87 protein-coding genes and 1 pseudogene (1 of these 88 only partly in view) are annotated in these 82,800 nt (G+C 70.3%); 64 read left to right on the top strand and 24 right to left on the bottom strand.

Annotated elements, in window-relative coordinates; all coding sequences use genetic code 11:
- Nucleotides 1-127: 127 nt before the first annotated feature.
- Nucleotides 128-859, bottom strand: coding sequence for an enoyl-CoA hydratase/isomerase family protein (locus ACFFC4_RS08880; RefSeq protein ID WP_375499873.1), 732 nt, complete (start codon nt 857-859; stop codon nt 128-130).
- A gap of 66 nt (nt 860-925) precedes the next feature.
- On the opposite strand from ACFFC4_RS08880, the gene ACFFC4_RS08875 reads away from it, so the two are divergent.
- From ACFFC4_RS08875 to ACFFC4_RS08865, 3 genes are read left to right on the top strand one after another with little or no spacing between them, the layout of a single operon-like run.
- Complete coding sequence (locus ACFFC4_RS08875) at nt 926-1,354, top strand: PPOX class F420-dependent oxidoreductase (RefSeq protein ID WP_375499871.1); 429 nt, start codon at nt 926-928, stop codon at nt 1,352-1,354.
- 43 nt (nt 1,355-1,397) lie between these two features.
- A complete protein-coding gene (locus ACFFC4_RS08870) occupies nt 1,398-1,796 on the top strand; it encodes a DivIVA domain-containing protein (protein ID WP_375499869.1) in 399 nt (132 codons plus the stop codon).
- Complete coding sequence (locus tag ACFFC4_RS08865; protein ID WP_375499867.1) at nt 1,783-2,388, top strand: DNA-3-methyladenine glycosylase I; 606 nt, start codon at nt 1,783-1,785, stop codon at nt 2,386-2,388. The genes ACFFC4_RS08870 and ACFFC4_RS08865 overlap by 14 nt, the downstream gene beginning before the upstream one ends.
- Here ACFFC4_RS08865 and dinB read toward each other — a convergent pair.
- On the bottom strand, nt 2,377-3,576 hold the full coding sequence (dinB, locus tag ACFFC4_RS08860; protein ID WP_375499865.1) for a DNA polymerase IV: 1,200 nt from the start codon (nt 3,574-3,576) through the stop codon (nt 2,377-2,379). The two genes, ACFFC4_RS08865 and dinB, sit on opposite strands and share 12 nt — an antisense overlap.
- Before the next feature lie 187 nt (nt 3,577-3,763).
- Here dinB and ACFFC4_RS08855 point away from each other — a divergent pair, with 187 nt between their 5' ends.
- From ACFFC4_RS08855 to ACFFC4_RS08835, 5 genes are all read left to right on the top strand, one after another.
- Nucleotides 3,764-3,931: a DUF3117 domain-containing protein gene (locus tag ACFFC4_RS08855; RefSeq protein WP_375499863.1), complete on the top strand. Its 168-nt coding sequence runs from the start codon at nt 3,764-3,766 to the stop codon at nt 3,929-3,931.
- 113 nt (nt 3,932-4,044) lie between these two features.
- Nucleotides 4,045-5,304 carry a M17 family metallopeptidase gene (locus ACFFC4_RS08850; protein WP_375499861.1) on the top strand — a complete coding sequence of 420 codons (1,260 nt, stop codon included), beginning with the start codon at nt 4,045-4,047 and terminating at the stop codon, nt 5,302-5,304.
- A 118-nt stretch (nt 5,305-5,422) separates the two neighbouring features.
- Nucleotides 5,423-5,941 carry an aminoacyl-tRNA hydrolase gene (locus ACFFC4_RS08845; RefSeq protein WP_375499859.1) on the top strand — a complete coding sequence of 173 codons (519 nt, stop codon included), beginning with the start codon at nt 5,423-5,425 and terminating at the stop codon, nt 5,939-5,941.
- 10 nt (nt 5,942-5,951) lie between these two features.
- On the top strand, nt 5,952-6,467 hold the full coding sequence (locus ACFFC4_RS08840) for a DinB family protein (RefSeq protein ID WP_375499857.1): 516 nt from the start codon (nt 5,952-5,954) through the stop codon (nt 6,465-6,467).
- A 19-nt stretch (nt 6,468-6,486) separates the two neighbouring features.
- Entirely contained in the window at nt 6,487-6,936 is a 450-nt protein-coding gene (locus ACFFC4_RS08835) for a GNAT family N-acetyltransferase (protein WP_375499855.1), read from the top strand.
- Here ACFFC4_RS08835 and glgA read toward each other — a convergent pair.
- Entirely contained in the window at nt 6,918-8,075 is a 1,158-nt protein-coding gene (gene glgA, locus ACFFC4_RS08830) for a glycogen synthase (RefSeq protein WP_375499853.1), read from the bottom strand. The two genes, ACFFC4_RS08835 and glgA, sit on opposite strands and share 19 nt — an antisense overlap.
- Before the next feature lie 76 nt (nt 8,076-8,151).
- Here glgA and glgC point away from each other — a divergent pair, with 76 nt between their 5' ends.
- The 16 genes from glgC (at nt 8,152) to ACFFC4_RS08750 (ending at nt 24,492) form a co-directional block, all read left to right on the top strand.
- Nucleotides 8,152-9,372, top strand: coding sequence for a glucose-1-phosphate adenylyltransferase (gene glgC, locus ACFFC4_RS08825; protein ID WP_375499851.1), 1,221 nt, complete (start codon nt 8,152-8,154; stop codon nt 9,370-9,372).
- 115 nt (nt 9,373-9,487) lie between these two features.
- Nucleotides 9,488-10,393: an ABC transporter substrate-binding protein gene (locus ACFFC4_RS08820; RefSeq protein WP_375499849.1), complete on the top strand. Its 906-nt coding sequence runs from the start codon at nt 9,488-9,490 to the stop codon at nt 10,391-10,393.
- A complete protein-coding gene (locus ACFFC4_RS08815) occupies nt 10,390-11,316 on the top strand; it encodes an amino acid ABC transporter permease (protein ID WP_375499903.1) in 927 nt (308 codons plus the stop codon). The genes ACFFC4_RS08820 and ACFFC4_RS08815 overlap by 4 nt, the downstream gene beginning before the upstream one ends.
- Nucleotides 11,317-11,348: 32 nt before the next feature.
- A complete protein-coding gene (locus tag ACFFC4_RS08810) occupies nt 11,349-12,101 on the top strand; it encodes an amino acid ABC transporter ATP-binding protein (RefSeq protein ID WP_375499901.1) in 753 nt (250 codons plus the stop codon).
- Nucleotides 12,102-12,104: 3 nt separating this feature from the next.
- On the top strand, nt 12,105-13,256 hold the full coding sequence (locus ACFFC4_RS08805; protein ID WP_375499847.1) for an NAD(P)/FAD-dependent oxidoreductase: 1,152 nt from the start codon (nt 12,105-12,107) through the stop codon (nt 13,254-13,256).
- A gap of 69 nt (nt 13,257-13,325) precedes the next feature.
- Complete coding sequence (locus tag ACFFC4_RS08800; RefSeq protein ID WP_375499845.1) at nt 13,326-14,225, top strand: transporter substrate-binding domain-containing protein; 900 nt, start codon at nt 13,326-13,328, stop codon at nt 14,223-14,225.
- The gene (locus ACFFC4_RS08795; protein ID WP_375499843.1) at nt 14,222-15,091 is read left to right on the top strand and encodes an amino acid ABC transporter permease; all 870 of its coding nucleotides are present in this window, start codon (nt 14,222-14,224) and stop codon (nt 15,089-15,091) included. The genes ACFFC4_RS08800 and ACFFC4_RS08795 overlap by 4 nt, the downstream gene beginning before the upstream one ends.
- Nucleotides 15,091-15,861 carry an amino acid ABC transporter ATP-binding protein gene (locus tag ACFFC4_RS08790; RefSeq protein WP_375499841.1) on the top strand — a complete coding sequence of 257 codons (771 nt, stop codon included), beginning with the start codon at nt 15,091-15,093 and terminating at the stop codon, nt 15,859-15,861. Before ACFFC4_RS08795 ends, ACFFC4_RS08790 begins: the two co-directional genes overlap by 1 nt.
- Nucleotides 15,862-15,910: 49 nt before the next feature.
- On the top strand, nt 15,911-16,144 hold the full coding sequence (locus tag ACFFC4_RS08785) for a CopG family transcriptional regulator (protein WP_375499839.1): 234 nt from the start codon (nt 15,911-15,913) through the stop codon (nt 16,142-16,144).
- Nucleotides 16,144-16,575, top strand: coding sequence for a type II toxin-antitoxin system VapC family toxin (locus tag ACFFC4_RS08780; protein ID WP_375499837.1), 432 nt, complete (start codon nt 16,144-16,146; stop codon nt 16,573-16,575). Before ACFFC4_RS08785 ends, ACFFC4_RS08780 begins: the two co-directional genes overlap by 1 nt.
- Nucleotides 16,576-16,597: 22 nt before the next feature.
- Nucleotides 16,598-19,399, top strand: a complete 2,802-nt coding sequence (locus ACFFC4_RS08775) for an FAD-binding and (Fe-S)-binding domain-containing protein (protein WP_375499835.1) — start codon at nt 16,598-16,600, stop codon at nt 19,397-19,399.
- The gene (locus tag ACFFC4_RS08770; protein WP_375499833.1) at nt 19,396-20,496 is read left to right on the top strand and encodes an aminotransferase class I/II-fold pyridoxal phosphate-dependent enzyme; all 1,101 of its coding nucleotides are present in this window, start codon (nt 19,396-19,398) and stop codon (nt 20,494-20,496) included. Before ACFFC4_RS08775 ends, ACFFC4_RS08770 begins: the two co-directional genes overlap by 4 nt.
- Nucleotides 20,497-20,629: 133 nt before the next feature.
- Nucleotides 20,630-22,216 carry a circularly permuted type 2 ATP-grasp protein gene (locus ACFFC4_RS08765; protein ID WP_375499899.1) on the top strand — a complete coding sequence of 529 codons (1,587 nt, stop codon included), beginning with the start codon at nt 20,630-20,632 and terminating at the stop codon, nt 22,214-22,216.
- Nucleotides 22,210-23,133, top strand: coding sequence for an alpha-E domain-containing protein (locus tag ACFFC4_RS08760; protein WP_375499831.1), 924 nt, complete (start codon nt 22,210-22,212; stop codon nt 23,131-23,133). Before ACFFC4_RS08765 ends, ACFFC4_RS08760 begins: the two co-directional genes overlap by 7 nt.
- A gap of 4 nt (nt 23,134-23,137) precedes the next feature.
- Nucleotides 23,138-23,986 carry a transglutaminase domain-containing protein gene (locus ACFFC4_RS08755; RefSeq protein WP_375499829.1) on the top strand — a complete coding sequence of 283 codons (849 nt, stop codon included), beginning with the start codon at nt 23,138-23,140 and terminating at the stop codon, nt 23,984-23,986.
- 38 nt (nt 23,987-24,024) lie between these two features.
- The gene (locus ACFFC4_RS08750) at nt 24,025-24,492 is read left to right on the top strand and encodes a pyridoxamine 5'-phosphate oxidase family protein (RefSeq protein ID WP_375499897.1); all 468 of its coding nucleotides are present in this window, start codon (nt 24,025-24,027) and stop codon (nt 24,490-24,492) included.
- On the opposite strand, the gene ACFFC4_RS08745 is transcribed toward ACFFC4_RS08750, so the two are convergent.
- The 4 genes from ACFFC4_RS08745 to ACFFC4_RS08730 all read right to left on the bottom strand — a co-directional run bounded on the left by ACFFC4_RS08745 (nt 24,489) and on the right by ACFFC4_RS08730 (nt 28,178).
- Nucleotides 24,489-25,400 (bottom strand): DUF4349 domain-containing protein, encoded by a 912-nt coding sequence (locus ACFFC4_RS08745; protein WP_375499827.1) that lies wholly within the window; start codon nt 25,398-25,400, stop codon nt 24,489-24,491. The genes ACFFC4_RS08750 and ACFFC4_RS08745 overlap by 4 nt on opposite strands.
- Before the next feature lie 13 nt (nt 25,401-25,413).
- Nucleotides 25,414-26,043 (bottom strand): hypothetical protein, encoded by a 630-nt coding sequence (locus ACFFC4_RS08740; RefSeq protein ID WP_375499825.1) that lies wholly within the window; start codon nt 26,041-26,043, stop codon nt 25,414-25,416.
- Nucleotides 26,030-26,560 carry an RNA polymerase sigma factor gene (locus tag ACFFC4_RS08735; protein ID WP_375499823.1) on the bottom strand — a complete coding sequence of 177 codons (531 nt, stop codon included), beginning with the start codon at nt 26,558-26,560 and terminating at the stop codon, nt 26,030-26,032. The genes ACFFC4_RS08740 and ACFFC4_RS08735 overlap by 14 nt, the downstream gene beginning before the upstream one ends.
- A gap of 94 nt (nt 26,561-26,654) precedes the next feature.
- The gene (locus ACFFC4_RS08730; RefSeq protein WP_375499821.1) at nt 26,655-28,178 is read right to left on the bottom strand and encodes an aldehyde dehydrogenase family protein; all 1,524 of its coding nucleotides are present in this window, start codon (nt 28,176-28,178) and stop codon (nt 26,655-26,657) included.
- 51 nt (nt 28,179-28,229) lie between these two features.
- Between ACFFC4_RS08730 and ACFFC4_RS08725 the strand changes: the two genes are divergently transcribed.
- Together ACFFC4_RS08725 and ACFFC4_RS08720 are read left to right on the top strand one after the other, a co-directional pair.
- A complete protein-coding gene (locus tag ACFFC4_RS08725; RefSeq protein WP_375499819.1) occupies nt 28,230-29,147 on the top strand; it encodes a LysR family transcriptional regulator in 918 nt (305 codons plus the stop codon).
- 193 nt (nt 29,148-29,340) lie between these two features.
- Nucleotides 29,341-29,589 carry a WhiB family transcriptional regulator gene (locus ACFFC4_RS08720; protein ID WP_375499895.1) on the top strand — a complete coding sequence of 83 codons (249 nt, stop codon included), beginning with the start codon at nt 29,341-29,343 and terminating at the stop codon, nt 29,587-29,589.
- Between the two features lie 19 nt (nt 29,590-29,608).
- Here the strand turns inward: ACFFC4_RS08720 and ACFFC4_RS08715 are convergent, their stop codons facing one another.
- Nucleotides 29,609-30,082 (bottom strand): metallopeptidase family protein, encoded by a 474-nt coding sequence (locus ACFFC4_RS08715; protein ID WP_375499817.1) that lies wholly within the window; start codon nt 30,080-30,082, stop codon nt 29,609-29,611.
- 101 nt (nt 30,083-30,183) lie between these two features.
- Between ACFFC4_RS08715 and ACFFC4_RS08710 the strand changes: the two genes are divergently transcribed.
- From ACFFC4_RS08710 to manA, 6 genes are read left to right on the top strand one after another with little or no spacing between them, the layout of a single operon-like run.
- Nucleotides 30,184-30,534 carry a DUF3499 domain-containing protein gene (locus ACFFC4_RS08710; protein WP_375499893.1) on the top strand — a complete coding sequence of 117 codons (351 nt, stop codon included), beginning with the start codon at nt 30,184-30,186 and terminating at the stop codon, nt 30,532-30,534.
- A 32-nt stretch (nt 30,535-30,566) separates the two neighbouring features.
- A complete protein-coding gene (locus ACFFC4_RS08705) occupies nt 30,567-31,937 on the top strand; it encodes a phosphomannomutase/phosphoglucomutase (RefSeq protein ID WP_375499815.1) in 1,371 nt (456 codons plus the stop codon).
- Nucleotides 31,938-31,950: 13 nt separating this feature from the next.
- The gene (locus ACFFC4_RS08700; protein ID WP_375499813.1) at nt 31,951-32,160 is read left to right on the top strand and encodes a Trm112 family protein; all 210 of its coding nucleotides are present in this window, start codon (nt 31,951-31,953) and stop codon (nt 32,158-32,160) included.
- A gap of 6 nt (nt 32,161-32,166) precedes the next feature.
- Nucleotides 32,167-33,321 carry an SIS domain-containing protein gene (locus tag ACFFC4_RS08695; protein ID WP_375499811.1) on the top strand — a complete coding sequence of 385 codons (1,155 nt, stop codon included), beginning with the start codon at nt 32,167-32,169 and terminating at the stop codon, nt 33,319-33,321.
- The gene (locus tag ACFFC4_RS08690) at nt 33,318-34,247 is read left to right on the top strand and encodes a cation diffusion facilitator family transporter (protein ID WP_375499809.1); all 930 of its coding nucleotides are present in this window, start codon (nt 33,318-33,320) and stop codon (nt 34,245-34,247) included. Before ACFFC4_RS08695 ends, ACFFC4_RS08690 begins: the two co-directional genes overlap by 4 nt.
- A complete protein-coding gene (gene manA / locus ACFFC4_RS08685) occupies nt 34,244-35,401 on the top strand; it encodes a mannose-6-phosphate isomerase, class I (protein WP_375499807.1) in 1,158 nt (385 codons plus the stop codon). Before ACFFC4_RS08690 ends, manA begins: the two co-directional genes overlap by 4 nt.
- 2 nt (nt 35,402-35,403) lie before the next feature.
- Here manA and ACFFC4_RS08680 read toward each other — a convergent pair whose 3' ends face one another.
- On the bottom strand, nt 35,404-36,330 hold the full coding sequence (locus tag ACFFC4_RS08680; RefSeq protein WP_375499805.1) for a LysR family transcriptional regulator: 927 nt from the start codon (nt 36,328-36,330) through the stop codon (nt 35,404-35,406).
- 142 nt (nt 36,331-36,472) lie between these two features.
- Between ACFFC4_RS08680 and ACFFC4_RS08675 the strand changes: the two genes are divergently transcribed.
- The 5 genes and pseudogenes from ACFFC4_RS08675 to ahcY all read left to right on the top strand — a co-directional run bounded on the left by ACFFC4_RS08675 (nt 36,473) and on the right by ahcY (nt 41,916).
- Nucleotides 36,473-37,102 (top strand): succinate dehydrogenase cytochrome b subunit, encoded by a 630-nt coding sequence (locus ACFFC4_RS08675; protein ID WP_375499891.1) that lies wholly within the window; start codon nt 36,473-36,475, stop codon nt 37,100-37,102.
- 43 nt (nt 37,103-37,145) lie between these two features.
- On the top strand, nt 37,146-39,119 hold the full coding sequence (locus ACFFC4_RS08670) for a fumarate reductase/succinate dehydrogenase flavoprotein subunit (RefSeq protein ID WP_375499803.1): 1,974 nt from the start codon (nt 37,146-37,148) through the stop codon (nt 39,117-39,119).
- A 53-nt stretch (nt 39,120-39,172) separates the two neighbouring features.
- Nucleotides 39,173-39,922: a succinate dehydrogenase/fumarate reductase iron-sulfur subunit gene (locus tag ACFFC4_RS08665; protein ID WP_375499889.1), complete on the top strand. Its 750-nt coding sequence runs from the start codon at nt 39,173-39,175 to the stop codon at nt 39,920-39,922.
- 119 nt (nt 39,923-40,041) lie between these two features.
- Nucleotides 40,042-40,227, top strand: a pseudogene (locus ACFFC4_RS08660) (MerR family transcriptional regulator); the annotation flags it as partial.
- Nucleotides 40,228-40,434: 207 nt separating this feature from the next.
- The gene (gene ahcY / locus ACFFC4_RS08655) at nt 40,435-41,916 is read left to right on the top strand and encodes an adenosylhomocysteinase (RefSeq protein ID WP_375499887.1); all 1,482 of its coding nucleotides are present in this window, start codon (nt 40,435-40,437) and stop codon (nt 41,914-41,916) included.
- An 83-nt stretch (nt 41,917-41,999) separates the two neighbouring features.
- On the opposite strand, the gene ACFFC4_RS08650 is transcribed toward ahcY, so the two are convergent.
- From ACFFC4_RS08650 to ACFFC4_RS08640, 3 genes are all read right to left on the bottom strand, one after another.
- Entirely contained in the window at nt 42,000-42,827 is an 828-nt protein-coding gene (locus ACFFC4_RS08650; RefSeq protein WP_375499801.1) for an RDD family protein, read from the bottom strand.
- A gap of 22 nt (nt 42,828-42,849) precedes the next feature.
- A complete protein-coding gene (locus ACFFC4_RS08645; RefSeq protein ID WP_375499799.1) occupies nt 42,850-43,545 on the bottom strand; it encodes an HNH endonuclease in 696 nt (231 codons plus the stop codon).
- A 63-nt stretch (nt 43,546-43,608) separates the two neighbouring features.
- Nucleotides 43,609-44,265: a DUF222 domain-containing protein gene (locus tag ACFFC4_RS08640; protein WP_375499797.1), complete on the bottom strand. Its 657-nt coding sequence runs from the start codon at nt 44,263-44,265 to the stop codon at nt 43,609-43,611.
- Nucleotides 44,266-44,396: 131 nt separating this feature from the next.
- Here ACFFC4_RS08640 and ACFFC4_RS08635 point away from each other — a divergent pair, with 131 nt between their 5' ends.
- Nucleotides 44,397-44,816 carry a DUF2975 domain-containing protein gene (locus ACFFC4_RS08635; protein ID WP_375499795.1) on the top strand — a complete coding sequence of 140 codons (420 nt, stop codon included), beginning with the start codon at nt 44,397-44,399 and terminating at the stop codon, nt 44,814-44,816.
- Nucleotides 44,816-45,085, top strand: a complete 270-nt coding sequence (locus ACFFC4_RS08630) for a helix-turn-helix domain-containing protein (protein WP_375499793.1) — start codon at nt 44,816-44,818, stop codon at nt 45,083-45,085. The genes ACFFC4_RS08635 and ACFFC4_RS08630 overlap by 1 nt, the downstream gene beginning before the upstream one ends.
- 171 nt (nt 45,086-45,256) lie before the next feature.
- Here the strand turns inward: ACFFC4_RS08630 and ACFFC4_RS08625 are convergent, their stop codons facing one another.
- Nucleotides 45,257-46,192 (bottom strand): SDR family NAD(P)-dependent oxidoreductase, encoded by a 936-nt coding sequence (locus ACFFC4_RS08625; RefSeq protein WP_375499791.1) that lies wholly within the window; start codon nt 46,190-46,192, stop codon nt 45,257-45,259.
- A 74-nt stretch (nt 46,193-46,266) separates the two neighbouring features.
- On the opposite strand from ACFFC4_RS08625, the gene ACFFC4_RS08620 reads away from it, so the two are divergent.
- The 3 genes from ACFFC4_RS08620 (at nt 46,267) to ACFFC4_RS08610 (ending at nt 48,435) form a co-directional block, all read left to right on the top strand.
- On the top strand, nt 46,267-46,824 hold the full coding sequence (locus tag ACFFC4_RS08620) for a TetR/AcrR family transcriptional regulator (protein ID WP_375499789.1): 558 nt from the start codon (nt 46,267-46,269) through the stop codon (nt 46,822-46,824).
- A gap of 41 nt (nt 46,825-46,865) precedes the next feature.
- On the top strand, nt 46,866-47,189 hold the full coding sequence (locus ACFFC4_RS08615; RefSeq protein ID WP_375499787.1) for a phosphotransferase: 324 nt from the start codon (nt 46,866-46,868) through the stop codon (nt 47,187-47,189).
- Nucleotides 47,190-47,439: 250 nt separating this feature from the next.
- Nucleotides 47,440-48,435 carry a stage II sporulation protein M gene (locus ACFFC4_RS08610; protein WP_375499785.1) on the top strand — a complete coding sequence of 332 codons (996 nt, stop codon included), beginning with the start codon at nt 47,440-47,442 and terminating at the stop codon, nt 48,433-48,435.
- Between the two features lie 6 nt (nt 48,436-48,441).
- On the opposite strand, the gene ACFFC4_RS08605 is transcribed toward ACFFC4_RS08610, so the two are convergent.
- The 5 genes from ACFFC4_RS08605 to ACFFC4_RS08585 are packed head-to-tail and all read right to left on the bottom strand — an operon-like array spanning nt 48,442 to nt 53,267.
- A complete protein-coding gene (locus ACFFC4_RS08605; protein WP_375499783.1) occupies nt 48,442-49,725 on the bottom strand; it encodes a DUF58 domain-containing protein in 1,284 nt (427 codons plus the stop codon).
- On the bottom strand, nt 49,725-50,693 hold the full coding sequence (locus tag ACFFC4_RS08600; protein WP_375499781.1) for an AAA family ATPase: 969 nt from the start codon (nt 50,691-50,693) through the stop codon (nt 49,725-49,727). The genes ACFFC4_RS08605 and ACFFC4_RS08600 overlap by 1 nt, the downstream gene beginning before the upstream one ends.
- Nucleotides 50,690-51,811: a DUF4350 domain-containing protein gene (locus tag ACFFC4_RS08595; RefSeq protein WP_375499779.1), complete on the bottom strand. Its 1,122-nt coding sequence runs from the start codon at nt 51,809-51,811 to the stop codon at nt 50,690-50,692. The genes ACFFC4_RS08600 and ACFFC4_RS08595 overlap by 4 nt, the downstream gene beginning before the upstream one ends.
- Nucleotides 51,805-52,449: a DUF4129 domain-containing protein gene (locus ACFFC4_RS08590; protein WP_375499777.1), complete on the bottom strand. Its 645-nt coding sequence runs from the start codon at nt 52,447-52,449 to the stop codon at nt 51,805-51,807. Before ACFFC4_RS08590 ends, ACFFC4_RS08595 begins: the two co-directional genes overlap by 7 nt.
- Nucleotides 52,443-53,267 (bottom strand): hypothetical protein, encoded by an 825-nt coding sequence (locus tag ACFFC4_RS08585; RefSeq protein ID WP_375499775.1) that lies wholly within the window; start codon nt 53,265-53,267, stop codon nt 52,443-52,445. The genes ACFFC4_RS08590 and ACFFC4_RS08585 overlap by 7 nt, the downstream gene beginning before the upstream one ends.
- Nucleotides 53,268-53,335: 68 nt before the next feature.
- Here ACFFC4_RS08585 and mtrA point away from each other — a divergent pair, with 68 nt between their 5' ends.
- The 5 genes from mtrA to hpf all read left to right on the top strand — a co-directional run bounded on the left by mtrA (nt 53,336) and on the right by hpf (nt 59,055).
- On the top strand, nt 53,336-54,025 hold the full coding sequence (gene mtrA, locus ACFFC4_RS08580; RefSeq protein ID WP_375499773.1) for an MtrAB system response regulator MtrA: 690 nt from the start codon (nt 53,336-53,338) through the stop codon (nt 54,023-54,025).
- Between the two features lie 158 nt (nt 54,026-54,183).
- Nucleotides 54,184-55,728: an MtrAB system histidine kinase MtrB gene (gene mtrB, locus ACFFC4_RS08575; protein ID WP_375499771.1), complete on the top strand. Its 1,545-nt coding sequence runs from the start codon at nt 54,184-54,186 to the stop codon at nt 55,726-55,728.
- Nucleotides 55,725-57,470, top strand: coding sequence for an LpqB family beta-propeller domain-containing protein (locus tag ACFFC4_RS08570; RefSeq protein ID WP_375499769.1), 1,746 nt, complete (start codon nt 55,725-55,727; stop codon nt 57,468-57,470). Before mtrB ends, ACFFC4_RS08570 begins: the two co-directional genes overlap by 4 nt.
- A 123-nt stretch (nt 57,471-57,593) precedes the next feature.
- Entirely contained in the window at nt 57,594-58,319 is a 726-nt protein-coding gene (locus ACFFC4_RS08565; RefSeq protein WP_375499767.1) for a ComF family protein, read from the top strand.
- Between the two features lie 139 nt (nt 58,320-58,458).
- The gene (hpf, locus tag ACFFC4_RS08560) at nt 58,459-59,055 is read left to right on the top strand and encodes a ribosome hibernation-promoting factor, HPF/YfiA family (protein WP_375499885.1); all 597 of its coding nucleotides are present in this window, start codon (nt 58,459-58,461) and stop codon (nt 59,053-59,055) included.
- Here the strand turns inward: hpf and ACFFC4_RS08555 are convergent.
- Nucleotides 59,052-60,161: a GNAT family N-acetyltransferase gene (locus ACFFC4_RS08555; RefSeq protein ID WP_375499765.1), complete on the bottom strand. Its 1,110-nt coding sequence runs from the start codon at nt 60,159-60,161 to the stop codon at nt 59,052-59,054. The genes hpf and ACFFC4_RS08555 overlap by 4 nt on opposite strands.
- A gap of 81 nt (nt 60,162-60,242) precedes the next feature.
- On the opposite strand from ACFFC4_RS08555, the gene secA reads away from it, so the two are divergent.
- Complete coding sequence (gene secA, locus ACFFC4_RS08550; RefSeq protein ID WP_375499763.1) at nt 60,243-63,227, top strand: preprotein translocase subunit SecA; 2,985 nt, start codon at nt 60,243-60,245, stop codon at nt 63,225-63,227.
- 40 nt (nt 63,228-63,267) lie between these two features.
- Here the strand turns inward: secA and ACFFC4_RS08545 are convergent, their stop codons facing one another.
- A complete protein-coding gene (locus ACFFC4_RS08545) occupies nt 63,268-63,822 on the bottom strand; it encodes an Rv3235 family protein (RefSeq protein ID WP_375499761.1) in 555 nt (184 codons plus the stop codon).
- Nucleotides 63,822-64,697, bottom strand: coding sequence for a LysM peptidoglycan-binding domain-containing protein (locus ACFFC4_RS08540; RefSeq protein ID WP_375499759.1), 876 nt, complete (start codon nt 64,695-64,697; stop codon nt 63,822-63,824). The genes ACFFC4_RS08545 and ACFFC4_RS08540 overlap by 1 nt, the downstream gene beginning before the upstream one ends.
- A gap of 102 nt (nt 64,698-64,799) precedes the next feature.
- Here ACFFC4_RS08540 and ACFFC4_RS08535 point away from each other — a divergent pair, with 102 nt between their 5' ends.
- Nucleotides 64,800-65,357, top strand: coding sequence for a hypothetical protein (locus ACFFC4_RS08535; protein WP_375499757.1), 558 nt, complete (start codon nt 64,800-64,802; stop codon nt 65,355-65,357).
- A gap of 12 nt (nt 65,358-65,369) precedes the next feature.
- Here ACFFC4_RS08535 and ACFFC4_RS08530 read toward each other — a convergent pair whose 3' ends face one another.
- The gene (locus ACFFC4_RS08530; RefSeq protein ID WP_375499755.1) at nt 65,370-65,633 is read right to left on the bottom strand and encodes a helix-turn-helix domain-containing protein; all 264 of its coding nucleotides are present in this window, start codon (nt 65,631-65,633) and stop codon (nt 65,370-65,372) included.
- Nucleotides 65,634-65,788: 155 nt separating this feature from the next.
- Between ACFFC4_RS08530 and ACFFC4_RS08525 the strand changes: the two genes are divergently transcribed.
- From ACFFC4_RS08525 to pruA, 5 genes are all read left to right on the top strand, one after another.
- Entirely contained in the window at nt 65,789-66,496 is a 708-nt protein-coding gene (locus tag ACFFC4_RS08525; RefSeq protein ID WP_375499753.1) for an SAF domain-containing protein, read from the top strand.
- The gene (locus tag ACFFC4_RS08520; protein WP_375499751.1) at nt 66,493-67,818 is read left to right on the top strand and encodes a CpaE family protein; all 1,326 of its coding nucleotides are present in this window, start codon (nt 66,493-66,495) and stop codon (nt 67,816-67,818) included. Before ACFFC4_RS08525 ends, ACFFC4_RS08520 begins: the two co-directional genes overlap by 4 nt.
- 73 nt (nt 67,819-67,891) lie before the next feature.
- A complete protein-coding gene (locus ACFFC4_RS08515) occupies nt 67,892-69,379 on the top strand; it encodes a wax ester/triacylglycerol synthase family O-acyltransferase (RefSeq protein ID WP_375499749.1) in 1,488 nt (495 codons plus the stop codon).
- A complete protein-coding gene (locus ACFFC4_RS08510; protein ID WP_375499747.1) occupies nt 69,376-69,876 on the top strand; it encodes a DUF6912 family protein in 501 nt (166 codons plus the stop codon). The genes ACFFC4_RS08515 and ACFFC4_RS08510 overlap by 4 nt, the downstream gene beginning before the upstream one ends.
- A 31-nt stretch (nt 69,877-69,907) precedes the next feature.
- A complete protein-coding gene (gene pruA / locus ACFFC4_RS08505; protein ID WP_375499745.1) occupies nt 69,908-71,536 on the top strand; it encodes an L-glutamate gamma-semialdehyde dehydrogenase in 1,629 nt (542 codons plus the stop codon).
- Here pruA and ACFFC4_RS08500 read toward each other — a convergent pair.
- Nucleotides 71,484-75,596 (bottom strand): FtsK/SpoIIIE domain-containing protein, encoded by a 4,113-nt coding sequence (locus ACFFC4_RS08500; protein WP_375499743.1) that lies wholly within the window; start codon nt 75,594-75,596, stop codon nt 71,484-71,486. The genes pruA and ACFFC4_RS08500 overlap by 53 nt on opposite strands.
- 167 nt (nt 75,597-75,763) lie before the next feature.
- On the opposite strand from ACFFC4_RS08500, the gene ACFFC4_RS08495 reads away from it, so the two are divergent.
- Genes ACFFC4_RS08495 through ACFFC4_RS08485 form a run of 3 tightly spaced genes read left to right on the top strand, consistent with a single transcriptional unit; the run spans nt 75,764 to nt 77,209 of the window.
- Entirely contained in the window at nt 75,764-76,054 is a 291-nt protein-coding gene (locus ACFFC4_RS08495) for a WXG100 family type VII secretion target (protein WP_375499741.1), read from the top strand.
- A gap of 18 nt (nt 76,055-76,072) precedes the next feature.
- A complete protein-coding gene (locus ACFFC4_RS08490; RefSeq protein ID WP_375499739.1) occupies nt 76,073-76,645 on the top strand; it encodes a suppressor of fused domain protein in 573 nt (190 codons plus the stop codon).
- A gap of 48 nt (nt 76,646-76,693) precedes the next feature.
- Nucleotides 76,694-77,209 (top strand): MaoC family dehydratase, encoded by a 516-nt coding sequence (locus ACFFC4_RS08485; protein ID WP_375499737.1) that lies wholly within the window; start codon nt 76,694-76,696, stop codon nt 77,207-77,209.
- 1 nt (nt 77,210) lies between these two features.
- Here ACFFC4_RS08485 and ACFFC4_RS08480 read toward each other — a convergent pair whose 3' ends face one another.
- Entirely contained in the window at nt 77,211-77,648 is a 438-nt protein-coding gene (locus ACFFC4_RS08480) for an NUDIX hydrolase (protein ID WP_375499735.1), read from the bottom strand.
- 80 nt (nt 77,649-77,728) lie between these two features.
- Between ACFFC4_RS08480 and ACFFC4_RS08475 the strand changes: the two genes are divergently transcribed.
- The 7 genes in view from ACFFC4_RS08475 to ACFFC4_RS08445 are tightly spaced (at most 33 nt apart) and all read left to right on the top strand, a layout consistent with a single transcriptional unit that may run on beyond the window.
- Entirely contained in the window at nt 77,729-77,884 is a 156-nt protein-coding gene (locus ACFFC4_RS08475) for a hypothetical protein (protein ID WP_375499733.1), read from the top strand.
- 6 nt (nt 77,885-77,890) lie between these two features.
- Complete coding sequence (locus tag ACFFC4_RS08470) at nt 77,891-78,457, top strand: hypothetical protein (RefSeq protein WP_375499731.1); 567 nt, start codon at nt 77,891-77,893, stop codon at nt 78,455-78,457.
- A gap of 29 nt (nt 78,458-78,486) precedes the next feature.
- The gene (locus ACFFC4_RS08465) at nt 78,487-79,344 is read left to right on the top strand and encodes a PHP domain-containing protein (protein ID WP_375499729.1); all 858 of its coding nucleotides are present in this window, start codon (nt 78,487-78,489) and stop codon (nt 79,342-79,344) included.
- On the top strand, nt 79,341-80,204 hold the full coding sequence (locus ACFFC4_RS08460) for a RecB family exonuclease (protein WP_375499727.1): 864 nt from the start codon (nt 79,341-79,343) through the stop codon (nt 80,202-80,204). The genes ACFFC4_RS08465 and ACFFC4_RS08460 overlap by 4 nt, the downstream gene beginning before the upstream one ends.
- Complete coding sequence (locus tag ACFFC4_RS08455) at nt 80,201-80,953, top strand: sulfite exporter TauE/SafE family protein (RefSeq protein ID WP_375499725.1); 753 nt, start codon at nt 80,201-80,203, stop codon at nt 80,951-80,953. Before ACFFC4_RS08460 ends, ACFFC4_RS08455 begins: the two co-directional genes overlap by 4 nt.
- A gap of 33 nt (nt 80,954-80,986) precedes the next feature.
- Entirely contained in the window at nt 80,987-82,369 is a 1,383-nt protein-coding gene (locus tag ACFFC4_RS08450) for an NAD-dependent succinate-semialdehyde dehydrogenase (protein WP_375499723.1), read from the top strand.
- 9 nt (nt 82,370-82,378) lie between these two features.
- Nucleotides 82,379-82,800: the 5' portion of a trypsin-like serine peptidase gene (locus ACFFC4_RS08445; protein ID WP_375499721.1), read on the top strand. 382 nt of this gene lie beyond the right edge of the window; only the first 422 of its 804 coding nucleotides appear in the window; its start codon is at nt 82,379-82,381; its stop codon lies beyond the right edge, outside the window.

Below are 82,800 nucleotides of genomic sequence, written 5' to 3'. Positions count from 1 at the left end.
CCCACCAGGCCGACATCCCGTCGATCGCACTTCAGACCCCGTCGCCGATCCCGACGACTGCCCCTTCTGAACCATACTTACGGTTCGTGACGCGCTGCGCCATGCCCACAATCAGCCGTGCCCACAGTCAGGAAAGACCGCGCGGGAGGCCGGCGCCGTGCTCCTGGAAGTAGAGCAACCGTTCGTTCTCGTGCGCGATGCGTGCGGGTGCGCCGTCGAGGTCACGGAACATCTGCTTCAACACGCGGACGCCGCCCGGCGACTGGGCGGCGATGTGCTCGGCCAGTTCGAGAGCTACCGCCTCGGCGTCGGCGGCGGGGGCCACTCGCTGCACGAGGCCGAGGGAGTGCGCTTCATGCGCGCCGATCGAGCGGCCGGTGAAGATCAGATCCTTGGCCCGGGCCAACCCGACCAGCGGGGCGAGGCGGGCCGGGCCTACCGGGACGCCGAGCCGTGCGCCGGCCCAGGCCAGTTTGAGGTTGTCGCCGCCGACCCGCAGATCGGCACCGGCCACTATCTCTGCGCCCGCGCCGACGCAATTGCCCACGCACACCGCGATGACGGGTACCGGCAACGCGTCGATGCCGCTGTACATGCGGGTGAAGGCGGCCATCCGCGCGTAACCCGCGGCGTCGTCGAGCTGCTCGCCGATGTCGGCACCTGCGCACAGCGCTCGCGGATCCGTGGTGGAGAAGACGAGCGCGCGTAATTCCTCGTCGGCGGACAGCTCTTCGAGCGCGGCGGTGACAAGGGCAAGACTCGCGCTGTCGAGGGCGTTGCGCTTCTCCGGGCGGTTCAGCCGCAGGATCTCGATACCGTCGGGCCGGCGCTCGCGCAAGACGGGGGACTTGGTCGTCATGGTCAGCAGTCCATCACGTCTGCAGACCGCCAACTTCGAGGCTCGGCTAACTTCTAGGCTCGGCCCATGGCCAACGAGATGAGCGACGACGACCGGCGGGCTTTCCTGTCGGCCGGCACCCGCACCGGCGTGCTGTCGACGGTTCGCGCGGACGGCACTCCTCATGCGGCCCCGATCTGGTTCGTGCTCGACGGCGATATCGTCGTATTCACGACCGGACGCGACACGGTGAAGGGCCGCAACCTGCGTCGCGCTGGTGTCGCCGCGCTGACCGTCGACGAGTCGACGCCGCCCTTCTCGTTCGTCTCGCTGTTCGGCCGCGTCGAGATCAGTACCGACCTCCAGGAGATGCTGGTCTGGGCCACGAGGTTGGGCGGGCGGTACATGGGTGCCGAGAACGCCGAGGCCTTCGGCCGGCGCAACGCCGTGCCGGACGAGCTGCTCGTCCGGTTGACGCCGCACCGCACGGTGGCGCTGGCCGGCATCGCCGACTGAGCGCCACACGCTGCCCGGGTACGGGCCGTGACAAGATTCCGACGTGTTCCACCTCGTCCTCTACATCCTGCTCGCGATCATCGTCGCGGTGGGGTTGTTCCTCGTGGCCTCACGCTTCCTGCCCGCGGGCGAGCAGATCGCCCCGGCCATCCGGGACGAACCGGTGTGGGAGCTGCCCGCTGAGCGCGACCTGCGCGCCGAGGACGTCGACGGGGTGCGGCTGCCGGTCGCGCTGCGCGGGTACCGCTTCGCCGAGACCGACATCCTGCTGGACCGGCTGGCCGGCGAGCTACGCGCCCGGGACGCCGAGATCGCCCGGTTGCGTGGTGAGCACCAGCCGGAGCTGGAGCCGACGAGTGAACCGGCGGTGCCCGTCGCCGCCGTAGAACCGGAACCGACCAACACGTCCGCGGACGACCAGCCCACCGATGACCACGCCTGAAACAGCCGACCGCTCGCGCTGCGCGTGGGCGACGTCCACGCCGGACTACATCGCCTACCACGACGACGAGTGGGGCACCGAGCTGCATGGCGACGTCGCCCTGTTCGAGCGGCTGACGCTCGAAGGCTTCCAGTCCGGGCTGTCGTGGTTGACGATCCTGCGCAAGCGGCCGGCGTTCCGCGAGGCGTTTCGGGGGTTCGACCTGGCGATCGTCGCGGCGTTCGACAACAGCGACCGCCACCGGTTGATGACCGACTCGCGCATCGTGCGCAACAGGTCGAAGATCGACGCGACGATCGGAAACGCGCGCGCTGTGCTCGACTCCGTACCCGAAGGTCTGGACGCGTTGCTGTGGTCGTTCGCGCCGCACAATCACGTGCGGCCGCAGACGCTGGGCGACGTCGCGTCCACCTCGCCCGAGTCGACGGCGTTGGCGAAGGAACTGAAACGCCGCGGGTTGCGCTTCGTCGGTCCTACCACCGCCTACGCGCTGATGCAGGCCACCGGGATGGTCGACGACCACGTCGCCGACTGCTGGCGCAGCAGCTCAGCGCCTGCCCGTTCGCTCCGCACGCGTCGCTCAGTCGGGTAGCAGCGGCACCTCCGCACCGGGGTCGCGCCCGACGAGCACACCGCGGGTGATGGAGGCCTTGCCGAAGCGGTCGCGAATGTCGTCGACGGCGGCGTCGAGTACACGGGGTTCGCGACCGGCGAACGGCAGCTCGAGCTGCAGCTCGTCGTGCGCGTCGAGGTTGGCGAGTGTGACGCCGAGCAGGGTCAACCCGTGGCGTTCGATCAGTGGCATTGCGGCGACGACGAGCGAACGCAGGGCAGCCAGGAACGCGTCGGTGTCGCACGTCGGGCGGGGGAGAGTGTGCGAGCGGGTGACCCGGGTGAAGTCGCCGAAGCGCAGCCGCAGCACGACGGTGCGGGCCAGCCGCTCGGCACGGCGCAGCCGGCCGGCGGTGCGCTCGACGAGCGTGATGAGGGTGGCGTCGATGTCGGCGGCGGTCATCGTGCGCCGGCCGAGTGCGCGCTGGGCACCGATCGAGCGCCGGCGCCGCCCGACCACCACGGGGCGCGGATCGCGGTTGTGAGCCAGCGCGTGCAGGTGCCGCCCTGAGCCCGCACCGAGCATGGCGACGAGGGCCGCCTCGTCCAGCGCCGCGACCTCGCCGACGGTGGTGATGCCGCGTTCGGCCAGCTTCCTGGCCGTCTTGGCGCCGACGCCCCACAGCTTCTGAACGCCGAGCGGGTGCAGGAAGTGCAACTCGCCCTCGGCCGGTACCAGGCGCAGGCCGTCGGGCTTGGCCACTCCGCTGGCCACCTTGGCCAGGAACTTCGTGCGCGCGATGCCCACTGTGATGGGCAGGCCGACCTCGTCGCGGACGCGGGCCCGCAGGCGCACGGCGATCTCCACGGGAGAGCCCGAGACCTGGCCCAGCCCGCCGACGTCGAGGAACGCCTCGTCGATCGAGATGCCTTCGACCAGCGGCGTGATGTCGTGGAAGATCGCGAAGACGGCCTTGCTGGCCTCGGAGTACGCGGCGAAGCGCGGCGTGACAACGATTGCTTCCGGGCACAGGTCACGTGCTTGCCGGCCGCCCATGGCCGAGCGCACGCCGCGGGCTTTCGCCTCATAACTGGCCGCCAGGACCACCCCGCCGCCGACGAGGACCGGCCGGCCGCGCAACGCAGGATCGTCGCGCTGCTCGACCGAGGCGTAGAACGAGTCGAGATCGGCGTGCAGGATCGGCTCCCGGGGTCGGTCGGCGGACACGAACGCATGTTCGCATCTGGGACCGACGTAAGCGACCGCGAACGGTCGGCAACCCCCGGAGTTGGGGGAAGGTGTCGTCATCAGGGAGAATGGACGACGAAACCGGCACGGGGGGTCCACGACGATCGCCTGCCGGACGGGGTTGTGTCTGGATCGTGAGCCGTGCGGCTCACCGGAGGAGGTTCGCATGGCGGCCATGAAGCCGCGGACGGGCGACGGCCCGCTCGAAGTCACCAAGGAAGGCCGCGGAATCGTCATGCGCGTGCCGCTCGAGGGCGGCGGACGTCTCGTCGTCGAGATGACCCCGGATGAGGCCGACTCGCTGGGCGATGCCCTGAAGGCCGTCGGCAGCTAGTCCCCTGACATATCCGTAACCGGCCCCGGTGTCGTGCGAGAGCACGCACCGGGGCCGCGTGCTGTCCGGCCCCCCGCTCCTCGTCGGTGTTCGGCGTCCGGGAAGATCGGCGCATGCTCGTCGTCCGCGCCGCTCCCGCGTCGACCGCGCCGCCCGGGAGCCCTCCGCTCGAGCTGCCTGCCGAGCCGCAGGCCGTCCGGGTCGCCGGCGGCAAGTGCGCGCGTGACCTGCCCCCTGGCGCCAGCACGCTGAACGTCGCGGGGCTGGCCGGAGATCGCCTGACCGCGTTCGTCGAAGGTCTGTGCCTCGGCGGCTACCGCTACACCCAGGCGCGCTCGCCCAAGCCCACCGCCACCGAGGCCACCCTGGCCGGGGCCGATGACGCCGAAGCCATCGCGCGCGGGTTGCGCATCGCCGCGGCGGTGGCCTGGGCCCGCGACCTGGCCAATACCCCGGCAGCGACGAAGACCCCGGCGTGGCTGGGCGAGCAGGCAACGGCCGAACTCGCTCCGCTCGGCGTCGACGTGCAGGTTCGCGACGTCGACTGGCTGCGGGCGCAGGGCTTCCACGGCGTGCTGGCCGTCGGTGGGGCGTCGTCCGCGCCACCGCGTTTCATCGAGGCGTCCTGGCGCCCTCGCGGCGCGAAAGCGGGCGTGCACCTCGTGCTCGTCGGCAAGGGCATCACCTTCGACACCGGCGGGTTGAATCGCAAGGTCGGCGACGGCATGCGCACCATGCACACCGACATGTCCGGCGGCGCCGCGACGCTGGCCGCACTGCGCATCGTCGCCGGAAATCGCGTCCCGGTGCGGGTCACGGTTCTGGTCCCGGCGGCCGAGAACTCGTTCGGCGCGGCGTCCTACCGACCGAGCGACGTCGTGCGGCACTACGGCGGGCGCACGAGCGAGATCCTCAACACCGATGCCGAGGGCCGCATCGTCCTGGCCGATGCACTTGCCTACGCCGCCGCCACCCTCAAACCGTCGGCGATCGTCGACATCGCCACGTTGACCGGCGCCATGAAGCTGGCGCTCGGCATGCGGATGGCCGGCATGTTCGCGACCACCGACGACCTCGCCGGTCAGCTGCTCGCGGCCGGTGAGCTGAGCGGCGAGCAGCTCTGGCGGATGCCCCTGCACGACGAGTACCTGGCCACGCTGGACTCCGATGTCGCCGACGCGAACAACTCACCGGGCAGTCCCGGCGGCATCACTGCCGCGCTGTTCCTTCGGCCATTCGCCGGCCGGGTGCCCTGGGCGCACCTCGACATTGCCGGTCCGGCGCGAGCGGGCAGCAACGACGGAATGATCTCGCGCGGCGCAACCGGCTTCGGCGCGCGGCTGCTCGCGGATTGGGTGCAAGCCCAGGGATGAGTGAGCTGGCGCTGCCGTTCGTGGTTCGCATCGAGCGGGCCGATCCGCCGACCCGAACCGACGCGCTCGAGGCCGCGGCGCGTGCAGTGCTGCTCATCCTCACCGAGGGTCGCCCGGAGTGGCCGAAGCCCTCGCCGCGTGGGACGGACAGCGGATTCGCAAGGTCGTCCGCCGGGCCCGCGGCGCCGAGTGGCGGCGTGCCCGCACAGTCGACGGGCTGGACGTCGAGCACGGCACCGCGCAGCTGCGCGTCTACCCGCCGGTGCCCGTCTATGACTGGCCGCCGGAGCTGGCCCGTCTGCAGGTCGGCGGGACCAACCTCGAGGACCCCGAGCTGCCCGGCCCGGCGCCCGATGGCGTGCCCCTGGTGCTGCTCTCGCCGCACGCCGAGATGACGGCCGGCAAGGCGATGGCGCAGGCCGCGCACGCGAGTCAGCTGGGCTGGCGGACCGGCTCGCCGGCCGATCATGAGCGCTGGAGAGCAGCCGGCTTTCCGATTGCGGTTCGCGACGCGAGCCCGCAGCAGTGGCGTGCGGCCGTCGAGGCGGGCATGCCGGTCGTGCACGACGGCGGCTTCACCGAGGTCGAGCCCGGCACGGCCACTGCGCTCGCGGTCGTGCCTTGGCTCATGGCGTAGAACTGGCGGCATGGACGCCTGGACCGTGCCCGCGCCGCATCCTCTCGACGGCCCGCTGACCGGTGATGATCGCCCGATGTTGGAGGCCTACCTGGACTGGGAGCGCAACACGCTGCACAAGATCTGCGCCGGGCTGACGGGCGAGCAGCTGGCCCGGCGCCCGATTGCCACGACAACCCTGTCGCTGCAGGGCTTGTTGCGTCACATGGCCAAGGTCGAACGGACCTGGTTCCGCATCCGGGTGCCGGCATCCGATCTGCCGCCGCTGTTCGATCCCGACCGCGGAAACCAGGACTTCGAGGCCATTGACCCCGAACATGCGGCCGAGGATCTCGACCTCTGGTTGACCGAAAGTCGACTCGCCGTCGACGCCGTCCGCGAACTGCCGTTCGACCACATCCTGTCGCATCACGGTGAGCCGATGTCACTGCGCATGGTCCATCTGCACATGATCGGTGAATACGCCCGGCACAACGGGCATGCCGATCTGCTGCGGGAAGCCATCGACGGGGTAACCGCTCGCTGAGCCGAGCACACTGAAGCCCATGCGCACGCACGACGGCTACGAGATCGACGACGACCGGGACCGCCTCGACCTGGACGTCATCTGGAGCTTCCTGTCGACCGAGGCGTATTGGGCCCGCTGGCGCACCCGTCCCGACGTCGCGGGCCAGCTCGCAAGTGCGTGGCGGGTGGTGGGTGCGTACACGTCGACGGGGGAGCAAGTCGGGCTCGCCCGCGCGTGGTCCGACGGCGTGACGAGCGCTTATCTCGGTGACGTGTTCATTGTCCCCGAGCACCGCGGCCGCGGGCTGGGCGTCGCCGTGATCGAGGAGATGATCGACAACGGTCCGGGCGCGCACCTGCGCTGGATGTTGCATACCGCCGACGCGCACGCACTGTACGCGAGGTTCGGATTCGCCCCGCCCGACCACAAGTACCTGGAACGCCAGCGCGACCACGTAAGTGAACTGCGTCAGAGCAGGGATTCGTAGAGCTCAACAGTGCGATGGGCGATGGTGTCCCAGCCGAACTCGCGCACGGCGCGGTCGCGCCCGGCCAGACCCATGGCCGTTGCCCGTACCGGGTCGGTGCAGACGGCGTTCACCGCCGCGGCGAGGCCCGCCTCGAACTCGTCCGACGGAACTGAGTGGTAAGGCACGAGCAGGCCGGTGCGCCCGTCGGCCACCACCTCGGGAATACCGCCGACCGCGCTGGCCACCACTGCTGTCTCGCAGGCCATGGCCTCGAGGTTGACGATGCCGAGCGGTTCGTACACCGAGGGGCAGACGAAGACGGTCGCGTGCGTGAGCAGCTGGGCCAGTTCGGGTCGGGGCAGCATGTCGCGGATCCACACGACACCGGTCCGCGACTCGGCAAGCTTCTCGACGGCCGACCCGATCTCGGCAGCGATCTCGGGGGTGTCCGGCGCGCCGGCGCACAGCACGAGCTGGACGTCCGGGTCGAATTGCTCGGCGGCGCGCAAGAGGTGCGCGAGGCCCTTCTGCCGGGTGATGCGCCCGACGAAGATCGCGAATGGCCGATCGGGGTCGACGCCGTAGCGGGTCAGCGCGTCGTCCGACGTCGCCGGTGCGTACAACTCGGTGTCGATTCCGTTGTGGATGACGTGGACCCTGGCCGGGTCGACGAAGGGGTAGGCGTGCAGGACGTCGGCGCGCATGCCGTAGGACACGGCCACGATCGCGTCGGCGGTCTCGTAGGCCTGCCGCTCGGCCCAGGACGAGATGCGGTAGCCGCCACCCAGCTGCTCGGCCTTCCATGGGCGCTGCGGTTCGAGCGAGTGCGCGCTCAGCACGTGCGGGACGCCGTGCAGCTGCGCGCCCAGGACGCCGGCCAGATTGGCGTACCAGGTGTGCGAGTGCAGCACGTCGGCCCCGGCCACGCCTGCGGCGATCTCGAGGTCGACGCCGACCGTGCGCAGCGCGCTGTTGGCCTCAGCGAGCCCGATGGGGGTCGCGTAGGCGCGCACACCGGGCTCGTCGCGCGGCGCCCCGAAGCAGTGGACGTCGACGTCGATGAGCCGGCGCAGCTCGCGGACCAGGAACTCGACGTGCACGCCCGCCCCGCCGTAGACCTCAGGTGGGTACTCACGTGACAGCACGGCCACTCGCATGGGGATGACGTTAGTGGGAACAGGCGGATGAGGACGAGGATCGCCCGCTGAAGACACAGAGGGCTAGGGTTGCGACATGGCGCGTGAGCCACGAGTACTGGGCATCGTTCTCGCCGGCGGCGAGGGCAAACGCCTCTGGCCGCTCACCGCCGACCGCGCGAAACCGGCCGTCCCGTTCGGCGGCAACTACCGGCTCATCGACTTCGTGCTGTCGAACCTGGTCAACGCCAAGTACCTGCGCATCTGCGTCTTGACCCAGTACAAGTCGCACTCGCTCGACCGGCACATCACCACTACCTGGCGGATGTCGACGGCGCTGGGCGACTACATCACACCGGTGCCGGCTCAACAGCGGCTCGGGCCGCGCTGGTACACCGGCAGTGCCGACGCAATTCTGCAGTCGGCCAACCTGATCTACGACGACAAGCCCGACTACATCATCGTCTTCGGCGCCGACCACGTGTACCGCATGGACCCGCGTCAGATGGTCGAGCAACACATCGCCTCGGGGGCCGGGGCGACGGTGGCCGGCATCCGCGTCCCGCGGGCCGAGGCCAGCGCGTTCGGCGTCATCGACGCCGATCCCGACCGTCGCATCATCGACTTCCTCGAAAAGCCAGCGGAGCCGCCGGCGCTGCCCGACAGCCCGGACGAGAGCTACGCGTCGATGGGCAACTACGTCTTCACCACCGACGTGCTCCTCGAGGCGTTACGGGAGGACGCCGGCGACGAGCAGTCGGTGCACGACATGGGCACGAACATCATGCCGATGATGGTGAAGAAGGGCGACGCGTACGTGTACGACTTCGCCGACAACGACGTCCCAGGCGCCGAGGACCGCGATCACGGGTACTGGCGCGACGTCGGATCGATCGATGCCTACTACGACGCGCACATGGACCTCGTTGCCGTGCACCCGATCTTCAATCTCTACAACCAGCGTTGGCCGATCTACACCCACCACCCCCAGCTGCCGCCGGCCAAGTTCGTCGAGGGCGGCATCGCCCAGGAGTCCATGGTCGGCTCGGGCGCCATCGTCGCCGGGGCCACGGTGCGACACAGCATCCTCGCCTCCAACGTCCGGCTCGCAGCCGGCGCGTACGTCGAGGGCTCGGTGCTCATGGACGGCGTGCAGATCGGCCGCGGGGCCGTGGTGCGCGGCGCGATCCTGGACAAGGACGTCGTCGTGCCTGAAGGTGCGCACATCGGGCTCGAACCCGACCTCGACCGTTCGCGCTATCACGTCTCGGCCGGCGGCATCGTCGTGCTGGGCAAGAATCAGCTCGCACTGCCGTGATCTTTCGTAGCTAGCTGTCAATGCGCTGAACCGCACCCGTCGGAAAGGTTTCCAGCGGCCGTCCGCACGGGGCCACCGGTGAATTAGGGTGTCGAAAACCCTGCCTGGAGGAATTTTGTCTGCTCTGACCCGTCCGGCCCTTGCCGGCCTCACGATTCTTGCCGCCGCGTCTCTGGTGCTCGCCGGATGCGCAAGCAACAGCGACGACAAGGGCGGCGGCGGCCCGACAGGCTCCGTCAGCGCCACGGTCAACAAGCAGCAGACGCTCGCCTCGCTCGTCCCGGCCAAGATCAAGACAGCCGGAACGCTGGTCGTCGGCGTCAACGTGCCCTACTCGCCGAACGAGTACCTGCAAGGCGGCAAGGTCGTGGGTTTCGACGTCGACCTGATGGACGCGACGGCCAAGGTTCTGGGCCTCAAGACGTCCTACCGGCAGGCCGACTTCGACAAGATCGTCCCGGCCGTCGGCGCGGGCACGTACGACATCGGCATGTCCTCGTTCACTGACAACAAGGAGCGGGAGAAGACGGTCGACTTCGTCGACTACTTCAGCGCTGGCATCCTGTGGGCAGCTCCGAACGGCAAGACTGTCGACCCGAACAGCGCGTGCGGTCTGACCGTGGCCGTACAGTCGAACACCACCGAACAGCAGGACCAGCTGCCGGCGTTGAGCAAGGCATGCACGAAGGCCGGCAAGAAAGCGATCAAGGTGCTGTCCTACGACAGCCAGGACAACGCCACCAACGCCGTCATCCTGGGCAAGGCCAACGCGATGTCGGCCGACTCGCCGGTGACCGCATACGCCATCAAGCAGAGCGGCGGCAAGCTGCAGCAGGCGGGCCAGATCACCGACGCGGCGCCGTACGGCTGGCCGATCAAGAAGGGCTCGACTCTGCTGACGGCCATGCAGAAGGCCCTGCAGTCGCTCATCGACAACGGCACGTATTTGCAGATCTGCAACAAGTGGGGCGTGGCGTCGGGCGCGATCAAGACGGCCACGACAAATGGGGCGACCAGCTGAGCACCGCCTCGCAGGACGACGGCCTGATCAAGGCCGTACCGCTGCGGCGACCCGGCCGGTGGGTCGCCGCGGTGGTCATCCTGGTGCTGCTGGCCCTGTTCGTCTACGGCGCGGCCACCAACGCCAACTACCAGTGGGATACCTACCGGCAATACCTGTTCGATCAACGCATCTCGAAGGGCGCCTGGGTCACGATTCAGGTCACGGTGCTCGCGATGATCATTGGCATCGTCCTGGGTGTCGTGCTGGCCATCATGCGAATGACCGCGAACCCGGTGCTCCAGTCCGTCGCCTGGTTGTACCTATGGATCTTCCGTGGCACTCCGGTTTACGTGCAGTTGGTCTTCTGGGGCCTCTTCACCTCGCTCTACCCGCACATGCGCTTCGGCATCCCGTTCGGGCCGACGATCGCGCACATCGACGTCCAGGGCGTCGACGCTGCGTTCTTCTTCGCCACCCTCGGTCTCGGCCTGAACGAGGCGGCCTACATGGCCGAGATCGTGCGTGCCGGGATCTCGTCGGTCGGTGAGGGACAATCCGAGGCGGCTACGGCGCTCGGCATGTCGTGGGGACTCTCGATGCGCCGCGTGGTGCTGCCGCAGGCCATGCGCGTGATCATCCCGCCCACCGGCAACGAGTTGATCAGCATGCTGAAGACAACATCTCTGGTTACCGCGGTACCGCTGTCCACGGACCTCTACAACCAGGCCGAGCAGATCGCCGGACGTACGTTCCGGCCCATCCCGATGCTGCTCGTCGCTGCCACCTGGTACCTCGCCATCACCAGCGTATTGATGGTTGGCCAGTATTTCCTCGAGAAGCGGTTCGCCCGCGGGTCGTCACGCAAGATGAGCACGCGTCAGCTGCAGGCACTGGCGAACGCAATGAGCACGGGCCACGAGCGTGACGGAGGTGCCGCGTGACGAGCTTCAGCAAGAGTGACGGCGCGCGGCCGATGGTTGAAGCGAAAGCGGTGCAGAAGAAGTTCGGCGGCCTGCAGGTCCTGAGGGGAATCGACCTCGCCGTAGGACGCGGCGAGGTGGCCTGCCTGGTAGGGCCGTCCGGATCGGGCAAGACGACCATGCTGCGCTGTATCAACCACCTCGAGCAGATCTCCGGCGGCCGGTTGTACGTCGACGGCGAGCTGATGGGCTATCGCGAGAAGGGCGGCAAGCTGCACGAGCTGCACCCCCGCGAGGCGGCCAAGCAGCGTCGTGACATCGGCATGGTGTTCCAACACTTCAACCTCTTCCCGCACATGACGGCGCTGTCGAACGTGATCGAGGCACCAACCCGCGTCAAGAAGGTGAAGAGCCGCGAAGCCAACGACAACGCCAGGGACCTGCTTGCCCGGGTGGGGTTGTCGGACAAGGCCAAGGCATACCCGGCGCAGCTGTCGGGCGGCCAGCAGCAGCGCGTCGCGATCGCCCGGGCGCTGGCGATGAAGCCCAAACTGATGCTGTTCGACGAGCCGACATCGGCGCTCGACCCAGAGCTCGTCGGTGAGGTGCTCGACGTGATGAAGCAGTTGGCCCGCGACGGCATGACCATGATCGTCGTAACGCACGAAATGGGCTTCGCCCGTGAGGTCGCCGATCAGTTGATCTTCATGGACGGTGGGGTCGTGGTCGAGGCGGGCAACCCGCGTGAACTGCTGGCCAACCCGCAGCACGAGCGTACGAAGGCGTTCCTGTCCAAGGTGCTTTGAGCGATGGCTGTCGGGTGGGACGCCGCGGCCGTCGTCGCTCAGTGGCCGGGGCTGCCGCCGCTGGCCGGCGACACGAGCGCCGATGCGTGCGTTGTCGGCCTCGGCGCGTCCGGTCTGGCAGCGGTCGAGGCGTTATGCGGCCGAGGCTTGTCGGTGGTGGGGGTCGACGCGGGACGCGTCGCGGCGGGCGCCGCGGGACGCAACGGCGGTTTTCTGCTCGGTGGCCCGGAACCTCCGCTGCACGATGCTGTCGCGGCCTGGGGACCGACGGCCGTCGAGCTGTATCGCGAGACGCTCGCCGAGATCGACACGCTGGAGGCAACTCTGCCGCCGGGTGTGTTGCGCCGCACCGGTTCCTTGCGCCTGGCCGGCCTGCCCGGCCCGGCGGTCGATGACGTCGAGGAGGCGGCCCGCGAGCGGGAGGCCGTCGACTGCGCCGCGCACGCCGCCGCCCTGCGCGAGCACGGCATCGCCGTCGAGACCTACGACGGCGACCTCGGTTGCGGGATCTTCCTGCCCGACGACGCTGCTGTGAATCCTGCGGTCCGGGCGCTGAGCATCGCGGCCCGGCTCGAGCACCGCGCAGCGCTGCACGAGCACACCCCGGTGCTGCGTGTCGAGGCCGGCACGGTGACGACCACCCGTGGCGTGGTTCGCGCGCCAGTGATCATCGTCGCTGTGGACGGGCGGCTCGACCAGCTCCTGCCGCAGTTGGCCGGCCGGGTGCGGACCGCGCGGTTGCAGATGCTGGCCACCGCACCGACCGCGCCTCGTCTCGACTGCCCGGTGTACGGCCGGTGGGGTTACGACTACGCCCAGCAGGGCGCGGACGGCCGGCTCTACGTCGGCGGTGGCCGCGACCTGTTCGCCGACGCGGAATGGACGCACGCCACCGACCCGACCCCGCAGGTGCAGGAATGGATCGAGCGGGTCGCCGCGCGCATGGCCGGCGGGCCGGTGGCTGTCCAGGATCGCTGGGCGGCGTCCGTCGGGTTCACCGACGACGCCCGGGCGCTGTGCGTCCGCGTCGACGACGGGGTAGTGGCGATCGGTGGCTACAGCGGCACCGGCAACCTTGTCGGCCCCGTCGCGGCCCGCGCCGCGGTGGCGTACGCCACCGACGGCACCGTGCCGCCGCCGTACTTCGAGTCCTGACGCATGATTTGTCTATCTGACCACTAGACTTCCCCCGCCCACCGTGCTGCCCTGACCCGGATGTGACCCATGCGCGCTCGTCTGTTCCTTGTCCCCGCCGTCGCTGCTGTGCTGGCCACGGCCGGCTGCGCTGCTGAAAGCAGCGGCGGCGGGTCGGGCTCCTCCCCGAGCGCGGGCGCGTCGGCGTCGTCGGGCACCTCGTCGTCGCCCGCCGCCGCTGCCTGCACCCCAGCCACGCTGAAGACGCACACCGCCGGCCGGCTCACGGTGGCCACCGACTCGCCGGCCTACGAGCCGTGGTTCATTGACAACAAGCCGTCCAACGGCAAGGGCTACGAGTCGGCGGTCGCCTTCGCGGTGGCCAAGAAGCTGGGGTACTCCGCCGGTGAGGTGACGTGGGTCAAGGCGCCGTTCAACAGCGTCATCGCGCCCACACCGAAGTCGTTCGACTTCGACGTGAACCAGGTGTCGATCACAGCGCAGCGCGCAAAGGTCGTCGACTTCAGCACCGGGTACTACGACGTCGCGCAGGCCGTCGTCGCGCTCAAGAGCGACAAGTACTCGAAGGTCACCTCGCTCGCCGGGCTCAAGACGGCCCGGCTCGGCGCCCAGAAGGGCACGACCAGCTTCTCCGCGATCGCCGACACGATCAAGCCGGGTCCCACACCGCGCGAGTACCCGACCAACGACCTCGCCGTGCAGGCGCTGAAGAACGGACAGATCGACGGGCTGGTGGTCGACCTGCCGACCGGGCTGTACCTGACCGCGGCCGAGCTGGACGGTGCGACGATCATCGGACAGCTGCCCGTAACCGGCAAGCCCGAGCAGTTCGGCATGGTCCTCGAGCACGACAGCTCGCTGACCTCGTGCGTCAGCCAAGCCGTTGACGCGCTGCGGGCGGACGGGACGCTCGCTGCGCTGCAGAAGCAGTGGCTGACGACCACGGCCGGCGCCCCCGAACTGAAGTGACCCGCGCGAGCATCACAAGAGCGGACTGGCAGCCGTCCGAACGGCAGCAGGAGCGCGAGCGGTACCGGCAAGGCCGCACGCGGCGATCGCTGCTGATTGCCACGCTGAGCTCGGCCGTGGTGCTGGCGGTCGTCGTGCTCGTGGTCGGCTCGAGCACCGGATGGCCACGCACCCGCGACAACTTCTTCGCCTTCCGGGTGGGGTGGCGCGACCTGCCGGGCCTGCTGAGCGCGCTGTGGGTCAACGTCCAGATCATGATCATCGCCGAGGTGTTCATCCTCGTATTCGCGGCGATCATCGCTGTCCTGCGCACCCTGCAGGGACCGGTGTTCTTCCCGCTGCGCTTCCTGGCCGCGGCCTACGTCGACCTGTTCCGCGGGTTGCCATTGCTGATCGTGCTCTATGTCGTCGGCTTCGGCCTGCCCTCGCTACGCCTGCAGGGTGCACCGACCAGCCCGTTCGTGCTGTGCATCATCGCGTTGGTGTTGACCTACACCGCCTACGTCGCCGAGGTGTTCCGGGCCGGCATCCAGTCCGTGCACCCGAGCCAGCGGGCCAGCGCACGCGCCCTCGGTCTGACGTATGCCCAGACCCTGCGCCACGTCGTCTTCCCGCAGGCCGTACGGCGGGTGCTCCCGCCGCTGCTGAACGACTTCGTCAGCTTGCAGAAGGACACCTCGTTGGTGTCCGTCCTGGGGGTTGCCGAGATCGTGCTGACCGCCGAGAACCAGGTGTCGCGCGACTTCAAGTTCGTCCACTACGTCATGGCTGCGCTGGTGTTCGTGGCGTTGACCGTGCCGCTCGCCCGGCTCACCGACTGGATTGCGCGCCGGCAGGGGTGGACCAACTCCGGCGTGATCCTCTGATGCCCGACCTGGCGAAACGCACGGGTCCACCGGTCCTGCGCGTCGACGGGCTGCGCAAGACCTACGGCGACGCCGTCGTCCTCGACGACCTGCACCTGAGCGCGGCCGAGCACTCCTGCACCGCGCTGATCGGGGCGTCCGGGTCCGGCAAGTCGACCCTGCTGCGTTGCATCGACCTGCTCGAGGTCGTCGACGACGGCGTCGTCGAACTCGACGGCGAGGACATCACCGACCCACGGGTGGACGCCAACGCGGTGCGTTCCCGCATCGGGATCGTCTTCCAGTCCTACAACCTGTTCCCGCACCTGCGCGTGCTCGACAACATCACGCTCGCCCTGCGCAAGGTCCACGGCGTCGGGGCCGACGAGGCCGAACAACGTGGGCTCGAGATGCTCGAGCGGGTGGGTCTGCGCGATCGCTACCGGGCCCGGCCCGACGAGCTGTCCGGCGGCCAGCAGCAGCGGGTCGCCATCGCCCGGGCACTCGTCAACCGGCCGCGGCTGATGCTGTTCGACGAGGTGACCAGCGCGCTCGATCCCGAGCTCGTCGGTGAGGTGCTCTCGCTGGTGCGCGAGTTGCGTGAGGACGGCATGACCATGCTGCTGGCCACCCACGAGATGGGCTTCGCCCGGGATGTCGCCGACACCGTCTGCTACCTCGACGGCGGGCGGGTGCTCGAGTCAGGACCGCCTGAGCAGGTGCTCGCCGACCCCGTCGAGGCGCGGACCCGCCAATTCCTGCGGCGCATCATCGATGCCGGCCGGCTCTGATCCGTGTCGCATCTTGATGCACCGATATGATGCAGGGATGCGCACCACGGTGACGATCGACGACGATCTGCTGGCTGAAGCGAAGGCGGCGGCGGCTTGGCAGCGGCGCACGCTCAGCGACGTCGTGCAGGACGCGCTGCGCATGAGCCTGCGTCGTCCGGATGCGACCGCGCCGTCGGTCGTGCTACCGACAAGTGGCCATCCGACCCAAGGGCCGCTCGTCGATCTGCTCGACAAGGAGGCGCTGGCCGAGGTGCTCGGCGACAACGAACCGCCCTTCTGATGCTGCTCTGCGACGTCAACGTCCTGCTGGGCGCCCATCGGGTCGATCACCCGGCGCACGACACGCTGAGTGCGTGGGTCACGGCCCGCCTGTCTGATGCCGAGCCGTTCGGGATCAGCGAGCTCGTGCTGTCGTCCGTGGTCCGCATCGCGACCAACCGGCGTGCCTTTCCTGCGCCGGCTACCCCGGAGGAGGCGCTCGATTTCTGTGCCGCGCTCCTTGCCGGCCGGTCCAGTGTGGTCGTCGCGCCGGGTCGCCGGCACTGGGAGATCTTCGACCGGCTCGTGCGCACCGTGCATGCCACTGCGAACCTGATCCCTGACGCCTACTACGCAGCCCTCGCCATCGAGAACGGCGCCACGTTCGTCACCCTCGACCGCGGCTTTGCGCGCTTTCCGGGTCTGCGCCTGATGGACCCGCTGGCCGCCTGATCGCGTACGGAACAATGGACCCGTGACCGTCACGACGCCCGATCTCGCCGCCGCGCTGCGGCGGGCTGGTGTGGTCGAGGTCGACGACAGCACCCGGCGCCGTGCGGAGTACAGCAGCGACGCCTCCAACTACCGCGTCGTCCCCACCGCCGTCGTCTTCCCCCGCGATACCAACCAAGTCGCCGCCGCACTCGGCGTGGCTCGCGAGCTCGGCGTGCCGCTGACCAGCCGCGGCGCAGGCACATCGATCGCCGGCAACGCGATGAGCACCGGGCTGGTCCTCGACTTCTCGCGGCACTTGAACCGCGTGCTCGAGATCGACCCCGACGCGCGTACCGCGCGGGTCGAGCCGGGCGCGATCCTCGACGCCATCACCCTGGCCGCGTCGGCGCACGGTCTGCGGTACGGGCCCGATCCTTCGACGCACGCGCGGGCCACCATCGGTGGGTCGATCGGCAACAACGCGTGCGGGTCGCGGGCGCTGAAGTACGGGCGGACGGTCGACAACGTGATCGGGCTCGAGCTGCTCACCGCCGGCGGCGCAGCCGTCACCGCAGGGCGCGGGCCGCTGCCGGCCGGGCTAGGTGCGCTTGAGGGCGTGGTCCGCGAGCACCTGGCAACCATCCGCACCGAGTTCGGTCGCTTCCGTCGTCAGGTGTCGGGGTATTCGCTCGAGCACCTGCTGCCCGAGAACGGCGTCGACCTCGCGCGCTTCCTGGTCGGCACCGAGGGCACGCTGGCCGTGCTCACCGAGGCGACGGTGCGCCTCGTCGAATCGCCCAAGGCCGTGGTGCTGTGCATCCTCGGCTACGCCGACATGCCTAGTGCGGCTGACGCGGTCCCCGCGCTGCTGGCCCACGACATGGTGGCCCTTGAGGGAATGGACGCACGCCTGGTCGACGTCGTGCGTTCGCGACGTGGCCCGTCGGCGGTACCCCACCTGCCACGCGGCGAGGGCTGGTTGTTCGTCGAGACCGCGGGTGACACCGAGGCCGAGGCCCGGGCCGCCGCCGAGAAGCTGATCATCGATGCCGGCGCGCTCGATTCGGCCATCGTCACCGGCAAGGACGCCGTCGCGCTCTGGCGCATCCGCGAGGACGGCGCGGGCCTGGGCGGTCGCACGCCGGCGGGCGCGCCCGCGTGGCCGGGGTGGGAGGACGCGGCCGTCCCACCCGAGCGTCTCGGCGCCTACCTGCGCGAGTTCGAGGCGCTGATGCGGGCGCACGGCGTCGACGGCCTGGCCTACGGCCACTTCGGGGACGGCTGCATCCACGTCCGTATCGACTTCCCCTTCACCTCCGGTTCGCAGCGCTTCCGGGAGTTCGTCACGGCCAGCGCGCAGCTCGTCGGTTCGCATGGCGGGTCAATGAGCGGCGAGCACGGCGACGGCCGCGCTCGGGGCGAGCTGCTGCCCTACATGTACTCGCCGGACGCCATCCGCGCGTTCGGACAGGTCAAGGCGGTCTTCGATCCGGCGAACCTGCTGAACCGCGGTGTCATCGTCGACCCCGCGCCGGTCGACGCCGACCTGCGGGTGCCAGCGGCCCACGCCATACGCAAGAACCTCGCGTTCGCCTACACGTTGGACGGTGGCGACCTCTCGACGGCTGTCCACCGCTGCACGGGCGTAGGCAAGTGCCGTTCGGACACCACGTCGACCGGCGGGGTGATGTGTCCGTCCTACCTCGCCACCCGCGACGAGAAGGACAGCACCCGTGGCCGGGCCCGGGTGTTGCAGGAACTGGCCAACGGCTCGCTCGTCGGCGGCTTCGACGCGCCAGAGCTGGCCGAGTCCCTTGACCTGTGCCTGTCCTGCAAAGGTTGTTCGTCGGACTGTCCGACCGGCGTCGACATGGCCACCTACAAGGCCGAGGTGCTTCACCAGAAGTACCGGCGCAAGCTGCGGCCGGCGTCGCACTACTCGCTCGGTTGGCTGCCGCGCTCGGCGCGGTTGGCGGGCCTCGCGCCCCGACTCACCAACGCCGCCCTGGCCAACCCCCGGTTGGCGCGTACCGCCAAACGGATGGGTGGCATCGACCAGCGCCGGCCGTTGCCGTCGTTCGCCCGGCAGACGTTCCGCTCGTGGTTCCGCCGCCGCCCGACGACGACCGCTCGGCCGGTGCTGCTCTGGGTCGACACCTTCACCAATGCATTCAGCCCGGAGGTAGGGCGGGCCGCGGTGCGGGTGCTCGAGGACGCCGGCTACGCCGTCCGGGTCACGGATCGCCAGGTGTGCTGCGGGCTGACGTGGATCTCCACCGGCCAGCTCGACGGCGCGCGGCGCCAGCTGCGACGGACCCTCGATGCGCTCGAGGACGCCGTGCGGGCGGGCGTCCCGATCGTCGGGCTCGAGCCGTCGTGCACCGCGGTACTGCGCCACGACGTCGTTGAACTGCTGCCCGACGACGAGCGGTCGGCGCTGGTCGCTGAGCACACGAAGACGCTGGCCGAGTTACTGGTTGAGACGCCCGGGTGGACGGCCCCGTCGCTCGACGGGGTCGAGGCGCTGACCCAGCCGCACTGCCACCACCACGCGATCATGGGTTGGGACGCCGACAGGGCGTTGCTGGCAGATGCCGGCGCAACGGTCAAGGCGGTCGGCGGGTGCTGCGGGCTGGCCGGCAACTTCGGCGTCGAGGAAGGCCACTACGACGTCTCGGTGCAGGTGGCCGAGACCGCGCTGCTGCCCGCTGTCCGCGCCGCGGGCGACGACACCGTGGTGCTAGCCGACGGCTTCTCCTGCCGCACCCAGCTCGAGCAGCTGTCCGAACGTCGCGGAATCCACCTGGCCCAACTGCTCGACTCGAGAAGGCCCGACCAGTGACCGGCTGGGTGCCGCCGCCGTACCCCTATGACCGGTTGGACGCGGTCGCTGCCCTTGCCGACGAGCTGCCCGGCGGGCGCGTCGACCTGTCCATCGGGACGCCCTGCGACCCGACGCCGCCCGCGGTCCTGGCTGCGCTCGGCGAGGGCGGCGCTGCCGCGCAGGGCTACCCGCCGAGCATCGGCACGCTCGCTTTCCGCCAGGCGGCCGCACACTGGATCGAGCGGCGCCTCGGCGCCACGGTCGATGCGCGCAGCGAGCTCGCGGCGTGCGTCGGTACCAAGGAGTTCGTGGCGAGCGTTCCGCTGTACCTCAAGCTGCGCGACCCGTCCCGCGACACCGTGCTGTACCCGGCCGTCAGCTACCCCACGTACGCCATGGGGGCGACGCTCGCCGGCGTGCGGGCGGTGTCGTACAGCCGGCTGGACGAGATCGCGCCCGCTGACGCCGCCCGGGCGCTGTGTGTCTGGGTGAACTCTCCGGCGAACCCGACCGGGGAGCTCGACGACCTGCGCGCCGCCGCGGCGTGGGGGCGCGAGCACGGTGTTCTCGTGCTCTCCGACGAGTGCTACGCCGAGTTCACCTGGTCATCGCCAGCGCACTCCTCCGGCCCGACGACCATCCTGCGCGAAGGCGTGCAGGGCGTGCTCGCCGTCCACTCGCTGTCCAAGCGGGACAACTTCGCTGGAGCGCGGATCGGTTTCTACGCAGGCGATCCGGAGCTCGTGCACTACCTGCGCGAGGCCCGCAAGCACGCCGGGCTGATGGCTCCCGGGCCAGTGCAGCGCGCGGCAGTCGTGGCACTCGACGACGACGCGCACGTGGAGGTGCAGCGTCGCCGCTACTGGTCGCGACTACAGGTGCTTGCCGACCTTCTCGCCCGCGCCGGCTATCCCGCACCGCTGCCCGACGGCGGGTTCTACCTCTGGGCCCCGGCGCCCGACGGCGACGCCTGGGCGGCCGCACACGACCTCGCCCGCCGGGCCGGCATCGTCGTCTCGCCCGGGGAGTTCTACGGTCCCGAGGGGAAGGCATACTTCAGGGTCGCGGCCGTCCAGCCCGACGATCGGATCGAGCTGGCCGCCTCCCGCGTGTGAGTCCACCGAGCAGGACGTAACGAACGCGATACAGGAGCTGCCTACGATGCCGTCGATGTCCAGTAGCCAGCTGTCGAGCGGCCAGGTCTTCGAACCCTTCAGCGGTTACCGGCAGGGTCCCGCCTGGGACGAGATGATCGACTCCGACGGCTCGGCACGTGGTCCGTACCGCATGCTGCACGAGTCGATCCAGCGCAGCGGAACCGGCGAGCTCCGGGCCGGGGTCGACGCGCTCGCCCGCGCGTATCTCGACCAGGGCGTCACCTTCGACGTCGGTGGTGAGGAACGCCCGTTTCCCCTCGACATCCTGCCCCGCGTCATCGACGACGAGAGCTGGTCGACGATCGAGAAGGGCGTGCGCCAGCGCGTCGCCACTCTGGAGGCCTTCCTGGCCGACGTGTACGGCAACAGCCGGGTCGTGTCCGACGGCGTCGTGCCGCGCAGCGTCATCACCACGTCCAAGCACTTCCACCGCGAGGCGTACGGCATCGAGCCGGCCAACGGCGTGCGTGTCCACGTGTCGGGCATCGACCTCATCCGCGACGAGCAGGGCGAGTTCCGGGTCCTCGAGGACAACGTCCGGGTGCCGTCCGGCGTCAGCTACGTCCTGGCCAACCGGGCTGCGATGCGCCAACAGTGGGCCGATGTCCTGGGCCGGGTGCGGCTGCGTCCCGTCTCGCACTATCCGCAGCGGCTGCTGGCCGCGCTGCGCGCTGCCGCGCCCGCCGGCGTCGCCGACCCGTGCGTCGTGGTGCTGACCCCCGGCGTCTACAACAGCGCCTACTTCGAACACGCCTGGCTGGCTCGGGCGATGGGCGTCGAACTCGTCGAGGGCCGCGATCTCGTCTGCTCCGGTGGTGTCGTGCGTATGCGCGACACGTCCGGCGAGCGCCGGGTGGACGTCATCTACCGCCGCACCGACGACGAGTGGCTCGACCCGGTGCAGTTCCGCGCCGACTCGACGCTCGGCTGCCCGGGTCTGCTCACCGCCGCCCGCGCCGGCAACGTCACTATCGCCAACGCGATCGGCAACGGCGTGGCCGACGACAAGTTGATCTACACGTACCTGCCCGAGCTCGTGCGCTACTACCTGGGCGAGGAGCCGATCCTCAAGAACGTCGACACCTGGCGCTTGGAGGACCCCGGCGCGCTCGAGGAGGTCCTCGATCGGCTCGACGAGCTGGTCGTCAAACCCGTGGACGGGGCCGGCGGCAAGGGGCTTGTCATCGGCCCGCAGGCCACCGCCGACGAACTCGACGCGCTGCGCAAGCGGCTGATCGTCGACCCGCGCGGCTGGATCGCGCAGCCCGTCGTGCAGCTGTCGACCGTTCCCACGCTGATCGGGGACGAGATCGCGCCGCGGCACGTCGACCTGCGCCCGTTCGCCGTGAACGACGGCGACGACGTGTGGGTGCTGCCCGGCGGCCTCACCCGCGTCGCGCTGCCCGAGGGATCGCTGGTCGTGAACTCCAGCCAGGGCGGTGGGTCCAAGGACACCTGGGTGCTGGCAGGCGAACGCACCACCCCCGTCCCACGGACGGTCACGAGGTCAGTGGTGCCGGAACACGGGTCATTGCCAGCCGTCGAGTCGGCCATCGACATAGAGATCCGCCAACAACAACAACAGCAACAACAGATGGGTTTTGAAGGCGACCACCAACGCGATGAGCGCTCGCGCGAAGAGCCCGACGACGCGCCCTCGTCGGATCAAACATGCTGAGCAGAATTGCGGAGTCCCTGTATTGGATCGGGCGGTACGTGGAGCGGGCGGAGGACACGGCGCGGATCGTGGACGTCCACCTCAGCTTGCTGCTGGACGACCCGTGGGCGCCGGAGGACGTGGTGTGCGCGTCGCTGCTGTCCGCCATGGGGCATGAGCCGGCCGAGACGGTCCGGCGCGACGAGGTGCTCGAGGCGTTGGTTTGGGACACCTCGACGCCGGCGTCGGTCATCGGCGCGATCGGCGCGGCGCGGGAGAACGGGCGGCGCTCGCGGGAGGTCGTGTCGGCCGAGCTGTGGGAGAGCATCAACGTCACGTGGCGCGAGGCGTCGCGTCCGGGCCGGCGAGCGTACCCGCACCCGTTTCTCACCTGGGTGCGGGAGCGGACGGCCGCGTTCAACGGCACGGCCGACGGCACGCTGTCGCGCGACGAGGCGTATCACTTCCTGGTGCTGGGGCGCAGCATCGAGCGGGCCGACATGATCGCCCGGCTGGCCGCGGCCCGCGCGCTCGCCGGCACGGCCGGGCCGTCGTGGGCGCTGTTGCTGCAGAGCTGCGGTGCCTACCAGGCCTTCCTGCGCAGCGCGCGCGGGGCAGTCGACGAGCGCCGCGCGGCGGAGTTCCTGCTGCTGGATCCGATCTTCCCGCGCTCGCTGATGAGCGCCCTCGTCGTGGCCGAGAAGAGTCTCGACAAGCTGGCCGCGCGGCACGGCGTCGACGATCATGCTCGTGCCAGCCAGGCGCACCGGGTGCTCGGCATGATCCGGTCCGAACTCGAATTCGCTCCGCCCGCGGAGCTGCTCGAGGACGTTTACCAGGTCATGGAGCGGGTGCAGAGCGCTTGCTCGGTGGCCGGCGACGCGGTGGCCCAGCGCTATTTCCCGCGCAGCGTCGTGACCTCCTGGATGGTGAGCTGATCGCATGACGACCCGCTATCGCATCAAGCACACGTCGCGGTATGAGTACGACCGCAGCGTCAGCGCCTCGTTCAACGAGGCGCGCGTGACACCCATCCAGCTGCCGTGGCAGGCCCGCCTGGAGTCCGATCTGCAGATCGACCCGGCCACCTGGCAGTACCGCTACGTCGACTACTGGGGCGCCGAGGTCCGGGTGTTCGAGGCCAACGGTGCACACCGCTCGCTCGACGTCCGCTCGACCAGCCTGGTCGAGCTGGACGTATCGCGTCGCCCCCAGCCTTCCGAGCTCAGCTGGGACGAGGCGCACGCCGCCGACGTCCGTGACCGGTACAACGAGTTCCTCCAGCAGACCCCGGCCACCGAGCCGCCGACCGAGCTCGCGGATCTCGCCGAATCGATCGCAGCCGACAACCCGCCGAGTGCCACCGCGACCCTGATCAGCAACGCCGTGCACGACGCGATGACCTACGTCGTCGGGGCCACGGAGGTGCAGACCAAGGCGGTCGAGGCATGGGCCGCGCGCAGCGGCGTGTGCCAGGACTACGCGCACCTGGTGGTCGGCGCACTGCGGCACGTCGGCATCCCGACCCGCTACGTCTCGGGCTACCTGCACCCGGCGTCCGAGCCGGTCATCGGCGAGACCACCCAGGGCGAGAGCCACGCGTGGGTCGAGTGGTGGTTGGGGGAGTGGAGCGCCTACGACCCGACCAACGCTGCGCCGGTCGTCGAGCGGCACATCATGATCGGCTCCGGCCGCGACTACACCGACGTCCCGCCCATCAAGGGCATCGTGGCCGGCCCGCACCGCACCACTGGCCTGACCGTCACCGTCGAGCTCACCCGGCTGGCGTAGCGTCCCCGGGCATGTCGACTGACGACGAGCCCCGCCCACTGCGACCTCAACGCCGGGGCCGCAAGATCGCGATGTCCGACGACGAGCGCGATGCGTTCCTCGCCGCGGAACGCACCTGCCGGGTGGCGACCATCGGGCTCGACGGACCGCACGCGACGCCGCTGTGGTTCGGGTGGGACGGCACCGCGCTGTGGCTGTACTCGATCGTCCAGAGCCAGCGGTGGACGGATCTGCAACGCGACCCACGCATCAGCGTGGTCGTCGACGCCGGGGTCGAGTACTTCGAGCTGCGCGGGGTCGAGATCGTCGGCCGCGCCGAACCGGTCGGCGAGCTGCCGCGCACCGGCACGCCCGACGCGGCGCTCACCGAGGTCGAGAAGATCTTCGGCGCCAAGTACCTGGCGGCCAACGACGGCGAGATGTTCCATGACCAGCGGCACGGCTGGCTGCGCATCGTCCCCACCAAGATCACCAGCTGGGACTTCCGCAAGCTCGCGGACCTTTAGACGACGGAATCCGTGCTCGGCGGCGTCGGAACCCGGCGGCGGCGGACGACGAGCCACCCCGCCGCAGCGACGACCACGGCCAGCGCTGCGAAGGGCAGTACCGCGCCTGCTGCGGTGGCGACGGCATGCGCGGCCGAGGTGAATGCGTGCCAGCCGTTGTGCAGGCCGCCGACAAATCCGCTGCGCTGGTGATGCTTCGCCGCCGCCCTGGCGCGCACGTCGATCGACAACGTGATCGTGGCCAGGCTGGTTTGCGCGGTCAGGGTGCGCTGTTGCGCCTCGAGCGCTTCGAGGTTGCTCTGCCGCGCGGCGAGCGACGACTCGACCGTAATGAGGTCGCGGACCGTTTCGGCCCGGGCGTAGAGACGGTTCAAGCCGGCGATCGCCGCGCGCGCGCTCGTCACGCGGGACGTCACGTCGGCTACTTGAGCGGTGACATCCTTGGTCTGCAGCTCCTGCGAGCGGACGGTGCCGAGCGACGCGAGCCTGGTCAGCACCGCGGGGAGGGCGGCGTTCGGGACGCGCAGCACCAGGGTGGCGCTGGCCGGCTCGCCTTGCCGGGTCGGCGCGGTGCGGGAGTCCGCGTCGACCCGTCCGCCGCTGCCGTCGGCGATCCCGGTGGCGCGGGTGGCGGCGGCACCCACGGCGGCGTCGGACCTAACGGACAGCGAGACGGCGCCGGTCAGGATGAGCGATGTCGGGGCGACGGCGCTCGAGGCGACGTCGCCCGTCCGTGCGGGGCCCGCCGACGCGGCCGCCGCCGGTGCCGCCGTCGCCGCCCCTCCACCTGCGTTGTCGCCGCCGAACGAGCTCGCGGACGAGCCGCCGGATGATCCTGACGTGCAACCGGCGACGAGTGCGAGGCTGCCGGCGGCCAGTGCTGCGAGGGCGACGGTGCGGTGATTCATGAGGTTCCCCGATTCAGCGAGCAACGATGGTGAGGCGGGCTTTGTGGCCGCGTCCGTCGGTGAGCACGGCCGGGCCGACGGCTGCGTCGACCGGCACGCGTACGCGGACGGTGAACGACGCCTTGCTGCTGCTCGGACGGGCGCGCGCGACCAGGACTGTGCGGAGGTCGGCGGTGCTCAGCCGGACGTCCACCGCTCGGAGCGGAGGTGACGTCGGCAGGGCACCGGTCGTAACGGTGTCGATGCAGTCGCCGACGTAGCCGGTGCCCTGGACGACCAGCACCTGACCCCGAGCAACCTTCGGGACCGCTGCCCGCGGGTCGACGATGCGTAGCGACGGTCCGGCACACGACGGTGCAGCAGCGACCGTCGACGCCGCGGCCGATCCGGCGCCCCCGGCGTCGGCGCGGGAGGCAGAACTGCTGCCTCCCTCGCTGGTCCCACCGTGCGCAATCAGCGCACCGAGCAGGGTCACCGTAGCCGCCGCACCGGCCAGCGACGCCGACCAACCCAGCACGCGTCGGCGCGTCAATCGCGGGTCAGCAGCACGGGACGACGCCCGTGCGTCCCTCTCGCCGCGGGCGTCGACCTCGGCGCGCCAGCGCTCGCCCTCGCCGCGCAGCAGCTCGTCAATCGGTGGCATAGGACTCTCCCAACGCGTGCGCGAGGGCGGCGCGGGCATCGTGCAGCGTCGACTTCACGGTGCCGGCCGAACAACCCATGACCGCGGCGGCGTCGACCACCGACAGGTCCACGAAGTGGTGCAGCACGATCGCGGCGCGCTGGCGCGGCGGCAGCCGGCGGATCGCGGCGTGCAGGTCTGCCGAGTGCGGCGTCGAGGTGTCGGCGCCGGGCACGGTCAACGCGCCTGGGTCGAGCAGCTCCTCAACGGGACGTCGCCGTCGCCATCGGCTGCGGGCCTGGTCGGCGACGATGGCCAGCAGCCAGGAGCGCAGCGAGCCGCGGTCCGGATCGAACTGCGCGCGCTTCGTCCAGGCCCGGGCCAGCGCGTCCTGCACCAGGTCGTCAGCATCGTCGAGCGAGCTCAACGTGACCGCAAACCGGAACATCGTGCTGCGGTGCGCCGCGAAGTCGAGCGGGACGTCGACGACGCCTGGGCGCGCGTCAGCCGACTCCCGGCTCCGTGCGCTCGACGTCATCCGCTGCCCCTCTGCTGCCCGACGTCACGTATACGGCAGCAGCGGCGCGGCAGGTTGGGTGTCGTCCCTAATTGTCCGGCGCGATGCGACGCGATCAGCCGAACTCGACGCCTTGCGCCAACGGCAGCTCGGTGGAGTAGTTAACGGTGTTCGTGGCCCGCCGCATGTACGCACGCCAGGCGTCGGAGCCGGACTCCCGGCCACCGCCCGTCTCCTTCTCGCCGCCGAACGCACCGCCGATCTCGGCCCCGGACGGGCCGATATTGACGTTCGCGATCCCGCAGTCCGACCCGTCGGCGCTGACGAACCGCTCGGCCTCCCGGACGTTCAGGGTGAAGATCGACGACGAGAGGCCCTGCGGCACCTGGTTGTGCATGGCAAGCGCGTCCTCGAAGTCCGAGTACGTCATGACGTAGAGGATCGGCGCGAACGTCTCGGCCCGCACGATCTCGCTCTGGGTAGGCATCCGCACGATCGTCGGGCGCACGTAATAGGCATCGGGTGCGTCGTCGGCGAGCACTCGCTCGTTGCCCACCAACACCTCGCCGCCGTTGGCGATGGCCTTCTCGATGGCCTCGGTGTAGCCGCGGTAGGACGCCTCATCGATCAGCGGCCCGACGAGGGTGCCGTCGGCCAGCGGTGAACCGATCAGCAGCGTCTCGTACGCCGCGGTCAGCCGGTGGCAGAGCTCGTCGGCGATGGACTCGTGCACGATGACGCGGCGCAGGCTGGTGCAACGCTGGCCGGCCGTACCGGCGGCGGAGAACACCAGGCCGCGGACAGTGAGGTCGAGGTCGGCCGACGGCGCGACCACGGCTGCGTTGTTGCCGCCCAGTTCGAGCAACAGCTTGCCGAAGCGGCCCGCGACGCGCGGTGCCACGGCACGCCCCATGCGCGTCGAACCGGTGGCACTGACCAGGGCGACCCTCGGGTCGTCGACCAGCGCCTCGCCGACGTCGGCGCGGCCGAGGACAACCGACGAGATGGCTGCCGGCGCGCCGACCCGGCGGGCGGCCTCGGCGAGAAGGGCCTGGCAGGCCAGCGCGGTCAGGATCGTCTTCTCCGACGGCTTCCACACCACCGCGTCGCCACACACCAGGGCGAGGGCAGCGTTCCACGACCAGACCGCCACCGGGAAGTTGAAGGCGCTGATGATCCCGACGACCCCGAGCGGGTGCCACTGCTCCATCATCCGGTGGCCGGGCCGCTCGGAGGCGATCGTCAACCCGGTGAGCTGACGCGACAGCCCGACGGCAAGGTCGCAGATGTCGATCATCTCCTGCACCTCGCCCAGGCCCTCGGAGCGGATCTTGCCGGCCTCGATGGACACCAGCGCGCCGAGGTCTGCCTTGTGCTCGCGCAGCAGCAGGCCGAGCTCGCGTACGAGCTGGCCGCGCGCCGGCGCGGGCACGGCGCGCCAGGTGTAGAAGGCACTGGAGGCAGCTTCGATGAGGGCGGCCACCTCGCTCGCGGAATGCGCCGTCAACCGGCCGAGCTCGCCGCCGGTGATCGGGCTGCGCGCAGCGAGGTTGCCTTCTGCGCCCAGCGCGGGCACGCCGAGCCGCTCGAGAACCGTCGCCGTCTCGGCGGTCAATGCGTCGTGGGTGGGCAGGCTCATCACACTCTCCTTGGACTTATGTCTGTTCAGATTATGTCGTAAGTTGAGCTTATGACCAGCAGGGCGTCCGACATCCCGCTCGACGTCGGCCGGCTGCGCCTCCTGCGCGAGGTGGGGTTGCGCGGGTCGATCGCCGCCGCGGCCCGCGCGGTGGACTTGACGGCGCCCGCCGTTTCCCAGCAGCTGGCCCTGCTCGAGCGTGAGACGGGTGCGGCACTGGTCGACCGGTCGCCCCGTGGGGTAGTCCTCACGGGCGCCGGCCACGCGCTGGCCGTGCGGGCCGGTGAGGTGCTCGACCTCCTGGGCACCGCTCGCGCCGACCTCGAGCGACTGGCCGGTTCGGTCAGCGGGCCGGTGTCCGTCGCGTCGGTGGCCAGTGGAGCGGCGACGGTTGTGTCGAGCGCGGTCGGCGAGCTGCGGGAGCGGCATCCGCGGGTGGTGGTCACGGTGCTCTCGGCCGAACCCGAGCGCGGCCTGGGGCTGCTGCTGGCCGGGGACGTCGACCTCGCCGTCGTGGACGAGTACGACTATGTGCCGCTGGCGCTGCCCGAGCACGCCGTGGTGCGCGAGCTGTGCACCGAGCCGCTCGTCGTCGTACGTCCGGCCGCTCCCCGCAGCCGTCGCGCGGCGGCGATCGCCGACCTCGCCGACGCCTCGTGGGTCATGCCGCCCGAGGATGCCGCGTGCGGGCGTGCGGTGCGGGCGGCCTGCCGCACCGCCGGCTTCGAGCCGCAGGTGCGGTGGGAGACCGACGACATGTTGCTGCTCGTCCGAGCCGTTGCCGACGGGCACGGGGTGGCCGTGCTCCCGCGCCGCTCGGTAGCCGTCGGTGCGGCGGACGTACACGTTCAGCGACTGCGCGAACCGGCCCTGACCCGGCGATTGCTGGCCGTGGCCCGAGCCAGTGTCGCCGACCGCCCGGTCGTCGCCGAGGTGCTGGATGCCTTGGCGCGCGCGGCCGCGGAGTGAACTGCCGTCCTTGGTCGACGCGCTTTCCGGTCCAAACCGGACACGTTATCGGATTGCCCGGCGTGTCGCGCTTGAAATTGCCCGGCACCGGGTTGACGAACGTGAACAACACGCGTGTAATTTGGGTGTTGTCATTATTTGCAAACCCTCGGAGGCCGTCGTGACGGAACTGACTGGAACCGTTGACGGCGAGCTGCTCGCCGAAATCTTTGGCCTGCCCGAGGAGGCCAGCTGGCAGGAACGCTCGCTGTGCGCCCAGACCGATCCCGAGGCGTTCTTCCCTGAGAAGGGCGGCTCCACGCGCGAGGCGAAGAAGATCTGCACCGGGTGCGAGGTACGCAGTGAATGCCTCGAGTACGCCCTCGAGAACGACGAGCGCTTCGGCATCTGGGGCGGGCTTTCCGAACGCGAGCGCCGGCGCCTCAAGCGCCGCGCCGTCTGAACCGCGCCGTCTGAAACTCTCAGTCGAACTCGTCGAGATCGCCGAGGTCCCGGCCCAGGAATTCAGCGGCAAGGTCAACGACGACCATGAAGACCAGGTCGGCGCGGTCGTCCTCGTCGATCGCGCGTGCCTCGATCGGGCGCCGGTAGACGACGATCACCGGCTGCGCAATCTCGGGCAGGCCGTCGCGGAACAGGCGGCCCAGCGGCACCCCGCGGTCGAGCACCACGTCGGGTGCAAACTCCAGGTCTGCCTCGGCCGACGGAACGTCCTCGACGGCGAACTCCAGCTCGGAGAGCTGCTCGGCGCTCGCGCCCCAGTGTTCCTCGATCTCGTCGACGGCATCCATCACCAGATCGTCGAACACCTCACCGGGCGTGCGGTGCAACGGGACGCCCACCGGCGCCAGCTGCCCGCGCACGCCGCGCCCGCGGCGATCGCGGCGGCGAGGCGGACGGGCCGAGCGCCGCGGGGACCGGCTCTCGGAACGCATGCACCCACTCTATCGACGACACGGTCGGATGATCCGTACGGATGAGCCGGGTCCGTGCCGGGCGCGGGGATACAGTGCGATCTCGTGAAGGGGGCCGCGTGATGCATGTCCGGCGGTGCACGAGAACCGCGTGCGCTCGTCCTGCGGTCGCGACCCTCACCTATGCCCACGCCGATCTGACCGCCGTGGTCGGGCCGCTGGCCTCCTACGCCGAGCCGCACTCCTACGACCTGTGCGAGGAACATGCGGTGCGCCTGACCGTCCCGCGGGGGTGGGAGGTCATGCGCCATGTGGGGGATTTCCCGTCCCCGATCCCGCACGCCGACGACCTCGAGGCGCTGGCCGACGCCGTGCGCGAGGCCGGCCGAGCCGAGACCGTCACCCGCACTGCAGACGGCGACGCCCTCACCGGCCGGCGCGGCCACCTGCGCGTGGTGCCGCCGTCCCACTGACCGCGCCCGACGCGGGTCGGTAGGCTCCGTATGTGGACCTCTCGGCACTGGTGAAGGCCTATGACGTCCGCGGCGTCGTGCCTGATCAGTTCGACGAGAACATCGCCCGCGCGCTCGGGGCCGCGTTCGTCGATGTCGTCGAAGCCGAGCGCATCGTGACCGCGCACGACATGCGGGAGTCCGGTCCGGGACTTGCGCGGGCGTTCGCGCAGGGAGCGATGCAGCGCGGGGCGTCCGTCGTCGAGGCGGGGCTCGGCTCCACGGACATGCTGTATTTCGCGTCGGGCCATCTGGCGTTGCCCGGCGCGATGTTCACCGCGAGCCATAATCCGGCGCAGTACAACGGCATCAAGATGTGCCGAGCCGGCGCGGTGGCCATTGGTCAGGACACCGGCCTGGCCGAGGTCCGCGAACGCGCGGGGGCCTACCTCGACGGCGAGATCCCGCAGAGCGTCGGCGCCGTCGCTGATGTCGAGCGGGTCGACCTGTTGAGCGCCTACGCCGAGTACCTGCGCGGCCTCGTCGACCTGTCCGGGATCCGCGCGTTGACCGTCGTCGTCGATGCCGGCAACGGCATGGGCGGTTACACGGTGCCCGCTGTGCTCGGCGACGCGGCGCTGACAGCACTGCCCCTGCAGATCGTGCCGCTCTACTTCGAGTTGGACGGCACGTTCCCGAATCACGAGGCCAATCCGCTCGAGCCCGCCAATCTGGTCGACCTGCAGCGCAAGGTCGTCGAGGTCGGTGCCGACATCGGGCTGGCCTTCGACGGCGACGCCGACCGGTGCTTCGTCGTCGACGCCGACGGCGCGGCCGTGTCGCCCAGTGCGATCACCGCGCTGGTCGCGACCCGAGAACTCGCCAAGTCACCGGGGTCGGCGATCATCCACAACCTGATCACCTCGCACGCGGTACCCGAGATCGTCGCCGAGCACGGCGGCCGGCCGGTGCGTACCCGGGTCGGCCACTCGTTCATCAAGGCCGAGATGGCCCGCGAGAATGCAGTCTTCGGCGGTGAGCACTCCGCGCACTACTACTTCCGCGACTTCTGGTTCGCCGACACCGGCATGCTCGCCGCTATGCACGTGCTCGCGGCGTTGGGCGAGCAGCCGCGTAGCCTGGCCGAGATCACTGCCGAGTACTCCCGCTATGTCGCCTCAGGCGAGATCAACTCCACCGTCGACGACCAAGCCGGTCGGGTCGAGGCGATCCGGACGGTGTTCGCTGACCGGGCGGTTGAGGTCGACGAGCTCGACGGGCTGACCGTCGAGCTGTCGGACGGGTCGTGGTTCAACCTGCGCGCGTCCAACACCGAACCGCTGCTGCGGCTGAACGTCGAAGGTTCCACCGACCAGGTGATGGCCGCGACGCGCGACGAGGCGCTCGCGGTCATCCGCGGCTGACAGGACGGTTGCCATGGCCCTCGACTCGACGCTGCTTGCCATCCTCGCCTGCCCGAGCGACGACCACGCTCCGCTGCGCGAGGAGACGCACGACGGCGCGGAGACGCTGGTCTGCACCTTCTGCGCGACGCGTTACCCGGTCGATGACGGCATCCCGGTGCTGTTGCTCGACGACGCCACCCCCGGCCCGAACGGCGCGGGCGTCGCCGCAGGGGACGAATGACGGCATATGAGCTTTGACGAGCTGCTGCTCGACGAGCCGGCACGCCTCGAGCAGCGTGACCAGAGCCGTCTGCTGTGGTCTTTGGCCACGGCCGGCGCGCAGGTGCGCCGGGCCGTCGAGACAGCAGTCGACTTCGGGGTCGAGTCGCTGCGCGGCACGGATCTCCCCCGCGCCCTGCTGGTGGCCACCGACTGCATGCCGTCAGCCGGAGCGCGACTCATCACCCGCCTCAGTTGCGCCCGCACCCCCGCGCTGGTCTGGGACGGCGTCGAGCTGCCGCGCTGGGCCGGCCCGGCCGATGCGCTGCTGGTCGGCTCGGTCGACGGCCGGCACCCGCGCCTCGCCCAGCTGGTCGCCCAGGGTGTTCAACGCGGCCTGGTGATGGCCGTCGTGGCGCCGGCCGGCAGCCAGGTCGCCGTGGCCGCCGCTGGTCGAATCCCGCTGCACGAGCTCCCGCGCGAGCTGAACCCGCGCGCCGCTCGCTGGTCCATCCTGACGCCGCTGCTGCAGGCTCTCGACGCGCTGGGCCTGCACCAGGTGCCGCAGAGCCTGCTCGTCGAGATCGCCGAAGCCCTCGACCAGCAGGCCGAGCTCAACCGCCCGCACGGCGAGGCCTTCACCAGCCCGGCCAAGGCGCTGGCCGTCGAATTCGCCGATGCGACGCCGCTGATCGCCGGCGCCGGCGTGCTCGCCGGCGTCGCGGCGCGCGCGATCTCCGACGCGGTGCAGCAGTTCGCCGGCGTCGCGTCGGTGTCGGTGACGTTGCCCGGCGGCGTTGCCCGCGCCGGCGCGCTGCTGCGCGGAGTCGAGCCGGCGCCGGATGAGGACACCTTTTTCCGCGACCGCGTGGACGACTTCGGCCCGCCCCGTCCCAGGCTGGTGGTGGTCGGTGACGACGGCGCCGCCGACGACCCGTTGCTCGGCGAGCGCACCGATGCGCAGCTCCAGCTCGACGAGGTCGCTGCTCGGCGCGCGGCCTCCGCGCTGCGCTCGCTCGCGTCCGCCCTTGGAATCACCGCGTCCGGCGTGGACGTGCCGAGCGGCGAACCGCTGGCCCGTTTCGCTGCGGCCACTGCCTTCGGGGACTTCACCGCGTCTTACCTCGCGCTCGGCATGGGCCTGGACCCGGGTGCCCGCGGGCCGGCCGAGCGGGAGTCATGAGTTCCGGCGGCGGCTCCAAGGCGATCATCGCGGCGCTCGGCGCCAACCTGGGTATCGCGGTGATCAAATTCAGCGCGTTCGCGATCACCGGGTCGTCGTCAATGCTCGCCGAGGGCGTGCACTCGGTCGTCGACTCGGGCAACCAGGGGCTGCTGCTGCTGGGCGGAAAGAAGGCCAAACGCGCCGCGGACAAGGACCATCCCTTTGGGTATGGTCGCGAGCGCTTCGTCTATGCCTTCCTCGTCGCGCTGATGCTGTTCTCGCTCGGCGGCCTGTTCGCGCTCTACGAGGGCGTGGAGAAGATCCGCGAGCCGCACCACCTCGACAGCCCGGTCGTGGCCTACGTCGTGCTGCTCGTGGCCATCGGCCTGGAGAGCTTCTCGCTGCGCACCGCCGTTGTGGAGTCCCGGCACCACAAGGGTGACGACACCTGGTTCGGCTTCATCCGGCACGCAAAGGTGCCGGAATTGCCGGCCGTCTTGCTGGAGGACATCGCCGCACTGACCGGCCTCGTGCTTGCCCTGCTCGGCGTCGGGCTGTCGCAGCTCACCGACGAGCCGGTCTGGGACGGCATCGGCACCTGCGCGATCGGCGTGCTGCTTCTCGTCGTCGCCGTGGTCCTCATGGTCGAGACCAAGAGCCTGCTGCTCGGCGAGTCCGCCGCGCCGGTAGAGGTGACGGCCATCGAGCAGGCGCTCGTCGGCGATGGCTCGACCAGCGGTGTCGAGCGCGTCATCCACCTGCGCACCCTGCACCTCGGCCCGGAAGAGCTGCTTGTCGGCGCGAAGCTCGCCATGCCCGTCGGCGCAGACCTTGCCGACGTCGCCAACGCCATCGACGCGGCCGAGTCCCGCGTTCGGGACGCCGTCCCGACGGCACGCGTCATCTATCTGGAACCCGACCTCGACCGCAGCGCTCGCCTATGAGCGTCGTTCGGCTCGAGGGGGCACTGCGCCGCTACGACTGGGGTTCGCCCACCGCCATCCCGGAGCTGCTCGGCGTCGAACCCGACGGCCGCCCCCTTGCCGAGCTCTGGTTCGGCGCCCACCCCGACGACCCGTCCACCGCGCCCGATCACGGTGCCACCCTCGACGAGATCATCGCCGCCGACCCGTTGCAGGCCCTCGGCTCGTCGGTCGTCGAGCGCTTCGGCGAGCGCTTGCCCTTCCTGCTCAAAGTGCTCGCCGCCGACAAGGCGCTGTCCATCCAGGTGCACCCCACCCGCGAGCAGGCGCATGCCGGGTTCGCCGCCGAGGACGCTGCCGGCGTGCCGCGCGACGACCCGAACCGCAACTACCGCGACCCGAACCACAAGCCCGAGCTGATCTGCGCGCTGACACCGTTCGAGGCGCTGTGCGGGTTCCGTCCGGTCGTCGAGACACGTGCGCTGCTGACCGAGCTCGCCGTGCCCGAGCTCGAGTTCCTGTCCGCAGCCCTGGCCGGTCCCGACCCGCTGCGTACCGCCTTCACGGCCGTGCTCGAACACGACGACGCCGGGTCTCTGGTGGCTGCGTTGACGGCGGCCGCCGAGGGGTTGGGCCGGCACAGCGACCTCGCCCGCGTCGTCGAGCTCACCTCGACGGACTTTCCTGGCGACGTCGGCGTCGTGCTCGCTGTGCTGCTCAACTACGTGCGCCTGGACCCCGGCGAGGCGATCTACCTGGGCGCCGGCAACGTGCACGCCTACTTGCGTGGCACCGGTATCGAGATCATGGCCAACAGCGACAACGTGTTGCGCTGCGGCCTGACCGGCAAGCACGTGGACGTCGCCGAGCTCCTGAAGGTCACCGATTTCAGCGAGCTACCGGACCCCCGCTGGCGCGCGACGAACGGTGTCTTCGCCGTTCCGGTGCCGGACTTCCGATTGGTGCCCTTTGCGGTCGACGGGCTGGTGACGCTGGGCGACGACGAGCCCTGGGTCGTGCTGTGCACGGCCGGGACGGTCGCCGTCGGCGGGTCGGTGCTGACCCCGGGCTACGCCGCGTTCGTGCCCGCGGCAGACGAATCGGTGCCGGTCGAGGGCAAGGGCACGGTGTTCGCCGCGGCCGCCGGCGTGACCGTGCCGATGGCACCCGACTGAGGTCAGGTCAGCGCCTGCACGCCTGACGGTAGGCTGTCGGTCTCGACCGCGCGCTGCAGGAACTCGATGATGCTGTCGTGCAGGGCACGCGCCGCACGTGGCGGCTCGATGTCGGCGCGTTCGGCCAGCAGGACCGTGCGCCGTATGCCGGGTGGGGTGAACGGTGTCGTCCAGTACCGGGCCGAGGCCACCGTGCTGGGCACGACGGCCAGCCCGAGCCCGGCGTGCACGAACTCCAGCACCGCGTCCATCTCGCCGCCCTCGACGGAGAACGTGGGGGTGAACCCGGCCGCGACGCAGGCCGCCACGGTGGTCTCGCGCAGGTCGTAGCCGCTGCGAAACATGACCAGCGGCCGCCCCTCGAGGTCGGCGACGGACAGGTGTTTGCTGCGTACCGGGCGGGGCCTCGAGCGCGTGGAGATTACGACGAGCTGCTCGTCCAGCAACGCGACCGTGCGCAGAGCCGGATCGTCCTGCACCCGCGGGTCGATGATCAACGCGAGATCCAGGGCGCCCTCGGCCAGTTCGTTCTGCAGGTCGCGCGAGCCGCTCTCGTGGATGACGATCTCGACGTTCGGTGCCCGGTCGCGAAAGCGCGCCAGCATCATGGGCAGCAGGCCGGTGCACAGGCTCGGCGTCGCCCCGAGGCGGACCCGGCCGCGGCCGAGATCGGCTACGTCGCGAATCTCACGCCGGGCCGCGTCGACGTCGGCCAGGATCCGTCGGGCCACGGGCAGCAGTGCTTCCCCGGCGTCGGTGAGGGTCACGTTGCCGCGGATGCGGTGCAGCAGCGCGGCGCCCAGGTCGGCCTCGAGGGCCCGGATCTGCTGGGACAGCGAGGGTTGGGTCACGCCCATGCGGTGCGCGGCGCGAGTGAAGTGTCTGGTCTCGGCAACAGCCACGAAGTAGGCCAACTGGTGCAGCTGCATAGCTACAGCCTATCGAGAGTGCGTACTAGATCTCTTTGACCAATGGTCACCACAGGAATATCTTTTGTTCGTGGCCATCGACTTTCAGTCGCGCGGAACCGTGCGAACTCTGTGGGACTCCTCTATCGGCAAGAAGACGGTCATGGCGGTCACCGGACTGCTCATGATCGCGTTCCTGCTGCTGCACATGCTGGGCAACCTGAAGATCTTCTTCGGCCCCAAGGAGTTCGATCACTACGCGGGCTGGCTCCGCACCATCGGCGAGCCGGTCCTGCACGGCGCCTGGTACCTCTGGATCCAGCGGGCGGTACTCGTCGTGGCGCTGATCCTGCACATCACAGCGGCTGCGCAACTGTCCAAGCGCGACGCCAAGTCGCGGCCGGTCAGCTACTCGCACGGCCTGCGGCCCCGCGCCACGTTCCCCACCCGGACGATGCGCACCGGCGGGATCATCCTGCTGCTGTTCATCATCTGGCACATCCTCGACCTCTCGGCCGGTGTCCTGAACCCGGACTTCGAGGAGGGCAAGCCGTACCACAACATCACCAAGGACTTCCAGGTCTGGTGGATCAACATCATCTACATCGTGGCCATGGTGATGCTCGGGCTGCACATCAACCACGGATTCCGTAGTGCCGCGCAGACGCTCGGCTACACGCAGAACGTGGCGCGCCGGCGCATCGTCGAGACCTCGGGCGCAGCCCTGGCTTTCATCATCAGTGTCGGTTTCATCGCAGTGCCGGTCGGCGTCATGATCGGGCTCGTGTCATGAATGGGATCCGCATGATCGGCGCACCTGGAACGAAGGAGACGCCATGCACAATCCGCTGAGCAATCTCGGTAGCGCGCACACCGACCTGTACGACGTCGGTGACGCGATCGCTGACGCCAAGGCACCCGACGTCGACATCGAGAAGCGTTGGACCCAGCGCAAGTTCGACGCCAAGCTGGTGAATCCGGCCAACCGTCGTAAGCACAAGATCATTATTGTGGGCACCGGTCTGGCCGGCGGCTCGGCCGGCGCGACGCTCGCCGAGCAGGGCTACCACGTCATCCAGTTCTGCTTCCAGGACTCCCCGCGTCGGGCGCACTCCGTCGCCGCGCAGGGCGGTATCAACGCGGCCAAGAACTACCGCAACGACGGTGACTCCACCTACCGGCTGTTCTACGACACCGTGAAGGGCGGCGACTTCCGCTCTCGTGAGTCGAACGTCTACCGCCTCGCCGAAGTATCGGCCAACATCATCGATCAGTGCGTGGCCCAGGGCGTGCCCTTCGCCCGCGAGTACGGCGGCCTGCTCGACACCCGCTCGTTCGGCGGCGTGCAGGTGCAGCGCACCTTCTACGCGCGCGGCCAGACCGGCCAGCAGCTGCTGATCGGCGCCTACCAGGCACTCGAGCGGCAGATCTCGCTCGGCAACATCGACATGCACACCCGCACCGAGATGCTCGACCTCGTCATCGTCGACGGTCGGGCACGCGGCATCGTGGCCCGCGACCTCGTCACCGGAAAGATCACGACCTACCTGGCCGATGCGGTCGTGCTGGCCACTGGCGGCTACGGCAACGTCTTCTACCTCTCGACGAACGCCAAGGGCTCGAACGCCACCGCCATCTGGCGTGCGCACAAGCGTGGTGCCTACCTGGCAAACCCCTGCTACACCCAGATTCACCCCACGTGCATCCCGCGCTCGGGCGAGCACCAGAGCAAGTTGACGCTCATGAGTGAGTCGCTGCGCAACGACGGCCGTATTTGGGTGCCGAAGAAGGGCGACGACACCCGTCCGCCCAACGAGATCCCCGAGGACGAGCGCGACTACTACCTCGAGCGCATCTACCCGGCGTTCGGCAACCTGGTCCCACGCGACATCGCCTCGCGTGCGGCCAAGAACCAGTGCGACGCGGGCAACGGCGTCGGGCCGGGCGGGCAGGGCGTGTACCTCGACTTCGCCGACGCGATCGAGCGGATGGGCCGCAAGACCGTTGCCGCCAAGTACGGCAACCTCTTCGACATGTACCAGCGCATCACGGCCGAGAACCCGTACGAGGTGCCGATGCGCATCTACCCGGCCGTCCATTACACGATGGGCGGGCTGTGGGTCGACTACGACCTGCAGAGCACCATTCCCGGGCTGTTCGTGATCGGCGAGGCCAACTTCTCCGACCACGGTGCCAACCGGCTCGGTGCGTCCGCGCTGATGCAGGGCCTGTCCGACGGCTACTTCGTCCTGCCGCCGGTGCTGAACAACTACATCGCCCAGGGCGGGATCAAGGACGTCGATCCCACCGCCCCGGCAGTCGCCGAGGTCGAGGCCGAGACGCGGCGCCGCATCGAGACGCTGCTGTCCATCGACGGCACCCGCACCGTCGACTCCTTCCACAAGGAGCTCGGTCTGCTGATGTGGGACTACTGCGGCATGGCCCGCAACGAGGGTGGCTTGCGCAAGGCCATCGACCGGGTCCGCGAGCTGCGCACCGAGTTCTGGAAGTCGGTCAAGGTCACGGGCACCGGCGAGGAACTCAACCAGCAGCTCGAGAAGGCCAACCGGGTCGCCGATTTCCTCGAGTTCGGCGAGCTGATGTGCCTCGACGCCCTGCACCGCGAGGAGTCCTGCGGCGGGCACTTCCGCGAGGAGCACCAGACCGCGGACGGCGAGGCCGAGCGCGACGACGACCACTTCAGCTACGCCGCTGCGTGGGAGTGGGTCGGCGAGAACAGCAAGCCGGTCCTGCACAAGGAAGACCTCGTCTTCGATCACGTCCATCTCGCACAACGGAGTTATGCATGAGCAGCGCGCTTGACACGAAGGACCCCGACGCCGCCAGCGACGGCGAGCGCGGGATGTCGTTGACCGTTCGGGTCTGGCGTCAGCACGACCCCGACGCCGACGGCAAGATGGTCGACTACCAGATCGACGGCATCACCCCGGAGATGTCCTTCCTCGAGATGCTCGATCAGCTCAACGAGCAGCTGATCCTGTCCGGGGGCGAGCCGGTGGCCTTCGACCACGACTGTCGCGAGGGCATCTGCGGCTCCTGTGGCGTTGTCATCAACGGCCGCGCGCACGGGCCGGAGCAGACCACCACCTGCCAGCTGCACATGCGCGCGTTCGCCGACGGCGACGTCATCGACGTCGAACCGTGGCGGGCCAAGGCGTTCCCGGTCATCAAGGACCTCGTCGTCGACCGCACCGCCTTCGACCGGATCATCCAGGCCGGCGGCTACATCACCTCGCCGACCGGCTCGGCGCCCGAGGCGCACTCCACCCCGGTGCCGAAGGCCGATGCCGATCGCTCCTTCGAGAACGCCACCTGCATCAGCTGTGGCGCCTGCGTCGCGGCCTGTCCGAACGGTGCGGCCATGCTGTTCACGTCGGCCAAGATCACCGCACTGAACCTGTTGCCGCAGGGTCAGCCGGAGCGCACGTCCCGCACGCTCGGCATGGTGGGCCAGATGGACGCCGAGGACTTCGGCGGCTGCACCAACGTCGGCGAGTGCGTCGCCTCGTGCCCGAAGGGCATCCCGTTCTCGAGCATCATCAACATGAACCGGGAATTCCTGAAGGCGGCCCGTAAGGGTTCCGGCAACTGATCCTGTCCGTCCCGAACGCCCTCTCCTGCTTGCCGGAGGGGGCGTTCGTCGTCGGTAGCGGGCCTTGTTGCGCGCGTCGGGACGGCAAACCTGACACGATCGTGGTAAGTTTGTACGTGATGCAGTCGTTGACCATTCAGCAGGCGTCCGCAGCGACCGGTTGGTCGCAGCGGATGCTGCGCTATCTCGAGCAGGCCGGCCTCGTCGCCGCCCTGCGCAGTCCGGGTGGTCACCGGCAGTACGGCCCGCGTCAGATCGATCGCCTGCAGAAGCTGCGGGAACTGATCGACTCTCACGGGCTCGGCATCGGAGATATCGTCTTCGAGCTGCGGATGCGTACCGATCCGCAGGTCGCCCGGGCCGTCGACGACTGGTTCGGACCGCTTCATCGTTCCTCCGCACCACCGGGCGCCGGGATCTACCGCCGCCTCGCAATCCCGGACACGTTCTCGGCCCCGCCAGGAACCGGCGTTCAGACCGCAGCTCGCCCAGACTTCTCAGAAGGAGTGCATGTGACTACCACCCTCACGGCCGACTCAGCCGGCAGCGTGACCGACTTCAAGGTCGCCGACCTCAGCCTCGCCGCGTTCGGTCGCAAGGAGATCGACCTCGCCGAGCACGAGATGCCGGGCCTGATGGCGCTGCGCAAGGAGTTCGGCCCCTCGCAGCCGCTCAAGGGCAAGAAGGTCGCCGGCTCGCTGCACATGACGGTGCAGACCGCCGTGCTGATCGAGACTCTGACCGCCCTCGGCGCCGACGTGCGCTGGGTCAGCTGCAACATCTTCTCCACCCAGGACCACGCCGCAGCCGCGATCGTCGTCGGCAAGGACGGCACCCCGGAGGACCCGCAGGGCGTCCCGGTCTTCGCCTGGAAGGGCGAGACGCTGGAGGAGTACTGGTGGTGCACCGAGCAGATGCTGACCTGGCCTGACGGCACCGGCCCGGACTCCATCGTCGACGACGGTGGCGACGCGACGATGCTGATCCACATGGGCACCGAGTACGAGGCCGGCGGCGTCGTGCCGCAGCCCGAGGACACCGACTCCGAGGAGTACGTGGTCATCCTCGACACGCTGCGACGCTCGATCGTCGACCACCCGGGTCGCTACACCCGTATGGGCGCCAACATCATCGGCGTCACCGAGGAGACCACCACCGGCGTCCACCGCCTGTACGAGTTCGAGCAGGCCGGTTCGCTGCTGTTCCCGGCGATCAACGTCAACGACTCGGTCACCAAGAGCAAGTTCGACAACAAGTACGGGTGCCGCCACTCGCTGATCGACGGCATCAACCGCGGCACCGACGTCATGATCGGCGGCAAGATGGCCGTCGTTCTCGGCTACGGCGACGTCGGCAAGGGCTGCGTCGACGCACTGCGTGGCCAGGGTGCGCGCGTGGTCATCACCGAGGTCGACCCGATCTGCGCGCTGCAGGCGGCCATGGACGGCATCGAGGTCGTCACGCTCGAGGACGTCGTCGGCAAGGCCGACATCTTCGTCACGACCACCGGCAACAAGGACATCATCATGGCCGACGACATGGCCAAGATGAAGCACCAGGCGATCGTCGGCAACATCGGTCACTTCGACAACGAGATCGACATGGCCGGGCTCGCCAAGACCCCAGGTGTGCACAAGGTCGAGGTCAAGCCGCAGGTTCACGAGTGGACGTTCGCCGACGGTCACTCGATCATCGTGCTGTCCGAGGGCCGTCTGCTGAACCTGGGCAACGCCACCGGTCACCCGAGCTTCGTGATGAGCGCGTCGTTCGCCAACCAGACGATCGCCCAGATCGAGATCCACAAGAACCCCGACAACTACATCGTCGACGGCAAGCCCACCGTCACCACGCTGCCCAAGCACCTCGACGAGAAGGTTGCGCGGCTGCACCTCGACGCGGTCGGCGCCAAGCTGACCACGCTGTCCAAGCAGCAGGCCGAGTACATCGGTGTCGACGTTGCCGGCCCCTACAAGCCGGAGCACTACCGGTACTGAGTTGCTGCCGCAACGGCCGCTAATAAGTTCTTGCACCCCCCGATGACGGGCCGGACCGCACTGCGGTCCGGCCCGTTCGTCTGTCAATGGGGCGCTGCGAACGACGACGCCGCCGAGGGCGCCGGGCGTTGGTAGGCCGGCGGCGGCACCAGTTGTTCGGCCCGGCGCCGTCGTTCGACGAGCACCGCGCTCAACACGAATGGGGTTGGCGCATCGGGCGGGGGCGGCGGAGCAACCACCGCCTGCACCCGGCGCCGCAAGTCCTCGCCGAGGGCGAACTGCGCCGCCGAGGTGAACCCGTTCGCGCGGCTGACGAATTGGCGCAGCCGGAGCGCAAGCGCGTCGTCGAGGCGGTGCAGGTCCAGCGTCATTGCCCACGGCTGCAACGGCGGCGGTACCCACAATGGCGCGATGCCCAGGTTCTGCCGGCCGGCGCGCTCGTTCAACACGACGGTGCCCGCCATCATGTCGCCGATGCGCTTCTCCGACGTGCTCAGCGCGGTCGTGAAGACACCGGCGATCGTGCTCAGCGGGAACAGCAAACCCGGTTTCTCCAGCACCAGGCCGGCGAGGCCCCGGACCAAGGCGTGCCGGAAGCCGATCGGGCCCCCGTCGTCGCGCACCACCCGCAGTCCCATGCAGGCCTTGCCGACGGTGCGCCCTCGCGTCGTCCACTCGGCAACGATCGGGTAGCCGGCAAGGACGAGCACCGTCTCGACGAGCAGCACCGCGGCGACGGCGGCGTCATCGGACGACCCGATCACCGCAACGTCCAGCAGCAGTACCACTGTCAGGACTAGGAACTGCAGCACGGCGTCTATCGCGGCCGCAATCGTGCGCGACCCGATCCCGGCGCGAGTGAGATCGAGCCGCACACCCTCGCCGGAGATGAGAGCGCTGTCGGGTTGCACGCGATCAGCTTAAAGCCGCAGCTCAGGCGGCAAGGCGTCCGCGTTGCTGCAATGCGGTCAGTCGTTGATCCAGGTCAGGTGCTCGTGGTGCTGTGCCGGGTGGATCGGGTAGTTGACTGCGGTATTGGTGTCCGGTGGGGGTGGTGGTGATGATGCTGCCGTCGGGTGCGGGCTGGGTGGTCCAGCCGGGGGCTTGTTTGGCGTGATTACACGCTTGGCAGGCGCCGGCTCCATTGTCGGTGTGGGTCTGGCCGCCTTGGCTGTGGGGTTTGACGTGGTCGGTGTGGCGGATGGGTGCGTCGCACCAGGGGGTGCGGCAGTGGCCCTGGTCGCGGAAGCGGATGAAGCGGCGCTGGTTGGTCGTGAACAGCCGGCTGGTGGATTCCATAGCGGCGAGTTGCCCGGTGGCGGGGTGTAGGAACAGGCGGCGGATCTGGCGGCGTGCGGTGTCGTCTGCGCTTTTGTCTAGGGTGCCGAGAGCGATCTCGCGGGCCAGGCCGGCTGGGATGGGTCCGAACCCGACCAGCAGGGCCGGTTCGTCGGCCTCGGCGGCCCCTGCGGCCTCGGTCGTTTCGTCGTCGGATATGTCGGTGTGGGTGTCGTCGCCGTGAGTGCTGGGGCCGAACAGGGAGGTGTCGGTCATGATGAGTTCGATCTCGACGGGTACGGCGTCGGCGGTGGCTTGTCCGGTGATGCGCTCGACGAGGGTGTCGGCCATGATCTGTCCGCGGCCGCGTTCGTCACCGCCGGCGGTGGTGGTGTCGGCGGCCTGGCACAGCGCCTAGTAGGTGGCGACGCCTTGGGCGACGGGTAGCAGCGCAGTCAACCGGGCCATGGCATCGGGTGCGGGCCGCATGGTGACCCGCCGGTCTTTGTCGGCACCGCGGACGCGGGCGAGGAATCCTTGTGGGTCCAGGCGGTAGCCGGCTTTGCGGGTTTCGGCTTCGACCCGCCGGTCGCTCCATGCTTCGAGCTGCGGGGCGAGTTCGGCGTCCACCGTCTCGCGGTCCTGGCGGGAGAGCCAGATCGTTTCGCGTGCGATGAGGGTGGCGCGCCATTCGGTGATCCGCCCGGCTTGCAGCGCGGCGAAGGTGTGCGGTAGTTCGGTGGGCAGGATCGTGGCCCAGCCCAGGTAGCGCTGCGCCGCCCAGGGCGAGATCCGCCGAGCCAACCCGATCTGGGCGGCGATGCCGCGGCCTTGCTGCTTGACGGGCACCCCGTCGATGGCCTGCTGAGCACGCTGGGAGACCTCGAAGTCCCGCGACTCGACCGCCTGTGCCGCGGCAGCGACCGCCTTGAGTTCCTCGAACAGTCGGACCCGATCGATACGGTCGCCATCATCGACCGCCGGGCTCAGCGAGTTCAGGGCAGCGACCAGCGCACGCACCGTGTCGGTGTCTGCTGATGAGCCCGCCGCCATCTGTCCATTATCGAACATGCAAGCTAATAAGTCAACGGATTGGTACTGATTGCGACCTGGGTAGACCGTCCCGCTCAGCGTCGATTACCGAGACGGATCGCCGGGCGGGTTCAACGACAGGTCGACGTAGGCCCCGGCAGGCCGCGACCTTGCTGTGGTTCATCCGTGAACACCTTGATGCGGATTTCGGCTCCCGCCGCTCGCAGTGGGGGCTGGGGTTGTTTCTCGGAGCGGGTGCTGTCCAAGCCATCTGCATTGTCCTGTGGCGAGTGATTGCCCTGTCACGGCAGAGGCGCAGTGCGGCGCCGGCTGCTCAACGTTGGATGCGAGTCATCGCGACGGCGACGGCGGCGGCTGCGGCGTGCGCCGTCGCGGTGTGGCTTGTCATCGTTATCGCAACCTGGCCGGGGCGCGTCGCATCGACATTCGTGATCATGTTCTTGGGTGGAGCTGTGATCGCCGCCGGGGTCGGCTTACTGGCCATTGTTGCCGGCCAGGCCCTCGTTCAGGCGGCGGACAACGAGGCCAGCACCGCGCGTTTGCAGGCCGAGCTCGACGCGGTGATCTAATGCCGATCGTTGTCGACATCGACGCCATGATGGCTCGCCGGAAGATGACGGCCGGTGTCCTCGCCGACCGGGTCGGCAGCACGGCGGCGAACCTGGCTGTGTTGAAGAACGGCCGAGCCAAGGCCGTACGGTTCACGACATTGGAAGCACTGTGTTCAGTGCTCGATTGTCAACCCGGGGACTTGCTGAGCTGGCAGCCCGCACGGCCGGATAGTGACGGCGCGTCGGGCGCCGACACGCTGTGTGTCGACACAGTCGCCGCAGGCTAACCGAACGTGTGTCACAGGCCGTCGCCCCCGCAGTGGCGTCGCAACCTTGCATTCTTCACCTCGTCGCCGTGTCGCTGAACGATCCTCTGCGGGCACCGACGCGGTGGTGGTCGGCTAGTGGGACAAACTAGTGGGACTAACAGGCGCCTTACTCGGGGGACTTGGACGCTGTCATTCGGCTAATAGCTGCTCGCTGACGGTCCAGAGCCGGGCCGCGTTGTTCGGGTCGAGCGCGTAAGCGGCGACGCCGTGTCGCCCGTCGCTGTTGGCGCGCGAGGCGACGATGTGTGCCTCCCGGCAGTCCTCGAAGTAGCGGCCGCCGACGCCGGCCAGCAGCGTAGATGTCGCGACGAATACCGAGGTGGCGGCACCCTGCTGCGGCGATTTGAGCGCCTCGCCGGCGCCGGCCGCCCGCCGCGCCGCGGCGAGCACGCCGGGATCGACGTGCCGTTGCAGGTTGGTGGCGATGCCGCCCGGCATGACGGCGTTGACAGTGATGCCGTCGTCGGCCCAGCGACGCGATGCCTCGACCGCGAACAGCGCATTGGCAGTCTTGGATTGGCCATAGGCCACGAACGGGTCGTAGGGCACGAAGTCGAAGCCGAGGTCGTCGAACAACACCGGGGAGTGCAGGTGCGCGGTAGAGGACAACGACACGACCCGTGCTCCGCTGGCCGCCCGCAACGCCGGCAGCAGTCCGGTCGTCAGGGCGAAGTGGCCGAGGTGATTGGTGGCGAAGTGCGCCTCGACACCGTCCGCGGTGAGCGTGCGCTCCTGCAGGGCCATCACGCCGGCGTTGTTGATGAGCAGATGCAGCGGCCCGGCCCAAGCGGCGACGAACTCGGCAATTGACGCGCGGTCGGCGAGGTCGAGCCGGCGCACGTCGACAGCCCCGTCGATGCTGGCTGCGGCCTGCTCGCCTGCTGCCGTGTCGCGGACGGCCAGCGTCACCGCGGCGCCGTGGCGGGCCAGGGTGCGGGCGGTCTCGATGCCGATGCCGGATGACGCGCCAGTGACGACCGCGGTGCGACCGCTGAGGTCGATACCGTCGGCGACCTCGTCGGCTGTGGATGCGGCGCTGAACGGCGAGGTGAGCAAGGTGGTCATGACGCCTCCATGAAACGTAGGGTTCCTACGTTTGGAAACTAACATAGAAACGAAGGTCCACTACGCTTAGCGCTGTGACTGCTGGCCCGCCCGCCCGCCGCGCGGATGCCCAACGCAATCGGGACGCGTTGGTACAGGCAGCCGCGACGCTGTTCGTCAGCCACGGCATCAACCTGCCGCTCGAAGCGATAGCGAAAGAGGCCGGCGTCAGCATCGCCACGCTGTACCGAAACTTCGCAACCCGCGAAGAACTTGTGTCGGCCACCTACCAAGACGAGATCGCGGTACTGGCCGACGTCGACTACATCCTCGACGGGCGCAGCGGGGCCGATGCCCTGGCAGCCTGGGTCGCCCGTTTCGTCGACTACGCCCGGACCAAGCGCGCGCTCGCCGACGTGCTGCACGCGCTGCCCGCCGAAGCGAGGCCACCCGCGCGCGGGGTCGTCATCTCAGCGCTCGATCGGCTGCTCTCTGCCGGTGCCGCCGACGGGTCGCTGGGCACTGACATGGATGCCGAGGATGTCTTGGCGAGCCTCGCTGGACTGTGGTCGCTTCCCGACACCCCTGATCGGTACGAACGATCCGAGCGCCTAGGCAGGTTCGTTGTCGAAGGCCTGCGCCGCGACCACTGACAGGGTTCAAGCACCGCCTGCGAGGTGCTTCACCACTTCCAATGCGTGATGTCGGCACAGGACAGGTCTCGACGGCGGGACGCATGCTCGCGAGGCTGCACGAAACATTGGCGGCGTACCCACTCACGTTTGGCGACGGTCATGTGGAGCCGAACCAGCAGCTCGTTCATAGCGACTTCCGGTCGGCCAATATCCTCCACGACAGCGCAGGCATCGCCGCGATCATCGACTTCGAGGACGCGGCCTATACCGGAGCAGGACTGCAGATCTCGCGAAGGCTGCGGTTCTTCTCGGCATCACTACCACGACTGGCAACCCACGAGTGCAGCGCGACGAACTGCATCGCGGTGTCACCGCGGTGCTGACGCACTTCGGGTGGACCTAGAACTAGCCCCCGATGCGGGACGCACTGACCGATCGCCCAGTGCGACTTGCGCCCCGGTCGTGGGTCCGCTTCCGGACAGCGCGGCAGCAGCGCCAGCTCTCGACGGACGAAGTCACAGTGCGCGGAGGCGGATCCGCGTTTCGACACGGCAGTGCTCAGTAACCGCGGGGGTTGGAGAGGTCCACGACGCAATCCTGCGCGCGCACGGAACGCCTAGACTTCGCCCCACCGTGGACCTCGACACCTTCATCGCCCAGCACGCGGGTGAGTGGCAACGTCTGGACGAGCTGGCGTGCCGTCGTCGTTTGGACGGCGCCGAGGCCGACGAGCTGGTCGCGCTGTACCGCCGGGTGGCCACCCACCTCTCACTGGTGCAGTCGCGCATGCCCGACGTTGCGCTGACCACACGGCTGTCGGGACTGCTCGCCCGCGCGCGATCAGCAGAGGTCGGCACGGCACCGGTCCGGGGCTGGTCGGCCCTTGCGCGAGGCCTCACCGTCGACTTCCCGGTAATCGTCTACCGGACGTGGAGGTGGTCGGCGTCGGTGGCGTTCGCGAGCATCGGAGCGTCCGTCGCCATGTGGCTGTGGTTGCGCGAACATCCCGAGCGGGTACGACGGGTGTTACCCAGTAGCGAGGTCCGCCAGCTCGTCGACAAGGACTTCGCCGATTACTACTCGGCGCACCCGGCACAGTCGTTCGCAGCGCAGGTCTGGGTCAACAACGCGGTGGTCACCGCGCTCGCGCTGTTCCTCGGGGTCACCGTCGTCGGCACGCTCTACGTGCTCCTGCAGAACACGATCAACATCGGGCTGGTGGGCGGCGTCATGATCGGCGCGCACCGCTCGGAGGTGTTCTTCGGGCTGATCCTGCCGCACGGCATGTTGGAACTCACCGCAGTCTTCGTCGGCTGCGCGATCGGATTGCGAACCGGCTGGGCCTGGATCGCGCCCGGCGCGTTGCCCCGCTCGCAGGCGCTCGCCGTAGCCGGGCGGCAGGCCGGCGTCGTCGCGCTCGGGCTGGCCGGCGTGCTGCTCATCTCGGGCGTCATCGAAGCGTTCGTGACGCCCTCCGGGCTGCCGACCTGGGCCCGCATCGGCATCGGCGTGATGGCCGAGCTCGCCTTCCTGACCTACGTCGTGGTGTTCGGCCGTCGCGGGGTGCGCGCCGGCGCAACGGGTGACCTGACGGGCGACGAGCGGGGCAACGAAGTCCCCGTCGCCTGACGCGGCTCACAACCGTCCGGCGGCCTTGAGGTCCAGGTACGCGTCGGCGACCCGCGATGCGAACAACTCGGCGTCGCCGTGCACGACATGCACGCCCGTCGCGTCGAGCTGGTCGATCACGGCTGCGCGTGCCAGGACGGCCTGCTCCGCGGCCGCGGCGGTGTAGACGTCGAGCGGGTCCTCGCGGGTGGTGGCCAGCCGGCCCAGCGCTGGGTCGGACGGCGAGGCAACGAGCACCTCGTGCCGGCCAGTCAGCCGGCGCACGGCAGGCAGCAGTCCGGTGTCGGCGGCGATGTCGAGGGAGGAGAACACCACCACCAGCGAGCGCTTCGACGTCAGCCGCAGCACCTGCGCCGCCAGCAGGTGCGGGTCGGTCTCGACGAGTGCAGGCTCGAGCGGGGCAACGGCGCCTACGAGCCGGGGCAGGACGTCGCGGCCGCCCGTCAGACCCAGCCGGGCGCGCACCTCGACGTCGGCGGCCACCAGCGCCACCCGGTCGCCGGCGCGGGCGCACAGCGCACCGAGCAGCAGGCAGGCGTCCAGCGCGGCGTCGAGGCGGGGCTCGTCACCGATGCGGGCGGCCGAGCTGCGCCCGGTGTCGAGCACCATGACGACGTGCCGGTCGCGCTCCGGTCGCCAGGTGCGCACCACGACGTCGCGGGAGCGCGCGGTGGCCCGCCAGTCGATGGCCCGGACGTCGTCGCCCAGGACGTAGGTCCGCAGGCTGTCGAACTCGCTGCCCTGCCCACGCTGGCGTACGAGCACGGCGCCGTCGAGCTGGCGCAGCCGCGAGAGCTTCTCGGGCAGAAAACGGCGCGACGCGAAGGCGGGCAGCACCTGCAGCGTGCCGGGAACGGCCAGCTGGCGCTGCCGCGCGCCGAGCCCGAGCGGCCCGAAGGAACGCACGGTCACCCGCGCCGTGGTGCGCTCACCGCGCCGGGTCGGCGTCAGGGTGGTGACGACCCGACGCTGTTCGTCGCGCGGCACGACGACCTCATGCGAGCGAGGCGTCGCTCCTGCGGACGGCACCCAGGCGTCGCGAACGACGGCACGCAGCGTCCGTCGACCGGCGTTGCCGAGCACGAGCACCGTCGCCGCCCGCTCCCGCAGCCGCACCGGCGCCACCGGATCCCGGGCCAGGCGCAGGTCGACGATGCGTGCCGCGAGGCCAACGTCGACCACCAGCGCCACCACGAGAGCAAGCGCGTACAGACCGAGCGCGGCCGCGGACCAGGCGGTCAACAGCACCCCGACCGCGGCGAGTGCGACGAACCGACCGGACAGCACCATCAGCGCGGGACGGGCACCGAGGCCAGCACGTTCTCGAGGATGCCGTCGGTGGTGACGCCCTCGATCTCGGCCTCCGGGCGCAGCTGGATGCGGTGTCGCAGGGTGGGTCGGGCCAGCGCCTGGACGTCGTCGGGCGTGACGAAGTCGCGGCCGGACAGCCACGCCCAGGCCCGCGACGTGGCCAGCAGCGCGGTGGCCCCCCGGGGCGAGGCGCCCAGCGCGGCCGACGGCGCGGCGCGGGTCGCCCGGGCCAGCTCGACGATGTAGGCCAGGATCGCCGGGTCGATGTGGGTTGCCCGCACGGCCTGCGTCGCGGCGGCAAGGTCAGCGGCGCCGGCCACCGCGCGCAAGCCGGCCCCGGCCAGGTCGCGCGGGTCGAAGCCCGCGGCGTGCGCCGCGAGCACCCGCGTCTCGGTCTCCCGGTCGGGCAGCGGCATCGTGACCTTGAGCAGGAAACGGTCGAGCTGCGCCTCGGGCAGCGGGTAGGTGCCCTCGTACTCGACCGGGTTCTGGGTGGCGATGACGCAGAACGGGTCGGGAAGCGGCCGCGGGCGGCCGTCGACGCTGACCTGGCGCTCCTCCATTGCCTCCAACAGCGCCGACTGTGTCTTGGGCGGCGTCCGGTTGATCTCGTCGGCGAGCAGCAGGTTGGTGAACACCGGGCCCTCGCGGAAAACAAAGTTGCTCGTGCCCGCGTCGTAGATCAGCGAGCCGGTGATGTCGCCGGGCATGAGGTCGGCCGTGAACTGGATGCGGGTGGTGGCCAGATCCAGGGCCGCGGCCAGCGCGCGGACGAGCAGCGTCTTGGCCGTCCCCGGAACGCCTTCGATGAGGACGTGCCCGCGGCACAGCAGGCCGACGAGCAGTCCGGTGACGGCGGCGTCCTGGCCGACCACGGCCTTGCCCACCTCGGCCCGCAGGCCGATCAGCTTCGCGCGCGGGTCGGTGCTGTCAGATGGCTCGGTCATTCCTGACCTCTCGTGTCGTCGACGGCTGTTTCCAGCGCGTCGAGATCATTGGCCAGCCGGACGAGCCCGGCATCGTCGGCAGGTGGCGGCCCGGCCAGCACGGTGTGGATCTCGCCCGGGCTGCGCCGGATACGAGGCGAAAGGGCCGCCGTCACCTGCTGCGGGCTCGAGCCGCGGGGCAGGGTCAGCCGTCCTGTCAACCGGACGAGCGTGGCCGCGCGCAGCGCACCGGCCGCCCGGTCGCGGGCTCCGGCTCGCTCGTAGAGCCGGCCGTGGCCCTCGACGAGTTCTGCGGCCCGGACGACCACCGGCAGCGGCTCGCGCACCACGCCGCCCAGCCTGCGAGCCCGCCAGAGGACCACGAGCAGCCCGACGATGATCAACCAGACGAAGGCGCGGTACACCCCGCCCGGGAACAGGTCCCAGATGCTGGCCGGACCACTGCCGGCGGCGTCGGCGCCGGGCAGCAGCCACACGAGCGTCGGCAGCGTGCGGTCGGCGCTGAGCAGGTTGACGTCCAGCGCGGCCGCGCCACGGTCGGCCAGCCGGTCGTTGCGCAACAGGTCCGCCGCAGCCACGAGCACGACCGACCCGCGTTGCACCACCGCGCCGCCGTAGCAGGAGGTTCCCCCGCGCCCGTCGAGGTCATAGCCGGTCGCGTCCGACAGGTCCACGGCGCCGGCTGCAACGGCGGCCGCGAGGTCGCAGCCCGGGGTGTCGCTCGAGTCGGCCTCTGGGTCGGGCGAGACGCCGGGCAGCAAAGCCGTGGTGGCCCGCGTGCCGGGTTCGAGCGCGACGAGCCGGGTGGCGCGCGCGAGCCCACGAAGTTGGCTGTCGGAGTACTCGTCGGGTGACGTCACGAGTACTGCGCCGGTCGAGGCACGGGCGATGTCGATGTCCGTGGTGCGGACGACGCGGGTGCCATAGCTCTCGACCACGTGGGCCAGGGCACGGCTGCCGCCGGCCGCGGGCGAGCGTGGGTCGAGGTTGCGCCCGGGAGTACCGCTCAGGGCGGCGGTCACGGCGCCTGCGACGACCACGGCCGCCGCGACGACCACCCACAACCGGGCCCGGCGCCACCACGGGGCCACGAGTGGTGCCGCCTCGACGGCTACCATGGCGCGACCATACCTTCGGGTACGGAGGACGTCGGACGGACGATCCGTGACGACGTGACACCGTCCGCCGCCGACCGGCCGAGCGCGACGTCGGCCACCGTGGCAGGGCGGCCGCCGAACCACACCTCGTCGAAGGCGCGCATCGCGGTGGCCAGGTCGGCGGCGGCGGTGGGCAGCAGGGGCCCAGCCTCGCGTGCGGTCGCCGCGCCGGTGCGTCCCGGGCGACGGGGTAGCACGCCGCGCTCCTCGATCGTCTGCACGGCGGCGCGCAGCCACTCACGCAACGCCTCGGCGTGCCGCCCCTGACCGGCCAGGTCTGCAGCGATCCGGCGGTGATCGGCAGCCGCGCGCGCGGCGAGCGGATCGGCGTCCGATCGGTCTGCGCCGTGTCGACTGCGGGTGGGGACGCCGGCCCGCACCGCGAACACCACCCCGACGACGAGAGCCAGGACGAGTAACAGCAGCAGCGCGTGGCTGCCGCCGCTCGAGCCGAGCAGGGAGTCGAGCCGCCGTCCGATCCAATCGGTCACCCGGGACGTCCAGCTTCGTCCGTCGTGGTCGTAACCCGCGCGACGCAGCTCGGCCTGGGCCGCTTGCCGCGCCTGGGCACCGCTGACAGGGTCCGGCGCGATCACCACGCGGTCACCGTGCTCGGTGTCCCCGCCCGGGGCTGCGGCTCCAGCGCCAGCACGATGTCCATCCCCTCGCGCCGCATGCGCAGGTCCAGGTAGAGCAACACCTCGACCGCCGACGTGACCGGTGCAACCAGCGCTACGGAAAGCAGCGTGCCGATGGCGCTGACGGCCACGTACAGACCCGACGCAGTCCCCGAACGGCTCGTGTCGAAGGGGTTGGCGTCGGCAAGCACGCCGGCCGCCACCAGGAACGGCAACTCGACGAACAGACCGAGCACCCAGGTCAGCACCCAACCCAGGGCGCGCAACCCCCACGTCCGCCAGAACATCGAGCGGACCAGCTCGATCGAGCGCCCGAACGACCGGCGGATGCCGAGACCCTCGACGATCATGGCCGGCGCGGCCACGGCCCACACCCCCCACAACCAGACGCCGACGACGAGGGTGGCCAGGCCGGCGTTCTCGGCCAGTGCCGCAGCGATCGCCAGCACCGCCAGCGGCCACCACCGTCGCCCGACCCGGCGCAGCGCGTCACGGCCGGGGACCTGCTCGCCGAGCAGGTCCCCGGCAAAGACCGGTGTCAGCAGACCGGTGAGGATCGTGCCGAAACCACCGGCGATGACCAGGCCGCCCAGCACGCCGATCTGGGTCAGCGTCGACCCGGTGGCCAGATTCAGCGCCGCGTCCAGGACTGCTCGGACGATCGCGAACGGCACGGACAGTGCAAACGCAGCCCGGGCGTGGCGGCGGACGAGCCGCACCGCACCGTCGAGGATGTCGGCGCCGCCCAACGGGCGCAGGGGGACGACCGGCGGGCGCACGCGATCATCTTGCCGGGTCGGGCCTGCGAATCCGCACCCGCACAGCGTCGGGATGACACCATGGGGCAGTGAAACCTCGCGTCCTGGTGGTCGACGACGACTCCGCGCTGGCCGAGATGCTCGGCATCGTGCTGCGCACCGACGGCTTCGACCCCTCGTTCGTCGCCGACGGCTCGCGCGCGTTGAAAGCCTTTCGCGACACCAAGCCCGACATCGTCCTGCTCGACCTGATGCTGCCCGGGTCCTCGGGCATCGACGTCTGCCGCGCCATCCGCGCCGAGAGCGGCACCCCGATCATCATGCTGACCGCCAAGACCGACACCGTCGACGTCGTCCTGGGCCTGGAGTCCGGCGCGGACGACTACGTGATGAAGCCGTTCAAACCCAAGGAGCTCGTTGCCCGCATGCGGGCTCGGTTGCGCCACCACGAGGACATCTCCACCGAGGCGCTCAGCATCGGCCCCGCCGACTCGCCCGTCGCGATCGACGTGCAGGCCCACCAGGTACGTCGCGACGGGCGGGCGATTGCCCTGACCCCGCTGGAGTTCGATCTGCTGGTGGCGTTGGCTCGCAAGCCGCGTCAGGTGTTCACCCGTGAGGTGCTGCTGGAGCAGGTATGGGGGTACCGGCACGCCGCCGACACCCGGCTCGTCAACGTGCACGTGCAGCGGCTGCGGGCCAAGGTCGAGCGCGACCCAGAGCGTCCCGAGGTCGTGCTCACCGTCCGCGGTGTGGGTTACAAGGCAGGCCCGCCCTGACCGACGTCGACCGCACCCCCGCGCCGCCGGCGGACGCCCGCCAGCCGATCGTGCGCCCGGCGGCCGTCCCGCAGCGCGCAGCGGCCACCGGCCAGCGACGCAGCGTGGGTGCCCGAACCGGCAGCGTGGCCTCCAGAGCCCGCAGTGGGATAGGCGGCGTGGGCCGCGCGATCGCACGGACCTGGCTGCGCTCGCTGCAATTGCGGGTCGGCGCCACGACAGTCGTTGTCACCGGCGTCGTCGTCCTGATCATCGGCTTGTTCCTCGTCGACAAGGTGGCCGGCGGCGTCCTCAAGGCAAAGCGCGACGCGGCGGTCAACCAGGCCAAGATCGGACTACCGCAGGCGCAGCAGGTGCTGGCCGACATCGACGCCGGGTCCTTCGCCGACGTCACCCAGGCGCAGTCCGATCTGACCTCTGACCTCACCGCGAACGGCAACAACGCCGGCCTGTTCTCGATCAAGATCGTCCCCTCGGACAACGTGGGGGAGCAGGCGAAGACGCCGGTGATCCCCGGCGCGCTGCGCGAAACGGTGCAGGCCGGCAATCTGGCTGTGCAGTACGCCGCGGTGCCGCAGGAGGAGTCGACGTCGTCGCGCATCGTCCCGGGCCTCATCGTCGGCGAGCCGGTGAAGGCCCGCACCGGCCTGTTCGAGCTGTACTACCTGTTCCCGCTGACCGCCGAGGCGCAGACCATCTCGCTGATCCAACGCACCGTGCTGGTGGCCGCGCTCGCGCTCGTCATCCTGGTGTTGGCCATCGCGCTGCTGGTCACCCGGCAGGTGGTGCGTCCCGTCCGGGTGGCGGCCGAGACCGCCGGGCGGCTGGCCGCGGGCGATCTGTCCAAACGCATCGCCGTTTCCGGTTCCGACGACCTCGCGCGTCTCGGCGAGGCGTTCAACGACATGGCGGCCAGCCTGCAACGGCAGATCCGTCGCCTGGAAGATCTGTCGCGCTTGCAACGCCGCTTCACCAGCGACGTCTCGCACGAGCTGCGCACGCCGCTGACCACCGTCCGCATGGCGTCGGAGTTCCTCTACGCGGAGCGCGAGAACTTCTCGCCGGAGCAGGCGCGCTCGGTCGAACTCATGCACGACGAGCTCGACCGGTTCGAGTCACTGCTCGGCGACCTGCTGGAGATCTCCCGTTACGACGCGGGAGTCGCCAACCTGGAGTCCGAACCGGCCGACATCCGCGGGGTGGTGGCCAGCACAGTCGAGGCGAACGTGGTCCTGGCCGGACGGCACGGCAGCGAGGTGATCGTGCAGCAGCCCGACGTGCCGGTCACCGTCGACATGGACTCGCGGCGTGTCGAACGCATCTTGCGCAACCTGCTCGGCAACGCCCTGGACCACGGAGAGGGCAAGCCGATCGTCATCACCGTCGGCTGCGACTCCAGCGCCGTGGCCGTGACGGTGCGCGACCACGGCGTGGGCCTGCGCCCGGGGGAGTCCAGCCTGGTGTTCAACCGCTTCTGGCGCGGCGACACGTCGCGCAGTCGGCTCACCGGTGGCACCGGTTTGGGGCTCGCCATCTCCCTCGAGGACGCTCGCCTGCACGACGGCTGGCTGCAGGCCTGGGGTGAGCGGGGGCGCGGTGCCCAGTTCCGGTTGACCCTGCCCCGGCACGCCGGCCACACCTTGATGTCCTCGCCGCTGCCGCTGAATCCCGACGAGGTCGACGAGGACGAGGACGAGCTGTGAAGCGTCTTCTCGTGATTCTTGTCGGCCTGACGATGTTGGTGACCGGGTGCACCGGGGTGCCGCAGTCGTCCGCGCCCGCGGTCGTGCGCTCCTTGGCGCTCGGCGGCGAGGAGGAGCCCGAGCCGACGGTCACCCCGTTGCCGGGGGTCCTGCCGCAGAATCTGGTTCAGACCTTTTTGGCCGAGAACTCGGCCGACGCAGGCAAGCACGCGTCGGCGCGCTCGTTCCTCACCCCTGCGGCGCGCAGCCGCTGGACGGATACCTCGGCGACCATTGTGTCTTCGATATCGGTCGGGGCGTACACGCCGGGCAAGCCCATCATCGTCAACGCCATCGAACTCGGGACGGTCTCCACCGACGGCGTGTACACGCCGGGCCTGCAGACCGGCAAGGCGGCTGCGCAACAGTTCTCGTTCGGTATCACCAAGGTGGGCGGCCAATACCGCATCAGCAGCCTGCGCAGCGGGCTGATACTCACCGAGGAGCAGTTCGAGAACTCGTTCGTTGCGCGGAGCATCTACTTCTTCGACCTCGCGCACCGCTACCTGGTGCCCGATGCACGCTGGACGCCGGACACCGACCCGATCGACACATCAGAGGCGCTGATAAATCAGCTGGCGGCCGGGCCCAGCCCTGGGCTGGCGAACGCCGTCAGCACCGACACGTTGCCGGCCCAGGCAGCGACGCCGCGGCACATCGACGTCACGAGCGGCAACCCGGTGAAGATCGAGATTGCGGGTGCGTCGCAGTTGGACGTGACGTCCAAGAACTTTCTTGCAGCTCAGATCGCGGCCACGCTCAGCGACATCGACCGGGGGCGCGCGCTCGAGATCACCGACGGCGGCACGCCGGTCAGGATTCCGCGCGCCGGCGGCACGAATTTTGCGGCGGCCGACTTCGTCAGCGACCAGATCGTGCAGCCGTCCCAGCAGGTCTACTACCTCAGAGCCGGGCAGCTCGTCTACGGCCGAACCCGTCGACTCGTTGGCGGCCGGTTGGCCGACAGCCGCTATCCGTTGGTGGCGGTGGCCGTATCGCGTTCGGGCCCGGGCGGCGGCCTGTCGATTGCCGGGGTGACCTCCGTCGACGGTCTGTTACGGCTGGTAATGGGCTCGCAGAGCGTCGGGTTGCGCCGCACCACCGTCAGCGGCGTCACGTCCCGACCGGCCTTCGCGCCAGGACGGGCTGATGAGGCTTGGGTCGGCGCTGGGACGCGCATCTACCGCACCGTGCTGTCCGGCACGAAGATCACCTCGTTCCCGGTGCAGCTGCCGTCGACGGTGGCCGGCCAGCAGGTGATGGCGCTGCGGCTCAGCCCCGAGGGCTCGCGCATCGCACTCGTGCTGCGCGACAGTGCTGGGCATCAGGCGCTCTGGATCGGAGCGGTCGTGCGCACCAGCGCGTCTCAGGTCAGCATCGGGATGCCGGCGCAGATCAGTCCCATCGGCGTGAAGGTCACGGATCTGGCCTGGATCGAGGGCGAGCGGCTGAATGCGATCGGCTATGACGCCAAGTCCCAGGACGCTCATGTGTACCGAACCGGCGCCGACGGCTCGGCCTGGACCGAGTACGGCATAGGGGAGCTGCCCAGCCCACCTACGACGTTGGCCGGTGCGCCAGGGGCGCCGGCGTGGGCGTCGGCCAGTTCGAACGTCTATCTGCAAGCCAGCGGGACGGTGTGGTCGAACCCGCCCGGGGGTTCCGGCACGGCTACGGGCACAGCTCCGACGTACGTTGAGTAGCGGCCTGTAGCACGTGCGCTGCAGGATTTGACGTTGTCCACAACGCATATTTCGGTTTGCCTGGCTGTCCACAACGGGCCGATCGGGGCCCGCTGCGACGAGGCCAACAGGCACCGTGGGTCGGTGTTCAACTCTCTGATCGCAGCCGTCATCGACCTGGTCCTGCCCCGGCGCTGCGTCGGCTGCGCCGCGCCGGGCTGGGCGCTGTGCCGACGGTGCCGACCGGGGGCGCCGTCGATCGTCGCCGACGATCCGGTGCCCGCCGTGCCGGTGCTGGCCGGCGCGGTGTACGCCGGCGCGATGCGCCGAGCCGTGCTGGCGTTCAAGGAGCGCGGCCGGCGCGACCTCGTCGCCGTGCTGGGCCTGGTTCTGGGACGAGCAGTCGCAGCGTTGGTCTCGGGCGCCGGACGGGACCTCGGGGGCGTGGTCCTGGTGCCGGTGCCGTCGAGCCCAGGGGCGGCCGCTGCGCGGGGCGGCGATCACGTAGTGCGCCTGGCCCGGCGGGCTGCCGCCGTCAGCGGCGTGCGGGTGGCCCCGGGCGTGCTGCGGCTCGAGCGGACCGTCCAGGACTCGGCAGGACTGAGCCGTGCCGAGCGGGAACGCAACCTGCATGGGGCGTTGCGTGCCCGCGCGCCCGCTGCCGGTGTGTGCCGGGCGATCGTGGTCGACGACATCGTCACCACCGGTGCGACGTTGCGCGAGGCAACCCGGGCGCTGCAGCGGGCCGGGTGGGAGGTCGTAGGTGCCGCGGTGGTCGCAAGCACGCCGCGCCAGCCCGCGCCGGCCGGCGGCACAACGCCTGCCAGCGGCATGACGTCTTCATTGGCAGGTCCTAGCCAACCGGTCTAGCGTGAGCACGACCTGATCCAAAGGCGTCACTCGGCCCCGCGCGGCCCCCGAGTACCCGACCGTGCGGCAGTCGATGCGTCATGAGCACGGTGGAGGTCGAATGGTCAACGTCGCAGTCCAGGGAACCGTCGCGGGACAGATGGAGATCGTGGTCCGCGGACGTAACGTCGTCGTCCCGGAGCACTTCCGAGAACACGTCCTGGAGAAGCTGGCCAAGTACGAACGCTACGACAGCAAGATCCATCACATCGACGTCGAGCTCCAGCACGAGAAGAACCCTCGGCAGCACGGCAGTTGCCAGCACATCGAGATCACCTGCCGCACCCGCGGACCGGTGGTGCGCAGCGAGGCCTGCGCCGAAGATTTCTACAAGGCCCTCGACCTCGCGGGCGACCGGCTCGAGCGACGGTTGCGCCAGGCAGCGGACCGGCGGCGGATCCACCACGGACGTCGGGCGCCGCAGTCACTCGCCGAGATGACGGCGCAGTTGCCGACCGACCTGCCGACCGACGGCGGGTCCGACGGTGCGGGTGACCCCGAGGGCGACGACGGCCCCGGCCGCATCGTGCGCCGCAAGGAGCACACCGACGAGCCGATGTCCGTCGACCAGGCGTTGGAGCAGATGGAGCTCGTAGGACACGACTTCTTCCTGTTCAACGACGTCGAGACCCAGCGGCCGTCGGTGGTCTACCGCCGGCATGCCTACGACTACGGATTGATCAAGCTGGGCGGCTAGCGGTAGCGCGGATTGATCAGCACGAAGCACACCTCGTCGGCGAAGGTCCCGTCGGCGTCGCGCAGCCGTCGCTCGCGCACGCCGTCGGGGCCGAAGCCGGCCGAGATGGCTGCCCGTTGCGAGGCCACGTTGTCGCGTTTTGCGCCCAGCTCGATGCGGGCGAACCCGGCGACGTCGAACACCCAGGGCACGACCAGCTTGAGCGCGCGCGTGGTGTAGCCGCGGCCGCGGAACGTCGGGTGCACCGTGTAACCCACGCCGACCACGCCGGGCGGGCCCCCGAAGCGGACCTGCAGCTCGCCGACGTAGTGCCCGGTGGCGACGTCGACTATCGTGCACTGCGCCGAGCGCCCTACCAGCCAGTCCAGGGCCGCCTGGTTCATCCGGCGCTCGCACTCGGCGAGCGTTCGGCGCTCGCCGGCGAAGCTCCACCGCACCGACACCTCGTCGTCGCTCTCATGGAACCCCGTTGCGTCGTCCAGGACGGCCGGGCGCAGGGCCAGCACCCCGTCGCTCAACTCGCCGCCTGGCAGCGGCGGGAACGCGGGGGCAATCGGTTCGCCTGGATCGTCGGCGAGGCGGCCGAAGCGGGCGAGGTCTCCCACCTCGTAGGCACTGGCGCCGCGCGCGACGCCTTCGAAGAGGAAACCGGCCGCCATCGCGGTCCGCAGCGACCCGGTGTTGCCGACGTGGCAGGCGAGCCCGATCCGGTGCAGGCCGATGGTAGAGAACGCCCAGTCGGCCAGCAGGCCAGTGGCCTCGGCCGCGTACCCGTGCCCGCGGGCGTCCGGGGCGATCCAGTAGGCGATGTCGGCCGGGCCGTCGAGCAGCAGTGCTGCGGAACCCACCACCCGCCCGGTTGCTCGCTCGACGACCGCCGAACCGAGCCCGGCGCCCTCATCGCGACCCTTGTGACCCAGGTCGGCGACGAACAGCCGGGCGCGCTCGTGCGGGTACGGGTCGGGCAGCGGCAGGTGCTCCCGCATCGTCGGGTCCTGCATGATCTCGTGCACCCGGTCGGCGTCGTCGGGCCGCCACCGACGCAGGTCGAGGCGCTCGCCCGACAGCGTCAGCTCGGCCAGCTCGACCCCGCGGAAACGACCCATCCGGCCACCTTGCCAGAACGGAAATTCCGGTTCGCGCTGTGAAGCGACCGCGCTCGGCAAGCGGCCCCGTACGATAGCCGCGTGGTTCTAGCAAAGATTCTGCGCGCCGGTGAGGGAAAACAGGTCCGGCGTCTGTCCGCGATCGCCGATCACATCGAGACGCTCGAGGAAGACTATGTCGACCTCACCGATGCCGAGCTGCGCGAGCTGACCGACACGTTCAAGGAGCGGCTCGCCGACGACGAGTCGCTCGACGACCTGTTGCCCGAGGCGTTCGCCGTCGTGCGCGAGGCGGCGCGGCGCACGCTGGGCCAGTTCCACTACAAGGTGCAGCTCATGGGTGGCGCCGCCCTGCATCTCGGCAACATCGCCGAGATGAAGACCGGTGAGGGCAAGACGCTCGTCTCCACGTTGCCCGTCTACCTCAACGCGCTCGCCGGCGACGGCGTGCACCTGGTGACCACCAACGACTACCTGGCCAGCCGTGACGCCGACTGGATGGGCCGGGTGCACCGCTTCCTGGGGTTGAGCGTCGGCAAGATCCTCAACGACATGCCGCCCGAGAAGCGCCGCGAGGCCTACCTGGCCGACATCACCTATGGCACCAACAACGAGTTCGGCTTCGACTACCTGCGCGACAACATGGCGTGGTCGCTCGACGACCTCGTGCAGCGCGGGCACCACTTCGCTGTCGTCGACGAGGTCGACTCGATCCTCATCGACGAGGCCCGTACGCCGCTGATCATCAGTGGGCCGGCCGAGGAGAATCAGCGTTGGTACCTCGAGTTCGCGCGCATCGCCCCGCGGATGAAACGCGACCAGCACTACGAGGTCGAAGAGGGCAAACGCACCGTAGCCGTCACCGAGGAGGGTGTCGCATTCGTCGAGGACCAGCTCGGCATCGAGAACCTTTACGAGGCCGCCAACACCCCGCTCGTCGGCTACCTCAACAACTCCTTGAAGGCCAAGGAGATCTTCAAGCGCGACCGTGACTACATCGTCAACGGCGGCGACGTGATGATCGTCGACGAATTCACCGGTCGCGTGTTGCAGGGCCGGCGCTACAACGAAGGCATGCACCAGGCGATCGAGGCCAAGGAGGGCGTGCAGATCCAGCAGGAGAACCAGACGCTCGCCACGATCACCCTGCAGAACTACTTCCGCCTCTACACCAAGCTCGCCGGCATGACGGGCACGGCGCAGACCGAGGCCAACGAGCTGCACCAGACCTACAAGCTCGGCGTCGTCCCGATCCCGACGAACAAGCCGATGGTCCGCGCCGACGAGACCGACTTGATCTACAAGAGCGAGGACGCCAAGTTCTCGGCCGTCATCGACGACATCGAAGAGCGGCACGAGGCCGGGCAGCCGGTGCTGGTCGGCACGGCCAGCGTCGCCAAGTCCGAGCGGCTGGCGTCGCTACTGCTGCGTAAGGGCATCCCGCACGAGGTCCTGAACGCCAAGCAGCACGAGCGGGAGGCCGCGGTCATCGCCTCGGCCGGGCGCAAGGGCGCGGTCACGATCGCCACCAACATGGCCGGTCGAGGAACCGACATCATGCTGGGCGGCAACCCCGAGTTCACCGCCGACCTCGCGCTGCGCGACAAGGGCATCACGCCTGACGAGACGCCCGAGGAGTACGAGGCCGCGTGGGACGACGCGCTCGATGCTGCTCGGGCCGAGATCGAGAAGGAGCACGAAGAGGTCGTCGAGCTCGGCGGCCTCTATGTGCTCGGCACCGAGCGCCACGAGTCGCGGCGTATCGACAACCAGCTGCGCGGCCGCGCCGGCCGGCAGGGTGACCCGGGCGAGTCCCGCTTCTACCTCTCGCTGGGCGATGACCTGATGGTCCGCTTCAACGGCGAGCGCGTCGCGCAGATGATGAACATGCTGCGCCTGCCCGAGGACGTCCCGATCGAGGCCAAGATGGTCTCCAAGGCCATCCAGTCCGCGCAGACGCAGATGGAGCAACAGAACTTCGAGATCCGCAAGAACGTCCTCAAGTACGACGAGGTCATGAACAAGCAGCGCACGGTGGTCTACGCCGAGCGCAAGCGCGTGCTCGAGGGCGAGGACCTGTCCGACCAGATCCGGCCGATGATCGACGAGGTCATCACCAGCTACATCGAGGGTGCGACGTCGTCCGGTTACCCGGAGGAATGGGACCTCGACCAGCTCTGGACGGCGCTGAAGACGCTGTACCCGATCTCGCTGACGGTGGACGAGGCTGTTGAGCAGGCCGGTGGCGAGAAGGCTGACCTCACCCGCGAGTTCCTCGTCGAGGAGATCGTGGCCGACGCGCAGGCCGCCTATGACCAGCGCGAGGAGGAGCTCGGCGCCGAGGTCGCCCGCGAGCTCGAGCGGCGCGTGCTGATGTCGGTGCTCGACCGCAAGTGGCGCGAGCACCTCTACGAGATGGACTACCTGCAGGAGGGCATCGGCCTGCGCGCGATGGCGCAGCGCGACCCGCTCGTCGAGTACCAGCGTGAGGGCTTCGACATGTTCGCCGCCATGATGGACGGCGTCAAAGAGGAGTCCGTCGGCTTCCTGTTCAACCTGCAGGTCGAGGTTGACGCGGACGGCGACCTCACCGCCGGCCCGGCCCAGGAGCCCACGGCCACGCCGCTGATCGAGACCGGCCCGGGCGATCCCGACAACGTCGAGGAGTTCGGCGCCGAACCGCAGCTGGACGTCTCGCTGCTCAAGGCGGCGCAGGAGCAGCACGAGTTGTCGAACGGCAAGGCCGCCAATGCCGTCAACGGCAATGCCGTCAACGGCAATGCCGTCAACGGCAATGCCGTCAACGGCAATGGCAACGGCGCCAAGCCCGCGGTCAAGGCCAAAGGCCTCGACCGCAAGGAGCAGAGTGCGTTGACGTACAGCTCTCCTGAGCTCGGCTCCGATGCACCGGCAGTCACGACGCAGGACGACGGCAAGCCGAGAGCAACAGCCAACTCGGCCACGGCCAAGCGCCAGCAGTCCCGCAGCAACCCCAACCGCGGTGGTGGCCGGGGCAACAAGCCGTCGGGCAGCGGCAACAGCGGGAATCGCAAGCGCAAGCGCTGACGGCGCGCCGGCGCCACCCGCGGGCGCCGCACAGCGTTCGTCAGCCCAGCTGGAGGCGGGTGCAGACCCAGCGGCCGTGGTGTTCCTCCAGCCGCAACGCGATGGCGCGCACGCGAGGCCCGACCCGCAGCGTGGCGCACAGTTCCGCCACGCCGCTGGCCGGCTCGCAGCCCCGCACTGTCCCGACGCCGGCGCTGCGCAACCAGTGCGTGGTGCGCGCTGCCCCGACCCGTTCGAAGTCAGCAACCAGGCCACGGTGCACCGAGAAGCTCAGCAGCGCGGCGAGCTGGTGCAGCGGCCGTCGGCCGTCGGCGCTCTCGATGAGCCCTACGAGCAGCCGTCGGGCCCATTTCTCCGGATCGGGCAGACCGTGGGGGCGCAGCGGGGGCGCCGGCCGCGGCACCGGCGCCGATGCCAGCTCGAAAGGCAACCAGCGGTCGTAACGTGTGGCGGTCGGCTCCTCGAGCTCGTCGTCGAAGGGCGGCTCGCGGTGTGGCGCCGGGCGGACGACCACCCGCAACGACGGTCGCTTCGTGCGGGCCGTGGGGCGGTGAGCGGCAGCGCGCTGGGCTTCCGTGCGCAGGGCGGCAGTCATCAGGACGACTCCTGGGTCGGTGTGGGCAGGTGGAGGACCTGGCCCGGGTGGATGACGGACGGGTCGTCGCCGATGACGCTCCGGTTTGCGGCGTAGATCTGCGGCCAGTAGTGCGCGATGTCGCCGGCGTCGGCACTCGCCCCGAGCCGGTGGGCGGCCAGCAGCCACAGCGACTCGCCCCGGTGCACCCGCGCCTCGGTCCGCGACGTCGCCGGGGTGGCGGGGTTGCTGCGCGGCTGCGTGCGCGGCCCGGACGGCGGGGCGGGCGACGGAATGCGCGTAGGCGTGGTGGACGGCGTGGGTGTGGTGGAGAGGTTGGACGTGGGTGTGTTGGACGTCGGCCACGTCGGCGGAGCGACCGGTGCCGACGTCGGCGGAGCGACGGATGATGAGGCCGGCGGGGTGACCGGCCAGGTGGGAGAGGGCACCGCGCTGCCTGCCCACGGCGAAAACGCTGCGTGGTGCGTCGAAGCGCCGGTCATCGACGTCTGCACTCCTGCCGCGGGAGCGGCGTGCGGCGATGGCATGGCTTGCGCGGCCGGGGCGGCGAGCAAGCCGAGGCCGGTGGATCCGAGGACGACTCGCACCAACACCCTCGGCACCACCACCCGCGCCAGGCGACGGCACACCAGGCCCGTTGCGCCGGGCAGTCGAGCGCCGAGGCCGGCGATGAGCCCGACGGCGATCCAAACCGCCGCCAACCACAGCAGCAGAACGCACACCGCGGCCAGCGCGACGTCCACGCCGGCGGTGCTCAGCCAGGTGGCCGGGCGCGACAGTCCCGTAGCGACGAAGTCCCAGCGCGGGCGCAGCGCGAACAGGGCGACCGCGTCACTGCCGGCCAGCACGAGCGATCGCGCGGAATAGCGGTTCATGCCGTTACCCTCCGTTTGCTTACGTTTGCGTTTATATGCGATCGCTTGATGTCGGTCAAGCCAGCTGGATGCCGGAAACATCTGGCCGGGAAGGATGGGCGTATGCGATGGGACGAGCTGTTCGCCGACCTTGAGGCGCAGGCGAGCGCGCTCGCGCGGGCGGAGCGGGGCGGCGAGGTCGACGAGCGCACCCGCGGTGAGGTCGGGACCTTGGCACTGCTCGACCGGCTGCGGGCGGCGCTCGGCGCCCCGGTGCGCCTGCACGTCCTGGGCGGCCTCACGCTGGCGGGGGCGGTCAGCAGGGTCGGGCCGGACTGGTTGCTCGTTGACGAGCAGGACGGACGCGAAGCGGTCGTGGTTCTCGCACGTGTGCTGCGGGTGCGTGGGCTCGCGCGTTACTCCGCGGTGCCCGATTCGATGAGTGTCGTCGAGTCCCGGCTGGGGCTTCGGCACGTGTTGCGCGGCATTGCCCGCGATCGATCAGCGACCCGCGTGCATCTGGTCGACGGCACGGTGCTGGATGCCACCCTGGACCGGATCGGGGCCGACTTCGTCGAGGTGGCCATGCACGCGCCGGGCGAGGCGCGCCGTCGCCACGAGGTGCGCGAGGTCGAGGCCGTACCGCTCAGCGCCGTCGCGGTGGTGCGCCGCGGGGTCTGACGTCGGTGCTGCTCAGCTCTCGTCCGCGTTCGGACCGCCGCTCGCGTCCACGCCGGTCGCCTCCACGAAGGGGTGCTCAGCGATGAAGTCACTCGTCTGCTGGTACATCCGGTTGATGTAGTCCTCGAGCCGGTCACGTTCGACCCGCCACTGTCCCCGGCCACCGATCTTGATCGCGGCCAGTTCGTTGTTGCGCACGAGCGCGTACACCTGCGATTGGGAGATGTTCAGGACCTCGGCGACGTCGGTGAGGGTCAGGAATCGCGGTTCAGCCATGACGGCGCTTCGTCCTCCGGTCGACGCGACACTGCTGTGCCAGCCTTGACTGCTGTGCGCGATCAGTGTTGCAGGTGGTGCGCAGCCCGAGACGCTGTCCACAGGACGGGTCCGCGCGATTGGCCGCCGCCTGACATGTCCGGCAAGATCGCGGGGTGGCCGCACCGTCTCCCGAGCCGCGTCGCATCGCGACGCCGCGCTGGCTGGACCTCCGGCTCGTGCTCGGGGTGGTGCTTGTCATCGCGGCCGTGCTCATCGGGGCCACCGTCGTCTCGCGCGCGAGCAATACGCACGCGATGGTCGCCGCCCGGCACGATCTCGCGGCCGGCACCGTGCTGCGTTCCGCCGATCTCACCACCGTCGACGTCCAGCTGCCCGACGACGGCAAGGGCGTCTACCTGGCAAAGGTCGGCGACGCGGTGGGCCGCAAGCTCGACCGTGCGGTGAGCTCGGGTGAGCTCGTCCCGTCGGCAGCGGTCGCCTCCGTTCGCGGGGGCACGACGGTCACCGTGCCGTTCGCCGCCGGCGCCGCGCCCGACCTGCGTACCGGGCAGCGCATCAAGGTGTGGGTGTCCTCCGCCACCTGCGCCAGCGTCGTGCTGCTCCCCGATGTCACCGTGCAGAGCGCGCGCAAGGGCAACGGCTCACTGAGCAGCACCTCCGACGGGCAGGACGTCGTCATCGCCGTCGAGCCCGACCAGGCCGACCGGGTGATCGCCGCGCTGGCCATCGACGGCGCGCAGATCCGGGCCGGTGTGCTCGTCGGTGCAGTGCCGGCCGACGACTCCGCGAGCGCGGCGCCGGCACCGGCGGCAGGTCAGCTGCCGAGCGACCTGGCCGCCTGCGCGAGCCCCGCACGATGAAGCTGCCCGTCCTCTCGGTCGCGGACGGCGCCGCGTGGGAGGAACGCCTCGTCAGCGCACTCGAACGCAGCGCCTCCGTCGAGATCGTCCGCCGCTGTGTCGATGTCGTCGACCTGCTCGCCGTCGCCGCATCCGGGCAGGGCCGCGCTGCGCTCGTCGCGGCATCGCTACGCCGCCTCGACGCCGACGTCGTCGATCGCCTGCACGCAGCGGCCGTCGTACCTATCGGCGTTGTGCCGCGCGGCGACGACGCCGCCGAGCAGCGGCTGCGTGCCATGGGCATCGAGCACGTGCTGCCAGACGATGCGGACGCCCAGGTGGTGGCGTCCGTCCTCGGTGAGGCCGTCCGGGCTGTGTCCGCCCCGGCCGACCCGCAGGGCGGCTCGCGTCCGCTGCGCACCTACGCCGACCCGTCGACGTCGATGGCCATCCCGCCCGGCGAGGGCGCTCCGGTGGCTCCGGACGAACTGGCCCGGCGTGGTTCGGTTGTGGCCGTGTGGGGTCCCACCGGCGCGCCGGGCCGCACCACGGTCGCCGTCAACCTCGCCGACGAGATCGCGCGACTCGGGCCGGCGAGCCTGCTGGTGGATGCCGATGTCTACGGGGGCACGGTCGCGGCCGTGCTGGGCCTGCTCGACGAGTCGCCCGGGATTGCTGCCGCGTCGCGGCTCGCGTCCGCGCAGCGCATCGACGCCGCGTCGCTGGCCGCGTTGTGTTGGCAGCTGGGTCCGCAGCTGCGCGTGCTCACCGGCATCCCGCTGGCGTCGCGGTGGACCGAACTGCGCCCGGCGGCGGTGACGTCCGCGCTCGCCGCGGCCCGGGCGCTCGCCGACTTCACCGTGGTCGACTGCGGCTTCTGCCTGGAGACGGACGAGGAGCTGTCGTTCGACACGCTGGCGCCGCGGCGCAACGGCGCGACGCTGGCCGTCCTCGACGACGCCGACCTGATCGTGGTCGTCGGATCGGCCGACCCGATCGGCATGCAGCGACTGGTGCGCGGGCTCGGCGAGCTGCGGGACGCGGAGGTCGCCGCGCCGGTGTGGGTCGTGCTCAACCGGGTGCGTCCAGGTGTCGTGCCCGGTGACGCGGCCGGCGAGCTGCGGGGTGCGCTCGAGCGCTTCGCGGGCCGCACACCGGCCGCGCTGCTGCCGGCTGATCATCGGGCGGTCGATGCGGCGGTGGCGGCCGGGCGGTTGCTCAGCGAATCGACCCCGTCCAGTTCGTTGCGGCTGGCGCTGCGCGAGCTCGCCGGCGCGGTCAGCGGTGCCACCGTGCCCGCGTCCGGGCGGCGATCGCGTCGGGCCCGTCGAGCGCATCTGTGAGAATGGCCGCCGAACCGTCAACCGACACGGTCGACGCAGGCCAGCAGTCCGACAGGTCAGACCAGGGAGCGCGATGACCGAGCGTATGGCCCCGGCCGACGTCGCGTGCCTGCATCGCGAGACCCGCACCGCCCCGCAGCACGTCGGTGAGCTGGCGGTGTTCGCCGAACCACCCGCCGGCTTCGACTACGACCGGCTGGTGCGATTGCTCGAGGAACGCATCTCGCTGGCGCCGCGGTACCGGCAGAAGGTCGTCGAGGTGCCCGCGCATCTCGCCAACCCGTTGTGGGTCGACGATCCGAACTTCGACATCACGTATCACGTCCGGCGCTCGGCGTTGCCCCGGCCGGGCACCGACGCGCAGCTGCTGGAGTTCTGTGCCCGCATCCAGTCGCGGCGTCTCGACCGATCGCGGCCGCTCTGGGAGATGTACCTCGTCGAGGGCCTGGCCGGCGGCCGGGTGGCCATCGTGACGAAGACGCACGAGGCGATGATTGGCGAGCCCGACGGCATCGACATCGCCCAGGTCATCCTCGACGCCGCGCCGGCGCCCCGCCGCACGGTAGAGGCCCTCTGGATGCCAGGTCCGCAGCCGGGCGCGGCGGAGCTCGTCCGCGAAGCCGCGGTCGAACTCGCGCGCCGGCCCATCGCGCTGGCCGACACGGCCCGCGCGGCGGCTCGTGACCTCGGGTCGACGGTGTCGCGGGTGACGTCGATGGCCGGCGGGTTCCTCTCGCTGGGGTCGGCGCTGCTGCGCTCACCCACCCCGTCGCCGTTGAGTGCGGAGCTGAGTGAGCAACGCCGGCTGGCGGTCGCCCGAACGATGCTGCCGGACTACCGGCTGGTACGCGACAGCTTCGGCGGCACGCTGAACGACGCGATGCTGACGGTCGTGGCCGGCGCGCTGCGCGGGTGGCTGCTCTCGCGAGAGGCGCCGTTGCGAGCCGCCACGTCGGTGCGCGTGCTCGTGCCGATGGGCGTCACCGACGGGCGCGCCGTGGAAGACGGGGCCGTGCCGCACACCTCGACCCGCCCAGGCGGCGTGCGGCCGCTGCTCGTCGACCTGCCGGTGGGCGAGCCCGATCCGGTGCTGCGACTGGCCCAGGTGCGTTACGCGATGGCCACGCACCGCAACTCCGGGCGGGCCGTCGGCGCCGATACGCTCGCCTCCCTGAGCGGGTTCGCGCCGCCGACGCTGCACGCGCTCGGCGCCCGCGCAGCGGTCGGGCTCACCCGGCGCATGTTCAGCCTGGTGATCACGAACGTCCCGGGACCGCAGTGGCCGCTGTACGCCGCCGGCGCCCGAATGACCGAGATGTTCCCGATCGTGCCGCTGAACCCCGGGCAGGTGTTCTCCATCGCACTGAGCTCCTACGACGGTGGGGTCTACTACGGCATCAACGCCGACCGCGACGCCGTGCCCGACGCCGGTTTGCTCGCCGAGCTGATCGAGGAGTCGCTGGCCGAGCTGGTCGGCGTTGCCGGCGGTCAGGCGCAACGCAGCCCGCTGGATCCCACCGGCCGTGAACGCGGCGTCCCACCACCGGAGCGAACGTCATGAGGGTCTACCTGCCGGCCACCACCGGCGTACTCGCCCGGCTGCTCGAACACGGGGCTGTCGGACCAGTGCCGCTGACCGGTTTCGCGGTCACGCCCGGGCTGCGCGAGTGGTATCTCGACGACGATGCCGAGGCGCTCGAGTACGCCGCGCTGACCGAGGCCGCTCGCGCGTCGCTGCGCCTGATCGACGCCGATCCCACAACGCCTCGCCGGCGCGTGGTGCTGGCCGTCGACGTCGCGGACCGGGCCGTCACGATTCGTGACGACCGCGATCGCGGAGTGGTCGAGCTCGCCGATGAGGTGCCGATGTCGTCGGTCGCCTCCGCCCATGTCGACGACGCCGCCGCCGAGCGCACCGTGGCCGAAGCGGCGGCCGCGGTCATCGCCGCAGACCTCGGTGACGGCGGAGCACAGGAGCTCGTCGACGACGCGGAGGGCCACGAGCTGTCGTGGTACGCCAACCAGGAGATCGCGGACCTGCTGGTCGCACTCCGGTAGGGCTCGCTCTGACCTCTGGCACCATCGGGTCATGGACGCGATCACCGCACCGCCGCCCCCGCACAACGAGGCGCAGCGCGCCTACGCCCCCGGCAGCGCCGAGCGCGCGAGCCTGCAGGCGGCGCTCGCCGAGCTGTCCGGTGAGCGGGCCGAGCTGACCATGACTGTCGGCGGCGTCGAGCGGATGGCCGGTGGCGAACGGATCCCGGTGGTGGCCCCGCATCGCCATGAGCTGGTGCTCGGCGACACTGCCGACGCCACCCCGGCCGACGTCGAGGCAGCGATCGGTGCCGCCCTGCAGGCGGCTGCCGCCTGGCGGGCCATGCCCTTCGACGAGCGGGCCGCGGTCTTTCTGCGCGCCGCCGACCTGCTCTCGACCACCTGGAGAGACCGGCTGAACGCGGCCACGATGCTGGGCCAGTCCAAGAGCGCCCGGCAGGCCGAGATCGACGCAGCGTGCGAGCTCGCGGACTTCCTGCGCTACAACGTGCATTTCGCCCGGCAGCTCCTGGAGCAGCAGCCGGTGAGCTCGCCGCTGACGTGGAACCGGCTCGACTACCGGCCGCTCGAGGGCTTCGTGCTGGCCATCACCCCCTTCAACTTCACCGCGATCGCCGGCAACCTGCCCTCGGCGCCGGCGCTCATGGGCAACGTGGTCGTCTGGAAGCCCTCGCCGACACAACAGCTGGCGGCGCACCACACCATGCGGCTCTTCGAGGCTGCGGGCCTGCCGGCCGGAGTGCTCAACATGGTCACCGGCAACGGCGCGGCGGTCAGCGCGGCCGCCTTGCCGCACCCCGCGCTGGCCGGCGTGCACTTCACCGGGTCGACCGCAACCTTCCAGCACCTGTGGCGCGAGGTCGGCACCCGCATCGGCTCGTACGCCACCTACCCGCGCCTGGTCGGGGAGACCGGCGGCAAGGACTTCGTGGTGGCGCACCCCAGCGCCGACCCGACCGCCCTGGTCACCGGCCTGGTGCGCGGCGCGTTCGAATACCAGGGCCAGAAGTGCTCGGCCGCCTCCCGTGCGTACGTACCGCGTTCGCTGTGGCAGGCGGGCGTGCGCGACGAACTGGTGGCCGTCACCGAGTCGCTGACCTACGGCGACGTCGCCGACCTCTCGAACTTCGGCGGGGCGGTCATCGACCGACGCGCGTTCGACCGGCTCAGCGGTGCGCTCGACCGGCTGCGCGCCGAGCCGTCGGCGACCGTCCTGGCCGGCGGCAAGGCCGACGACTCGGTCGGTTACTTCATCCGGCCCACCGTCGTCGAGAGCAGCGACCCGAGCACGGACATGTTCCGCGACGAGTACTTCGGCCCCATCCTGGCGGTACATGTCTACGACGACGCGCAGTGGACGCAGACGCTGACGCAGCTGGAGTCGGCGTCGCCGTACGCGCTCACCGGCGCCGTGTTCGGCCGTGACCGCGCGGCTGTGCTCGAGGCGCAGCAGACGTTGCGTTTCGCGGCCGGCAACTTCTACGTCAATGACAAGCCGACGGGCGCGGTCGTGGGCCAGCAGCCCTTCGGCGGTGGCCGCGCGTCGGGCACGAACGACAAGGCGGGCTCGATCTGGAACCTGACGCGCTGGGTGTCGCCGCGCGCGATCAAGGAGACGTTCGTGTCGGATACGGATCACCGCTACCCCCATATGGACTGAGACCTGCTGCCACCTGGATCCGGATCGGGTCTCCGACCGGGGCACCTCCGACGGCCCACGCCGGGTCGCCGATCAACCTGCCGCTCCCGGGCGGGTCGCTGCCGCGGGCGCGGGGCAGGCGCACGCCGAACAGCTCGCCGTCGATCGGGCCCGGGCGCAACGCGATGCCGCTGCGGCTGCGCCGCACCTCGGCCGCGAGCCCGCGGTAGGCCAGCGCCAGGTCGTCAGGGCGACCGGTGGCGAGCACAGCGAGTCGTGCCCGGGTGTCGCGGACCCACGCGAGCAACGCGTCCCCGACCTCGGTGTCGAGGAAGGCGTCGGTGTCGTCGACCAGCAGCAGGGTGGAGCAGTCAGCCGACGGGATGTTCCAGGCACGATCAGCTGGATCGAGCAGGCCGACGCCCAGCCGCTTCGCCAGCTCCGCGACGGGGGAGCGGGGCGGCGCGGCCACGAGCACCGGGCAGGCCGTCCGCACCGCCTCGGTCAGCGCGACGGACAGCACGCCGGAGCGTCCGGACCGCGGCGGTCCGCACACCAGCCACCGTCGCGACCCGGCGTAGGGATCGAGCGTGACGGGCGAGGCGTCGTCACCGCCCAGCCCGATCCGCAGCCGCTCGGCGGGCGGGCCTAGCTCGTCGATGGTGACGGAGGCCGGTAACGCGCGCACCCGCAGCCGGTCGACCAGCGGCCGAACTGCTGCGCGGGCGGACAGCTCGTCGACCGCGGCGCGAAGGGCCGCCGGGACACCCACGTGCCCGTCCGCCGGACAGGGAACCGCGACCTGGAACTCCACCCCGTCGTCAGCGCGTACTCCGCGGCCGGGTGGGAACGCGACGGGGAGGTCACGCGCGGAGATCCCCAGCGCGCCGTAGTCGGTGCGATCGCCCAGCCGCAGCGCGAGGCGGCGGTCGAACGCGCCGCTGAATCTCGGGGCGAGCAGCGAGCGGTCACCAGTGACCACGATGCTCACCGGACCCGACGTGCGGAGCAGGGCCGCAAGCCGCTGCTCGGTGCCGACCGCGGCGTCGTCATCGAGCACCGAGGTCACGACGTCCCATCCGTCGACGAGCAGCAGCCGCCTGCGCGTCGACGCGACCCCGGCAAGCCGTTCGAGCAAAGTGTCCACGAGCTCGAGTTCGTCCGGGCCCAGCGCAGTCGAGAGGTGCGGCAGACCGTGGAGCAGGGCGAGCAGGTCGCCGCGAGCGTCGACAACGTGCAGCTCGACCTCGGCGACGTCGTGCGTGCGCGCGGCAGCGAGGGCGATTGCAGCCAGCGCGGTGCTGCGTCCCGATCGCGTGGTGCCGAGCAGCAACATCGACGTGACCGGGTCGAGGACTACCTCCATGCTCGGTTGACGTTGCTGGTCCGGCACGTCGGCGAGAGCGAACGCGGCGGCAGGCAGCGTCCGCGCCGACACCAGGCCGGGCAGCGGTGCCAGCCACGGGCTCGACGCGGCCGCGCGTCCGGTGTCACGCGCTGCGGTCGCGACGGCGGACACGATCGTGTCGAGACCGCCCAGCGCGCGGTCGAGCTCGACGTTCCTGGGTTCGCCGGCGGTAAGCCGGGTGACGCGCGGACGGGACGTCGCGGGCGCGGTAATGGCCGGCCGGGCGGTTTGGAACACCCGCAGACCCGACCCGTCGCGCATCACCGCGCGTCCCGGTGTGGACGGGGCTATCGCGGCCGCGTCATCGGTGCCGACGACATCGACGGACTCGCCGGCTCCGGTGACCCGCAACGCGATGCGCAGGCTGGTGTTGGCGCGGATCTCGGGCGACACCACCGAGCCTGGACGCTGTGTGGCCAGCACCAGGTGCACGCCGAGCGAACGCCCGCGCTGCGCGACGCCGATCAGGCCTGGCACGAAGTCGGGTAGCTCGTCGGCAAGGGTGGCGAATTCGTCGACCACGATGACGAGGCGGGCGAGCGGGGGCACGGAACCCGCGGCCCGATAGGCCGGCAGGTCGACCACGCCGGCGTCACGCAGCAACACCTCACGCCGACGGATCTCCGCGTCGAGCGAGCGCAGTGCCCGGGCCGTCAGGTGCGGGTCGAGGTCCGTGACGAGCCCTGCGCAGTGCGGCAGCTCGGCGCACTCGGCGAAGGCCGCGCCGCCCTTGTAGTCGATCAGCAGCACGCTCACCTCGTCGGGAGGGTGGCGCAGGCACAGACCGGCCACGAACGTGCGCAGCAGCTCCGACTTGCCCGATCCGGTCGTGCCCGCGACGAGGGCGTGCGGCCCGTCGGCCTCGAGGTCGACGTCGAGCGCGCCGTCGGGGGTGCGGCCGAGAACGGTGTCGGCGCGACCGTTGCTTGCTGCCCAGGTCTGCGCGATCTCGGCTGCGTCTGCGGCGGCGAACCCGAGCAGGCCGGTCAGCGTGCAGTGTTGCGGCAGCCGGCCGGCGCGTCGAGCCTGGACGTCGACGAGCGGGGCCAGAGCACGCGCCGCCCGCTCGGCCCACTCGACGGTCACGGTGTCGGCGACCAGGTCATGCTCCTGAAGAGCGCCGTCGACGAGCCGGGCGCGTCCGTCGGCGTCGGCCACCACCGTCGTGCACCCGTCCGGCAGAAGCCCGGGTTCGGTGCGCAGCCACACCGCCGTGACACCGACGGCCGCGCCGCGAACGACAAGCTCGCTGAGCGCCGGCTCCGCCACGCCGTCGACGACGAGCACGACCGTCGAGCCGGACGGTGCGTCACCTGCGTGCGCACGTCGTTCGCGGTGGGCGACGTCGGCGCCCAGCTGCTCGATCACCTGCGCCCGCTCGCCGGCGGTGTCGACGATGCGGGCGTGCGGCAGCCAGCGAGCCCAGGCCCAGGAGTCGTCGCGGGCGAGCACGACGAGTGCGAGGTCGTCGGGCGCGTGGTGCACCGCGAGCTGGGCGACCCACCACCGGGCCATCGCCGCGCGCACCTCGGCAGGGCCGGCGAGCCCCATCGGTCGGGTACGTAGGTCGGCCACCACCGGTACGGCGTGCACCGTGCCACCCGGTCGATCGCGGCCGTCGTCGCGAACCAGCGTGCGGGCCGCAGTGCTGCCGCAGCCCACCCGCACGGCGAGCCAGTCAGGATCGGCAGGGCGGCGGGCCCAGATGTCGACGCCAGGGGTGTCGGCCATGAGCGCGAGCACCGCCGGGTCGGGAAACTCGACACGGCGCTGCTCGGTCTCGGCTGCCAGCGCGTCGCGCAACGCCTGCGCGGCCACGTGCGAGGCAGCTCGGTGCTCCGCGCCGGTCCGGCGGCGCAGGCGCCGACCGTGCCAGCGATCGCCGAGCGCGGTGCTCAGCAGCAACGCCGGTGACAGCAGACCGAAGAGCAGGAACAGCGTCGAGCCGGTGAACCACGCGAGACCGGCCGCGGCCAGTGCTGGCACCATGGCCGCGATCCACTGCACCGGGTGCGGACGATCCCGCGCGGGCTCCGCCGGCCACGCGATCACTTCGACGACCCCGGGCCGCAGCAACCGCGGCGCTCGATTGACCATCAGTACACCGTCGCCCGCCGAGACATCGGCCGCACGGACCGACGGCGCTGCCACCGACAGCAGCGAGTCGCCGAGCTGCAGCACGGCGCCCGGATCCAGCGCGGTCCCGGTGGGCGGTATCGGCCGGCCGTCGACGGTGCTGCCGTTCGTCGAGTCGTGATCGAGCACAGTGACGCGGCCAGCGGTGACCTCGAGCGTCGCATGCCGGCGGGAGATCCGCTCGTCGTCCAGGGTGATGTCGCAGCCCGCGTCACGACCGATCACCATCGCGCCGCGGTGCAGCGGGTGCACCCGGCCGGCCGCCGGGCCGGCAGTGACCCGCAGCGAGTACGGGTGGGTCGCGCGGAACGCCGTCGTGGGAGAGACGCCCACGATCGACCCGGTGCGCAGGCCCGTTTCGCTGACGGGTGTGTCGTCGGCGAGGGCTATGTCGTCGAGATAGAACGTGGTGTCCTCAGGCACGCCGGCGGCGCGGGCGAGCTCGGCGCGGGCGGCGCCGAACGGCGCGTCGACGGGTGCGTCGAGGCGGACGTCGCAGTCGCCGTGCGAGGTCCGCACGGTGAGGTCGATGAGCACCGGGCGAGTGTGGAACCGACCCCCGACAGCAGCCGCCCATCGCAGGCGTGGTTGTGGACAACATCGTCGTTCCGGCAACTTGTCCACAGTGCGGGCCGCAACGGCCCGAGGCTGTCGCCGGCCGGGCCTAACGTCGCCGCTCGTCAGCCCGTCCACGAAGGAGAGCCATGTCCAGTCTGAAGGTCACCCCCGCCCAGCTCGAGTCTCTTGGCCACAACACCCAGCGCGCGTCGGCCGAGGTGCGCGGCGAGCATCAGCAGTTGCGCACGCAGCTGTCGCCGCTGTTCGGCGCGGACTGGTCGGGCGCCGCCGCCGGCCAATTCACCGCCCTGTACGCCGACTTCGACCGACACGCTCGCGGGCTGTCGGACGCGCTCGACGGCATCGGCACGCTGCTGCTGCACGCGGGTGCGTCCTACGCCCAGGTCGAGACGGCCATCGCCGCGTCCTTCCGGTAGCCGACTACCGTCGCCGGGGTGGACGAGGTACTGCCGGTGGTCGAGGCCGCCGTCGTCGAGCACTTCGGGCATCAGCCGACTCGGGCGTCGGTGTCCTTCGTCGGTGTCGACCCGATCGAGGTGCTGCGCTTCGAACCGATCCCCGGCGAGCGGGCGTTCGTCACGCTCGGGATGTCGCGCCACCCGATGACCGGCGCCTCGGCGTCGATCTTGGACACCAGCGGCCCACGCGCCGAGCTGATGCTGCACATCCACGACCCGGTGGACGAGCACGTCGACGTCTGGCGGCGCCTGGCCCTGCTGGCCGCTGCACCGGCCGTCGAAGGAGTCGTCTACGTCGAGGGGATGAGCGTCGACCTCGGCGAGCCGCTCGTGCCGGGCTCGGCGTGCGTGGGCGCGGTGATCACGGCATCCGTGCTCCCCGACATCGACACCGCGCTCGGCACGATCCCGGTGCTGCAGGCCGTGCCCGCCACCGGCAACGAACTGGGTTGGTGCCGGGTGCGCGGTGGCGCAGCGCTGCTCGAACGGTGGCGCGACATCGGCACCGACCTGCTCGACCTCGGTCGGCGCTCCGTCGCGTTGGACTGAAAGACTGCGGTGCCCATCGGAGACGTTCGCAGGCAGAGGGAGCGCATCGTGCAGTTCGGTCGGTACTACGAGGAGTTCGAGGTCGGGGCGCTCTACAAGCACTGGCCAGGGAAGACGGTCACCGAGTACGACGACCACCTGTTCTGCCTGCTCACCATGAACCACCACCCGCTGCACCTGGACATCAACTACGCCGAGAACACCACCGACTTCGGCAAGAACGTCGTGGTCGGCAACTACATCTACTCGCTGCTGCTCGGCATGTCCGTCGCCGACGTCAGCGGCAAGGCGATCGCCAACCTCGAGGTCGAGTCGCTGCGGCACGTCGCCCCGACCTTCCACGGCGACACCATCTACGGCGAGACGACAGTGCTCGACAAGACGCCGTCGAAGTCCAAGACCGACCGGGGCGTCGTGTACGTCGAGACGATCGGCTACAACCAGGACGGCACCATCGTCTGCATCTTCCGGCGCAAGGTGATGGTGCCGACCCGCGAGTACATCGACGCCCGGGGCGGCGAGCAGCCCGGCCGCCCCGAACCCATCCCGCGCGACACGAAGTAGGTCAGCAGCGCGGTAGCAGGTCCCACTCCTGCAGGCAGTCGAGCAGGCCCTGCGACAGCGGCAACCGCATCAGCTCGGCGCGATCGAACCAGCGGGCGTCGGCGGCGTCGTCGCCGGCCCGCAGCGTGCCGCCGATGAGTTCGCAGACGAAGTCGTCGATGACGTAGATGCCGCCGTCGGGCGCGTCGCGTTCGACCCGCCCGGCCGGCCGGCCGACGGTGACGATCAGACCGGTCTCCTCCGCGACCTCACGCGCACACGCCTGCTCGGGGGTCTCGTCGGGCTCGCAGCGGCCACCCGGCACCGACCATGAGCCCAGGGATGGCGGCCGGCCCCGCTCGATCAGCAGCAGCCGCCCGGCGGCGTCGTGCACGATGCCACCGGCGCAGGGTTGGCGGGCACCCGTCACAGTCGCCGCAACGAGGTCACGGCGCGGCATCCCGGTGTGCAAGCGAAGGTGCGGTACGAACGGTCGAGGTACGCCGACGGTGCGCGCCGGAGCGAGGGGAGGCGAGTGCCGTGCAGAAGGTAATCATCGCGGTCGTCGTCATCCTGATCGTCGCCTACGTCGTGGCCTATCCCGGCCAGTCGGCCGACATGGTGCACTCCGGGTGGGGTCACACCAAGGGCATCGCGCACGGGCTCGGGGACTTCGTGAACAAGCTTCGCAGCTGACCTGCGATGCCTGCGTTCCTGCCGTCCGAACTGCCGATCCGGGCGACGACGCGGCAGCACTGGATCGTGCTGTTCCGCCGGGTGCACCGCTGGACGTTCGCCGCCTTCGTCGTCCTGCTGTTGCTTTCGCTCGTGTGGCCCTACCCATGGCTCATCCTGCTGATCCTTGCGGTGGGCACGGTGGCCCTGTGGCGCTACCTGCTGTGGCGCAACGAGCGCATCTACCTGACCGGCAAACGCATCGTGCGGATGGACGGCATCCCCGCAATCAGTAGGCACGAGGCGTGGTTGCGCGTCGACCGCATCTCCGGGGCTCAGTTCGAGGAGAAGTGGCTGGGCGGCCAGTTGAACTACGCCACCATCAAGCTCGAGGCACCCGGTGATCATCCGGGGGTCCGGCACCTGTACAAGGTCGGGCGGGCCAGCCCGTTCTACCTCGCCATGCGCGACACGGTCTTCGGCGAGACGTGGGCGCCGGACCCCGACGAGGATTCGTACGTGCCGTCCCACTACATCACCGAACCGCTGCCCGCCCTCGACGCCGACGCCGGTCGTCACCGCCGCGATCGCTGAGCGCGCCCGCCCGTAAAGTCGCTCGCAGCATGCGTATCGACCTGCACACCCATAGCACCGCCTCGGACGGGACGGACTCCCCGGCCGAGCTGATTCGTGCCGCGGCCGCCGCCGGGCTCGACGTCGTGGCGATCACCGACCACGACACCACCGGTGGCTGGGACGAGGCACTCGCGGCACGTCCGGACGGGTTGACGGTCGTGCCCGGCGTCGAGTTCTCGTGCGTGCACCACGACGCCGACGGGCGGCGGGTCAGCCTGCACCTGCTGGCCTACCTGGCCGATCCCGACAACGAGGCACTGCAGGCCGAGTGGACGCGGCTGCGCGCCGGGCGAGTCACCCGCGGCAAGCTCATGGTCGAAAACCTGGTCGCCGACGGGTACCCGATCAGCTGGGAGCAGGTCAGCGCACTCGCTGCCGACGGCTCGGTCGGCCGCCCGCACATCGGTCGCGCACTCGTCGACAGCGGCGTCGTGCCCGACGTGTCCGCCGCCTTCGGCGACCTGCTGTCCTCGCGTCGGCCCTACTACGTCCGCAAGCCCGACACCGATGTCTTCGAGGCCATCGCCCTGGTGCGCGGGGCGGGTGGGCTGCCCGTCTTCGCCCACCCGCTCGCCCGCCGCCGCGGCCCCGTCGTCAGCGACGAGACGATCGCAGCCATGGCCGCTGCCGGCCTGGTCGGGCTCGAGGTGCAGCACCCCGACCACGACGACGCCGACCGCGCTCACGCGGCCGAACTGACGCGCGATCTTGGGCTGCTGGGAACAGGTTCGTCGGACTACCACGGCACCAACAAGCCCACCCCGATCGGTGTCTGCCTCACCGATCCGGACGTCTACGAGCAGCTCGTCGCCCTGCCCACCGCTCGTACACCCGTCGGCCCGTGAGCGGCGCCGCCGAGCAGCTGACGTTCGACGACATGCCGGCGCGGCTGTTCTCGTGCACGCCGTCGCGGCTGGCCACCTTCAGCTGCCCACGCCGGTATCGGTTCACCTACCTCGACCGCCCGACGCCGCCCCGCGGCGCGCCCTGGGCGCGCACTACCGTTGGTGCCGTCGCCCACCTCGCGCTGGCGCAGTGGTGGTCGCTGCCGCGGGCCCACCGCACGCCCGACGAGGGCGCCTCGCTGGTCGAGCGCAACTGGCAGCCGTACGGCTTCCGCGACGACCTGCAGGCCAATCAGGCCTGCGTGGCCACCGCCGAGCACGTTCGCGACTACCTCACCGACCGAGTCACGAGCCGGGTCGACCCCGCCGTCGACCCCATCGGCGTGGAGCGGATGGTCGCCGTACGCACCGAGCAGCTGGCCGTCTCGGGGCGCGTCGACCGGATCGACGAGCGCGGCGACGAGCTGGTCATCGTCGACTACAAGACCGGGCGCAACCCGCTCGACACCGACGATGCGCGCGACTCGCAAGCGCTTGCGCTCTACGTCCTCGGGGCCCGTCGCACGCTGCGCCGGGCCTGCCGCCGCGTCGAGCTGCACCACCTGCCCACTGGCACGGTTGCCGCCTTCGAGCACACCGACGAGTCGCTACGCGCCCACCTCGACGGGGCAGAGCACACTGCCCAGCAGATCGTCGCAGCCACGGATCAGCTGACGGCCGGCGCGGACGCAGACGCCGTGTTCCCGGCCGCCGCGTCCGCGTCCTGCTCGTGGTGCGACTTCCGCGGTGTGTGCCCCGAGGGCCGCGCCGCCTCGGAGCCCTTCGAACCGTGGGCGGGGCTCGCCACCACGACCAGATGAGCTTCTGGTCCGTCTTGCTGCTGCTGGTCGCCGGCACCGCGGCTGGGCTGTCGGGCAGCATCGCCGGCCTCGCGTCGCTGTTCAGCTATCCGGCGCTGCTCGCGGTCGGTCTCGCACCGGTGACGGCGAACGTCACGAACACCGTTGCGCTGGTGTTCAACAGCGTCGGGTCGGTGTCCGGCTCGCGCCCTGAACTTGCCAGCCAATGGGGACGGGTGCGCCGCCTTGCCCCGGCCGGGGTCGCCGGCGGCATCGTCGGCGGCGCGCTGCTGCTGGTCGGGCCGGCCGGGGCCTTCGAGCGCATCGTGCCCTGGCTCATCGCCGTCGGGTCACTGACGATCCTGATCAACCCGCGGCCGCCGGTTGACCCCGACGCCCCGCCCCGGCGGGAGTCCCGGGCCGTCATCGCGGGCACCTTCGTCATCGGTATCTACGGCGGCTACTTCGGTGCCGCGGCCGGGGTGCTCCTGCTCGCGCTGCTGCTGGTCGCCACGTCGGAATCGCTTGCGCACAGCAACGCGGTCAAGAACGTGGTGCTCGGCGGGGCCAACGCGGTCGCCGCGGCGATCTTCGCCGTCTACGGTTCGGTCGACTGGCTGGCTGCGATCCCGCTGGCGGTGGGCTTGTTCATCGGCGGCCACACCGGGCCGATCGTCGTGCGGCGCACCCCGGCGCGATTGTTGCGGCGCGTCATCGCGGTCGCGGGGCTCGGGCTGGCCGGGTACCTGGGTTTCACGGCGTACACCTAGCAGCCGTTTGGGTTGTAGTGCTTGAGTGAAGCCATGACCGAGACAACGTACAAAGTGATCAACCCGGCCACCAACGAGACCGAGGCCGAGTACCCCACCACCACCGACGCCGAGATCCAGGACGTCCTGGCCCGTGCCGACGCGGGGTTCCACGCATGGCGCCGCACCAGCATCGAGGAGCGGGCCGGCATTCTGGCCCGGGTCGGCGAGCTGTTCACCGAGCGCCGCGACGACCTGGCGGCGATCATCACCCGCGAGATGGGCAAGCGCACGGTCGAGGCCAAGGGCGAGCTGTCGATCGTGATCGACATCTTCGGTTACTACGCCAAGGAGGGTCCGGCCATGCTCACCGAGACCCCCTTGAGCCCGCGGGCGGGCGGTCGGGCCCTGGTGCGCAAGGAGCCGATCGGCGCCCTGCTCGGCATCATGCCGTGGAACTTCCCCTACTACCAGGTGGCGAGACTGGCCGCGCCCAACCTGCTGGCCGGCAACACCATCGTGCTCAAACACGCCCCGCAGTGCCCCGAGTCGGCGCTCGCCATCGAACAACTGCTGCACGACGCAGGCGTGCCCGCCGACGCCTATATCAACGTGTTCGCCAGCAACGAGCAGATCGCCGACATGATCGCCGACCCGCGCATCGCCGGCGTTTCGGTCACCGGCAGCGAGCGGGCGGGCACCGCCGTGGCCGAGGTCGCCGGGCGCAACCTGAAGAAGGTCATCCTCGAGCTAGGCGGCTCCGACCCGTTCATCGTTCTTGACGGCGAGAACCTCGACAAGACGGTGAAGGCCGCCGTCATGGGCCGCATGCAGAACACCGGCCAGGCCTGCAATGCGGCCAAGCGGCTCATCGTCGTCGACTCGGTGTACGACGAGTTCGTCGAGAAGTTCAGCGCGGCGTTGGGCGGCATGACGGCTGGCGACCCGAGTGAGCCGGACACCCAGTTCGGACCGCTGTCCTCCGAGCAGGCCGCGGCCAACCTCATGGAGCAGATCGACGACGCGGTCGCCAAGGGCGCCACCGTGAAGGCGGGCGGCACCCGGGTCGACCGGCCGGGTGCGTACGTCCAGCCGACGGTCCTCACCGACGTCACCCCCGAGATGCGGGCGTACAGCGAGGAGCTGTTCGGTCCGGCCGCGGTCGTCTACCGCGTGGCCGACGCCGACGAGGCCGTCAAGCTCGCCAACGACTCGTCCTTCGGGCTCGGCGGCGTCGTGTTCGGAGCCGACGACGACCAGACCGCGGAGGTCGCCGACCGCCTGGACACCGGCATGGTGTGGATCAACAGCATGCAGGGCAGCATGGCCGATCTCCCGTTCGGCGGCACCAAGCGTTCGGGCGTGGGCCGGGAACTCGGCACGCTCGGCATCGACGAGTTCGTCAACAAGAAGTTGATCTACGCCCCGCGGGGATAGCGTGCAGGGGTGCTGCGCAGACTCCTCGTCCTGACCGTCGCCCTGCTCGCTGCCGTCGGCATCGCCGGGGTCGCTGCGGCCCCTGCGTTCGCCGACGACCCCGGAGCCCCGCCCGGCACGCCGACCGCCACGAACTTCGGCGGCGTGCCGAGCGTCGGCGCGGTGTTCGACGACGGGCTGGCGAATCCGCACAGTTGCTCGGCCAGCGTGGTGCTCACCCCGCGCGGCGGGCTGGTGCTGACCGCGGCGCACTGCATCGCGGGCAGTGGGGCCGGCCTGCTCTTCGCTCCCGGGTACGTCAACGGCCGAACGCCGTACGGCGTGTGGACGGTGCAGAAGGCCTGGGTGTCACCGCGGTGGGTGGCGACGCAGGACCCCAAGACCGATTACGCGTTCCTGCAGGTAGCGCCGCAGACGGTTGGCGGTCGGAC

This window comes from uncultured Jatrophihabitans sp., assembly GCF_964244045.1.
Lineage (GTDB): Bacteria > Actinomycetota > Actinomycetes > Mycobacteriales > Jatrophihabitantaceae > Jatrophihabitans.
This window is presented reverse-complemented; position numbering and strand designations above follow the sequence as displayed.

Excerpts from the sequence above, each read along its gene's own strand:
- ACFFC4_RS08880 (WP_375499873.1), bottom strand. The coding sequence starts at position 859 with ATGACGACCAAGTCCCCCGTCTTGCGCGAGCGCCGGCCCGACGGTATC.
- ACFFC4_RS08875 (WP_375499871.1), top strand. The coding sequence starts at position 926 with ATGGCCAACGAGATGAGCGACGACGACCGGCGGGCTTTCCTGTCGGCC.
- ACFFC4_RS08865 (WP_375499867.1), top strand. The coding sequence starts at position 1,783 with ATGACCACGCCTGAAACAGCCGACCGCTCGCGCTGCGCGTGGGCGACG.
- ACFFC4_RS08855 (WP_375499863.1), top strand. The coding sequence starts at position 3,764 with ATGGCGGCCATGAAGCCGCGGACGGGCGACGGCCCGCTCGAAGTCACC.
- ACFFC4_RS08850 (WP_375499861.1), top strand. The coding sequence starts at position 4,045 with ATGCTCGTCGTCCGCGCCGCTCCCGCGTCGACCGCGCCGCCCGGGAGC.
- ACFFC4_RS08840 (WP_375499857.1), top strand. The coding sequence starts at position 5,952 with ATGGACGCCTGGACCGTGCCCGCGCCGCATCCTCTCGACGGCCCGCTG.
- ACFFC4_RS08835 (WP_375499855.1), top strand. The coding sequence starts at position 6,487 with ATGCGCACGCACGACGGCTACGAGATCGACGACGACCGGGACCGCCTC.
- glgA (WP_375499853.1), bottom strand. The coding sequence starts at position 8,075 with ATGCGAGTGGCCGTGCTGTCACGTGAGTACCCACCTGAGGTCTACGGC.
- glgC (WP_375499851.1), top strand. The coding sequence starts at position 8,152 with ATGGCGCGTGAGCCACGAGTACTGGGCATCGTTCTCGCCGGCGGCGAG.
- ACFFC4_RS08810 (WP_375499901.1), top strand. The coding sequence starts at position 11,349 with ATGGTTGAAGCGAAAGCGGTGCAGAAGAAGTTCGGCGGCCTGCAGGTC.
- ACFFC4_RS08805 (WP_375499847.1), top strand. The coding sequence starts at position 12,105 with ATGGCTGTCGGGTGGGACGCCGCGGCCGTCGTCGCTCAGTGGCCGGGG.
- ACFFC4_RS08800 (WP_375499845.1), top strand. The coding sequence starts at position 13,326 with ATGCGCGCTCGTCTGTTCCTTGTCCCCGCCGTCGCTGCTGTGCTGGCC.
- ACFFC4_RS08790 (WP_375499841.1), top strand. The coding sequence starts at position 15,091 with ATGCCCGACCTGGCGAAACGCACGGGTCCACCGGTCCTGCGCGTCGAC.
- ACFFC4_RS08780 (WP_375499837.1), top strand. The coding sequence starts at position 16,144 with ATGCTGCTCTGCGACGTCAACGTCCTGCTGGGCGCCCATCGGGTCGAT.
- ACFFC4_RS08765 (WP_375499899.1), top strand. The coding sequence starts at position 20,630 with ATGATCGACTCCGACGGCTCGGCACGTGGTCCGTACCGCATGCTGCAC.
- ACFFC4_RS08760 (WP_375499831.1), top strand. The coding sequence starts at position 22,210 with ATGCTGAGCAGAATTGCGGAGTCCCTGTATTGGATCGGGCGGTACGTG.
- ACFFC4_RS08755 (WP_375499829.1), top strand. The coding sequence starts at position 23,138 with ATGACGACCCGCTATCGCATCAAGCACACGTCGCGGTATGAGTACGAC.
- ACFFC4_RS08745 (WP_375499827.1), bottom strand. The coding sequence starts at position 25,400 with ATGAATCACCGCACCGTCGCCCTCGCAGCACTGGCCGCCGGCAGCCTC.
- ACFFC4_RS08740 (WP_375499825.1), bottom strand. The coding sequence starts at position 26,043 with ATGCCACCGATTGACGAGCTGCTGCGCGGCGAGGGCGAGCGCTGGCGC.
- ACFFC4_RS08735 (WP_375499823.1), bottom strand. The coding sequence starts at position 26,560 with ATGACGTCGAGCGCACGGAGCCGGGAGTCGGCTGACGCGCGCCCAGGC.
- ACFFC4_RS08730 (WP_375499821.1), bottom strand. The coding sequence starts at position 28,178 with ATGAGCCTGCCCACCCACGACGCATTGACCGCCGAGACGGCGACGGTT.
- ACFFC4_RS08725 (WP_375499819.1), top strand. The coding sequence starts at position 28,230 with ATGACCAGCAGGGCGTCCGACATCCCGCTCGACGTCGGCCGGCTGCGC.
- ACFFC4_RS08715 (WP_375499817.1), bottom strand. The coding sequence starts at position 30,082 with ATGCGTTCCGAGAGCCGGTCCCCGCGGCGCTCGGCCCGTCCGCCTCGC.
- ACFFC4_RS08710 (WP_375499893.1), top strand. The coding sequence starts at position 30,184 with ATGCATGTCCGGCGGTGCACGAGAACCGCGTGCGCTCGTCCTGCGGTC.
- ACFFC4_RS08700 (WP_375499813.1), top strand. The coding sequence starts at position 31,951 with ATGGCCCTCGACTCGACGCTGCTTGCCATCCTCGCCTGCCCGAGCGAC.
- ACFFC4_RS08695 (WP_375499811.1), top strand. The coding sequence starts at position 32,167 with ATGAGCTTTGACGAGCTGCTGCTCGACGAGCCGGCACGCCTCGAGCAG.
- ACFFC4_RS08690 (WP_375499809.1), top strand. The coding sequence starts at position 33,318 with ATGAGTTCCGGCGGCGGCTCCAAGGCGATCATCGCGGCGCTCGGCGCC.
- manA (WP_375499807.1), top strand. The coding sequence starts at position 34,244 with ATGAGCGTCGTTCGGCTCGAGGGGGCACTGCGCCGCTACGACTGGGGT.
- ACFFC4_RS08680 (WP_375499805.1), bottom strand. The coding sequence starts at position 36,330 with ATGCAGCTGCACCAGTTGGCCTACTTCGTGGCTGTTGCCGAGACCAGA.
- ACFFC4_RS08675 (WP_375499891.1), top strand. The coding sequence starts at position 36,473 with ATGGCGGTCACCGGACTGCTCATGATCGCGTTCCTGCTGCTGCACATG.
- ACFFC4_RS08670 (WP_375499803.1), top strand. The coding sequence starts at position 37,146 with ATGCACAATCCGCTGAGCAATCTCGGTAGCGCGCACACCGACCTGTAC.
- ACFFC4_RS08665 (WP_375499889.1), top strand. The coding sequence starts at position 39,173 with ATGTCGTTGACCGTTCGGGTCTGGCGTCAGCACGACCCCGACGCCGAC.
- ACFFC4_RS08645 (WP_375499799.1), bottom strand. The coding sequence starts at position 43,545 with ATGGCCGACACCCTCGTCGAGCGCATCACCGGACAAGCCACCGCCGAC.
- ACFFC4_RS08640 (WP_375499797.1), bottom strand. The coding sequence starts at position 44,265 with ATGTTCGATAATGGACAGATGGCGGCGGGCTCATCAGCAGACACCGAC.
- ACFFC4_RS08630 (WP_375499793.1), top strand. The coding sequence starts at position 44,816 with ATGCCGATCGTTGTCGACATCGACGCCATGATGGCTCGCCGGAAGATG.
- ACFFC4_RS08625 (WP_375499791.1), bottom strand. The coding sequence starts at position 46,192 with ATGACCACCTTGCTCACCTCGCCGTTCAGCGCCGCATCCACAGCCGAC.
- ACFFC4_RS08615 (WP_375499787.1), top strand. The coding sequence starts at position 46,866 with ATGCGTGATGTCGGCACAGGACAGGTCTCGACGGCGGGACGCATGCTC.
- ACFFC4_RS08605 (WP_375499783.1), bottom strand. The coding sequence starts at position 49,725 with ATGGTGCTGTCCGGTCGGTTCGTCGCACTCGCCGCGGTCGGGGTGCTG.
- ACFFC4_RS08600 (WP_375499781.1), bottom strand. The coding sequence starts at position 50,693 with ATGACCGAGCCATCTGACAGCACCGACCCGCGCGCGAAGCTGATCGGC.
- ACFFC4_RS08595 (WP_375499779.1), bottom strand. The coding sequence starts at position 51,811 with ATGGTAGCCGTCGAGGCGGCACCACTCGTGGCCCCGTGGTGGCGCCGG.
- hpf (WP_375499885.1), top strand. The coding sequence starts at position 58,459 with ATGGAGATCGTGGTCCGCGGACGTAACGTCGTCGTCCCGGAGCACTTC.
- ACFFC4_RS08555 (WP_375499765.1), bottom strand. The coding sequence starts at position 60,161 with ATGGGTCGTTTCCGCGGGGTCGAGCTGGCCGAGCTGACGCTGTCGGGC.
- ACFFC4_RS08545 (WP_375499761.1), bottom strand. The coding sequence starts at position 63,822 with ATGACTGCCGCCCTGCGCACGGAAGCCCAGCGCGCTGCCGCTCACCGC.
- ACFFC4_RS08540 (WP_375499759.1), bottom strand. The coding sequence starts at position 64,697 with ATGAACCGCTATTCCGCGCGATCGCTCGTGCTGGCCGGCAGTGACGCG.
- ACFFC4_RS08535 (WP_375499757.1), top strand. The coding sequence starts at position 64,800 with ATGCGATGGGACGAGCTGTTCGCCGACCTTGAGGCGCAGGCGAGCGCG.
- ACFFC4_RS08530 (WP_375499755.1), bottom strand. The coding sequence starts at position 65,633 with ATGGCTGAACCGCGATTCCTGACCCTCACCGACGTCGCCGAGGTCCTG.
- ACFFC4_RS08520 (WP_375499751.1), top strand. The coding sequence starts at position 66,493 with ATGAAGCTGCCCGTCCTCTCGGTCGCGGACGGCGCCGCGTGGGAGGAA.
- ACFFC4_RS08515 (WP_375499749.1), top strand. The coding sequence starts at position 67,892 with ATGACCGAGCGTATGGCCCCGGCCGACGTCGCGTGCCTGCATCGCGAG.
- ACFFC4_RS08510 (WP_375499747.1), top strand. The coding sequence starts at position 69,376 with ATGAGGGTCTACCTGCCGGCCACCACCGGCGTACTCGCCCGGCTGCTC.
- pruA (WP_375499745.1), top strand. The coding sequence starts at position 69,908 with ATGGACGCGATCACCGCACCGCCGCCCCCGCACAACGAGGCGCAGCGC.
- ACFFC4_RS08495 (WP_375499741.1), top strand. The coding sequence starts at position 75,764 with ATGTCCAGTCTGAAGGTCACCCCCGCCCAGCTCGAGTCTCTTGGCCAC.
- ACFFC4_RS08480 (WP_375499735.1), bottom strand. The coding sequence starts at position 77,648 with ATGCCGCGCCGTGACCTCGTTGCGGCGACTGTGACGGGTGCCCGCCAA.
- ACFFC4_RS08470 (WP_375499731.1), top strand. The coding sequence starts at position 77,891 with ATGCCTGCGTTCCTGCCGTCCGAACTGCCGATCCGGGCGACGACGCGG.
- ACFFC4_RS08465 (WP_375499729.1), top strand. The coding sequence starts at position 78,487 with ATGCGTATCGACCTGCACACCCATAGCACCGCCTCGGACGGGACGGAC.
- ACFFC4_RS08455 (WP_375499725.1), top strand. The coding sequence starts at position 80,201 with ATGAGCTTCTGGTCCGTCTTGCTGCTGCTGGTCGCCGGCACCGCGGCT.
- ACFFC4_RS08450 (WP_375499723.1), top strand. The coding sequence starts at position 80,987 with ATGACCGAGACAACGTACAAAGTGATCAACCCGGCCACCAACGAGACC.